Source organism: Alkaliphilus flagellatus, from assembly GCF_018919215.1.
Taxonomy (GTDB): domain Bacteria; phylum Bacillota; class Clostridia; order Peptostreptococcales; family Natronincolaceae; genus Alkaliphilus_B; species Alkaliphilus_B flagellatus.
In genome coordinates, this window is the sequence record NZ_JAHLQK010000005.1 from 1 (window position 1) to 115,343 (window position 115,343).

Here is a 115,343-nt window from a genome sequence, read left to right on the forward strand (position 1 = left end):
ATGTATAGACAAGATATTTGTAAAGAACAAACACCAGAATTAAAAGATATAGGTAATGAAACATTTGTAGCGTGCCATTTTACAGGAAATTTAAAGCTTACAAAATAATAAAATAATAAAATAATAAAACTCACCTTTCGCTTAAACTGGGTTCTTGTTGGGTATTAACTCTAGTAAGAATTTGGTTTTAAGAAGTCCTTAAAAGTATAATTCTGTATCTATTTCACAAAAAGAGGGTACAATATTAGAATTATTATATAGGATAAAATAGGTGAGTTTTTGCTTGTATATAATAAAATAAGGAGGGCTATTTATGAGAATTTATACTAAAACAGGGGATAGTGGAGAAACTAGTTTATATGATGGTAAAAGAGTAAAAAAAGATGATATACGTGTTGAAAGCTATGGTACTATTGATGAACTAAACTCTATGCTCGGCCTAGCAAGAAACTTTATAGATGACAAGGAAATAGTTGAAATAATATATCGTATACAAAGGGAATTGTTCAATGTTGCAGGAGAACTTGCAACTGAAAATAGCGAAAAATTCAAAGGAAAAGTAGCAGAAGAGCAGATTAAATATTTAGAAGAAACTATAGATAGCTATTTAGAAAAGATGCCAAAGATGGATAAGTTTATAATTCCTGGAACAAATAAAGCATCTGCTAGCCTTCATGTGGCAAGAACTATTTGTAGAAGAGCGGAAAGACGAATATTAACCTTAAAGAAAGAGGAATATGTTAGTGATATACTTATTAAATATGTTAATCGATTATCCGATACCATCTATGCATTAGCAAGGTACTTAGAAAGTGATTTAAAATACGTTGAATTTTAAAAGTAAATATATAATAGTTTATGTATCGAATATTAATATGATTTTAAAGGAAAATATTCAGAAAAAGATTATATTATGTTATAATTGAGGAAATTGTATATTATATATAATTTCCTCAATTTATTTGTCTACAAGAAAGAATATTTTTCTAATCTGATGGAAGTTTTTAAGGAAGAAAGATATTAGTAGTAGTTTCAGTACTTAAAATTTTTAACAAAGGTTAAAAATTAATAGAAGTCGATGCAACAGCATTAGACAATTTTTTACTTTATAATAAAATAGAAAGGGTGGTCATATGCATAATGATGTTGAAGAAATATTATTTTCGAAGGAGGATATTTCTCGTAAGGTAAAGGAATTAGGTGAGAAAATATCAAAAGATTATAATAGAGATGATGAAGTAGTTGTAGTAGGTGTGCTTAAAGGTGCCAATGTTTTTATGGCAGATCTTATACGTGAAATTGATATACCTGTTTATATTGATTTTATGGCTGTTTCTAGTTATGGATATTCTACAGAAAGCTCTGGTATAGTTAGAATATTAAAAGATTTAGACCTAGAAATAGAAGGAAAACATGTTCTAATTATAGAGGATATTATTGATACAGGATTAACTTTAAAATATTTAACAGATAATTTAAAGTCAAGAAATATTAAGAGTTTAAAAATATGTACACTACTAGATAAACCTAAAAGAAGAAAATGTGATTTAAATATTGATTATATAGGATTTGAAATACCAGATAAGTTTATTGTAGGATATGGAATTGATTATGGAGAAAAATATAGAAACTTGCCTTATGTGGCCTCGTTAAAAGAAGAAACATATAAGTAAAATGTATATGTTAGATGAGATTTAGAATTGTTATCTATAGAATAAATTAATATCATATTAAACTTATATACTTTGAATAGAAAAGTATATATATATTAATACTATAATTGAAATCTATTCAAGGAGGGTTTAATATGAATTCATCAGTAAATTTTGAGGAAATAAAAACTAGATTTATTAATGCTGGATTAGATGAAAAAATCGAGATTTACACAACAACTTCTGGATTAACTGTTGAGCAGTTTAAAGAACTGTTAAGACATTTTCCTCTACAACATTTAGATAAGTTAGAAAAAGCTATGGGTTAAATAAAAAGTTTTTTTGTAATTAGGCCAAGCTTAATAAGGATGTTTTCTAAGTTTTTGATTAGCCACAGGATATTTCATGTATCATGTGGCTATTCTATTGCCTAAATCTGTCTACAATGGTTGAAGTAAATATCAATATTTTGGCTATAGTTCTTTTGTCCATGGTACAGATTCTTTGCTCTGAAAACTATTTTTGATATCACCGATACGTATAAAGGAAAGAAGGTCTTTTTTTATTTCTCTTAAGTATAACTTTACTATTATTGGAAAAAGTAGAAATAATATTAATTATATGTATAGTTGCAGATCTAATAATATATAGGAGGATAAAAAATGAAAAAAATAGATTTACTATTTCGTTTTATAGCTAATCAATTAAAAGGTCATAAAAAAAGTAGAAGTAATAGTCTGCGTTTTAAAAACTATTACTTAAGTGTTAAAGATGATAAAAGGAATAATTTTGCTAAAGTATTTGACTATTCTATTTGGAGAATATTTGTGTTCTTTATAGCATTTTTATATCTATATTTAAAAACAAACAAATTATACTTATCCATATTACTTTCAACAGTTAGCTTTATTATAGTGCATAGTTTAGCTATAATGGGGAGAAAACATAAATTTGAACAATTAAAAGAGCAAAAAAGACGGTATGTTGCAAGTCAAAGGGTTTACAATGAAATTATGAACAAGACAGTTGATGAAATGAGAGAGTATATCAGAGAAGTATTTGCACCTATGGGTTTTAGTAAATTTAATTTTATAGAATGTGATCAAAGATATATATTGTTAAATTCTGTATACAGGGAAGAAGAAATTATGTTATTATTTAATATATATAAAAGTGATTTTGATGTAGAGTTAAAGGAAGTAAAAGAATTTCTTTATCTGCTAACTGATAATAAAATAAAAAAGGGTATCTTAGTTACAACATCAGATTTTACTAACGATAGTTATGATTTTGTAAGCAAGTTAAATGAGAAATATGGACTATTACTTGTGAACAAGGAGCAGCTACTAAAAATAATTGAAAATAATGGCTTATTCCCTAATGATGAAGAAATAGATGAAATAATTGAAAGTAAAATAAGTAGAAGAGAAAAGAAATGGGATAAGTATAAGAAGGTAGCTCTATCTAAAAATAAGGTTAAGGGATATGTTATTTTAAGTATTTATCTTGCGGTAACGGCTTGGTATACACCCTACACCATTTATTACATGATTGTATCTAGCATTATTTTAGCATTAGCATTTATTACTTTTCTATCTAATATCATAAATAAAGCTAGGGATGGAGAAGAAAAGGGAGTTGACTTTGAAGAACTATTAAATGATATGTAGAAGAAATCTAGGGGGAAAAATTATGCAATATACTGATAGTAGAATAAGAGCATTAGTAGAAATTTCTACAATGGTAACTTCAACAGATAATTTCTTTGACATAAAAGATAATATTATAGAAAAAATGCTAGATGTAATTGTTCCTGCTAAAGCTTGTGTTAATTTATTTATTCGTGATTATAAATATGCTCATTTAGTTTGTTCTTCGACTTTAGATTTTATTCCGAATTTTTTTAAGAGGAATGAAAAAAAGGAGCATCACATAGCTTTTGATAGCTATCCTATCTATATACATGAGGCAATTAGAGAGAAAAAAATAGTATGGATAAAGGATATTTTTAAGGACGAACGTGCTAAAAGTGAACGATTTCTGGCACAAAATGAAGGTTATAAATCTAGAGCAGTTTTTCCGCTTATATCTAGTAATGAGGTTATTGGGTTTATGACTTGCTTTTTTATTGAAGAAAGCACACAATATACAGATGAAGATATAGATTTTATTGCATCAGTGGCTTCTTTAATAGGATTATCTATTGAAATAACAAGAAAAAAAAGAGACTCAGATTTTATGATCAAAAAGTTAAGGGGATCACTGAATTTTATTAATAAGGCTACGGATGAGTTATATAAAAACTTAAATCTAGATAGTTTCTTAAAGCCTTTGAGCAAACAAATATGCAACGTAACTTTTAGTGAATCTGCTATTATAGTTATGAAGGGCTTTGATAAAGGAATTTATCATGAAAGTACATATGGAAAAAATAAGGATTTAAAAGTATTAGCAGAAAATCTTCATATAAAGCTCAAAGAGAAACAATATAAGATAATTAATGGAAAATATTTTAATGAAGGCAATATACCTTCATTTATTAAAAATGAAAGTATAAGAACTATACTTTATCACAATTTAGTTATTGATGATATTGTAATTGGATATATAGCAGTTGCTAATGCATCAAGATATAGTGAAGATGATTTGAAGATATTAAATATATTTGCTACACAAATTATATTTGCTATAGAGAGATACAAAAATGCATCTAAGCTAATTGAGCATAAAATGATGGAAAAGGAATTAGAACTTGTTCAGGAAAAACAAAGATTAATTATGCCTAACAATAATATTACACTACCAAATAAGACTAGAGTATCTTACTATTTTTATCCTACGGCTAACTTAGGCGGGGACTTTTGTGATATATTTTTTATAAATGATCACTTCTTGTGTATTTTCATTGCAGATGTTATGGGACATAGTATTTTAGCTAATTATTTCTCTGCTATGATTAAAGGTGCGCTAAAGTCCTGTATAGATGATAAAAAAACTGCTGCGGAAATTTTAACTATAATTAATCATAATCTATGTGAGGACTTTAATTCTTTAGATATATATGCTACGGCTAGACTTGCTATTATTGATTTAAAGACTCATAGGACAAATATAGCGAATGGAGGACACCATTTCCCTATAGGTATAAAAAAAGAAGGTACTACTATTATAGCTGAAGAAATTGTGTTCAACAGAGGATTACCTTTGGGAATCTTCTGTGATACAAAATACGAAGATGATTACTATAATGTATCCGATTATGAATTAATTTGTGTTTTTACGGACGGTATTATTGAAGCCTATGGAGTCGATGGAGAAATGTTTGGCATAGACAGACTTAAAGAAATATTAATAGATAATTATAGCAAGAGCAATGATGAAATTAACGATAAAATTAGAGAAGAATTATTTATACATACTAATCAGGAACAACCAAAAGATGATATCATGCTAATTATTATGAATAATAAATAGGTGTAAAGAGAGGGATATATGCTCTCTCTTTTTATAGTTAATAATGTGAAAGGGAGGAACAATATGCTTCGTTATTTATCTGCTGGAGAGTCTCATGGAAAGGGATTAGTGGCAATTATAGAAGGTTTGCCTTCAAACATACCTATTGATATAAATATTATAAATGAAGATTTAAGAAGAAGACAGCGGGGATATGGTAGGGGCAATAGAATGAAAATAGAAAAGGATAGAGTAGAGATAATTACTGGAGTAAGAGACGGTAAAACCCTAGGTAGTCCTTTAACTATTATGATTGAAAATATTGACTATAAAAACTGGACAAATATTATGGGATTTGAAAAGCTAGAAGAGGAACAAAATCATATTAAAGAACCTCGTCCAGGGCATGGAGATTTAGTAGGGGCATTGAAGTATAATCACATGGATATTCGAAATGTAATAGAAAGGGCTAGTGCTAGAGAAACTGCTATTCGTACAGCGGTTGGTAGTATAGCCAAGCAATTTTTATCTATATTTAATATAGAAATATTAGGACATGTAATATCAATTGGACAAGTTAACTATAGATTTTGCCAAAAAGATATATTTAATTATAAAAATAGAATAGATGAATCCCCAGTAAGATGTATTGATACTAATATGGAAGTACAAATGATACAAGAAATAGAGATGGCCAAACGAACTGGGGACTCCTTAGGTGGATCATTTGAAGTAGTAATTAGAAATGTTCCTGTCGGACTAGGGAGCTATGCTCATTTTGATAGAAAATTGGACGGAATATTAGCTCAAGGTATTATGGGATTGCAAGGAATTAAGGCTGTAGAGATTGGAGATGGAATAGATGGGTCTAGTAAAGCAGGATCTCAGTTCCATGATGAAATTGAGTATTCTGAAGTACAAGGATATTATCGTAATACTAATAGAGCAGGCGGAATTGAAGCAGGTGTAAGTAATGGGGAGGATATTATTATAAGGGGATATATGAAACCTATACCCACACTTACTAGGCCACTAAAAACAGTAAATATGTTAACTAAGGAAGAAAAAGAAGCTATAGTAGAAAGAAGTGATAATTGTGCAGTACCAGCAGCATCTGTTGTAGCAGAAGGAATATGTGCCTTTATTATAGCGATGGAAATAGTGGAAAAGTTTGGGGGAGATAGTATAGAGGAGATGCTATCAAACTATAAAAGATATATAGACTATTTAAGGAGTAGATAATATGCTATGTACACAAATACATATAGGTAAAAAACCCTATCCTCTATATATGGGAAAGGATTTAATAGTGAAGCTTGATTCCTTATTAAGTTCCTATATTCAAAACAGGTTTGTATTTATGCTTACAGATGAAAATGTATTTAATCATTATGGCAAAACAATAATAGATGTATTAAAGAACAATGGAGCTAAGTTTGATCACTTTATAATTCCATCTGGAGAGGAAAGTAAATCTATTGATAACTATAGAAAAATTATAGATAAGCTAATTGATGAAAAATATAATAGAAACTCGGTACTTATTGCTGTAGGCGGAGGAGTAATTGGTGACTTAGGTGGTTTCGTGGCATCTACATATATGAGGGGAATAGATATGATTCACATACCTACCACTCTTTTAGCACAGGTAGATAGTAGTATTGGAGGGAAAACTGGTATAAACTACGAAAGATTTAAAAATCTGCTAGGCACATTTTATCATCCAAAAGCTGTAGTTGTAGATACTAATACTTTAAATACATTACCCAATAGGGAATTTATAGCTGCATTTGGAGAAGTTATAAAATATGGAATGCTAGGAGACTACGACCTATTAGTTGATTTAGATAAAAACTATGTAAAGTATTTAAATAGAGCTATAGATTTAGATAAAATTATTTTAAAATGTATTAAAATGAAGGAGCAAATTGTAATAAAGGATGAAATGGATTTTGGACTTAGGCAAACGTTAAATTTGGGACATACATTTGCCCATGGGATAGAATCATCCACTGGCTTCAATAAGTTTTTTCATGGAGAGGCTGTAGCATTAGGGTTATTACTTGCTGCAAATCTATCTTTTTTTCTTAGGTTAATTACAGTAGACTATTATAAGTTTATAAAAAAGATAATATATAAATACTATTCTAATCTATTTGAATATAAATTTAATGGTGAAGAAATATTAAAGTCTATGGCTATGGATAAAAAGAATAAGGATAATTATATTACATTTGTACTACCTACAGACAAAGAACAAGTAAAGGTATTTAATAATATACCCACGGAAATTATCAGAAAAACCATTGTGGAGGTTAATTATGGATTTAGTTGTAAGTAAAATAAATAAAGTGATTGGGAAAATAGCAGTTTCAGGGGATAAGTCCATTTCCCATAGAAGTATTATGCTAGGCGGCATTGCAGAAAACGAAACCCATGTACATAATCTACTATTATCTGAGGATGTTAAAAACACTATAAATTGCCTCGAAAAATTAGGAGTAATAGTAGAGCGACAGAATGATATTACGATAGTTAAAGGTATGCCACCCGAGCACTATAAACCTTATTATGGACAGCTAGATGCAGGCAACTCAGGTACTGCTGTTAGATTATTGTTAGGTTTAATTAGTGGGAGTAGTAATAGCTATTGCTTTACTGGGGACTATTCTTTAAAAAGCAGACCTATGAAACGAATTACAGATCCACTGAAGGAAATGGGGGCAAATATTAGTTTTGTAGAGAAAAATAACTTGCTTCCTATTATAATAAAGGGTGGTAACCTGCAAGCAATTAATTATAAACTGCCTGTAGCCAGTGCTCAGGTTAAATCTGCTATTATTTTAGCAGGACTACAGGGCACAGGGACTACTGTAATAGAGGAACCTGAAGTAACGAGGGATCATACAGAAATAATGGTCAATTATTTTGGAGGCAAGATAGAAAAAGATGATAGCTTTATAAAAATAGAGGGTAGACAAAAACTAGTAGGTAATGAGGTTTTTGTTCCTGGAGATATTTCATCTGCTGCATTTTTAATTGTTTTAGCCTTAATTTCACCTAAGTCAGAACTTTTAATTGAAAATGTTGGACTTAATCCAACTAGAACAGGCATTATAGATGCATTAAAGTCTATGGGGGCTAATATTGAAATAATTTTTGAAAAAGTATCTAATGGAGAAAAATACGGACATATTATGGTTAAAAATAGTAATTTAACAGGAACAACTATAGAAGGCAATATAATTCCAAGGCTAATAGATGAAATACCGATATTAGCTGTTGCTGCTACCTTTGCAGAAGGCAAAACTACTATAAGAAATGCAGAGGAACTGAAGGTTAAAGAATCTAACAGGATAGAAATGATGGTAACCCAACTGGGAAAGATGGGAGCAAAAATAGAAGAAACAGAGGATGGAATGATAATAGAAGGACCTACTAAACTAAAAGGATTGGTGGTAGATAGTGGTGGTGATCATAGAATAGCTATGGCATTGGCTATTGCTGGAATGATGGCAGAAGGACAGACAAAGGTTTTAGGGTCTAACTGTATATCGATATCTTTTCCAGAGTTTGAAGACATATTAAAGAAAATAATTAAGTAGATATACTATAACAATATTATGTAAATATAATTTGGAAGCAAAAATAATAATATAAATGCTTTTCTCAAAATATTATTATTTTATCCGATAGCTGACAATTCTAACTCCATCTGAATTGACTTTTATTTATATAAAGATTAAGAAAAATTAGAATTTTACATAGCTATGTTTGATTTTTAATTTAAAAGCACGTATAATAATATTGTATACAACCATGATTTTAATATTATAAATTCATATTTTTATTAGCTCTGTAAAGGCTAAAAAGTACTGGAGGAGGAATTATTGTGAGTAAAAAAATGTTGCCAGCTGCACTATCAAACAGACATATTCATCTAAGCCAAGTGGACATTGAAACACTGTTTGGAAAAACCTATGATCTAACTAAGTTTAAGGATTTATCACAACCAGGACAGTATGCTGCGGAAGAAAAGGTAGATTTAGTAGGTCCGAAAGGAACAATTAAGGGTGTAAGAGTACTGGGACCAGCTAGAGGAAAAACACAGGTGGAAATATCATTAGCAGATGGTTTTGTTTTAGGAGTTAAGCCCCCAATAAGAGATTCTGGAGATGTGGCAGGTAGTCCAGGGGTTAAAATAGTAGGACCAAATGGTGAAGTAGAAATGCAAGAAGGAGTAATTGCTGCAGCAAGACACATACATATGCATACTAGCGATGCAGAGGCTTTTGGCGTAGTAGATAAGCAAAGAATAAAAGTTAGAACAACTGGAGAAAGAGCTGTTATATTTGAAAATGTATTAGTAAGAGCTCATGAAACATATGCACTTGAAATGCATATCGACGTAGATGAAGGAAATGCAGCTGCTCTTAAAAATGGTGAGATGGTAGAGTTGATTATAGATTAATTGGAGGATGTATTATGAATATAGCAAAATATATAGATCATACATTATTAAAACCTGAAACAAAAAAAGAGGAAATTAAAAAAATATGTGAAGAAGCAAGGGAATATGGATTTTTTTCTGTTTGTGTTAATGGAGCAAACGTTGCTCTTGCCTATGAACAATTACAGGGAACCGATGTTAAAGTAACTGCTGTAGTAGGATTTCCTTTAGGAGCCATGACATCAGAGGCTAAAGCATTTGAAACTAAAAATGCTATTGATAATGGAGCTAAAGAAATAGATACGGTAATCAATATCGGAGCACTTAAAGAAGGTAAGGAAGAAAAGGTTTTAAATGATATTAAAGCTGTAGTCGATGCTGCAAGTGGTAGAGCTATAGTTAAAGTAATTATTGAGAATTGTTTGTTAACTAATGAAGAAAAAATATTAGCTTGTAAGCTAGCTAAAAAAGCTGGAGCGGACTTTGTTAAAACCTCCACAGGTTTTAGTACAGGCGGTGCAACAGTAGAAGATGTACAGCTTATGCGAGAAACAGTAGGTCCTGAAATAGGAGTAAAAGCTTCTGGTGGAGTAAGGGATTTAAAAACCGCTCTAGCCATGATAGAAGCAGGAGCTACAAGAATTGGTGCAAGTGCATCTGTAAATATAGTAAAAGATTATAAGGGTAGTGTAGAAGGTTATTAAATTTTTCAAAAAAGTCCTATTGTATTTATTGCAGTAGGATTTTTTTATATATAGAAGAGTATAAAATTTCCAATTATCAATGATTTCTCAAAAAGTAATAGACTAGAAACACTGGTAGCACTTGAAATTTAAATGAAGGTTAAAAAATTAAGTATTACAGGAGTCTATGGAATAGTGTCTAATGATTTTTCATAATGATTTGAGTTAATACAAAAACTAACCTATAATTAAATTAAAGAAGTAAATAGATTCATAGTAAATATTAGAAAAAGAAGGAAGTGTTTAAAATTAAAAGATCATTTAGAATTATAACCTTATTACTTCTTACTTTAACAACTGTTATAAGCTCTACTATAATATCAAGTGGAGAAGAATCATTAGGTATTACTCAATGGTTGGTAGAATCCAATATTTTAGAAAATGGAGACCTTTCAATAGTAGAAGATATAACATTTAAGTTTAGTGGAAAATATAATGGTGTATTTAGAGAAATAGTTTTAGAAAACACCTCAGGTATTGAGGGAATACGTGTAGTAGAAAACAGTAAAGACAAAGTTTTAGAATACAAGCTAGTAGAAGATGCCAAAAAAGGAGATAGTAATGTCTTCTTAGCCAAAGAAAAAAACAATAGTGTAACATTACAAATATTTTCTCCATCTAAAAATGAAGAAAAGACATTTAGAATAATCTATACAATAAAAAATCTTGCAAAAAAGTATAATGATATAGGCGAGCTTTATTATAAATTTTTAGGAACAGAAAATGATACCCCTATAGACTTTTTCTCTGTGAACATAAGACTGCCTGAAAAAGATGTAAACGATAAAGTGAAAATCTTTGCCCATGGTCCTTTAAACGGAGAAATAAATAAAATATCAGATAATACTGTTAATTTACAAGTAGAGGATGTACCGAAAAGTACATTTATAGAGGGAAGGATACTTTTTCCAAGGGAATTTATATCTGCTTCGCAAAATATTGTAGATAAAGATGCTTACTCAAATATTATGAATGAAGAAGCACAGCTACAAGAGGAAATTGAAGAGAATAGAATTAAAAGGGAAGCAAGGGGAGCCCTATTTGCCAAAATTGCATCTATAGTTGCAGCAATTGAAGTTATTATATTTACTCTACTAGCTATTAAGACTAGAAGATTAACTGATATTCAACAAGAAAGAAAATATTTAGATGTGCCTGAAGACTGTACTCCGGCTATAGCTGCCTATATTACAAGCAATATTATTAGTAGCAATACTATAATTGCTACAATACTTGATCTCTATAGGAAAGGTTATATAAGGGTAGAGGATGGAGAAGAGTTTAAAAAGAAAAAAGAGATGTTAAAGGACTTTACTATAACTAAGGTAAAGGAAGAAGACGATAAACTCATGTCCCACGAAAGGTATTTTATGGGTTGGCTAATTAATGAAATGGGAGATAGTCAAACTGTAACTACTAAGGATATAGAACACTATAGCAAAACTAATGGATCGATTTTTACAAAACATTATTTGGAGTGGCAGAGAAAAATAAAAGAAGATACAATTACAAAGGGATATTTTGATAATAGTACTAAAAAGTTTGGTTTACCACTAGTGCTATTTTTCCCCATATCTTTAATTATTAGTATAGTAACTTTAGTTTATGAATCTGTATTTGGATTTGTATTACTGGGTACTTCAGTTTTAATTTTAATACAAGGGATAGTGTTGCTATCAAGAAAATCTGATTATGGATATGAACAATATAGAAAATGGTTGGAATTTAAAAAATATATGAAAAAGCTTAAAAAAGATGACTCAATAGATGATTTGGCGAGATATCCAAAAGATATTTCCTTAATATATGGTCTAGCATTAGGTATTGATAATGATATATTAAATAAGTTTAATATTGAAACAAACTATAGAGAAAGTGCTTTTCCTTATGGATATGGATGGATGTATTGGTACTTTATTTTAAACAATGATAAAAGTAATATATTTAATAAAAGTATTAATGATTCTTTTAGTAGCGTTACTCCACCAGTAGGAGGCGGTGGGGGCTTCACTGGTGGTGGCGGAGGCGGTGCTGGTGGTGGAGGAGCAGGAGGTTTTTAAGTTGGCCCTGAATTCATGATAGCATCAGATGAATTTGAATTTTGACAAGTGGAGGTTTTTAGATGAAGGCTTTGGTTATTTTAGGTAGCCCAAGAATTAAGATGAACACAGATATTTTATTAAATGAAGTAATTGAAGGTTTAAAATCACAGGAAGTGGAAGTAGAAAAAATAGAATTAGGGCGTTTAAAATTTGAACCTTGTATATCTTGTAATGCTTGTGGTAAAACTGGACATTGCTATAAAAAAGATGATATGACAGGTATTTACGATAAGTTTAATCACGCTGACATTATAGTTATTGGATCACCAATGTACTTTAACTCTGTAACGGCCATAACAAAGGCTATGATTGACAGATGTCAATCCTTTTGGTCTAGTAAATATGTATTAAATAAATCTTCAATAGATAAAAATAAAAGAAGAAAAGGCATGTTTGTATGTGTAGGAGGAGCAAAACAGTCAGAAGAAGGGTTTATTGGAGCTACAGTAGTTATGGATCTATTTTTTAAAGCAATTAATACTGAATACACATATAATATGCTTGTGGATAATACAGATGAAGTTTTTGTAGGTGACTCTAAAGAACTTCTTCAAACAGCATATGAAATGGGAGTTAAGCTTGCACAAGATTAAATAGAGGTAGTGTAAATTAAGATTTTGTTCTATTATAATATAACTAAATACAAAAATAGATTGGAGTGATCACATTGGGCAAACACAAAGTATATATTGCACAAAAAATTCCTAAGAAAGTAGAAGACTATATTGCTAATTTTTGTGATTATGAGAAGTGGGAAGGTGAAGGCCCTATTCCTAGAAGTGAATTGCTAAAAAAAATTCATGATAAAGAAGGTTTGCTTTTGGCTGGAATTAGTATTGATGAAGAACTATTAAATCATGCTCCAAAACTAAAGGTTGTTAGTAATGCTTCAGTTGGATACAATAATTTCGATTTAAAGGCAATGAAGGCGAGAAATATTATAGGAACCAATACGCCAGGAGTATTAGATGATTCTGTTGCAGATTTAATATTCGCTCTTATGTTATCTACTGCTAGGAGAATTACAGAACTAGATAGATACATGAAGGATGGCAAATGGAAACTAGAGGATAATGAGAATCTTTTTGGTCTAGATATTCACCATGCCACTGTTGGTATAATCGGTATGGGAAGAATAGGTGAGGCTGTAGCAAAAAGGGCAAAATTTGGTTTTGATATGGAAATACTTTATTACAATAGAAATAGAAAGTATGAAATAGAAGAATCTTTAGGTGTAAAATATTGTGACTTTGAAGAACTTTTAAAGCAGAGTGACTTTATTGTATTAATGACTCCACTTAATAATAATACATATCATCTTATAGGTTCTAAAGAATTTGATTTAATGAAAAGAGAAGCAATTTTTATTAATGCTTCTAGAGGACAAACAGTAAATGAAAAAGCATTAATTGAAGCCCTTGAAAATAAAAAAATATTTGGCGCAGGGTTAGATGTTTATGATAAAGAACCGATTGAGCCAGATAATCCTCTTCTTAAAATGTCGAATGTAGTTACAGTGCCTCATATAGGATCAGCCACTGAGAAAACACGTTCTGAGATGGCTATGTTAGCTGCTACTAACCTTGTTAAAGCTTTATCTGGAGAAAAGGCGCCTAATGTTGTACCAGAACTAGACGAATAAATAGGGATCTATTTTTAGAATTGTTAAAATTAGAAGAAATGGAAGTAAATATATAAAAATATTTACTTCCTAATGAAATATTAAGCAAATTAAAAAAGCTAAAAAATAGATAAAAAGGAAGAGTCTATGACTCTTCCTTTTTACACATTAAATCTAAATAAAATAACGTCTCCATCCTGTACTACATATTCTTTACCTTCAAGGCGTACAAGACCTTTTTCCTTAGCGGCTGTATGACTACCGTGTTCTACTAAATCTTTAAAAGCTACTACTTCAGCACGAATAAATCCTCTCTCGAAATCTGTATGAATTTTACCTGCTGCTCCAGGTGCCTTAGTTCCTTTTTTAATAGTCCAAGCTCTTACTTCCTTTGGGCCTGCTGTTAAGTAGCTGATAAGACCTAAAAGTGAGTAAGATGCCTGTACTAGACGATCTAAACCTGATTGCTTTAACCCTAATTCTTCTAAAAACATTTGCTTTTCATCTTCATCTAGTTCTGCTATTTCTGCTTCTATTTTAGCACAAATAACAACTACTTCTGCTTCTTCGCCTTTAGCAAACTCTCTTAGTTTTTGTACATATGGATTATTTACTCCGTCCTCTGAAACTTCATCTTCAGAAACATTTGCTACGTATATAATAGGTTTTGTAGATAGTAGATTAAATGTTTTAAGTATTTCAATTTCATTCTCATCATACTCAAGGGCTCTAGCAGAGATCCCTTCTTCCAGAGCTGCTGCAACCTTTTTTAGAAGTTCAAGCTCTGCTGCTAAATTTTTATCGCTTTTTAGTAGCTTTTCAGTTTTTTGAATTCTCTTTTCAACTACTTCTAAATCTGAAAAAATAAGTTCAAGATTTATTGTTTCTATATCTCTTAAAGGATCAACGTTTCCATCAACATGAGTAATATTTGAATCTTCAAAGCATCTAACCACGTGAACAATTGAAGCTACTTCCCGGATATGAGATAGAAACTTATTTCCTAGACCTTCTCCTTTACTAGCACCTCTTACAAGACCTGCAATATCATAAAATTCAATTGCAGCTGGCAACACTCTTTCGGATTTATGCATATCTCTAAGAATATTTAATCTATAATCAGGTACTGATACAACTCCTACGTTAGGTTCTATAGTACAAAACGGATAGTTAGCAGATTCTGCTCCTGCTTGTGTAATTGCATTAAATAATGTACTTTTCCCAACATTAGGCAAACCAACAATGCCTAGTTTCATCTAAATCTTCCTCTCTATATATAAAATATAAAATTAAAATCTATAACAAAATGCATATAGATAAGATTATACATTATTCTACATTTGTTAGCAATAATATGTTCAAAGTAGTAATATGCGAAAATATGAAAAAAAACCCATGTTAATCAATAGAAAATAGTGAAAAAAGTAGTTAAATAAAAAAACATCTAAGAGCAACAATATATATAGGAGGTGATATTTTGAAAAATAAAAATATATTATTAGTAATTTGTATTGTACTCCTTGTATCAATAGCAGCAATAGGATGTAGACCAGCTGAAAGACCAGTGCCTCAACCGGCTCCAAATCAACAAACTATAGACAGGAATAGAACTACAACAGATAATAATCTTCCAGACACAAACAATATGGCACCAGGAAACAATAGAATGACTACAGATACAGATAATAGAATAACTACAGACAATAGAACAACTACAGATAATAGAATGAATGGAACTTTATCTGATAGGGCTGATGAGATTGTAAATGAAGTTACTAAATTAAAGGATGTTAGAAGTGCAACAGTAGTTATTACTGACAATACTGCATTGGTTGGTATTAATTTGACATCAGGTACAAAGGGAAATTTAAATGCTCAAATTAAAAAAGAAGTAGAGGATGCAGTTAGAAGAGCTGATAGAGATATAGATAGGGTTTCTGTAACTGCAGACCCAGATTTATTTACAAGAATAGAAAATATAGCTAGAGATATAGGACAAGGTCGACCAATAAGCGGATTTGCTACAGAAGTAGAAGAAATTATCAGAAGAATAACACCAGGTGCATAGAATGAATAAAGGCGAAGATATTCTTCGTCTTTATTCATTTTTGATTACATATATTCATAATAAGAAAACATTTGATCTGAAAAAGGGGGGTAAAGATGAGTGTTTTTATTAGATCTTTTTTATTTATATTAATTATAATACTAAGTCTTCTTACAAATGGTACATTTGAGAGGATATTGTATATGGTTTTAGGAATTTTATTATATTTGATAATTAGTAAAGAAAAAAACAATAAATTTGGATATTATAAAAAAGTTATAAGTGGATTAATTATAGGATATTTAATTGCAAATACTATTCTTATAAGTAGCAAATATGAAATTGCATATGAAAAGTTTAACAACAATAATATAAGTGATAATAAAACAGCAATTATATTATTGTTTGACATTGATCTACCAACATATAAGCCATCAATCCTTATTAAAAACTTCAAAGATACTAATGCATTTCTCAAATTTTATAAACTACCTTTTGATTTATATAAGCATAAGATTTTGATAGAAAAATTTGGTAGAAATATAAATACATTTTATAGTGAACTAATTACTAAAAAACTGCAAGAAAATCTAGGTGAAGATTATATAGTATATAAAGGATATGTAAATCAAGCTCCTTATATAGAAGAAACCATACAACAAGCAATCAATAATGGGAATTCTCAAATTATTGTTACACCTATTTCATTAGTAGGAACAAAAGATATAGAGTTACACCACGGCATGGTTCAGGAAACTAAATTTCAGACTGAAAGTGTGAAATTTAAATCTACTAACTATTTATGGGATAGTGAGTTAATAGCAGAATCGTATTTAGAAAAAGTTAATTCTAGCATACAGGTTATAGATAAAAGTAGAGCTGGAATAGTATTAATTGGAGAGGTATTTAATAAAGAAACTTTAAATGAAACTTATATAAAGCAAGATGTCTTATTTAGAGAAAAAATAAGGAATTTACTAAAAAAAGATGGATATGATAATAATAAAATCAGATTAAGTTTTTTAAATAAAAGGTTAATTGAGGAAGAAGTGGGAAGACTAATGGAATATGGTGTTGGACAGATTATAATTGTACATGTCTCAAATCAATCTCAAAAGAATTCTTCTTTAGAAATGGTACAAAATGTAATGAAATCCTTGGAAGTTCCACAAGATATAAAATTTGTCCAGATATATGGATGGGCGCCAGATGAATATATGATTCACGAATTATTAAAAAGAATAGAGCTTGCAAAATATAAGGCTAATGAGTAATTATATTAGGAGGCATACAAATGAATAAAATTAAAAGTGAAGAAATTAAAAAAAATGTATTTTTACATACACTTAATGAAGATAAGTTTAAAACAAACCTAATTAATTTTTATGTCCAAAGACCCTTGATTAAGGAAGAGGTTACATACAATGCACTTTTACCAATGGTGTTACAGAGAGGCACTAATACATATAAAACTTCTAAGGATTTATCTAAGAAGCTAGAGGATTTATACGGCGCATATGTATTTGGTGATGTAGCTAAAAAGGGAGAGAGACAAATTATTAGATTTTCAATGTCTGTAGCTGATGAAAATTATATAGGAAAGGACAATGTTTTACAGGAAGGCGTAGAGCTTGCCAATGATATTCTAACAAATCCTATTTTAGATAATGGGGTATTTATAAAAAGTTATGTTGATCAAGAAAAGGAGAATTTAAAAAATCGGATAAATAGTCGTATCAACGATAAAATGAAATATGCAATAGATAGATGTATTGAGATAATGTGTAAAGATGAAAATTACGGTATTTATGAATATGGTAATGTATTGGATTTAGAGAATATAACGCCAGAAAGTCTTTATAATCACTATAAAAAAGTGATTACAACTAGCCCATTAGATATTATAGCTGTCGGAAATATGAAGCATGAGGATATAAAAGAAATATTGCTAAATACGCTTAAAATAAATATTGATGAAATCGTTTATCTTGAAAACAAAATAGAAGAAGTAAACCATCTAAGAGTAAAGGAAATAAAAGAAAAAGTAGATATTAGCCAAGGTAAACTAACATTAGGGTATAGAACAAATATACCTTATTATGACACTTTATATCCTGCATTAATGCTATATTCGAGTATACTGGGTGGGGGGGCTCACTCTAAGCTTTTTATAAAAGTGAGAGAAGAAAATAGTCTTTGTTATTATATTTTTTCAAGAGTTGAAAAATACAAGTCTCTAATGTTAATTAGCAGTGGTATAGAAATAGAGAATTTTGAAATGACAAAGGATGTAATTGCTAAGCAGATAATTGAAATGGAAAAAGGAAATATTACAGATCAAGAAATAGATTATGCTAAAAAGTCAATCATTAACTCAATAAGAGAATTTGGGGATAGCTCTAGTAGTTTAGCGGAGTATTTATATGGTCAAGTATTTAGTAATAATATTGAACCTATAGAAGACTTAATTACAAAAATAGAGTCAGTTACAATAGATCAGATTGTAGAAGTTGCGAAGAAAATAAAGCTAGATACTATTTATTTTCTTACAAATGAAGCATAGGGAGGTATACTTTATGGAAATTATTGAACATAGAGGAAATTTAATTAAAGAGATAGTTTATGAAAAGAAATTAAATAATGGACTTAAAATATTTTATATGCCTAAAAAGGGATATACGAAACAATATGCTATGTTTGCTACTAACTTTGGATCTAATGAGTTAAAGTTTAAAACAAACAAAGAAGATAATGTCTATGAGGTTCCTGAAGGTATTGCACATTTTTTAGAGCATAAGATGTTTGAAGAGCCTGAAGGTAATGTTTTTGATAAATTTGCCGCTAGGGGAGCTAATGTAAATGCATATACCAATTTTAATATTACTGCATATTACTTTACTTCAACTGATCATTTTTATGAAAACTTAAAGGACTTAATTTCTTTTGTTCAGTCTCCATATTTTACTAAGGAAAATGTAGAAAAAGAAAAGGGTATTATTGCGCAAGAAATTAAAATGTATGATGATAATCCAGAATGGAAAGTATATTTCAATTTACTTAAAGCTATGTATAGGGAACATACAGTAAAAAATGAGATTGCAGGAACTGTAGAAAGTGTGAATAAAATTACAAAAGAAGATTTATACAATTGCTATAATACATTTTACCATCCTAGCAACATGGCTGTATTTATAGTTGGAGATTTAGATAAAGATAAAGTGTTTAAAACTATAGAAAAATATTTTAAAGATAGTTCTAAAAATAAAGAGCCAATTGATATAGACCGGTATTATCCAGCGGAAAGTAGATCAATAGGCCAAGTACTAATAGAAGAGGAGATGTCTGTATCTACACCTTTATTTTATATTGGATATAAGGATATTGATTTAGATTTAAAGGGACGGAAACTTTTAGAGAAGGAGGTAGAATTAAGACTTTTATTAGATATTCTATTTGGAAAGAGCTCAGAACTATTTGAAAGTTTATACGATAAAGGGCTAATTGATGATTCTTTTGGAGGAGAGTATTCAGGTGATTTAAATTATGGACATACTATTATTGGTGGAGAGTCAAAGGATCCTAAGGAAGTATTAAAGATTACTAATAATTATATAGAGAAAAAAATAAAGGAAGGACTTAATAAGGAGGACTTTCAGCGCATAAAGAAAAAGCAAATTGGAGAAAATCTTAGTTATTTTAACTCTATAGAATTCATTGGAAGCTCCTTTATATCATATTTTTTTAAGGATATAAATTTTATTGAATACATAGATGTTTTAAAAGAAACTTCTTTTGAAAAAGTTGAAGAAAGATTAAAAAATCACTTCTTAAAAGAAAGACAAGTTCTGTCAATAATAAAGGGATCTTAATTTTATGAGTTATATATGACATTCTTTCAATTTTAAAATATTATCGATTGCCTTTTCAATATTGGTCAAATGTAATATAATCTACTATATCGATTTTAAAATATGTTTATAGTAAATTATAGGAGAGGTGTTAAAAATGGATCCGATAGCTTTTAGAATTTTCGGAGTAGATGTTGCCTGGTACGGGATTTTAATTTCTCTAGGTATATTGTTTGGAATTGCAGTAGCTACTTATCGTGCTAAAAAAGAGGGTTTATATAATGATGTCATAATGGATTTAGCACTTATAGCTGTACCGGTAGCAATTGTTGGAGCGAGGGCATATTATGTTATTTTCAGCTGGGATTATTATAGTAAAAATCCAAAAGAGATTATAAATATAAGACAAGGAGGCTTAGCTATACATGGTGCTATTATTGCGGGTGTATTAGTCGGGTATTTATTTTGTCGGTATAAAAAAATTGGGTTTTGGACTTTAGCTGATATATGCGCTCCAAGTATTATATTAGGGCAGGCAATTGGAAGATGGGGTAATTTTGTTAATCAGGAAGCTCATGGAGGACCTACAAACTTACCTTGGGGTATTGAAATCAATGGAGTTAAAGTGCATCCAACTTTTTTGTATGAATCATTATGGAATTTTGGAGTCTTTATATTTTTATTGTATTATTCTAAAAAGAAAAAGTATGATGGGCACATATTTATCCTGTATCTAATTTTATATTCTATTGCGAGATATTTCATAGAAGGTTTAAGGACTGATAGTTTAATGTTTGGACCCTTTAGAGTTGCCCAATTGATAAGTATAGTAAGCATTATAGGTGCCATTTTTATGGGTCAAATTTTAAGAAAACGAAGAATAAGAGAATAGATTTATAAACAATAATTATTTGATATTTATATAAAATACAAAAAAACTCTATAATAATACAAAGTTATCCATAAAGAAAGATTTAGATTATTAAATCGAGAAATTAAGAGAAAAAAACAGAAAATATCAATAATATTAATATAAATCACCCTAACTTTATTTGACAAACTTTGATTATTTAACTAATATTTAATCATGACTAATCGTATAATGACATTGTTAAACATGAGAAAAGGAAAATTGGGGTGAAAACATGTTGAAAAATGAAATCGAGAGACTACAGGGGATGTTAAATGAAATGATTTTAAATAAGGTAGACAATAGCTTAATATATGATTTGAGTACTCAACTAGATGAATTGATAGTGAGTTACTATAGACAGATAAAGTTAACTTCTAACTAAGTTATCTTAATAACCAGTTAAAGATAATAACATGTCTTAAATATATAGAATTAACTATACTAAAAATCTAGATAGTTAATTACAAAATTTTAATAATAGTTATACTAATATATTAGATAGCTAATCATAGCTGCCGTGGGAAACGGCAGCTTTTTATTTTTTTGAAAAACTAAATATCTTTTTATTAGGTTAATATATTAAAAAAACTAGAGATTAATAATATTTTGAGCAATTAAAAATTTAAACTGAATTTTCAATTGTGACAGGAGTCGGTGTGATAAAACATACGACTTTTTTATTTTTTGCAATTTAATTTAATATATAGAAGGATTTTAGGAAAAATGATAGAATTAGTATGTAAAAGTGGTGCAAAGTGGCATGTAGTGGGTTAAAAGCCCATAAAGGTGGGATGAAAATGTTTATTGGGGAATATGGACATTCGGTAGATACTAAGGGAAGAGTGAGTATTCCAGCAAAATTTAGAGAAGAACTTGGTGAGCGTTTCATCCTTACAAAGGGATTGGATAATTGCTTATTTATTTATTCTATGGATGAGTGGAGTATATTAGAAAATAAACTAAAGCAATTACCATTAACAAATAGGGATGCAAGAGCATTTGTGAGATTCTTTTTTTCTGGAGCAACTGAATGTGAATTAGATAGTCAGGGAAGAATAAGAATCCCTACCAATTTAAGAGAACATGCTATTTTAGAAAAAGATGCAGTAATTATAGGAGTAGGTACAAGAATAGAAATTTGGAGCAATGTAGAATGGCAAGAATACAATAGTGATGAAAATTTAAGCTATGATGAAATAGCAAGTAAAATGGCAGAACTAGGTATTTAATATATATGATGAAGGTGATTAAATGGAATTTAAACATATATCAGTATTATTAGAAGAGTGCATAGAAAACTTAAATATAAAAGAAAATGGTATTTATGTAGATGGTACTCTGGGAGGTGCGGGTCATTCTAAGGAAATTGCAAAGCGTTTAGGACAAAATGGATTATTAATTGGAATTGACCAGGATGAAAATGCGATTAAAGCAGCTTCTGAAAAACTGTCGAATATGATGGATAGAGTTAAATTAGTTAGAGATAATTTTAGTAATTTAAGTTATGTACTAGAAAGCCTTGGAATATTGGGATTCGATGGGCTCCTTCTTGATTTAGGCGTATCTTCCCATCAGCTAGACGAGGCTGAAAGAGGATTTTCTTATATGAATGATGCACCATTAGATATGCGAATGGACAACCGTAACATTTTAACAGCTAAAGACATTGTAAATAACTATTCTGAACAAGATCTTGAAGATATAATCAAAAGCTATGGGGAAGAAAAATGGGCAAAGCGTATAGCACAGTTTATTGTAAAGTTTAGAAATGATGAAGAGATAGTTACTACTCACCAACTAGTAGATATTATTAAACGAGCAATTCCTAAGGGAGCACGTATTGATGGACCTCATCCAGCCAAGAGGACATTTCAGGCTATACGAATAGAAGTAAATGGTGAACTAGATATTATTAAAAATACTATAGAAGCAGCAGTTGAAAAACTGAATAAAGGTGGAAGGATCTGTATTATTACATTTCATTCTCTAGAAGATAGAATTGTAAAAAATGCTTTTAGGGCTCTTAGTAATCCTTGCACTTGTCCAACAGAGTTTCCTATTTGTCAATGTAATAAAAAACCTACGGTTAAAATAATTACACGTAAGCCAATATTACCTACAGATGAAGAACTAGAAGTAAATCCAAGATCGAGAAGTGCTAAGTTACGTGTAATTGAAAAAATATAGTCCAGTTCTAAATTGGAGAGAGGATGAATAAAATTGGTATTAGCTCGAAAAGAATCTGCTTATATACATGAACAAGTAGAAGAAAAGCAACAGTCTAAAACTCGTAAAAGCAAGAAGCTAAAGAAAAACTATAAATTCGAAAAATTTGTTATAGCTATTGCTCTTGCTACTGTATTTGCCTTTAGCATATTATTATTAACAAGATTCATGGCTATTACCGAAGTAAAACATAGAGTTAATAGCTTGCAAAATCAGATAGAGAAATTAGAGATTGAAAAGGAAAAGTTGAGAGTGGAAGTTGAAAAGGTTTCAAAATCAGGATGGATTGAAAGTGAAGCAAAAACCAGATTAGGAATGGATTATCCATCTTCAGACCAAATGATATATATTAATATTAATCCTACAAAGGTTACAATGCTTACTAGCGAGATTAATAAAGCAAAGGATGGTAATTTTGATCAACAAGAGGAAAATAAAAATTTGAGTAGTTTTTTTTCAAGACTAGTTAGCTATATAAGGATTTAAAGGGGGAAATTTATGTGTCACAACCTAGTATTTCTAGCAAAAGAAGACTTTTATTTATTTTTACAGCCGTATCTTTAGTTTTATTTGGACTTATAATACGACTAGGATGGATACAGATAGTAAGAGGAGAAAAGTATAAGGAACTAGCCAATAGATATCAAACCAGGGATATTCCTATACCTGCAAAACGTGGAGTAATTTACGATAGAAATGGAAAAGAACTAGCAATAAGTGCCAGTACAAATACAGTATGGGTACATCCTAACGAAGTAGATGAACCTGAAAAAACAGCAGCAGTTTTATCGAGTATTTTAGAATTAGATGAAGAAACAGTGTTGAAAAAAATAAAAACTAGCCAGTATATAGTAAAGATTGCTCCATATATCGATGATGAACGTGCAAAAGCGATTAGAGCAGAAAGACTAAAGGGTATTTCTGTTTCTGAAGATAATAAAAGGTTTTATCCTTATGGAAACTTTGCTGCATACATTCTTGGTCATACAACTGATGATAATAAGGGTATGGCTGGTATTGAGTTAGAGTATGAAAAGTATTTGAGTGGTATACCAGGTAGATGGATTAAAAATACAGATGGAGCTGGTAGACAACTTTCTTTTAGTACAGAAAAGTATCACCAAGCAGAGAATGGTCTCAATGTGGTGTTGACAATAGATGAGGTTATACAGCACTTTGCAGAAAAGGCAGTTCAAAATGCATTAGAAGTTAATAAGGCAAAACGTGTGTCTGTAATTGTAACTGATGTTAAGACTGGTGAAGTGTTGGCGATGGCTGTTAAACCAGACTATGATCCTAACTCTCCAAGGACTCCAATAGATGAAGAATTAAAAAAACAAATCGAGACAATGGATCAAGAGAAGCAATTAGAAGCATGGTATGCTATGTGGAGGAATCCAGTAATAAATGATACCTATGAACCAGGATCTACGTTCAAGCTGTTAACTACAGCTGCAGCTCTAGAAGAGGGAGTTGTCACACCGCAGAGTACATTTGTTGATAATGGATATATAATGGTGGCAGGACAGAGGATTAGATGTTGGAGATGGTATAATCCTCACGGGCATCAAACTTTAGTAGAGGCAGTACAAAACTCATGTAATCCGGTATTTGTTGAGCTAGGACAGAAAATGGGAGTAGAAACATTCTATAATTATCTAGATGGATTTGGTGTATCAGATATTACAGGAATAGATTTACCAGGAGAGAGAAAGTCTCTTATGTATTCTATAAATAATGTAGGACCAGTAGAACTTGCAACAATTTCATTTGGTCAAAGTATTTCTGTAACACCAATACAGCTAGTTAATGCAGTAGCTGCCATTGCAAATGATGGAAAGTTAATGAAGCCTAGAATAGTCAAGGAGTTAACTGACGATGATGGAAATGTAGTTCATCGCTTTGAAGAAACAATGATTAGACAGGTTATTTCGGAAAAAACTTCTAAGACAATGAGAGAGATGATGGAAGCGGTTGTTGCTGACGGTTCTGGGAGTCATGCCTATATTCCAGGATATAGGGTAGGAGGCAAAACTGGTACGGCACAAAAAGTTGTTGGAAAAGGTTACGCTCAAGGATTATATGTATCTTCATTTGTTGGAATAGCGCCAGCTGATGATCCTAAGTTAGCTATATTAGCAATAGTTGACGAACCACAAGGCTTTAGTACTTATGGAAGTACAACGGCAGCTCCAATAGTTAAGGAAGTATTGGAAGAGACACTTAGGTATTTAGATATTAAGCCGAAATATACGGATAAAGAGGAAGAGGAGTTTGGTAGAGCAAAAGTAACAATACCTGAGGTTAGAAATATTACTGTTAAAGAAGCATCTAAAATATTAATTGACAATAATCTTCAATTTAATACTGAACCAGAATATTATGCAGATGAAAATGCTATCGTTGTTGATATGTTCCCAAAACCAGGGGCCAATGTACCAGAAAAATCTATTATTTTGCTTTATACTAAACCAAATGAAAATATTCCTTCCACTGTGGAAGTTCCAGATTTAAAGGGTAAGACCATAAAGGAAGTTAATATAATTTTAAATAATTTGGGTTTAAAACTAAAAATAAGTGGAAGTGGCTTAGCATCTAGTCAATATCCTGAAGTAGGTACAACGGTTGAAACAGGTACAATAATAAGTGTTGAATTCAAGCCCGAATAAGATCGATAACGGTGTATATGACATAATAATATTTTTAAAGTGGGCAACTAAAAATTAAAGAATTATACTTTAATTTTTAGTTGCCTTTTAAAAAGCAACATAACAGTTAATAATACCTAATAGTACTTGGAGGTGTCCAGATGCTCTTAAAAGAATTATTAAACAATATTGAAGTTATTAAAGTTAAAGGAAACATTGACATAGAGATTAATGATGTTCATTTTGATTCACGATTAATAAAAAAAGATAATTTATTTATATGTATAGATGGTTTTAAAACTACTGGACATTTATATGTAAGAGATGCAATTAATAGAGGTGCTACAGCGATTGTTACAGAAAAGGAAATTGAAACAGATGATGTAACTGTTATTCAAGTTGAAAATGCGAGAAAAGTAATGGCATTAATTGCAAACCGTTTTTACGAGGAACCTACAAAACAATTACCAGTAATAGGTATTACAGGCACAAATGGAAAAACTTCAATTACATATATGGTTAAAAGTATTTTGGAGTTTCATGGCAAAAATGTTGGTCTAATTGGCACTATATCAAATTGGATTGGAGATATAGAAAGGGAGGCTGTTCGAACTACACCAGAAGCCTTGGACTTGCAGAAAATATTTGCTGAAATGCTAAAAGAAGAAATAGATACATGTATAATGGAAGTTTCTTCCCATGCTTTAGAGTTAGGAAGAGTAGAAGGATGTACGTATATTATAGGTGTATTCACTAATTTAACTCCCGATCACTTAGACTTTCATAGTAATATGGATAATTATAGAAATGCAAAGAAAAAGTTGTTTTATAAGACAACATTATGTAATATTATTAATGTTGATGATTTTCATGGAAAGATAATAGCAGATGAAATAAAAAAACTTAGAGTACCTCTACTAACCTTTGGTATTAAAGAAAAGGCTAATATTTATGCTACTAATATAAATGTAGATATTAAGGGCGTACATTTTGACATACATATGCCAGTTGGGACAAGATCTATTTATGTTAAAATACCTGGTATATTTACTGTTTATAATATAATGCCAGCAATTGTAATCTGTTACATTCTTGGATTAAGCTTAGACGAAATATGTGTTGGTCTAAATGGCATGAAGGGTATACCAGGACGATTTGAAATAATTGAAGAAATAAAGGATTTTGCAGTGATTGTAGATTATGCCCATACTCCAGACGCTCTTGAAAATATACTTCAATCTGCCAAGGAATTTGCTAAAAATCACATAATTACAGTATTTGGATGTGGTGGAGATAGGGATACAACTAAAAGATCTGTAATGGGTGAAATATCTGGTAGACTTAGCGACTATAGCGTTATTACATCTGATAATCCAAGAACTGAAGATCCCTTAAAAATAATAGAAATGATTGAATCAGGAATAAAAAAAGTAACAGATAAATATAAGGTTGTAGAGGATAGAAAATCTGCAATAGAATATGCCATGAAAATTGCAAAAAATAACGATATAATTATTATTGCAGGTAAGGGTCACGAAGTAACGCAAACTATAGGTAAAGATGTGCTACCTTTCGATGATCGTAAGGTAGCGATAGAAATAGCTAGGAAGGAAGGACTAATATGATTGAACAAAGTATTGAAGCCATTGTGGAGGCATGTAATGGCGTTATAATTAATAAAGGTAATATGGATACAGTTAATAAAATATCTACAGATACTCGTACAATTGAAGCAGGTAGCATGTTTATCCCTTTAATAGGTGAAAATTTTGATGGCCATATGTTTATTGAAGATGCCATAAAAAATGGATCCAGTTCCGTATTAATACAAGAAGGTAAGCTAGAGAATATAAGTATATCGAAGGATATAACTATTATACAAGTAAAGGATACTTTAGAAGCATTAATGAATATAGGGCGTTACTATCGTAACTTATTTAATATTCCATTTATAGGTGTTACGGGTAGTGTTGGAAAAACAACTACTAAGGACTTAATTAGTGGAGTTTTATCTGGTAAGTATAATGTACATAAGAACATTGGTAATTTTAATAACCAGATTGGCCTACCTATGACACTTTTGAATTTAGAAAATCACCATCAGATTTCTGTACTTGAAATGGGTATGTCATCCTATGGAGAAATATTAGATCTAGTTAATATTGTAAATCCTAAAATTGGAGTAATAACAAATATTGGTGTTTCTCATATCGAACATTTTGGTAGTAAAGAAAATATTATGAAGGCTAAGATGGAAATAGCTACTAACCTAGTTAAGGGAAACTATTTGCTAGTTAATGGAGATGATGAACATTTAAAAAATATTGATAAAACTAATAAAGATTATGAAGTAATTTTTTATGGATTATCCTCTAGTAATGATTTCTACCCTACTAAGGTTGAGGATTTAGGTGAGGGTGGAAGCAACTTTACAGTAGATATTGAAGGTAAGCCTATAACATTTAAAATAAAACAGCTTGGTCTACATAATGTATATAATGGATTAGCTGCAGTATGGATTGGTCTAAAATATAATATGACTGTAGAAGAAATACAAAGGGGATTAGACAACTTCGAACCATCTAAAATGAGGCTAGAAGTAATAGAGAAGAATAATATGAAAATTATTAACGATGCATATAATGCTAGTCCAGATTCTATGAAAGCAGCTTTAGATGTTTTACAAACCATGAAAGCTCCTAGGAAGATTGCAGTATTAGGTAATATGTTTGAAATGGGAAGCTTTGCGGAAGAAGGACACAGAAGCGTGGGAGAGTATTTAGCTAAAAAGAAAATTGATATATTAATTACTGTTGGGGAGATGGCCGATTGGATAGGTTTGGAAGCTAAGGAACATGGACTAGATGAGCGGAAAATTTTTTCAGTGCCTAGTAATATGGAAGCTATTAATATTCTAGAAAAACATATAAATGAAAATGACGCTATTTTAGTAAAAGGTTCTAGGGGTATGACAATGGAGGAAATTGTAAGGTTTTTACAAGAGAGGAGATAATGCAATGATGTTAGAACATAGACAGATTATATATACTATTATTATAGGATTTTTTGTTACCCTAATCTTGGGACCATTAATAATTCCATTTTTAAAGAAACTTAAAGTGGGTCAAACAGTAAGAGAAGAGGGGCCTAAAAGTCACTTGCAAAAAACTGGGACCCCTACTATTGGAGGCATAATTATAATTGCATCTATATTAGTTACTTCCTTCACATCAGGTTTAATTAATAGAGATTTATTAGTTGCATTAGGGGCCACTGTGGCATTTGGATTAATTGGATTTATTGATGACTTTATAAAGGTAGTATTAAAACGGTCTTTAGGCCTAAGGGCATATCAAAAATTAAGTCTTCAAATCGTAGTTGCAGTTTTTTTAGCAATATATCAATCTAGTATTTCTGTTATGGGAACTAAAATAATTGTCCCATTTATAAAAGGAAGCTTTACTTTTGGAAATATTGTTATACCTCAATACTTAGATTTAGGAATTTTATATATACCATTTATAGTCTTTGTAGTAGTAGCTACTGTAAATAGTGTAAATTTAACTGATGGTTTAGATGGATTAGCTTCTGGTGTAACTCTTATTATTGCAGCTTTCTTTGCCCTATTGGCTATGAACTGGGGATATACTAGCCTAGCTATTTTTTCTGCTGCAGTAACCGGAGCATGTTTAGGTTTTTTAAAATTTAATTCTCATCCAGCTCAGGTTTTTATGGGAGATACAGGTTCCTTAGCATTAGGGGGAGCAATTTCAGCTGTTTCCATACTTATGAATGTAGCTTTAATTATACCTATAGTAGGTGGTATATATTTTGCAGAATCTTTATCAGTTATTTTACAAGTAGTTTCATATAAACTGACAGGAAAACGTATATTTAAAATGAGCCCATTGCACCATCATTATGAGCTTAGTGGATGGGCAGAAACTAAGATAGTAGTTGTGTTTTGGGTTGTTACCGTTGTTCTTTGCTTAGTAGGAGTATTGGCTTTAAATTAAGAAAGCAGGTGTATGTATGAATCTAAAGAGTAAAAATGTACTAGTTATTGGTTTGGCAGTTACTGGAGTACCATTGGTAAAGGCTTTGTGTCAGTTAGGTGCAAATGTAGTTGTAAATGACTTAAAAAAAGAAGAGTATTTAACAGACAGCATTAGCTTGTTGTCGAATCTAAATGTTAACTACATATTAGGAAAACATCCAGAAACTATAGAGTCATTAGGGCACCTAGACTTAGTAGTGGTTTCTCCAGGGGTACCATTAGATATACCATTTATAGATCAAATAAAAAACAAAGGAATAGAAATTATAGGTGAAATAGAATTGGCCTATAGATTGTCTAAAGGACATATTGTAGCTATTACAGGAACCAATGGAAAAACAACTACTACTGCTTTGGTTGGAGAAATTTTTAAAAATGCTGGAAGAACTGCTCATGTAGTTGGTAATATTGGTGTAGCTTTTATATCTAAGGCATTAGAAACAAATGAAGATGATGTAATTGTAATTGAGACCAGTAGTTTTCAATTAGAAAGCATAGTTGACTTCCAACCAGAGGTAGGGGCAATCCTTAATTTAACTCCAGATCATTTAAATCGACATAAAACTATGGAAAATTACCAAGAGGCAAAATTCAATTTGTTTAAAAATCAAGTAGCTAACAATATTGCAGTAATAAACTATGATGATTTAACATTACGTGAGAGAAGTAAGACATTAAGCGCAACTAAAATTTATTTTAGTAGAAAAACACTATTAAAAGAAGGTATTTTTGTTGATAATCAAAAGATTGTATTGATAAAAGATGGAGAAAAAATAGATATTATTTCTATAGATGAAATATATATTCCAGGTAAGCATAATTTAGAAAATGCTTTAGCTGCTACTGCCATAGCTCTTTCTTTAAATGTGGATATAGAAGTTATTAAACATACTTTAAAAACATTTATAGGAGTAGAACATAGAATAGAGCCTGTAGATATTATTAATGGAGTAAAGTTTATTAATGATTCCAAGGCTACTAACTCTGATGCAGCTATTAAAGCTTTAGAAGCTATAGATACTCCTATTCTATTATTGGCAGGGGGACTTGATAAAGGAACAGAGTTTGATGATTTTATCAATGCTTTTAATGGAAAGGTAAGGCATATGTTTGTATATGGAGAAACAGCACAGACTTTATTGGAAACTGCTAAGAGGCTAAACTTTGACTATGTAACTAGAGTTGAAAATTTAGAAGATGCAGTTAAAAGTGCTTACAATATATCAACTAATGGAGATACTATACTACTTTCTCCCGCATGTGCTAGCTGGGATATGTACGAAAACTTTGAAATGAGAGGAAAACATTTTAAAGAAATTGTTGCACAGTTAAGGAGGTAAAAGTATGGCCAGAAAACAACCCCAAGACTTTATTCTATTTATTTCCGTATGTATGTTGGTTATAATTGGGATAATTATGGTGTTTAGTTCAAGTTATTCATATACTTTAGTTAATATGAACGATGGTTATTATTATCTAAAAAGAGTTTTAATATGGTCTACCGTTGGTACTTTTGCCATGATTTTTTTCTCTAGAATAAATTATTGGCATTGGTCTAAATATGCGAATCTTGCTTTTGTTGTAAGTATAATTCTTTTAATTGCAGTATTAACACCATTAGGTATTACAAGAAACTATGCGCAAAGATGGCTTGGAGTAGGATCTCTTACATTTATGCCTTCGGATATAGCTAAACTTGCATCAATAATATTTATATCAACTAGCATTAGTCGTAAAAAAGAAAAAATGCAAACTTTTTCACAAGGTATTCTGCCCTACTTATTAATTATGGGACTGTATTTTGGATTAATTTATGAACAGCCAGACTTTAGTACAGCCTTTGTAGTAGTTGTTATGATTTTCGCTATGGTCTTTGTGGGAGGCATTAAATTCTCGCACTTTATGGCAATAGCTACAACTGGAGTTACAGGATTAATCGCAATGCTTGCAGTTATTTTATTGACTGGAAAAGGATATAAAACTGATAGAATTACAGCTTTCATAGATCCATGGCAGGACCCAGCAGATACTGGATTTCAAGTAATACAGTCCTTATTAGCGATAGGTACTGGTGGTATATTTGGTAGAGGGCTTGGTAGAAGCGTACAGAAACATTTTTACTTGCCAGAACCACAAAATGACTTTATATTTGCTATTATTGCAGAAGAACTAGGTTTTATTGGAGGAGCAACTGTTATTCTTTTATTTATGGTTTTAATATGGAGAGGAATAAAAATTGCTATGAGTGCACGAGATATACAAGGATGCGTTATGGCTACTGGTATTATTACTATGATCGCTGTACAGGTTATGATAAATATTGCAGTTGCAACATCATCTATGCCTGTTACAGGTATGGCTCTTCCTTTCATAAGTTACGGAGGAAGTTCTCTAGTTACTTTTATGGCGTCTATAGGAATTCTGCTAAACATATCTAAACATACTAACTTAGACAGGAGCTGAACAAGATGAGAGTGATTTTGAGTGGTGGGGGTACTGGTGGACATATTTATCCTGCAATATCTATTGCCAACAAAATTAAGGAAAAGCATCCAAATGCAGAAATATTATTTATTGGAACTGAAAAAGGTATGGAAAGTGATATTGTACCTAAGGCCGGCTATTCAATAAAGTTTGTTACCGTAAGTTATTTAAAAAGAAAAATTTCTCTTCACAATATAAAAAGTGCAGGTATGCTTTTTAAAGGTATATTAGAAGCAAGAAAGATAATAAAAGATTTTAGGCCAGATATTGTTATAGGAACAGGTGGATTTGTATGTGGTCCTGTTGTTTATATGGCATCTAAACTAGGTATTAAGACAATAATACATGAACAGAATGTATTTCCAGGTCTTACTAATCGTATTTTAGATAAGTATGTAGATAAAATTGCCCTTAGTTTTAAAGAGGCAGAAAAATACTTTAAAAGTAAGAACAAACTAGTAGTAACAGGAAACCCTATACGTGGAGAGTTTTTTAATGTTACAGAGGAAGAAGCAAAAGAAAAATATGGCATTAAGTCAAACTTACCTATTGTACTTGTTGTAGGCGGTAGTGGAGGTGCTCTTAAAATAAACAATACTGTAGTAGAGATGTTAAAGCTATATAAACCTAAAAATTTTAAGATTATTTTAGTTACTGGCAAAAGATTGTATAAAAATACAACTGAAAATATCAATAAAGAAGATTTAGCTAATAATCATGAAATACTTCCTTACATTAATGATATGCCTTATGCCCTAAAGGCCTGTGATTTGATTGTATGTAGCGCAGGTGCGATTACTATTGCAGAGGTTACAGCAGTAGGGAAGTCTGCTATACTTATTCCCAAAGCTCATACGGCCGAAAATCATCAAGAATATAATGCAAATGCTATGGGTAGTAAAGGAGCAGCAGTAGTTATTCGTGAAGACGAACTAAATGGAGAAGTATTAAATAGACAAATTGGAAAAATATTAAATAATAAGGACACCTTAAAGTCCATGGAAGCTGCAAGTAGAAAAGAAGGAATTACCGATGCTGCTGATCGTATATACAAAGAGATAGAAAGCCTTCTAAATAAACATTGATCATTAATAATGACACACCTTTAGAACTTTTGCATATGATGTTTATATATTTGTTTTTTGATACATACTGTGCAATTTTTAATAAATATTTATTAGTTCTGGAGGTGACTGGATAGTGAGTAAACTCATTATTGATGGAGGCAATAGGATTGGTGGAGAGGTTAGAGTAGGTGGGGCCAAAAATTCGGTATTACCGATTTTAGCTGCTACTGTACTAAATGGCGGTATTAATGTTGTTCACGATATACCTAAACTTTTAGATGTGGATATTATGGAAAAAATATTAACATCTTTGGGTTGTTCAGTCAAAAGAGAAAATGGAACAATTGTTGTAAATTCTAAAGAATTGACAAACTACGAAATACCAGAAGAACTAGTTAGGGAAATGAGATCATCTATAATTTTTTTAGGAGCTATGTTATCAAGATGTGGTAAGGTGAAAATAAGTTACCCAGGTGGTTGTGAAATTGGGCCAAGACCTATAGATTTACATTTGAAATCTTTACGAGAAATGGGAGCGAAAATAGAGGAAAGACATGGTTTTTTAACTTGTGAAGCTACTAAATTAAGGGGTTCTGATATTCAATTAGATTTTCCAAGTGTTGGTGCTACAGAAAATATTATGTTGGCAGCAATATTTGCTAAAGGAACAACTGTTATTAGAAATGCTGCTAGAGAACCTGAAATTATTGATTTAGAAAACTTCTTAAATGCTATGGGTGCTAAGGTTTCAGGTGCTGGAACGGCCACTATCCGTATCGAAGGCGTAGAGAAGCTATATGATGTAGAGCATAATATAATACCAGATAGAATTGTGGCTGGTACCTATTTAATAGCTACGGCTATTACAAAAGGTGAAATAGTGTTAAAAAATGTTATACATGAACATTTGCAATCAACATTGTATAAACTTAGGGAAAGTGGATGCATAGTTCAAATTTATAATCATAGTCTAAAACTTATAGCTCCTAAAGAAATTAAAGCTGTAGAATCAATTAGAACCCTACCTTATCCTGGCTATCCTACGGATATGCAAGCACAAATGATGAGTTTAATGACTCTAAGTGATGGAATAACAATAGTTACTGAGAATATATTTGAAAATCGTTATAAGCATGCTAATGAATTAGTGAGAATGGGAGCTAATATTAAAGTAGATGGACGAATAGCTATAGTTAAAGGTGTGGCCAAATTAAGTGGTGCAACAGTAGTTGCACAGGATTTAAGAGGAGGAGCTGCTTTAATAGTAGCAGGTCTAGCAGCAGAAGGTACAACAATTGTAGAGAATATAAAGCATGTAGAACGAGGATATGAAAATATCCATGAAGTGTTAGGTACATTAGGTGCTAGAATAAGAAAACAGTAAATCTGTCTATTAAAAATTAAATGAATGTAAGTTTATATTAGGAGCGGCCAAATAGCTGCACTTAATATAGTCTTTTAGTGGACAAGCTGTGAAGGTAGGGGTGAAAAAATGGCGGCTGAAGAGAAAAGCTACATTGAAAAGAGAAAAAAAGCCCGTAAGATAAAGACAAGAGTTTCCAGTATATTATTTGCTTTAGTATTTATGTTTTGGGGAATATATTATTTATTACAATCAGACTTGATGAATTTAAAGAACATAGTAATAGAGGGTAATGAACAAGTGGAATCAGAAGAAATTATTAATCTTTCTAATTTAGTTATTAATAGAAATATATTCAAGTATAATCTGAAAGAAATAGAAAAAGACATAGTATCTCATCCATACATTAAAGAATCGAAGGTACAGAGAAAACTTCCTAGAACTATTACAATTGAAGTGAAGGAACGACAAGAATATGCTATAATACCATATATGGGGTCATATATATATATAGACGAAGAAAATATAGTGCTAAATGCATCGGATAGTTATATTGCTAATGATCATATATTAATTACAGGTGTAGAATTTAAAAGTTTTAAGGTAGGCGAAAAGATTGAGGCTACTAATGATAAAGGATTGAAGGTTGTTATGGATTTGCTAAAAGCGGCAAAGATGACTTCAATATTTGAGATGATATCTGAAATTAATATTACCGAGGAAAATAATATTCGTTTAATTACCTTTGATGGTGTAGATGTATTGTTAGGTGAAGGGAAAAATCCTGCCTATCTTATGGTAGCCTTAGATGAAATACTAGTTAATCTATATACAAAAAACATTAGAAATGTTGTAATTGATATGAGATATGAAGGTCACATTTCTGTAAAAGATAGGAATACATGGGAGGACTAGCTTATGAAAGAACTAAACGGTAAGGTTGCTTTAGGTGTCCTTTGTGCTATTTTAGGTTTAACTATATCTATGCAATTTAAAGCAGTAAAAGGAAATGCCGGAGGATTCTTATCTAGTCAAAAGGCACAGCAGTTGGCATTAGAGTTAAAGGAATTAAGAGTTGAAAAAAGTAGTCTGACAGAAGAGTTAACACAATTGGAAAAAAGATTAAAGGAATACGAAATGTCAGAGGCTGATGAAAGTTTTATTATTAAAAATTTAAAAAAGGATTTGGAAAAGTACCAAGTAGTATCTGGATATAAAACTATTGAGGGTCCTGGAATTGTTGTTACAATTGATGATCCTATACAAGATCATCCCGGCCATGGAGAAAGCAGTTTTATTATGTATAACTATGATATTCTTTTAGGTGTTATTAACAAACTAAATGGAGCAGGAGCAGAGGCTATTTCAATTAATGATCAAAGATATACTTCAACAACTGAAATTTATTACACTTCAAATTCTGTACTAGTTAATTCTGTACCCACCTTACCACCCTTTACTATAAAAGTAGTTGGTGATGCAGAATCATTATACGCAGCCCTTAATATGAGGTTTGGAATTATTGAAGAAATGAGAGAACTATACAAATTGCAGGTTAATATAAAAAAGGAAAACAATGTTGTAATACCTCGTTATAATAAAACCACTAACTTTAAATATGCAAAACCTATAGATGCTACTTCCTAGAAAAGTAGAGGTGTAATTATGAAAATACAGTTAAATAAAATAATAATAATAATTCTTTTATGCACTATTCTTGGTTTTTTTATAGCTATTCAAGTGAAGAACGTACAAGGTGATTATAGCTTTGTAAGCTTAAAAACGATAACAGACCTTCAAAATATGGTGAAAAGAGAACAGGAAGAAGTCTCAAATATGAAAGAACTCATAGCTTCTAATAAAAGTAAACTTATTGAATATGAAAATGCTATTCGAGAAGGCGGAAGTATTAAAGATGTTTTGAAAAAAGAAAATGAACAACTCAAAACCATAAGTGGATTTGTGGACTTAGAAGGTCCTGGAATTATTATTAAGCTTAGTGATAGTGAGAGAGAATTGTACGAGTGGGAAAATCCAAATGATGTTATTGTACATGATGCAGATGTACTCAATATTATAAATGACTTAAAAATAGCAGGAGCAGAAGCACTGTCTATTAATGGACAAAGAATAATGAGTATATCAGAAATTCAATGTGCAGGATATACTATTACTATAAATAATCATACCTATGGACAACCATTTATTATAAAAGCTATAGGCAATCAAGATACTTTAGGTGCAGCAGTTAAATCACCAGATTCTAATGCTTTTATTTTAAAAGAGGTATATGGACTAGGACTAGAAGTAGAAACTGATGAGCATGTAAGAATTGCCAAATATAATAATAGTATTGTTTGGAAATACCTAACGCCGAAGGAAGGTGAATAAAATGATTTTTGCTATATTAGGATTGATGTTAGGAGTCTTTTTAGGATTAAAGTTAGATATAACTTATCCGGCCAAATATGCTCTTTATATTTCTGTAGCTATTTTGGCTTCTCTAGATTCTGTTTTTGGTGCAATACGTTCCATGCTAGAAAATAAATTTAATACTGAAATATTTGTTTCAGGTTTTTTTGGTAATGCTATTCTGGCTGGATTTTTAGCATATATTGGAGACCGTTTAGGTGTACCTTTATACTATGCAGCAATTTTTGCATTTGGAGGAAGACTTTTCCAAAACTTTGCCATTATCCGTAGACATTTATTAGATAAAATTCGTTTTCGATCAACTGCGAAATAAGTTGGGCCAATAGTCACGGAAATTTTGATGAAGAACTAGGACCTTTGTTGGTGTTTTTTTATTTCGAATTATATACAATAAAATTTTATATATTATTGTATATAAAAAAAAAGGAAATCTGTGATTTTTGTTGAATTAATCTATAGTTTATAAAATAATACAAATGTTATTTCTTACAACACATAGGAAATTGTATGCTTTTTAAAACTGCAAATAAGTTATAATTTCCGTAATGTGTTTCAACAAAATCGACATTGAGAATCTTTGAAAAAGATTTTGTTCTTAAATAGATTTAATATTTATTAAAGACAACCATGGATTATGCCATGACATAAAAACGAATGAAGCTATTTACATAACAAGGGGGTAATATTGTGTTGGAATTTGATATGAATATGGAGCCATTCGCTAATATTAAAGTAATTGGTGTTGGCGGTGGAGGTAATAATGCTGTAAATCGTATGATTGAGTCAGGTCTAAAGGGAGTGGAGTTTATTTCTGTAAATACAGATAAACAGGCTTTATTCACTTCTAAAGCTGAACATAAATTGCAAGTTGGTGAAAAGCTTACGAGGGGTTTAGGTGCTGGTGCGAATCCTGAAATTGGGAAGAAAGCAGCAGAGGAAAGTAGGGAAGATATAGCCCAATTACTACAAGGAGCAGATATGGTATTTATCACTTCTGGTATGGGTGGAGGTACAGGTACAGGTGCTGCACCTGTTGTTGCGGAAATTGCTAAGGAACTAGGTATACTTACTGTTGGGGTAGTAACAAAACCCTTTACTTTTGAAGGTAGAAGAAGAATGATCCATGCAGAGCAGGGTATACAGGAATTAAAAACTCGTGTGGATACTTTAGTTACTATTCCTAATGATAGACTACTTCAAGTAATTGAAAAGAAAACAACTATGCTAGAGGCTTTTAGAATAGCAGATAATATATTAAAGCAAGGCGTTCAAGGTATTTCAGATTTAATTGCTGTACCAGGACTTGTTAATCTTGACTTTGCTGACGTAAAGACAATTATGTTGGAACAAGGTCTAGCTCATATGGGTATAGGTAATGCAAGTGGCGAAAACCGTGCTGCTGAGGCTGCAAAGCAAGCAATTCAAAGTCCATTACTAGAAACATCAATTACAGGTGCAAAGGGAGTTCTATTAAATATTACAGGCGGATCTAACTTAGGATTATTCGAAGTGAATGAGGCTGCCGAATTAGTGGCACAAGCTGCAGATCAGGATGCAAATATTATTTTCGGTGCAGTAATTGATGAAGATTTAAAAGATGAAATTAGAATTACAGTAATAGCTACTGGTTTTGAAAAAGATATGGTAAAAATGATAGATACTCAAGAACAGAATATCATTAGAAGACCTGAAATAAAAGAAGTCGCTGCTACAACTGAACAAGATGTGAAAAGTGATAGAAATGAAGATCTTGATATACCTATTTTTCTCAGGAGAAAAAGATAATATTTACATAAATAATAAATTAAATAAAAAATATAAAAGACCAAATTTATGGTCTTTTTCTTTTTCCCACGCTTTAATAGTATCGGATGACTTTTGTGATTAACATATTTCCACCTAAAATATAATACAAAGTGGTTTTTCGACTACAGATAATGACAAAAAAATAATATACAATCCTATATAATATACATAAATCCAAAAAAAATGAATAATTTTATAGTGAATATATTATGTCCCTATAAGGGGGAGAGTTATGATCGTATATGCTGAATATGTATTTTTAGAAAACTTTATTATGAATTATATAATATTATCTTTAACAGGTAAGTTTGCTAAATACCCTACTAAACGTACAAAATTAATCTTAGCATCTTCCTTAGGAGCTTTATATGCATTTATTATTTTTTTTCCATCTCTATATTTTTTATTTTCAATATTAATGAAGATTGCTTGTTCCATGTTAATAATTATTTTATCCTTCACGCCATACCGTTTCAAAGACTTTTTTAGGTTGATAGGTATATTTTATTTAATAACACTAATATTTGGAGGAGCGGGCTTTGCACTTTTTTATTTCACAAGCTTCAATGGAATTGTAAGTAATGGAATCTTTTACATGACAAATATATCAATAAAAAACATATTTATTTCTTGTGGCATAGGATATATTTTAATTCAATTTTGTTGGGGTTATATTCAGAAACAGTTGTCAAAGGAAAAAATATTAATGAATGTTAGAATTAAAATTAATGATGAGATAGTAGATCTAAAAGGCATAGTGGATACGGGTAACTCATTAACAGATCCAATTAGCAAGTATCCTGTAATAATTGTAGAATATAATGCAATAAAAAGCCTTTTGCCTGTTGAACTTAAAGATATTTTTCTAAATAATCATGTGTTTAATTTTGAACAAGTAGTTGAACAATTGGTTGATAGCAATTGGATAACAAGATTTAGAATAATACCTTATCAAGCATTAGGTACCGAAAATGGAATGTTAGTTGGATTTAAGCCAGATAATGTATTAATCCATGATGATAAACATAATAGGGATATTAAGGAAATAATCGTTGCTATTTATCATAAGAAACTGTCTAAAACTGGAGATTATATGGCGTTATTACATCCAGACATTATATAGGGAACAGGAAGGGTTATAAATCCTTCTATACAAAATTGAAATTGGAGGTATACAAATTGAATAAAATTATTAACAAAATGAAGCTAATGTATCGATATTATTTAATTAAAATTTTAAAGAAAGTTAGACTTTATAATGAAGATAGTTTATATTATATAGGAGGTAGTGAGGCTTTACCTCCGCCTTTAAGTAATGATGAAGAAAGTTTTTTAATAGCTAAGCTTAAGGATGATGAAAGTACTGTTAGAACCATTTTAATTGAAAGAAATTTACGCTTAGTGGTATATATTGCTAGGAAGTTTGAAAACACAGGAATAGGAATAGAAGATTTAATTTCTATAGGGACAATTGGACTTATAAAGGCAGTAAATACATTTAACCCAGAAAAAAACATTAAACTTGCTACCTATGCGTCTCGATGCATTGAAAATGAGATTTTAATGTATCTAAGAAGAAATAGTAAAGTAAGAATGGAAGTTTCATTTGATGAGCCACTAAACATTGATTGGGATGGAAATGAGCTATTACTTTCGGATATATTAGGGACAGAGAATGATATTATACATAAATTTTTAGAGGAAGAAGTGGATAGGGAGCTGTTAAAGATAGCATTAGAAAAATTATCTAAAAGAGAAAGAAAAATAATGGAATTAAGATTTGGCTTAAATACTGGACAAGAAAAGACTCAAAAAGAGGTTGCAGATATCTTAGGAATTTCACAGTCTTATATTTCAAGATTAGAAAAAAGAATTATAACTAGATTACAAAAAGAAATAAATCGTTTGGTGTAAAAAGCAGCTTTGCTGCTTTTTTTAGTATAAGAAAATAGCAAATTTCTAATTGGTGATAGATTTTAAGTTGTAGTAATATTTTGAGATATACTTACACTGTGACAGTAGCAACTACATAGTAGTATAGGAATTTTTATTTTAACAGTATAATTTCGGTCAAACGGTCAATAATCTAAAATACTAAAGGGGTAATTCATAGTGAAAGGACTGAAAAACAATGCATATTAATAAGGTTGAAATTTGCGGCGTAAACACATCAGAATTACCAGTATTAAAGAATAGCCAGATGCGGGTATTGTTTGATCGAATTCATAAGGGTGATAATAGTGCTAGAGAAGAGTTTATTCAAGGAAATTTGAGACTAGTATTGAGTGTAATCCAAAGATTTAACAATAGGGGGGAGCACGTCGATGATTTATTTCAAGTCGGTTGTATAGGTCTTATAAAGGCTATTGATAATTTTGATCTGAGTCATAATGTGCGTTTTTCTACATATGCGGTTCCTATGATTATTGGAGAAATACGTAGATACTTAAGAGATAACAACTCGATTAGAGTCAGTAGATCATTAAGAGATACAGCATATAAGGCTCTCCAAGTAAGGGATCAACTAATCAATAAAAATTCTAAAGAACCAACTATTGCACAAATTGCTGAAGAATTAAATATACCGAGAGAAGATGTAGTATTTGCTTTAGATGCTATCCAGGATCCTGTTTCTCTTTTTGAGCCAATCTATCAAGATAGTGGTGATGCTATATATGTTATGGATCAAGTGAGTGATGAAAAAAGCGAAGATGAATGTTGGATTGATGGAATAGCACTTCGCGAAGCTATGAGAAAACTAAATGCTAGAGAAAAACATATTTTATCCTTAAGATTTTTTGAGGGTAGAACTCAAATGGAAGTTGCAGATGAGATAGGTATATCTCAAGCACAAGTATCTAGATTAGAAAAAACAGCTTTAAGACATATGAGAAAACATATTTAATCCCTCCTAGTGAGGGGTTTTATTTTTGTAATAATTTTTATGTAACATATATAAATATAGATATAGGACAAAATGCAATCTATAAAGTGGAGGAGGTAAAATATGATAAAGGCATCAGATTTAACAGAAAAAGAAGTGGTTAATATAACTGATGGTAAAAGAATAGGAATGATTGCTGATATGGAAGTTGATTTACAAAAGGGCAAAATTAATGCCATTATAATTCCTGATAGTGGAAGATTAAGAGGATTATTTAGTAAAGAATTAGAATTTGAGATTAGATGGAATCAAATAAAAAAAATTGGTGAGGACGTAATATTAGTCGAAATAAAAGATGGATCGGAGCCTCTAAAAGCTTCATCTAGTGATGAGGAAGTTATATATATACCTAGAGAAGTAACAACATCTTCTTCTGAAACTTTTTAAAAGAATTAGACATCTAAATTTTACTATATTATAATATAGGTAAGTTTAAAATGATTTGTCGTTTAGGATAAAGGACTGATATTAAACCTATGATAAATGGAAGGAGGAACGACTATGAATTGTCCATTTTGCTCACATCATGAATCAAAGGTAGTAGATTCCAGACCAACTGATGAAGGACAAGCGATTAGAAGAAGAAGAGAATGTATTGTATGCTCTAAAAGATTTACTACATATGAAAAAGTTGATGAAATCCCATTGATAGTAGTTAAAAAGAATGGGAATCGGGAGCCTTATAATAGGAATAAAATATTAAATGGAGTAATTAGATCCTGTGAAAAACGACCTGTATCGCTAAGAGATATCGAACAATTAGTAGATGGAATAGAGAAGCAAATATATAATACAATGGAGCGGGAAATTACAACAGAGCTAATAGGAAACTTAGTAATTGATAAAATTAAGTATCTTGATGAGGTTGCCTATGTGAGATTTGCATCGGTCTATAGGGAGTTTAAAGATATAAATACTTTTATGGATGAAGTCAAAAAGATTTTAAGTGAAAAACCACAATAATGGGTATTTTATAAGAGCAGGTCTTTTCTTGCTCTTATTTATTGCTTAGGGAGGAGTAGAGATGGAATACAATATTGTAAATAAAAATGAAGTTCAATTTGTAACCTTTGAGAGGTTCAATAATATGCCATTTATTAAGCATGGATTTAGTACTAGAATAGGTGGTGTTAGTGAAGGTGTATATAATTCTTTAAATTTAGGTCTAAAAACTGAGGATAGTGAAAATAATGTAAGAAAGAATATTGAGAAATTTACATTGGCAGTAGGAGTGGATAAGGAAAACTTAGTTATATCAGATCAAGTACACAGCGATGTAATTAAAGTTGTTAATAATGAAGATAAAGGAAAAGGTTACTTCAGAGAAAGGGATTATAGTGGGATAGATGGTTTAGTTACAAATGTTAAGGGTATCCCTTTAATGACTATATTTGCTGACTGTGTACCTATATTTTTTGTAGATCCTACAAAGAAAGTCATTGCCGTAAGCCATGCTGGATGGAAAGGAACTCGATTAAAGATAGGAAAGAAGACAGTAGAAGTTATGATGCATGAGTATGAATCAAATCCAAAAGATATAATAGCAGTAATAGGACCATCTATAGGGGAGTGCTGCTACGAGGTAGACCAAAGGCTAATCAATGAATTTAATAATAGTTTTATAGATACATCAACATTTGTATTTCCAAAGCAAGAATATAAGTATAAGCTTAACCTTTGGAATGCTAACCGTATTACTTTGGAAGAAGCAGGTTTATTAAGTGAAAATATTATAATATCGAGTTTATGCACAGGCTGTAATTTAGATCTATTTTATTCCTATAGAAAGGAAAAAGGTAATACAGGTAGAATGGGTGCAATAATTCAATTAATATAATGTGAGGTGCGTAATGAATCAAAAATATAAGAAAACAATATTAGTAGTTGATGATGAAGAGCATATTTTAGAGCTAATTAAATTTAACCTAGAAAGAGAAGGATATAATGTTTTACTATGTGATAATGGAGAAGAAAGTATTTCTATGGTACATAATAATGCTGTTGATCTAGTAGTGTTGGATTTGATGCTTCCAGGAATGAGTGGAATTGAAGTGTGTAAAAGACTTCACAGAATAGATGAATTTGAAAACCTGCCAATTATTATGTTAACTGCTAAAAGTGAAGAAGCTGACAGAGTGCTAGGATTAGAGTTAGGTGCAGATGACTATATAACTAAGCCATTTAGTGTTAGAGAGCTAATAGCTAGAATAAAGGCGGTGCTTAGAAGAAGTGAAGGTAGACAGGAAAGTATGGAAAAAATCATATGTGTAAAAAATTTGATTATCGATACGGAAAAACATATAGTCACTATTAATGGAGATCCAATAGAATTAACCTATAAAGAGTTTGAACTTCTAAAAATATTATCAGAGAACAGGGGAAAGGTATTATCTAGAAACCTTTTACTTGATGAAATTTGGGGATATGAATATTTTGGAGAGACAAGAACAGTAGATGTACATATTAGACATTTACGAAAAAAAATTGGAGATGATAAGTTAAACGAATATATTGAAACAATAAGAGGAGTAGGATATAAGATGAAGTAGGTGACATTATGCAGAAAAAGATATTTGTTATTTTTACTCTAATACTGCTTATTAGTACATTGTTAACTGGATTTCTTTCATTAAGCCTTATAACTAATAATTATACTAACGAACTTGAACAGAGATTGATTTCAAATGCCCAATTAATAGAGGGTGTAATTAATGAAAATAAAGAATTGGCAAATACTGTAGAGTTACAAAGACTATCGGAGGATTTAGGTAATAAAATTGATGCAAGAATAACAATTATAGATAAAAATGGTGAAGTATTAGCAGATACATTGCCTAATAGTTTGCCCGCTAAAAATCATGGAAATAGACCAGAGGTAAGAAAAGCTATGGATGGTGAGATCGGCAGGGAAATTCGTTACAGTAGTACTGTAAAAGAAGATATGCTATATATTGCATTACCATCACACTTAGAAGCTGAAAATATAGCGGTAATAAGATTATCTATGGATCTTGTAGAAAGAGATAAAATAAATCAGCGACTATTTTATTATACTGGAGCGTCAATTTTATTTAGTTTAGTAGCAGCCTTATTGTTGGGATATAGATTTATTGGTAAACTAATGGAGCCAATTAAACAAATAATAGAAGCTTCAAAGAAAATTGCCAATGGAAAATTCGATAGAAGGGTTAAAGTTCAGTCAAATGATGAAATTGGGGAGTTAGCTAATCATTTTAATCATATGGCAGACCATCTCGAAAATACGATAGTACAATTATCTGATAGTAATACGAAGTTTAAAGCTTTGCTAACAAGTATGATAAATCCAATTATAGCAATAGATAATAATCGGCATATTATATTATTCAATCAATCAGCGGAAGATCTTTTTAAAGTAAATACTAATGATGTTTTAGGGAAAGATATATTAGAAGTCATAAATAAGTACTCATTAGATAGACAGCTAATAGAAGTATTTACTAATAATAAAAGTCGTATTGAAATAAGTATAAATTATCCTGAAAAAAAAGTACTAAAAATACATACTAATCCAATTCAACTTGATCATGATCCAATTAGAACATTAGGAACAGTAGCACTAATTGAAGATATTACAGAAATTAGAAGATTAGAAAAGATGAGATCTGATTTTGTCACCAATGTTTCTCACGAGCTAAAAACTCCACTTACATCAATTAGTGGATTTGTTGAAACATTAAAGGCAGGAGCCGTTGAAGATGAAGAAGTAACAATGCGTTTTCTAGATATAATAGAAATTGAAACTGATAGATTAAAACGTTTAATAAACGATATTTTAACATTATCAGAAATAGAAAATATTGAAACTAACCTAATTACACATGAAATTTTCCCTGGAGATACTTTAAAGGAGGTAGCTGATGTTATTACACCAATTGCAAATTCTAAAGAAATCGAATTGCATACCGAAGTTGATCTTAATTTACCTACTATATATGGTAATAGAGATTGGTTTAAACAGTTAATAATCAATTTATTAGATAATGCAATTAAGTATACTCCACCAGGTGGCAAAGTTCGATTAATAGCCTATAAAAAATATAATAATATTATAATTATAGTGAAAGATACTGGTATAGGTATTCCTAAAAAGGATATTAGCAGACTCTTTGAGAGATTTTATAGAGTTGATAAAGCAAGAAGCAGAAAGGTTGGAGGAACAGGCCTAGGATTAGCCATTGTAAAACATATAGTATTATCATTAAATGGAAGAATCAAAGTAAATAGCGAAGAAGGAAAGGGTACAGAGTTTACTGTGATAATTCCTGTAAATAAAGAAATTTAATACTAACCTGTAATTTAAAAAGATGTTCACTTTTTGAGCATCTTTTTTTGTATTATAAAAATCTTAATTAATAATTAGATAATGAAATAGTTTTAATTTATATAATTATTATTTAAGTGCAAAAAACATTGTTAATGTGCAAATACAATTTATTAAAACAAAACTATAATAATGATAGATATTTAACAAATAAAACTTTATACATGGGAGGAAGTACTATGAAAAAGGGATTTAAAGTTATGTCCTTATTATTAGTTTTCTTAATGACTTTTGTTGGTCTAGCAGCTTGTGGTAAAACAGATACGGCTGCTAATACTGGTGGAGGGAAGTACAAGGATGGTGTATATGAAGGTAGAGGAGCTGGAAATGGAGGAGACATTATACTAAAAGTAGCAGTAGAAAATGGAGATATTGCGTCTATAGATGTTATAGAGCATAAGGAAACAGAAGTACTTAGTGATGCCGCATTTGATAAAATAATTAATGCAGTATTAGAGAATAAAAGTATTAACATAGATGTTGTTACTGGTGCAAGTTTTACAAGTAGAGGTATTATAGCGGCTTTAAAAGATGCATTAATTAAAGCTGGTGGTAATGATGACATTTTTAGCAAAGATGTGAAAATTAGCGTAGCTAAAGAAGAGAATGAGCTAGAACAAACCTATGATGTTATTGTAATTGGCGGTGGTGGTGCTGGTTTATCTGCTGCAGTTGAGGCACAAGCTGCTGGTGCTAAGGTAGTATTACTGGAAAAGATGAGTAGCCTTGGTGGAAATACCCTTGTATCTGGTGGTGGCCTTAATGTACCAGGTACGGATCAACAAAAAGCACTTGGAATTGAAGATAGCGTAGAAACCTTTATAGAAGATACTATGAAGGGTGGAGATAATATTAACAATAAAGAATTAGTTACAGTTATGGCCGAAAATGCACTCTCTACAGCAAAATGGTTGGTTGATAAAATTAAAGTAGAATTTATGTCTGATCGTCTTCAACAATTTGGTGGACACTCTGTACCGAGAGCACTAATTGCTAAAGGTAACCATGGAACTGATCTGATTCAAAAGCTTAAAGCTTATGGAGATGATTTAGGTGTAGTTTTCAAAATGGAAACTAAAGCAGAGGAATTAATAGTTGATGATAATAATAGAGTAGTTGGCGTAAAAGCTACAAATACGGCTGGGCAAGAAATTATTTTTAATGCTAATAAGGGAGTTATTATAGCTTCAGGAGGATTTGGCGCAAATTTAGATATGCGTAAAGAATATAATCCAGAGATTGATGAGAAATATAAAACTACAGATGTAGCTGGTACTACAGGTGACGGTATCGTAATGGCAGAGAATATCGGAGCGGATCTTATGCATATGGAATATATTCAAACCTATCCTACATGTAATCCAAAGACTGGTATTATATCATATGTAGCAAACTCAAGATTCGATGGAGCTATACTATTAAACCAAGAAGGTAATCGTTTTGTTGAAGAGATGGATAGAAGAGATGTAATATCTAAAGCGATTTTAAATCAGACAAATCGTGAAAGTTATTTAGTCTGGGGACAGGAAGTTGAGCAAGTTGGTAACATGACGGAGCTTCATAAAGATGAATACAACAATTTAGAAAAACTAGATTTAATATATAAAGCAGACACAATAGAAGAATTAGCTGAGCATTTTAATATTGATGTAAATTCATTTAAAGCAACCATTGAAAAATACAATAAATATGCAAAAAATGGTAAGGATGAAGACTTTAATCGTAGAGGTTCATTTTTACCAATTGAAAAAGGACCTTTTTATATTCAAAAAGTAGCACCAGCCGTACATCATACTATGGGTGGTATAGTAGTAAATAAAGAGGCTAAAGTTTTAGATAAGGAGGGGAATATAATACCAGGGTTATTTGCAGCAGGAGAAGTAACTGGAGGAATCCATGGTACAAACCGATTAGGAGGAAATGCTGTAACAGATGTAGTTGTATTTGGTAGAATAGCCGGTGAAAATGTAGTTAAATAGAAATAAGAAAACTGTATGTATATCGTACAGTTTTTCTTATTGTGAATACAACAAGGTTCCCGGGACCCATCAGCAATCTTTGATTGCGTTGATGGGTGGGGGTTCTTATTATAATCCTCAGAAAAAGAGTGTTAATTTATAACTATATAGATATCCTAGCAAAGATTGCTATATAAAATACAAAATAACTATTTTATAATAGTTTTATAAGTGAAACTTAATTAGTATGGAGGGAAAACATGAGATCAATCCAGTCTAAAATAACATTATATGTGGCAGGAAGTTTGCTTTTATTGTTTATGTTATTGCTTTTGACAATAGATATGGAAATGGATAAAACTATAGTACCACTTAGTAAAAATTTGACCGATCAAATTGTAAATGCTAGAGCTGAGCAAATTTCGAATTGGATTGAGGAAAGGTCAAATGAAATTCAATTAATTGGTAATGATATTCAACACTTAGGTATGGGTATAGAAGATGGATTAGATCATATGAACTTTATACTATGCAATAATAAAACTTATGAATCCTTTGGTATTATAGATAGTCATGGAATTGCATGGATAACTGATGGATCAAAATTTTCTATTTCTAGCCGTGAATATTATAAAAAAATTATTGAAGAAAATCTCAGCTTTGTGATTAGTAATCCAATTAAATCTAAGTCAAATAGAGCAGACATTGTCATTATGATGTATAAGCTTCCATATAACAATAAATATGGATTTAAATATATTTCGGCCGCTGTTCCAATTGAAGCCATAAAGGATATTGCTGAAAATATTCATTTATATGATGGTGGAAGCAAAATTTATGACAAGTGGGGAAATCCAATTGGTGGAGGCTTATCTATTGATAATAATGAGGAAAATCTTGTAAGCTTTAAAGCATTAATAGATAAGTCTCCAGATTGGACACTGGTGTTTCAAATACCAGAGGATAGACTACAGGAAGGCACCAGAAAGCTGCAAAGTGCTGCCTTAATTATTGGAGGATTAGTAGGAGGGGCATTAATATTACTTCTGATTTTTTTCAGTTCATCTATAGTAGCTCCTATCCGTAGATTGCAAAATCTAATGAGAAAGGTGGAAACTGGTGATTTGACTGTTAGACTTGAGGACAAAAGAAGAGATGAGATAGGAGATTTAGGAAGAAGTTTTAATCAAATGTTAGATAAATTATATAGGGTTCAATATGAAAAAAGAGAAATTGAATTAAGATTATTACAAGAGCAAATAAAGCCACATTTTCTTTATAATACCTTAGATACAATACGGTGGGCTGCCATAGAATATGAAGCAAATGAAGTAGTAGATTTAATAGAAGCTTTGAGTACTTATTTTAGAATAGGACTTAGCAAAGGGAAAAATTTTATTGCTCTATCGGAAGAATTAGACCATATTGAAAGTTATCTTCAAATACAACAAGCTAGGTATGAGGAATTTTTACAATATGAAATAAGATATGATGAAAACCTAGTTGAAGAGAAAGTTATAAGAATCTTGTTGCAGCCACTAGTGGAAAATGCTATTTATCATGGTATTAAGCAAGATGACAATGATGAAAATAAAGTATGTAAAATAATTATAAATATATTTTCAGATATGGATAATCTTATAATGGAAGTAAAAAATAATGGAATGCAAATAGATGAGGTTCGTATTGAAAAGATTCAAAGTACACTTGAAAGTGATGAAAAACAAGGAGAGCAGATCGGCTTTGGATTATATAGTGTAAATCATCGTTTAAAATTGGCCTTTGGGGATAAGTATGGACTAGTTATTACAAATAAAGATGACTGGACAGTAGCAAGAATACGATGTCCCCTTATTAAAGGAGAAGATTAAAATGTGGAAGGTTTTAATAGTTGATGATGAACCTAAAATAAGAAGAGGTTTGAGAAAGTGGATAGAAGAATTTAATCTTAACTATAAAGTAATTGGTGAGGCTAACAATTATACTGAAGCATTAAAAATTGCTGAAAAAGAAAAACCGGATGTTTTTTTAGTTGATATTAATATGCCTAAGGTCAATGGTTTAGATTTAACAAGGCAATTAAAGAATAAATATCCTAGAGCATATACTATTATAATTAGCGGGTATGATGACTTTGAATATGCACGGCAAGCATTAAAACTACAAGTATTTGATTACTTGCTAAAACCTGTTCCTAAAACAGACTTTTATCATATTATGAAGACATTGAGAGAGAAGCTATACCTAGAATACAACATAGTTAATGATATTAATGAAGACTTAAATAAAATTAATGTTCTGGGTAAACAGGAGAAGGATGTACCTGCGATAGTGCTAAGGGTTAAGGAGTATATTGATAATAATTACTCGGACCCAGAATTGACTTTACTTAGAGCAGCTAATTTATTTAACATTAATAAGACCTATTTAAGTAAATTAATGAAGGAACAGTTAGGATATTCTTTTACAGAATATATGACAGAAGTGAGAATCTCAAGAGCTAAAGAATTATTAAATACAGAAATTTCACAGGTTAAAATGTATGAAATTGCAAAAAAAGTAGGTTTTAGAAGCCAACATTATTTTAGTAGAGTGTTCAAAAATAACGAAGGAATATCTCCTTTAGAGTTTAGGAATAAGCTATAGATAAGATAACATTAAATTTCTAAATTTTTCAAAAAACAATTCTGAGTTATTTTTTATTATAAAGCATCTATATTTTGTAGATGCTTTTTTTATATAAGATTTTAAATTAGACTATACCTTTTAGTATAGTTTAATTATTGTAAGGGAAACATAAATTCAACTAAAATAATAAACTACATGATCAATTACTGAAGCATATGTAGCTAGTTTTTGTAAAATTCAATTAGTTAATTACTTTTTTACAAGGAGGAATCAAGATGTCTGGAGGAATGATTTTACTAGTAGTTGTAGCAGTGCTCATTTTAATGGGATTAGGACATAGAGTACTTGATAGGTTAAGACTGAGTGATAAATCTGCTCTCGCTATACTCATAGCAATAGTTGTATCAACGATTTTTATTCCTGATATTGATATAACGAATAGAGTGTCTATTAATATTGGCGGATTCGTGATACCTATGGGATTGGCTATTTATCTATTTATTAAAGCAGAAACTGGAAAAGAAAAGGCAAGATCAATTATTGGTGCATTAGCAGCAGGGGTTGCTATTTATTTAGTACAGAGATACGTGCTTCCCGCTGAGCCAGAGAACTTACCTATAGATCCTAACTATGTTTATCCTATTGTAGGCGCTATAATAGCCTATGCATTGGGAAGATCTAGAAGAGGTGCATTTATCGCTGGGGTAGTTGGAGTTGTAATTAGTGATTTGATTCAACTTATTTTGAATAATATTAATAACATACCTGCACCGACACGCTTCGGTGGAGCTGGTGGTGTAGATACAACAGTTATTACAGGTATATTGGCTGTACTTATTGCAGAAATAGTAGGAGAAACTAGAGAAAAGCTACAAGGAGGAACAGAAAAAAAACGCTTACATTTTGATAAAGGACATTTCGTCAGCTCACTAGGTGAAAATGAAAAGAGAATTGAAATAAAATCAGATGAAACCAGAGGTGATAAGGATGAAGAAAAGTAGATTGTTTTGTATATTATTAGTATTAATTACATTGATGACACAAATAGCAGTAGCTGATGATTGGTATAGTAAGGAAGCAGGATATTATAAAGTATATGATTCTAATACTAATAAACTATTATTCAAAACTGCTAGAGAAGTTACAAAGAATGACCAATATTTAAGTGGCGATAACAAAATGTATAAAGTAACTAAGGTAAATAAGAAAACTAATATTGCTTATGCAAAGTTTGTAGAAGATATTTCACTACCTGAAATAGATGAAGAAGCTTTTGCTAATATAAAACTAGCACTGGATCAAAAAATAGATATAAGTGCAATATTGACACAGGCAGAACAAGGGGATAAAAGTAAAAGAAAAGTAGGAATATATGCAAGCCACACTGCTGAATCCTATGAACCTTCTGATGGAACTGAAAGTATAGTCGGCGCTGGTGGTGTGCTTAAAGTAGCAGAAAAGTTAAAAGAAGGATTTGAGGGCAATGGAGTAAATGCAATATTTGATAATACATCTCATGATCCCCATGATGCAGGAGCCTATAAAAGATCACGTAGAACTGCTCTGCAATTAATAAGACAACAACAACCTACTGCATTAGTTGACGTGCACAGGGACGCAGTACCTGCAGAAGAATACTTAACAGAAATTAATGGGGATCCTGCTTCAAAGGTAAGGTTAGTTGTTGGAAGAAGGAATCAAAACTTTAAAGCCAATGAGGAAATGGCAATGAAGGTAAAGGCAGTAGCAGATAAGATGCATCCAGGTTTAATTAAGGATATTTTCTATGCAAAAGGCGATTATAATCAAGATTTAACACCTAGGGCCATGCTTTTAGAAATGGGGACATATAAACATACAAGAGAAAGAGCTGAAAAGTCTGCTGGATATATGTCAGAAGTAATTACAACAGCACTATTCGGTGGTACATTTAAGGATGAAAGGACAAATGCGGTAAAGGAAGTAAAACCATCTCAATCCACTGGACAAAGCAATAAAGGATCAGGAGCGGGAATATTAGGGGTTTTAGCCGTAATTGTTATTGGAGGAGCAGGCTTTATGTTTTTAAGTAGTGGAGGTACAGAATGGAAGTCTAAGATATCTAATTTTGGCCAAGAATTTACAAACTTTTTAGGGAGAAGTAAAAAGAAAAAGTAGATAGGTGATTTGATATTGGATAAATATTATATTTTAATTATACCAGCTTTAATAATGGGAACAATTGCAAGGGTTCATATGATGAAGTCTGACTATAGACAATATCCAACATATCCAAAGGGATATTTATCCCACTTTACCCTTGGATTTATTGCTGCAGGTCTGGGCGCAGTAGCTGTACCTGCTGTAATTGAAAAGGAATTTGCGGCTATGACATTTTTAGCATTGGCCGCTCAACAGTTTAGAGATGTACGAAGTATGGAAAGGGAGAGCTTGGATAATATTGAAATAACAGAGATGGTACCAAGAGGAACCGCCTATATTGAAGATATTGCTAAGGCCTTTGAAGCAAGAAATTACATGGCTACAATTACTGCTTTCGTTACTTCCACTATAATATATATCACTATACTTTTAAAAATTACCCAGTATATAGGTATATTTTTAGGCGTGATAGGTGGATTGATAACACATTTATATATAAAAAATTTACTACATGGTGAAGAAGTTGGTGATATAGCTGATGTAAAAGAGGCACATATTTGTTTTGACGGTCCAATGCTAAAAATAAATGATATAGTAATTAAGAATGTTGGTCTACAAGAAACAAGAGATATATTTTTAAAAAAAGGATTGGCTGTAGAAATTATTCCAAAAAATGAAAACGCAATAGCATATTTATCTAACATTGGGCAGAGACAAGCTATACAACATAATGCAGCTAATCAGTTAGGTATACGAAAGGATGTTGACGAACCAGAGCTTACACCAATAGCAAGAAGGAATCCTGAAAATGGAAATATAGTAATGGCAATAACTTTAATGCAACCTGACATAGGTGCTTTAATTGAAGTTGTAAAAAAGACACCATTATTAGAGTCTTCAAAAAGAAAACCTTTGGATGCAACTATTGTCCAGAAGCTAAAATCAAAAGAGAATATGAAGAGGGTGTAGTTTATGGAGTTTGGATTAAAAGAATTTATAATTGCAGTTGTAACATTGAATAAGGATATGGTAAGCCCAGGATCTATGACTCCAGTTTTTTATGCTCAACATGAAGAACATTTAATAGATTTATCATCTACAATTGCCAAAATCGTTGATGGGGCAGTACACGACCTGGGTATGGGAACATACATTATCGTAAAACATTAGGGTGTTTATGGTTATGAAAATTATATATATATATAACAAAAATCCTTATGCAGCTATTATGGCTGCATATGTGCATTTAAAATTAAATATTCCTGAAAATCTTAAAAATATTCAAAATAACTATAATAAAGAGGGATATTTTTATTATTTGGGTGTGGATGAAGGGTTAAATGAAGTATATTTGCTTTATATTAGTAAAAATAGTTATATTTTAAAAAACCTTTTAAATGGTTTTGCAAATATATATGATGAAGAAGTGGTAATTATAGATTTAGATAACAAATAAAATAAAGAAAGATGATAAAATGATGAAAATAATATATACTTGTTATGGTGGTGCTCATTCTTCGATTGTGGCATCTGCAATACACATGGGATATTTACCAGTAGATCGTATACCTACTAAGGAAGAAATATTAAATATTCCCTATTATGATCAGTCACCAAAAGAATTCAGGGGTACACCTATTTATATTGGTACAGATGAAAAATTAAGAAAAATATATGCCTTAGGGATGGGATCCTATCGCAGAGAATATACAGAAATAGCCTATAACTTTGCATTTCAGCTTAACAACGATGTGAAAAAAAATATTCAAATAATAAATGTCATTCCGCTATTAAGTTTTTCTGTAAAGATAGGAGGGTTTTTGTCTAGAAGAATAGGCTTAATTAAACTAGGAAGACCATTAACTGTAGCAGGAATACAAAAAAGGTATAATCTTTTTATAGAATTAGTAGAGGATGTTAAAAAAAGATGCTAATCTCTTGACTGACATTGAAATAAAATGATAATATAATTTGATGCAAGTAATTTACTATGGTACAATATTGGTACCTAGTATTAAAACTAAGTAAAAGTAGGTGTAGTATTGAGAGAAATAGGTTTAAAAAATATTATTAGTAAAGTGTATTCTGGAAGTATAGCAGAAGAAGTTGGTATACAAGTAGGAGACGAGCTACTTAAAATAAATAGCCATGAAATAGAGGATATTATTGAGTATAAATATTATTTAGCAGATGAGTATCTGGAAGTAGAAATTTTAAAAACCGATGGAGAGCATTGGATTGTAGAAGTTGATAAAGAGTACGATGAGGATCTAGGTATAGAGTTTGAAAATCCTATTATAGATCAGGCTAAAAGTTGTAGAAACAAATGTGTATTTTGTTTTATAGATCAATTGCCTCCTAATATGCGTCAAAGTCTTTATTTTAAGGATGATGATTCCAGGCTATCATTTTTACAAGGAAATTATATTACTTTAACTAACATGAGTGAGGAAGATATAAATAAAATTATTAAGTATCGTATTAGTCCTATTAATATATCCGTACATACAACTAACGGTGAGCTTAGAAAGAAGATGCTTAACAATCGATTTGCTGGCAATATATTAAATATATTAACAAGACTGGCAGAAAATAATATTGAAATGAATTGTCAAATTGTGCTTTGTCCCGATTTAAATGATAGAGAAGAACTGGATAATACAATTAAAGATTTAGGAAACCTTAGCTACAGCATAGGTAGTGTAGCCGTTGTGCCTGTAGGTTTAACCGCCTATAGAGAAGGATTACATAAGATGGATCCGTTTAATAAAGAAACGGCGTCCTACACTATAGATCAAGTACAGAAATGGCAAAAGAAATTTAAAAGTTCTATTGGTCGTAATTTTGTCCATGTTTCAGATGAGTTTTATGTTTTGGCTGATAGAGACTTTCCTAACTACGAAAGCTATGAAGGTTTTCCACAATTAGAAAATGGGGTAGGACTGTCAACCAAATTTAAATATGAGTTTTATCAATATTTAAGAAGATTGCCAATTGCACTTAAAAGGCCTAAGCATATTACAGTAGCCACAGGTACTGCTGCATACAAATTAATTAAAACAATGTGTGATGATTTGACAGAAAAAATAGGGAATTTAAAAGTAGAAGTAATTTGCGTAGAAAACAAATTTTTTGGTGGCCATGTTTCTGTAAGTGGCTTAATTACTGGACAAGATATATATAATACTCTAAAAGATAAATATTTAGGTGATAAAATACTTATTCCAGAGTCTATGATGAAAGCAGAGGAAGAAATATTTTTAGATGATTATACTGTTACACTATTAGAAGAAAAACTAGGAGTACCTATTCAAGTATGTGAAGTTGAAGGTAAAAAGTTTATACAAAGAGCATTAAATTTAAGAATGAAATAATAGAATTAGAGGTGGAGTAAATGTCTAGACCAATTGTTGCCGTTGTTGGACGACCAAATGTAGGTAAATCAACTTTATTTAATAAAGTTGCAGGAGAGAGGATCTCAATAGTAGAGGACAAGCCAGGCGTAACTAGAGATAGAATCTATACAGAAGTTGAATGGCTGAATTATAATTTTACTCTAATTGATACTGGTGGAATAGAGCCAAAGTCAGAGGAGATAATACCAGCTCAAATGAGAAGGCAGGCAGAACTAGCTATGGAAACTGCCGATGTAATAGTTTTTGTTACAGATGGTAGAGAAGGATTAACTTCTGTAGATCGTGATGTTGCAGAAATGCTTAGAAAAACTAAAAAGCCAGTGATAATTACACTAAATAAAGTAGATACAAAGCACCAATCTGAGCACTTCTATGAGTTTTACGAATTAGGTATGGGAGATCCAGTTGAAATATCTGCTTCTCTTGGACTTGGTATTGGTGACCTTTTAGATGAAGTTGTAAAACACTTTAATACTAATGGTGATGACGAGTATGATGAGGACGTTATTAAGGTCGCTATGATTGGTAAACCAAATGTAGGTAAATCCTCTCTTATTAATCGCATACTAGGAGAGGACAGAGTAATAGTTAGTGATATTGCAGGAACTACAAGAGATGCTATAGATACTCCATTTACTAATGGAGAGGATCGATATGTACTTATAGATACGGCAGGTATAAGAAGAAAGAGCCGTATTAAGGAAAATGTCGAAAAATACAGTATTGTTCGTGCTATTGCAGCTGTTCAAAAATCTGATGTTTGTTTGCTTGTTATAGATGCATCTGAAGGAGTTACAGAACAGGATAAGAAGATCGCGGGATATAGTCATGAAAATGGTAAGGGTATGATTATCATTGTTAACAAATGGGATATTATAGAAAAAGATAACCATACTATGAATGAATTTATAAAAGAAATTCGTAATGAGCTTACTTATATAAGTTATGCTCCAATTTTGTTTGTTTCCGCATTAACTGGACAAAGAATGAATAAGGTATTGGAAGAAGTAAAACATGTTTCTAATCAAAATGCTATGAGAATACCAACAGGATCTTTAAATGAGGTAATTGGAGAGGCTATATTATTAAACCAAGCGCCATCGGATAAGGGAAAAAGATTAAAAGTATTTTATGCTACTCAGGCTTCTGTAAAGCCACCTACATTTATTTTATTTGTCAATGATAAGGAATTAATGCATTTTTCATATTTAAGATATTTAGAAAATAAGATTCGTGAAAACTTTGGCTTTGAAGGAACACCTATCCGATTTATTTTGCGTCAAAAAACAGGGAGGGATTAATTGATGTGGGGCAATCTCTTACTTATTTTAATTGCCTATTTTATCGGAAACTTTTCAACATCTTATTTTGTAGGAAAACTATTTGCTAAAATTGATATTAGAGATCATGGTAGCGGCAATGCAGGATCTACCAATGTACTTAGAACACTAGGTATAAAGGCTGCTGCTTGTACATTTTTAGGAGATTTATTTAAGGGAGTTTTAGCTGTCTATTTAGGTAATAAATTTGGTGGAGAAACTTTAGCATTGGCTTGTGGTGTATCCGTAGTTATAGGTCACAACTGGCCTGTATTTTTAGGATTTAAAGGTGGAAAGGGAATCGCAACAACTATTGGAGTTGCTCTAACTATTAAACCCTTTGTAGCACTTATTTGTATTTCTATAGGAGTTGTTATATTATATAAATATAAATATGTTTCCCTAGCTTCCATTGTTGCAATTAGCCTTTTACCTTTTACTATAGTTATATATGGATTAAATTATTTGTTATTTGGACTAATTTTAGCGTTATCAGCCATATATAGACACCGTGAAAATATAAAAAGGCTTTTAGCAGGTAATGAAAGAAAAATCGGAGAAAAATCAAGGGTGAAATAAAGGAGAGTTTAAAATGAGCTATTCAAAGATTGCTGTTTTAGGCGCTGGCAGTTGGGGAACTGCCCTAAGTATGGTGCTTTGCAGTAAAGGACACGAAGTTAATCTATGGATGAGAAATGAAGAGCAATATAAAGATATGATAAATACAGGTAAAAACAACAAGTACTTACCTAATGTTATTTTACCTTCAAATTTGAATCTACATTTAGAGTTGGAAAAAGCTGTTTTAGATGCAGATGCCATATTAATATCCGTATCATCCCAGTCTGTAAGAGGGATTTTAAAAAATATCAAACCTTACTTAAAGGGTAATGAAGTAATTATAAATGTATCAAAAGGATTAGAAAAAGGTACTCATTTAAGAATTTCACAGGTTGTTTGTGAGGAGCTACCTGATAATCCGTTTGTTGTATTATCAGGACCTTCTCATGCAGAAGAAGTTTCTAAAAATATGCCCACAACTGTTGTAGTTGCTTCAAAAGATAAATCAACAGCAGAGTTTGTACAAGATTTGTTTATTACACCAAGCTTTAGAGTATATACTAATCCAGATGTGATTGGAGTAGAACTTGGGGGATCCTTAAAAAATGTAATTGCATTCGGAGCAGGAATAGCAGATGGGTTAGGCTTTGGAGATAACGCAAGAGCTGCATTAATTACTAGGGGTATTAGTGAAATTACACGATTAGGTAAAGCTATGGGAGCGAGTATATCTACCTTTGCAGGCCTTTCAGGTATTGGAGACCTTATTGTTACCTGTACAAGTATGCACAGTAGAAATAGGAGAGCGGGTATTTTAATTGGTGAAGGTAAAGGGCTAGATGAAACCCTTAAGGAAATAGGAATGGTTGTAGAAGGAATAACAACTACAAAAGTAGCCTATGAACTAGCACAGCAATATAATATTGAAATGCCAATTACGTCAGAAATTTATAGTATTATTTACAGTAATAATAATGCTAAAGATGCTGTGTCTAATTTAATGTGTCGAAACCGTACTCATGAGATTGAAGAAGTGGTGGATAGTATAAATACAGATTGGTAAAAATAATACATATAATTAATAGGAAGGGTTATTAACCCTTCCTATTAATTTTTTGAAAAATATTTAGCATAAAGCTACAAAGATTTAAATATAAAATACTAAATAGAATAAAGAACTGGTCTAGTCATATTATTAGTATCCAAGCATATATTTATAATGTTAAAGATATGAATGGGCTATTCCTATTTAGATAAGAAGGAGGGAAAAGTATGGAAAGGTACGATATTTACAGAGATATTGCTAAACGTACGCAGGGGGACATCTATATAGGCGTAGTAGGGCCTGTTAGGACAGGAAAATCTACTTTGATAAAACGAATTATGGACTTGTTAGTATTACCAAATATAGAGAATGCCTATAAGAAAGAGAGAGCAAAGGATGAGTTACCACAAAGTGGAACAGGTAAAACTATTACTACTACAGAACCCAAATTTGTACCTAATGAGGCAGTAGAGCTTGTTTTAAAAGAAAACGCTACATTTAAACTCAGAATGATTGACTGTGTAGGATACTTAGTAAATGGTGCCTTAGGTCATCAAGAGGATGGTAAACCTAGAATGGTAAACACTCCTTGGTTTGAAAAGCAAATTCCTTTTGAAGAAGCTGCTGAAATTGGCACAAGAAAGGTAATTAAAGAACATTCAACAATCGGCTTAGTTGTAACTACAGACGGATCTATTACTGATATTGACAGACAAAGTTATGTTGAGGCTGAAGAAAGAGTTATCAGAGAACTAAAGGAAATTAACAAGCCATTTGTAATGATTCTAAATAGTAGAGATCCTGATAGCCCAGCTACATATGAGTTAAAGATTCAATTGGAAGAAAAGCATAATGTGCCTGTTATTGTAAAGGACTGTGCTAGGCTTAATATGAATGATATCCATGAGGTATTAGAAAATGTATTGTTCGAGTTTCCGGTTACAGAAATTAACATCAATCTACCTGGCTGGTTAGAAAGTATCGAACCTAGCCATTGGCTAAAGAGTTCAATATTAGAAGCTATAAAATCTGCGGCAGCAGAAGTAAAAAGACTAAGAGATATTGAAGTATTAGTAAATAGTTTAAATGAAGTAGAAAATGTTAAAAAAGCTAATTTAGATACAATAAAAATGGGGGAAGGATCTGCATTAATAGACCTTATTACCCCAGATAATTTATTTTATAGAGTGATACAAGAGAAAACTGGATATGAAATAGAAGGAGATTACCAGCTAATTGCTATGATTACGGAGCTTGCAAAAGCCAAAAAGGAATATGATCGAATAGAAAGCGCATTAAACGATGTAATGAATATTGGATACGGATTGGTTCCACCTTCTTTAGATGAATTAACATTGGAAGAACCGGAGATGTTTCGTCATGGCAACCAGTTTGGTGTTAAACTTAGAGCAAATGCACCGTCACTCCACTTTATTAGAGCAGACATAGCTACAGAAGTTTCCCCTGTAGTAGGTACTGAAAAACAAAGTGAGGAGTTAATAAAATATTTATTAGAGGAATTTGAGCAAAATCCAGAAAAAATTTGGGAAACAAATATGTTCGGTAAGTCATTGCATGATTTAGTAAAAGAGCAGTTACAGAATAAATTATTTATGGTACCAGACGATACTAGAGTCAAGCTTCAAAAAACTATTCAAAAAATTGTTAACGAAGGTAGTGGTGGGCTAATAGCTATAATATTATAAATCTATATAAAAGGATGTTTGAGAGAGTGTTGTATAAGGAAGGGTCTATGCCCTTCCTTATATATTTAGACTAAAATGATATATTTTAAATGGGTTTTATACCTTGACAATATTATCTATTAATCTTACAATATAGTTGCTATAACAATACTAGCTTTATTTATATATCTGGCTGTGGCGCAGCTTGGTAGCGCGCTAGAATGGGGTTCTAGAGGTCGCAGGTTCGATTCCTGTCAGCCAGACCAGTTATATGCCTGTATCTTCAATGGATACAGGTTTTATCTATTTTGCTGGGGCTTATTTTTAAAGGTTATAAATAAGATAGATTGATTAAGTTTAGTACAAAATGAGCAGAACAATTCTTACCTAAATTCCGTCCAGAAATAGTTTAAATTCCAGCCCATTCCTGAATAAATATTTTCTGTTTTTATCTCTTCACTACCTTCGATTGTATAGTTAACCTTTGAAGGGCAAGTTAGAGAAACCATATATTTTCCAGGTGGTAATATTTTTCCATACAATCCTTTTTGATCCCATGAAATAATCACTTCATATCCGTAATAAGAGGGAACAATGTTTTACAACATAAATATTTAAATTATATAAAAGGAATCGATGGAAAAATATAGAATAATATGGGCATAATACATTTTAAATATTAAGAAAAGTAATTAGGAGTAAGAGGGGGAAATGATATGGTTTATAGAGTAGATGTACTTTTATTTGATGAATTTGAAACATTGGATGTGTTTGGTCCTGTTGAAATACTTGGGAGTTTGCCAGATGTCTTTAAATTGAATTTCATATCTGCTAATGGAGGGCTTGTTGAAAGTTCTCAAAATGTAAGAGTAGACACTGACTTATATAAAAGTGAAAATGATATAGAGAAAATTCTACTTGTGCCAGGAGGAATTGGAACGAGGGAAAAAGTTGATGATAATAATTTTATTAATCTCATTGAAAGTATTTCTAATCAATCAAAATACGTAATTAGTATATGTACAGGTTCGGCTTTACTTGCTAAAACTGGAATACTAAATGGTAAAAGAGCAACAACAAATAAAAGGGCATTTAAATGGGTTACAGAGCAAGGTAAAGATGTACTGTGGGTAAAAGAAGCAAGGTGGGTAAAGGATGATAATATATATACATCTTCAGGGGTATCGGCCGGAATCGATATGACATTGGGTTTTATAGCGGATCTTATTGGAAAAGAAAAAGCATTGGAGATTAGTCAAAGAATTGAATATTTTTGGAATGAAAATAGCGAATATGACCCATTTTCTAAGATGTATGAATAATAGGATTTTAGAGATGGATTTTGTTTTTATAGTATACTCCTAAATAGTGTGAGTACGTTTTATGCTATAATAGCATTAAAACAAAAAAAGGAGATTAAATATGTCTAATAAGAAGCAATTTGTTTATTTACAAATATATGATAAAATCAAGTCAAATATAGAAAATAATATTTGGAAAAATGGAAAACAAATACCTACTGAACATGAGTTAATGGACATATTTAATGTTAGTAGGGATACTATAAGGAAAGCTCTTTCAAAGCTTTTACAAGATGGGTATATTTATAAGCAAGCTGGTAGAGGGACTTTTGTAAGAAAGATTAAGTCAAATTATAGCCTAACACTGCTAGAAAGTTTTTCAGAACAGATGAAAAAGCGGGGCTTGGAGCCTAGTAGTGAAATAATTAAAATAACAAACATAATGCCAGAAAAGTATATACTAGACCGTTTAGAAGTTAATGCTGAAGAAAATATATATAAGATTGAGCGATTAAGAAAAGCGGATAATGAGCCTATGTGTTATGAAATTGCTTTTGTCCCCGAGTCTTTATGTAAAGATTTAGATAAAAAAATTCAAAATAATGCATCGCTATACGACCTATATGAGAATTATTATGGATTAAATCTAAGCTATGGAGATATGTCTTTAGAAGCTAAAAATGCTTCGGAATATGTTAGTAAAGTATTAGAGATTAGGCCAAAAGATCCTATATTAGAAATGCGTATTACGGTTTATTTAGATTTTGGAAGACCTCTTTATTATGTAGAGGCGTATTATATTGGTGAAAAATATATTTTTTCTACAACTTTACCTAGAAAAGTTTAGAAAGTAAAAAAGATAAAGCTATCATCTTAAGCAATACTTATTAATAATATTTACCTATATATAAAATAATACCTGAATAAAAATCCTTAAGAATTAATTTTTCTGCTAAGTTTACATCACTTTTTATTAACTAATAAAAAGTGATGTAAACTTAGCAATAAGCTAATTATTAAGGGTTTTTTATTTCAAATGTTTAGAACTATCTGAAATAAGAGTTGAAATGTACGTACAATTAGTATATAATCAAATTAAACAATTGTACGTACATTTGCAAAAAGTGTAAAGGAGGGTAATTATGAAAAAACGTATTGCTATTATAGGAAGTAGCGGAGGGAATCTTTATAATCTAGGAGGAAAAGAACCAAGAAAGTTATTAGGTGAAATACAAATACAAGCATCTGCTTCTGAAGTAGAAGTAGTAGAAGTTCAATTTATTGCCGCACAGGCATCGATGGATTATGTGAAAGAAAATACAAAAGCTAGGCTTTTCTACTGGGATGATGCAGAAAAGAATATTACATGTACAGATGAAGATACTTTAGAAAATATAAATAAAAAAGCTAGCGACTATGATGAAAGACTATCAATTAAAATCAGTAATGGAGAAATAGATGGATTGGTTGTTATGAGCTGTGATCCTAATGGGACCAACATTAAGGCTATAGAAGCGGCAACTTTAAATAAAATACCTATTGTAGGAACTGGTGGAACTTCTATGGCTACAATTTCATCATTAGGTGGAAATGTAATTTCAACATCTGGAACTACTGGGACAACTAATCGGACCAGAGCTGTAGCTGCAATTTCAGCATTAAGTAAATTTTGGAGTTTAAAATATAAGCCTGTAATTGGTGGAGGGAGTCAACAAACTCAAGAGGATGGCAATATATTTTCTCGAATTAGTTTTAGAGGTATTATGATGGCTGCAATTCCAGGATTTATTTCTATGGCTTTAATTTTAGCACTTAGTAAAATTCCTTTATTTGCAGAACTTGGAGATGTTTTTAATGTTTTAATAGGTGCTTTGCCAGTTATTGTTGCTGTAATTGCATCAAAACAAGTTTCAGGATTAGATGAAGTAGGAATTGTAGCTGGAGTTGTGGCAGGAAGTCTATCTACTAAAGGTGGACTAATTGGTGGTATTATAGGAGGTATTTTGGCAGGTATTCTTGCTTTTTATTTTATAAAGCAATGTTTTAAATGGAATTTTCCAGCTACAACAGCAAATATTGTGGCAGGAGGTTTATCGGGATTAATTTCTGGTCTGATAGTATATTTTTTAATTGCACCTATTGCTTTAAAATTTGGAGATGGTATTAGATTGGCCATAGAAACAGCAACGGGATATAATTTAGCTTTGGCAGGAGCATTAGCAGGGATATTAATTTGGCCAGCTATTATTGGTGGTGTTTATCATGCCGCTATATTACCTATAGTACTTCTTGAAATGGAAAAGACAGGAATGAGTTTTTTAGGTGCTATAGACATGACAAGTCTTGTAATGGTTTCAGCTGGTATTATGCTAGCAAATATTGTGTTTCCAAAAGAAAAAAGCGAAGCTACAATAGCAGCGCCAGGTTTTTTTATTAATATTGTATTTGGTACATTTGTTGAAGCAGCATATCCATTTATGTTTTCCAACAAGATGGTTATGCTTGGTGCAATTCTTTCAGCTGGTTTATCTGGTTTGATGGTTGGGATATTTAATGTAAAAGGAACTGCTTATGTACCTGCTTTAGTGGCACCAACTCTTTCTAGTAACTCAATTGGGTTTCTAATCAGTATGCTAGTAGGATTAACCTCGGCTTTCATATTTACAGTATTTGCAAATAAATTAAGTAGGAATGTATCTTCTAACAAATAAAAAATAGAAATGAACAACTAGTAAAATACAAATTATAAATATATATATGTGTTTTAAAGATATATAAATCTAGACAATAAGTATTGTAAAGAAAAATTTAATCTACAGAGGGAGGATTACTATATGATTATTGGAGATATGGATAAAAAGCGTCAATCAGGATTGAAAAAAGTTCTTGATGCGTTAAAGTTGCATAATAATATGACGATATTAAGTACAGGAATTACTGGAGATGACGCTAGATTGGCAAAGGCTGTAACTGATGTAGGAGTAAAGTTGATAGAACCTAATCATCCTGCAGTGGCACTAGCAAGAGGATATAAAGGAGTTTCCTCTATGCACAAAGCTGAAATGGTAAGGCATGAGATTCCAATGGAGGAAATGATTAAAGTGACACGAGGAATTCGTAGTGTTGTACCAGATGATGTTTTTATAACTGTAGGTGTTCCAGGTGGTTTTACAGAAATATTACCTGTTATTTTAAAGGAAGAAGATTTTCTTAATATATCACTCGCTGGGGCAGATGGCCTTCATATTCATAAGTCAAACCTTAAAGATTTAGAAGAAGTAGTAACATTAGCACACAAGTATGGATTGTTGGTAGATGCTTATATTGGTCATCCTGATGATCTTCATACTTTTGGAATACCTGCAAGAACACCTGAAGAAGTGAGTAAGGTTGCAAAGCAAATGGAATCTATTGGAGTTGATTTTATTGGATTAATGACAGGTATGAGCTATGAAGGTGTTATAGCTGGTAGCATTCATTCTGAAACTAGAGAAAGACTTGTAGCTTTAACTTCAAGTGTTAAAGTACCTACACTAGCAGAAGGCGGTATTAACCTAGATAATTATCAGGCATTTGCTGAAACAGGTGTTAATATACTTGTTATAGGTACTGCTATTGATAATATGGTTAATAAATCAGCTCAAGATGCTGTACTTTCATTCTTAGGTAAATAAAATATATTTTTATGAGCTAGCATTTTATTATGCTAGCTTTGCTTTTTAGAGAACTAACTTTTTAAATTAATCTAAAGAATAGACTTAGATTACAAATGATAAAGATAGTAAGTTAGAAAAACAAAAAACTTGAAATAAATTTTTATTTTTAATCAATTTTTCTCTTTACAACAAACGTGTGTTCGGATATAATGATATCAAGAACATATGTTTGACGGGAGGAATTATTTATGAAATCAATAGTATTTGTAGGAACAGTAAAAGAATTAAGAGAATATTTAACTACATGGAAAAAATCAAAGTAATATATATTGTAGATGTATCACCTCTAAAATAAGTTAGAGGTGAATTTTTATTTTTTTGAAGGATACTATAAGTTTTTGTCTAATATATTATAATATACAAATATCTATTAAGATTGAACTAGTTAGGAGGTAAATTATGGATATGTTCCACATTATGAATGCAATTTTCCCTTTGTTTTTTATTCTTGTATTTGGTATTATCATATTTACTTTAATTAAAGGAGTTAAAGAGTGGCATAAAAATAATCAGCAACCAGTTTTAAACGTAGAAGCTAAAATAGTTGCAAAGCGCAATCATACTTCAAGAAATAGTAGTAATCATGGAGGACATCATCATCACCATACTTCCACAAGCTATTATGTTACCTTTGAGGTAGAAAGCGGAGATAGAATGGAGTTTAGAGTTGCTGCAAAGGAGTATGGTATTTTAGCAGAAGGAGATATTGGCAAGTTAACTTTTCAAGGAACACGCTATCATAAGTTCGAGAGAAAAATAACATTATAATCGAATAAAACAATCAAATTTGAGCAGATTCAGCAATAGGTAATAGTCATTTTAAATGATTAATGCCTATTATTTTTTTATATTAAACAAATTTATGAATATGTCAAATACTATTGGGTAATATCATTAATAGCTAAAGAATATATTAAGACAGTGTATGGTCTCTAATTATTTAGTAAATATATGTAAGTATTACAACCATAAAAAATTATTAATTTACATAATAACTAGAAAGGAGAATTTAATAATGGAAAAAGTTAAATTAGCGGTTATTTATTATAGTTCCACAGGGACTAACTATCAAATGGCAAAATGGGCAGAGGAAGCTGCAATAGAAGCTGGTGCTGATGTTAAGGTTGTTAAGGTACAAGAACTTGCTCCAGATGTAGCTATTGACTCTAATCCTGCTTGGAGGGCTCATGTGGACAGTACAAAGGATATACCAACGGCTGCTTTAGCAGATCTTGATTGGGCAGACGCATATATTTTTAGCATGCCAACTAGATTTGGTAATGTTCCTTCTCAAATGAAACAATTTTTAGATACAGCTGGAGGAATTTGGGCTCAGGGTAAACTTACGAATAAGGTAGTAAGTGCTATGGCTTCTGCTGGAAATTCCCACGGCGGACAAGAGATAACTATTAAAAGTTTTTATACAACAATGATGCATTGGGGTGCAATTATTGTTCCACCTGGATATACAGACCCATCTACTTATGCAGCTGGAGGAAATCCTTATGGAACAAGTGTAACAGTAGACCAAGAAGGAAAAATGATAGAAGATATAAAGGAAGCTGTTAAGCATCAAGCTAGAAGAACTGTTACAGTCGCAAACTGGATTAAAAAAGGAAAAGAATAATTTTAAAGCCCTTAGGTCGCCTTAAGACTGAGGGCTTTAAATCTTTAGGGTGATTATTTCTAATGATAAAAATTCTAATTCGCTTCTTAAAAACCTTTGTATTTAGACTTCAGTGTTGGTATAATACTATTTCAAATACAAATATTAATAGACATATAAGATGTTATGAAAGAAGGTTATTTTATGAGTGATAATCAATATATGTTAGATAACTATAAAATAATAGGAAATAAATTTAAAGAAGAGGATCAGTTATTAAAAGCACTAAAATTTTATAAAAAAGCATATGGCTGCGAAGGTGGAAATGAGGATATAGACTTAATTTTAGATATAGGCCTTTTATATGATGAACTGGAGGATTATGAAAAGGCTGAAGAATATTATAGTAAGGTTTTGAACATAGATCCGGAAGATGCTAGGGGGTATTATAGTTTAGCTACTCTATATGACAACCAAAAAGACTTTACCAAGGCTATTAGGTACTATGAGAAGGCTATAGAAATGGATGAATATTATGATAAGGCATATTTTTTTCTAGCTAATATTTATGATGAACTTGGAGAAAAGGATAAGGCTATTAAGTATTATAAAAAGGTAATAGAAATAAATCCTTTTGATTTTTGGGCCTATGTAAATGTAGGATCTATACTTGAAGAGATAAATCAGAATGAAGAGGCTCTTGAAATGACAAAACGAGGACTGGAAATTAATCCTGAAAATTTTAAAGCTCTATTTAATATGGGAGTTATATTAAATAAATTAGGGGAAAAGGATGAAGCTGTAGGCTATTATGAACAAGCTATAGATAAAAATCCCCGGTTTCCTAATAGTTTTTTAAATCTCGCAATTATCCATAAGGAAAGAGAGGAATATGAGGATTCAGTAGAAGTACTTACTATGGGTATAGAATACAATAGTGATACAGCCGTACTTTACTATAACCGTGCATGTCTTTATGTATATCATTTTGGGAAAGTAGAGAAAGGTATACGGGATTTAATTAAAGCTACTAGCTTGAGCCCAGATCTTATAGATTATATGAAGCATGACAATGAGCTAAGTCCAATAAGAAATTTAGATGCGTATAAATTGCTATTTGAAGAAAATATTGGTATAGATTAATTTATAGTTCATTTACAATTAGTAGGTAGATGAACTTGAATATGGTATAATTAAGTAAGGGCGTAGGGTTTTCGACTTTATTCGATAAAATACATAAAAAAAGAAAACAGAATAGTATAAAATGTTGAAATTTCACTATTTCCATGGCAATAAAATTAAAATAAATACAAGGGGTGATATGAATATGATAGAAAAGATGATCTCATATTTTCAATTATTAACTAGCAAGCTGGTTACAAGCATAAACCGGTTTCCAGAAACAATTTTACTAGCAACATCCACAGTAATTACTCTAATTTACATGAATCATTTAGATTATGGAAATGTAAATGCTCGTGAAGATTTAACTCGTATCGCTATGGTTTTAGCTATCGGTATTCCACTATGTTTATGTATTAAGGTATTTTTTGAAAGAAAGCAAAGTCTGAATAAAGGAATAAAATTAGGTATATATTTAAGTGCAATAGTAGCACTCATTTTATATTACTTATTTATGCTTAAGGACGTGAATAATATATCTATATCTAGATATATCGCCTTTAGTATTTCATTATATTTAACTTTTTCTTTTATACCATATTTTTTTAAAAAGGAAAATTATGAGCTTTATGTAATTACACTTTTTAACAGATTTGTTACAACCTATCTATATTCAGTTATATTGTTTTTAGGTTTAGTTGCAATTATATTTACAATTAATATCTTATTTACAGCTAATATTTCAGCTAGAATTTATTTTGATCTTTGGCTAATTGTTGTAGGAATCTTTGCACCAGCATTTTTCTTGGCTGACATACCAGAGTTTGGACAGAAACTAAATATAAGAGAATATTCTAAGGTTTTAAAGGTACTTTTACTCTATATAGTGATGCCATTAATAGTAGCATACTCTGCCATCTTATATGTGTATTTTATAAAAATATTAGTAACGGCTCAATGGCCTCAAGGAATACTTGCAAATCTTGTACTGTGGTTTTCCATTATAAGCACTATTGTAATATTTTTTATTTATCCACTTCGTAATACAAACCAATGGGTTAAAACCTTTATATCTTTCTTTCCAAAATTATTAATACCACTATTAATAATGATGTTTGTTTCTATAGGTATTCGGATAAATGCCTATGGAATAACTGAAAATAGATATTTTGTATTAGTTGCTGGATTATGGGTAACTGGTTGTATGTTGTATTATATTTTAAATAGAAATCCTAAAAATATCGTTTTTACTATTTCCTTAGCAATAATTTCTGTAATGGTAGTTACAGGTCCATTGAGTGGTTATTCTGTTTCTAAGTTTAGTCAAAATATGAGGTTTGAAAAAATATTAAAGGCAAATAATATGATTTCAAATGATAAAATAATAAAACCATCATCGGCTATAGCTAAAACTGATAGGGAACAAATTAGCTCTATACTTTTATACTTTCAAAACAAGCATGATCTAGAAGACTTAAAATATTTACCAAAGGATTTTGAAATAGGTCAAACTAAAGATGTATTTGGATTTGAACTAGAACAGTATTATTGGGGAGGATCGCAAGACAAATATTTTAATTATCGTATTGTTAAAAATGGAGAATTTTTAGATATTAAAGATTATGATTATTTTTGTGATTATACCTACTACGGGGAGATAAATATAAAGAATACAGAAAAACCTATTTCAATATCTTATTCTGAACAAAATAGAAAGTTAGAAATATTAGAAAACAATAATGTAATTTACAATGAAAATATTGATGATATCGCAAATAAAATCTATAGTAAGATTAATGAAAGTAGTGTTAATAAATTTGATGTTAGTATAGATGAGATGACATATGTTGATAGTAGATCTAATATTGAAGTAATGTATATTTTTAACGACATTTCAGGTACTGAAAGCCCAGATGGTAATAAAACAATACACCCACCTATGTTCTATATATTTGTAAAAATAAAGTAAATAATTATAGGTAAGGGCTACAAACCCTTACCTATAACCATCTATAAATATATGTTATAATATGTATGTAATGAAATTTACTGAAGATAGGGGTAGGAAAATGGAGCTCATTAATATTAAAAGTAATTTAGGGTATATTGAAAATTCATGTAATATAGGTTATATTGTTATTGGCGAAGATGTAATATTAATAGATAGTGGTCTTGAGGATGCAGTTGCTAAAAAGATACTTAAACTTTTAGATGGTGAAGGTTATAAAGTAAAGGCTGTTATTAATACCCATTCTCATGCAGATCATTGTGGCGGTAACTATTATATGCAAAACAAATTAGGGGCATTAATCTATGCTCCAGAATTTGAATCAGCAATTATAGAAAATCCATATTTAGAGCCTATATATCTTTCTGCGGGAGCTACACCTTTAAAGGAGCTTACGGGTAAGTTTCTTATGGCTAAGCCTTCAAAGGTAAACTATATTATTAATAGAACTGATACAAAGCTAAATATCGATTCAGTTGTTTTAGATGTTGTGCCATTATTAGGTCATGCTATTAACCATATAGGTATTGGTATAGATAACGTATTGTTCTGTGGAGATTCTATTCTTAATGAAATGCTGCTAACAAAGCATAAGATTCCATTTAATGTAAACATAGAGGAACAAATTAAAACATTAAATTTTTTGCGAGAAAGCAAGTACCAAGTTTATATTCCTTCCCATTGCTCTCCAATGAATAAGGAAGAACTTATTAAGGCAGTGGACGAAAATTTAAGAACATTAGAAGATATAAATAATATTATAGTAGAAAATTTGAAAACTTATAAATCATTAGAGGAGATTGAATACCATCTTTTTAAACATTATGAAATAGCAATCACAAACCTTACTCAATATTCTCTATTAAAAACAGCAATAGTAGCTCATGTTAACTATTTATTTAATCAAAAGCGTGTAATTAAAACAGTAGAAAATAACAAAATTTGTTGGATGAATGCGACTCTATAGTAAAATGCAATATTAATAAGTCGCATCCCGAATATTATAAAAATGAATCTTAGCTATAGTTAGGGAGTGAGACAAAATATGATAGATAGTTTAATATCAATATCTATTACTATGTTTGTTTTAGCATTTAGTGGTTATGTACTTATGATTTTAAAAGAGAAAGTATACTTAAACAACAATATTGTTTTTCTTGACCATAAAAACTTAAATCAGGAAGATCTGGAAAATTTAGACATTAAGCATTTTATGTTAGGATCTACAGAAATTATGGTGGGAGATGAAGTTAAAATAATGCTTGAAAACGATAATAAGTTTGTTGGAACTGTACTTGGTGCTAATAAATCCAATAACACAATTGCTATTATTACTAAAGGAAGGGATATCAAGGAACTGAGTATTAAATCTATTAGAAAATTAAAAGTTATAAGCCGTTATGGGAAATTTTTTACTAAATTTTAGAAATTTTAACAAAAGTAAATAATTTTAAAATAAAGAGATATAACTCTTTAGTAGATAATATTTTTCCCTTCATTATGAAGGGTTTTTTGTTTTGATGCTTAAGAATTATAAAATATATATTGATATTTGAAGGATTTTTTATGGAAATGAAGAATTATATTATTTAATATTGATGGTAGGTGATTTTTTGAGTCAGGCTAAAGAAAAGAAGAGAATTAAAAAAAGAAGAGCTAGGAAAAAAGGTCCATATATAATTGTTCTTATAATTGTTCTATACTTCATTTCCAGAATGCCACCTCTACTTTTAGCATCATCACAAAGTACATATCCAGCTGAATATGGAAAGATTGAAAAAAATATAGAAGCTATAGGCTATGTTGCAAGAGAAGAAAAAATATTTACAAGTGTTGGAAAAGGTGATGTAAAGTACTTTGTTTCAGAAGGAGAAAAGGTCGCAAAGGGAGAAAAGCTAGCTGAAGTATATTTAGATCGCTTGGATGATAAATCTAGAAAAGACTTAGAATCTATTAACTCTAGATTGCAAAATATTAAAGAAAAACAAGACGATAAAAATATTTTTCAAGGCGATATTCAAAAACTTGAACAGCAAATATCGACTTTATTAAAATCTATTCAACAAGATTTAAATGATGAAAGATACGATAGAATAACTTCTATGAAGGAAGAGCTTGAGGATTTACTAAATAAAAAAAGTATTATTGTTGGTGAAAAGAGCTTTTCAGGAAAAAATATAAGTCAATTGGAGCAGCAAAAGGTTCAACTAGAAGATAAGGTAAATTCTTCGATTCAGGTAATTTATAGTGATTCCCCAGGTTTTGTTGCCATGGGTAGCGATGGATTTGAGGAATTATTAAACTATAAAACACTACATGAAATTAATAGCGATCAGTTAAAAATGTTAAAGAATGCCAAGTTAAATCTTCCTTCAAAAGACCTTGAGGAAAATGCTCCGGTTATTAGAATTGTAGAAAATTATAAATGGAGCATTATTGTAGAACTTGATGCTAAGCAGGCTGATACAATAGAAAAAGGCAAGGTTGTTAGAATAAGGCCTACAGATAAAAATAAAGAGCTTAGAGCTACTGTTCGTAATATTATTGAAGAAGAGAATAAAAAAATAGTAATATTTGATTTAAATGAATTTATAGATGATTTTTATAATATACGAACATTAACAGTAGAGATTATACAAAGCCGATATGAAGGAGTAATGGTTGCTAATTCATCTATAGTAGAAAAAGATGGAATAAAAGGAGTATATACTGTAGATGTTAATGGTATAGCTAAGTTTAAGCCAATAAAGATTAAAACTTCAAATCAAGAATATTCTATACTTCATCATGGCTATTTTGAAGCTAAGTCTAAAGACAATCCTGAAAAGACTGAGAGGGTAAATACAATTAATCTTTATGATGAAATAGTAATGAATGGTAATAAAGCTAATGAAGGACAAAGAGTAAGATAACTAGGAGGGGTTGGATTGACATTAGAAAAAAATATTGAAGATGTCTTAGATAGGGTAGAAAGGGCAGCAATTGCTTCCAATCGAAATCCTGAGGAGGTTAAATTAATAGCTGTAACTAAAACCGTAGATATAGATATTATGAAAAGGGCTATAGAATATGGTATTGTACATGTAGGAGAAAACAAAGTACAGGAGTTAGTAAGAAAGTATGAAGCAATTGGTCCTGTGGTAAAGTGGCATCTAATTGGACATCTTCAGCGTAACAAAGTTAAATATATTATTGATAAGGTAGACCTTATCCATTCCTTAGACTCTTACAGATTGGCTGAGGAAATTGATAAAAGGGCTAAGGAGATAAACCGTGTTGTTGAATGTTTGCTGCAAGTAAATGTATCAGGTGAAGAAAGCAAATATGGTATAAGTGTTAAAGGTGCAAAGGAACTTTTGAAGGAAATTGTTATTCTTAATAATGTAAAGATTGTTGGATTAATGACAATGGCCCCCCATGTAGAGAATCAGGAGGAAACTAGACAATATTTTAGCGCATTGAAGACTTTATCGGAAGAAATCTCTGAAATAGGTTTAGAAAATGTTGAAATGAAATATTTATCCATGGGAATGTCTAATGACTTTGAAATTGCTATAGAGGAGGGGGCAAGTCTTATACGAGTTGGAAGTTCTATATTTGGCGAAAGAGATTACTCTAAGTAGGCAAAGGATAAAATTAATAAGGAGGGACAATTATGTCAGCAAAGATAATTGATAAAGTTAAGGTATTTATGGGGTTTGATGTTTTTGAGGAAGAAGAAATAGAAGATGAAATAATAGAAGAGGAAGAAGAATTAATTCCGGTTGTAAATAATAAGAGAAACAAAGTTGTTAATATACATACTACTACTCAAATGAAGGTTGTACTTTATGAACCAACTAATTTTGAAGAAGCGCCAAGTATTGTTGATAATTTGAAAAATAGAAAACCAGTAATTATTAATTTAGAAAATATTGAACCTGATTTGGCCAAAAAGTTTTTTGACTTTTTAAATGGAGCTCTATATGCACTAGATGGAAGTATTCAGAAGGTTTCTTCAGGAATTTTTCTACTAGCACCAAATAATGTAGATATTTCTGGCAATATTAAAGAAGAGTTAAAAAATAAAGGTGTATTTCCTTGGCAAAAATAAATAACCGAATTAGATAGAATTTAGAACTATTATATATTAGAAAAAGAGGAGGGTGATAGATTTTGTTTGAACCACAAGTGATAGCAATGGCTTTATACTATTTAGTTAGACTTATCAATATTTTAATTTTAATTAGAATTATTTTACCATGGATAAGTCCCAACCCATCAAACCCTATTGTGCAATTTATATATGGTGTAACGGAGCCGATTTTAGCACCAGCTCGTAGTATCATTAATGGTGTATTTGGATATACTGGATTTTTAGATTTTTCTCCTCTATTAGCAATGTTGATAATTCAAGGAGTATACATTCTAATTTTAAGAATGTTATAATTGTAAGAGGTGGATTTGGTGTTAGATAAGGAAAAACTATTAGAGCATGTTCAAGAACAAACATTAAAAGATGTAATGCTTAAGATACTAGATAAAGCTGATGGTGTACTTAAAAGGCATGACGTTAAATCTACAGATTTCCTAACTCCCTATGAAACAAAGGCAGCATGTGACTTACTAAATGGTATTCAAGATATAAAATATATAGTAACAGGCGGATATGAGGAAGCTGAAAGAAAGGCAATGGTTCTTTTTCCTGATTATTTAGATGAGTATACGGTAGATGCTCCTATAGTTGCATTTGAGATTAAGAGCACATCTCAATTTGAACATTTAGATCATAGGGATTATTTAGGTGCAATTTTAGGTATGGGACTAAAACGTGAAAAAATTGGAGATATTATAGTACATAACAATACATGTCAAGTAGTAGTAAATAGTAGCCTTAAGGATTATATTTTATATAATTTAAGCAAGGTTGGTAATGCTTCTGTAAAAGTAAAAGAGTTAAAATTAGATGAAATCACTCCATCTCAAATAGAGTATAAACAAATTAATGGAAATGTAGCTTCTCTCAGATTAGATGCAGTATTAAGTCTAGCTTTTAAAGTTTCGAGGACAGAAGCTCAAAGCTTAATATCTAAGGAGAGGGTCAGCGTTAATTGGATGCAAGTTACAAAGTCTTCCTATGAAGTTATGGAGAAGGATATTATATCTCTTAAAGGAAAGGGTAGAGTAATAATAGCTTCAATAGAAGGAAAAACTAAATCTGAAAGAATTTTAATTAAATTACATAAACCTATTTAAATAGATAATGGGGGTGCACACTAATATGATAACGCCTTTAGAAATACAAAATAAAGAATTTAAAAGAGGAATTAGAGGCTATAAAGAAGACGAAGTTGACGAGTTTTTAGATCAAATTATGATTGATTACGAAAAGCTTTATAAGGAAAATATAGAGCTAAAGGATAAGCTAGAAGCTGCTCATCATCAAATGGATCAATATAAAGGAATAGAAGAAACGTTAAAAAATACATTGATAGTAGCTCAAAATGCAGCAGAGGATGTTAGAGCTAGTGCTCATAAAAAATCAGAGCTTATTATCCAAGAAGCTGAGTCAAAAGCTGGAGATATTATAGCCAAGGCTCATAGAGAAGTAGAAGACATTAGAAATGAATTTGAAAGCACAAAAAAGCAAATGCAAATTTTTAAAACAAGGTTTAGAACATTATTGCAATCTCAATTAGATTCTCTTATTGAATCTTCTGATGAGTTAGTCGAAGAAAATCAAGATAGTCAAACAGCTTGACTATTAGTTTGATGATATATATAATACAACTGAAAATGCATTAGATAAAAGCCGCATAGAGATGCGGCTTTTGTGTGGTGAAGGATTTAAGAGATAGGAAATATAATAAATAATTTGGATATCATATAGTTAAGGAGGTTTTTTTATGGGTAGAATAGGTATTATAGGTGCAATGGATGAAGAAGTGGATGTTTTAAAGAGTGAAATGGAAGTAAAAGAAGTAAGATCAATAGCCAATATGGATTTTTACATAGGAAATCTTGAGAAAAAAGAAATAGTTCTTGTTAGATGTGGTATAGGTAAGGTGAATGCGGCTATATGTACACAAATTTTAATTAGTGAGCTAGATGCAAATGTAATTATAAACACTGGAGTAGCTGGTGCTATAAGTAATGATTTAGATGTATTAGATATAGTTGTTTCTACAGACGTACAGCAACATGACTTTGATGTAACTGGGTTTGGACATAAATTAGGCGAAATTCCTAGAATGGAAAAGTCTATTTTCCCTGCAGATGAAAACTTGATAAATAAGGCTTTGATTGCTTCTAAGCAAGTACTAAAGGCAAATAAGGTAGTGAATGGTAGAATTGTTTCAGGTGATATATTTGTTAGTGATTCTAAATTAAAAGAAAATCTATTAGAAAACTTTGGTGCCCACTGTACAGAAATGGAAGGTGCGGCAATAGGCCATACATGCTATGTTAATAATATGCCTTTTGTTATTATTAGGGCTATGTCGGATAAGGCAGATGGATCGGCTCATAGTAATTTTAATGAATTTGTAGAGCAGGCAGCAGATCACTCGAAGGATATTGTAAAAATAATGTTAAAACATATGTAAGAAGGAATAAAATATGAAATTAAAATTAGTAGGAAAAAATAATAATGAGAAAACTAAAGTTATTGTAGTAAAAAGCGTAAAAGTAGGTGAAGAAAATCCTGTAATAATAGCAGGGCCATGTTCTGTTGAAAGTAAAGATCAAATTCAAAAGGCGGCATATACTGTAAAAGAGCTGGGAGGACATATTTTAAGAGGAGGAGCTTTTAAGCCTAGAACTTCTCCATACTCATTTCAAGGACTTGGGGAAGAGGGACTAAGGCTCTTAAAAGAAGCAGGAGATGCACATGGATTACCTGTAGTTTCTGAAGTAATGGACACGCGAGATGTAGATATGGTTTGCAAATACGTTGATATATTACAAATTGGATCACGAAATATGCAAAACTTTAGTTTGTTAAAAGAAGTAGGAAGGACTAACAAACCTATTTTACTAAAGCGTGGTATGACTGCTACTATAGAAGATTGGCTAATGGCTGCGGAATATATAGCATATGAAGGTAATTCAAATATTATATTGTGTGAGCGTGGGGTTAGAACCTTTGAAACCTATACTAGAAATACATTAGATATTACAGCTGTTCCTATAATAAAGAATTTATCTAATCTCCCTATTATAGTGGATCCGAGCCATGGAACAGGTAGGAAAGAGCTTATATTACCTATGTCAAAGGCTTCTTTGGCAGCTGGAGCTGATGGAATTATGTTAGAAATCCATCCAAATCCATGCGAAGCTTTGTCAGATGGTGAACAGTCTTTAGATTTTTATGAGTTTAATGCTTTAATGAAAGAAATAAAATAAAGGAAGCCTTAGAAGTCTTAGCTATCGGATAAAAATCAGTTTATAGGATAAAATAATATTGGGGTGATTAATTATGTCTCAAAACAAACAAAACCATACTAGTGAAATAGCTAGTGAAATAACTAATATGAGTCAAATAGAAAGATTATCAAGAAAGATGGATAATATGAGAGTGGCAGAGTATGTAGAAATGATATCTAACCCTAGAAGAATCATTTTTATGAACTTTGTTGCAGGATTAGCTAGAGGACTAGGAATGGGTATTGGTTTTACAGTTTTGGCTGGTATCGTAATATACTTACTGCGGAGCTGGGTTAATCTCCCTTATATTGGCAAAATAATTGCTGACCTTTTAAATATTATAGATGGCTACAGATAGGAGGATTTCCTTGGATAAAAATAAATTAGAATACTTTAAAAAAAGATTATTAGAAGAAAAAAAGGCTACAATGAATACACTTAAAATGATGGAAGAACATCATCCAAAAGATGCTTCCATAAGGGAATACACAGCAGAACTTTCAGCCTATGATAATCATCCTGCAGATTTAGGTACAGAGATGTTTATGATATCTATGCAGGCTAATCTAGAAAATCACGAACGGTATAGGATTACCGAAATAGATAGAGCTCTTGAAAAGATAGAGAATGGTACCTATGGTAGCTGTCAGCTTTGTGGCGATGATGTTCCGCAAGAAAGACTAGAAGTTATGCCAGAAGCCAATATTTGTATGGAATGTGCAAAAGGAAAGCTAGAGGCACATAGATTAAGTACCGACAGACCAGTAGAGGAAGAAGTAATGTCTCCGTCTTTTAGAACAAGCTATAAAGATTATGACGATTATACTGGATTTGACGGAGAAGATGCATATCAAGCTGTAGCGAAATTTAATGATATAAAGAATGACCCATCCTTTGCTACAGGAGATCATCTAGGTATATTTGATGATTATAATATTGGAACTGTTGAGGAAATAGAAAATATATCAGAGGATTATTATAAATCTCAACTCCCATATACTGGTGACGGAATAATGGATGCGAAGGAACAAATGGACAAGGAAAATAGTTGATAAAAAGATACATTTTGTATCTTTTTTCTTTTAATAATGATATAATCATTTATTGAAAGAAAATATAGGAAGGGGAGTACATATGAACTATATCATTGTTATTGCAGTACTTATATTAGATCAATTGAGTAAAATATTAGCCTTGAAATACTTAGTGCCAGTTGGAGATATTCCTATTATTAACAATATATTTCATTTAACCTATGTAGAAAATCGTGGTGCTGCCTTTGGACTTTTTCAAAATCAGAAATTATTTTTTGTTATTACTACTCTTTTAGTATTAGGTTTCATATGGTTTTATGCACATCATAATAGGCTAAATAAAATGATGATAGTTGGACTTAGTTTAGTAGCAGGTGGAGCTATTGGAAATTTAATAGATAGGGTTAGATTAGGGTTTGTTGTTGATTACTTTAATGCTATAATTATAAATTTTCCAGTGTTTAATATAGCTGATTCTGCTGTTGTAGTTGGTGCAGTTTTAATAGGTATTTTTATTTTAAAATATGACAGATAGACAAAGAATTAGTTCAAGTGGAATATTAGAATTACTAACTATCGGATAATTTGTGTAAAAAGGAGAGATAACCTTTGGACCAGGAAAAATTAATAGTAGCAGAAGAAGATATAGATAATCGATTAGATGTTTATTTAGCGGATCAATACGAAGAATTAAGTCGTAGTCATATACAAAAACTTATAAAAGAAGAACTTGTTAAAGTTAATGGAAAATTAGAAAAATCAAAGTATATAGTCAAAACTGGGGATGAAATAGAGATCGAACTTCCAAGGGTGCAAGAGATATTAATAGAATCAGAAAATATTCCCATCCAAATTGTTTATGAGGACGATGATGTACTTGTGGTTGACAAACAACAAGGCATGGTGGTGCATCCAGCACCTGGTAATTATTCGGGTACTTTAGTTAATGCACTTTTGCACCACTGTGGGAATAATCTTTCAAATATTAATGGAGTAATGCGTCCGGGAATTGTTCATCGTATAGATAAGGATACTTCTGGACTATTGGTAGTGGCTAAAAATAATCATTCTCACGAAATATTGGCAAGGCAGTTTAGAGAGCACACTAATACTAGAAAATATCATGCCATTGTTGTAGGAAATATAAAAGAAGAAGAAGCTACTGTAGATGCTCCTATTGGTCGTCATCCTGTAGATAGATTAAAAAGAACTGTTATTAGTGACGGTAAACATGCTATTACTCATTTTAAAGTATTAGAACGATTCAGAGACTTTACATATATAGAGGCTAGATTAGAAACGGGTAGAACTCATCAAATTAGAGTTCATCTATCTTATATTGGAAATCCTTTGTTAGGCGATCCTATGTATGGAGCTAAAACCTCAAAATTTAATCTAAAAGGTCAGGTTCTTCATGCAAAAACCTTAGGCTTTATTCATCCTGTTAGGAGAGAGTATATGGAATTTACATCGGAGTTACCAGATTACTTTAATAAGCTATTAAGAATATTTAATAATAGCTATTCTATAAAACAATAATTTTAGGGAGAGTGTTGGAATGAAAAGGCAAGTTCAACTTTTGGACGAAAAGGCGATTAACCGTGCTATTACTCGGATTGCCCATGAGATTCTTGAGAAAAATAAAGGGGCAAGGGATGTTGTTTTAGTTGGAATAAAGACACGTGGAGTACCATTGGCTAACCGATTGGCAGAAAAGATTAAAATGATTGAAGGGGGAGAAGTATCTGTAGGTATATTAGATATTACATTATACCGTGATGATTTAACAAAGGAACAAATGGATCCTATTATTCATGGATCTAATATTGAAGCAGATATTAATAATAAAATTGTTATTTTAGTGGACGATGTGCTTTATACAGGAAGGACAACAAGGGCTGCATTAGATGCATTAGTAGACATAGGTAGACCAATGATAATTCAGCTAGCTGTACTTATAGATAGGGGACATAGGGAGCTCCCAATTAGAGCAGATTATGTTGGTAAAAATGTACCAACTTCAAAGGATGAAATTATAAAAGTACAACTAGAGGAAATAGATGGGGATAATATTGTAATAATTGAAGGCGAATAGATTGAGTGTGAGGTATATTATATGAAAAATTCAAAGATAAAAAAAATAATATCTCCTAAATTACCAAGTAAATTAGAAGAGATACAGTTGCAGGATAAAAACATTGAAAATGAAGGTCTATTTTTATCTGGAGTTATAAAGGATTGTTTATTTGAAGATAAAATTACAGAAAAACTTACTTTTAAAGAGATTGTGTTTAAGAATGTAGTGTTTAAACAAGTGATCTTTAGGCAAATAGACTGTACAGATGTTAGGTTTGAAAACTGTGATCTATCAAATGTAGACTTTAGAGAAGGGGTTTTTCATAGAGTAGAGATACTAAATAGTAAAATCCTCGGTGCTAATTTTAGTGAAGTAGCGTTGAGAAATGTTATATTTAATAGTTGTGATGCTCGCTATGCTTTTTTTAGGTTTTTAGATTGTAAGCAAGTAGGTTTTGAAAATTGTCTCTTACAGAAATCAGATTTTCAAGACTCAAGTTTTAAGAATATATATTTCCAGGATTCTAATTTACAACAAACTGAAATGTCTGGTACGAAACTAGAAGGTATAGACTTTACAAGTTGTGACATTGATGGAATAGGAGTTAGGCCTGAAGACGTCTATGGAGCTACAGTGTCGTCTATACAAGCTGTATCGCTTTCCAGGCTTTTGGGAATAAAGATTGTAGACTAAAATAAGTGCAAATATAAATAGGTTCCGCCAACAGCGGAACCTATTTATATTTGCACTTATTAGGAAGTATTATAAATTTTGTCTTAAAATATTTGCAATAGATTTGTCATCACTATCAACTAATACAGTTGAATAATTATCATAAATTACCATTCCTGGCTTAGCTCCACTTTGTTTTTTTACATTTCTTCTTTCGGTATAATCCACTGCAACCTTAGTAGAGTTTTTACCCTTACTATAATAGGCTGCTAGTGTTGCTGCTTGTAATATAGATGAATTTCCTGGAGTTTTATCATTTTGTTTTAATATTACATGGGAACCAGGCATATCTTTAACATGGAACCAAAGATCATCTTTAGAGGATACTTTAAAAGTAATTTCATCATTTTGCTTGTTGTTTTTACCGACAAGTATTTCAAATCCTTCAGAAGACATGTATTTAAGATAATTAGATTTTTTATTTTGATTAGAACTCATGCCTTTTTTATTAATTCTACGTTTTATAAATCCAGTTTCTTCAAGTTCTGTACGAATTTCTTCAATATCAGAAATATGTGTACATTGGTCAATACTTATAAGAATTTGTTCTAAATAATTAACTTCCTCTTTAGTTTTTTCTATTTGATGATTGACTTGAGAAAGTGCAGTTTTAGCTTTAGCATATAGTTTAAAGTATCTTTGAGCATTTTGAGCTGGAGTTAATCTTTTGTCTAATGAAATTATAACTGTACTATAATCTGTATCATAATAATTAGTTAGTTCTGCTTCCTCTTGCCCTTTTACCACTTGATAAATATTAGCTGTAATTAAATCTCCATAAAGTTTGTATTTTTCGGCCTCATGAGCCTTTTTTAAGTCTTTGTTTAGGTTGCTTAGTTTGTTATATAATCGGTCTAATTTAATAGAAACACTTTTGCGCAAATCATGTGTCCTTTGTTTCATTCGTTCCTTAGAATCTCTTTGAAGATAAAAATTCTCTAGCATTTCACTAGATGATTCTAAGGACTGTTCTTCATAATAATGAAGATGGGTAATATTAATAGAGCTAAAGTCTACATATTTCCCTGTTGTATCATCGTAGTAAATAGATGGATTAAAATTATTTGTTTTTATCATATTAATTATATCTACAAAGGAATTATAAATTATGTTTATCATTTCTTCATCCAAATTTGATAATATTATATTTTCATCTATAGATGATCTGTAGCAAATTTCCATAGAAATCAGTGGGGATACCCCAGTAAAACTACTATATACTGCTTTATATAGTGAAGTACGTTGATCTTTACTCTTAATAATAGAGTTAAATTCATCTTTTGTAACAATTTTTAAAGGATTAACTTTATCCTGGGAAGGAGGCATAGCGTACTCTAGCCCAGGTAATACCTGTCTATATCTACTGACATCAAAGGGAATACGTTTTATACTATCTATTATCTTATTAGTTTCTGAGTCTACTAAAATTATATTACTGTGTTTACCCATCATCTCTATTATAAGCTCTTTAGATTTTAATATATTAAGCTCATCATGAGATTCTATAACTAATTTAATCATTCTTTCAAACTCAGGCTGCAGTATATCTATAATTCTTCCTCCAAGTAAGTGTTTTCTAAGCACCATACAAAAATTAGGAGGAGTTGCTGGATTCTCTTTGCTAGAATTTGTAAAATGAACTTTAGGATAGTTACTATTTGTAGATAATAAAATTTTATGATTTTTTCCACCACTTCTTGCAGTTAAAATTATTTCATCTGTTTCTGGTTGATAGATCTTATCTATTCTACCATTACATAGTTTAGATCTTAATTCATGTGTTAATGCAGCTACAACAAATCCGTCTAAAGCCATTAGTATTACCTCCTATTTAATTTGTAATCATAATAGCATAATTTGATAAAGAAAACTAGATTCAGATAAAATTTTAACTTCAACTGAATCTTAACAATACACCAAAGATAAAGTATGTAAAAATAGAGATTTAAGAAAATAAATTAAAAAAATGTAATAATTAAAAGGAAAATAAGATTTAAGGTTGAATTAAATTAGTTAGAAATTTTAAATTACTATTATATAATTATTAACTAAAAAATACAATATTAAAAATATGAATTTTATAAGATAGAACTAATAATTATAATAGTAAAGGGGTAAAAATATGGAGAATAGGGGTATTGTTTTTAAAAAAATGCATGGCACAGGAAATGATTTTATTGTAATCAAATATGAAGATTTTCCTTTTGAAGAAAGATTTAAGGAGTTAGCTCAAAAAACTTGCCATAGACATTTTGGGATAGGTGCGGATGGACTTCTAATAGTTAATAAGTCTAATATTGCAGATTTTAAAATGCAATATTATAATAGTGATGGTTCTTTAGCAGCTATGTGCGGAAATGGTATTAGATGCTTTGCTAAGTTTGTATATGATGAAGGCTTAATAAATAAATCACTATTTACAGTCGAAACCTTATCCGGTGTAAAAAAAGTTAGTCTTAATATTGATGATGACAAGACTAAAAGTGTAAAAGTTAATATGGGAGAGGTGATTTTCGAGCCAAGTAAAATTCCAGTTACTTCTGAAAAAGCTAGTTTTATTAATGAAACAATTATGGTAAATGACAGAAATTTTACGGTTACTACAGTTTTGATGGGTGTACCTCATACTGTTATTTTTACGGATACCTTAAATTTAGAAGAGATTAAAGCCTATGGTCCTTTAATTGAAAAACATGATATATATCCTGCAAATACAAATGTAAGCTTCGCTAAAATAAGAGACGAGGGCAATATAGAAGTAAGAACCTGGGAACGAGGAGCAGGATACACACTAGCTTGTGGAACTGGTGTAAGTAGTGTTGTTGGGGTAGCCTATAGATTAGGTCTTGTAGATAATAAGGTAAATATAAATACTGAAGGTGGTAATATTAAAATTGAAGTTATGGAAGATGACAGTGTATTTATGGATGGGCCTGCCCAAGATATTTGTTCTGGAGTATACTTCATTTAGTTTTAGATTAAATTAATGTTAAATGCACTTGTAATTATTAGTATATAAATATAAAATAGTAGGCGAGAAACACAAACGGAAGGATGAGTAGGTTATGATAAAAAGCATGACAGGCTTTGGCAGAGGTGATTCTCAAGTTGGAGATAAATGTTTTCAGGTAGAACTTAAATCTGTTAATCATAGATATATGGATGTAAGTATAAAGTTACCTAAAAAATTTACATACTTAGAGGAAAGCATCCGTAAAGTTATAAAATCAAATATACAAAGAGGTCGTATAGAAGCTTACATTACTTATGAAAGTATTGGGGAGAGCGATATTAATGTAGCTGTAGATATGCCCTTAGCAAAAGAGTACTTAAAAGCATTACTAAGAATAGAAGAAGAATTATCCATAGAAACTGATGTCACAACATCTGTAATAGCCCGTTTTCCTGACGTAATAAAGATAGAAAAAAAAGAAGAGAATGAGGATGAAATTTGGCAATGCTTACAAGAGGCTCTTAATAATGCTCTTAACCAATTAGTAATAATGCGGCAAGAAGAAGGGGACAAACTACAGGTAGATTTATTAAAACGTCTGAACAAAACTAGGGATTTTGTTGCTCAAATAAAGGATAGAAGTCCTATAATTGTTCAAGAATACAGACAAAAACTAATAGAAAGAATTAAGGAAATATTGGATGAGGAGTTTTCATTAGATGATAATCGTGTGGCAGCAGAGGTGGCATTGTTTGCTGACAAAAGCAATATAACAGAAGAAATTGTTAGACTATATAGTCATATAAATCAATTTAGCAACACTTTGCAAGAGGATGATGCAATTGGGAGGAAATTAGACTTCCTACTTCAAGAGATGAACAGGGAAGCTAATACAATTGGTTCTAAAGCTAATGATTTAATTATAGCTAATTTGGTTATTAATATAAAAAGTGAGTTTGAAAAAATGAGAGAGCAAGTACAAAATATTGAATAAGGGGGAAATACTAATGAATATAAAACTAATTAATATAGGATTTGGTAATATTGTATCTGCCAGTAGAATTGTAGCTATTGTAAGTCCAGAATCAGCTCCTATTAAAAGAGTTATTCAAGAGGCTAGAGATAGAGGGATGCTTATAGATGCTACTTACGGTAGAAGAACTAGAGCAGTAATAGTAACAGATAGCGATCATATTATTCTTTCTGCTGTTCAACCTGAAACTGTAGCACATAGATTAAACTCTAAAGATAATACAAAAGAAGCAGAAAATGTTGTTGAAGGAGAATAATATTAGACAGGAAGAGGAGAAAAGCATGGTTAGTAAAGGCTTGCTAGTTGTGGTATCTGGACCATCTGGAGCGGGAAAAGGAACTATTTGCAAAGAATTATTAAAAAATAATTCTCAAATTAAGGTTTCAATATCAGCTACTACTAGATTACCCAGGACTGGAGAAGAAGATGGAGTAAATTATTTCTTTATTAATAGAGATAAATTTGAAAACATGATAGATGGTGATGATTTTTTAGAATATGCCATGGTCTATGATAATTATTATGGAACACCTAAAGAATATGTTATGAATAACTTAGAAAATGGCAATGATGTGTTACTAGAGATAGATATTGTAGGTGCCCTGCAAATTAAGGAAAGATTTGAGGATGCAGTATTTATTTTTATTTTACCTCCTTCCTTAGAGGAATTAAAAAATAGAATTATAGGGAGAGGAACAGAAACTCTATCGGATATTGATAAACGTTATGGCTCTGCTATTTCTGAAATAAAACAGGTGATTAAATACGATTATGCTGTTGTTAATGATGATGTATCTAGGGCTGTCAAAGATATCGAAGCTATTATAAGAGCAGAAAAATCTAGGGTTTTAAGAAATTATGAAAAAATATTATCAAAATTTTAATAGGAGATGATAAAATGTTATATCCACCAATTAATGAATTATTAGATAAAGTAGATAGCAGATATACTTTAGTTGTAGCTGCGGCAAAAAGGGCAAGACAATTAATCGACGGGGATGAAGTAAAGATTGTTGATCCTTATTCTACAAAACCAGTATCAATTGCTACTCAAGAAATATTTGAAGATCAAGTGCTTTACACAAGTGGAGAAGAAGAATCAAATTAAGAAGGTGAAGATATGTTGAAAAATACAAATGTTGTACTTGGTGTAACAGGAGGAATTGCAGCATATAAAGCCTGTGATATTGTTAGTCGATTAAAGAAACTTCAGGCAAATGTGGATGTTATTATGACTAAATCTGCAACGGAAATGGTTCAAGCCCATACATTTCAAGCCTTAAGTCAAAACCCTGTAATTACAGATACATTTAACACACCAAGATATTGGGATATCGAACATATTTCATTAGCCCAAAAGGCCGATATCTTACTAGTAGCACCTGCAACTGCCAATATTATAGGTAAAGTTGCTAATGGTATTTCAGATGATATGCTTTCTACTACAATTATGGCATCTACTGCGAAGGTTATTTTTGCACCAGCTATGAATACTAAAATGTATGAAAATAGAATTGTACAACAAAATATAGAAAAGTTAACTTCATTAGGATATCAATTTATTGAACCAGCTTCAGGACGCCTTGCATGTGGTGATATTGGCAGAGGAAAACTAGCCGATGTAGATGAAATTATTGAATTTGTAATAAATATAGCTAAACCCAATAGGGATTTAGAAGGAAAAAAGGTTTTAATAACAGCTGGTCCAACTAGGGAATCCCTTGACCCTGTTAGATTTATTACTAATCATTCATCGGGTAAAATGGGGTATTCTTTGGCTGAAGCAGCTGTAGAAAGAGGAGCCGATGTAACCCTTATAAGTGGTCCTACTAACCTTTCTCCACCTATGGGGGTTAGGCTAATTAAAATAAATACTACTTTAGACATGTACAATGCAGTAATGAAGAATTATATAGATCAACATATCATTATTAAATCTGCAGCTGTTGCAGATTATCGTCCAGAAACAGTATCCACTACTAAAATAAAGAAAAATGAAGGAAATTTAACATTAACTCTAGTTAGGAATCCTGATATTTTGAAGGAACTTGGTTGCTTAAAGGAAGACCGCGTTTTAGTTGGATTTGCAGCGGAAAGCGATAATGTTATTGAAAATGCTAAGGGTAAGATTAATAGAAAAAACTTAGATTTTATTGTTGCAAACGATATTACAGAGGAAGGTGCTGGCTTTGGCACCGACACAAATATTGTTAATATTATCGATAAAAATGGTGAAATAGAAAAAGTAGAAAAATCAAGCAAAAGAGAAATTGCGCACCGTATTTTAGATAAAGCAAAGAAATTTATTAAATAAAGTACAATAAAAGGGCTTTTATAGTCCTTTTATATTTTCATTATCTAGGAAGGTGTACTTTTTAGTTGTTGAGGTTTTTTTAAGAAGCAGAAGGCTTGTAATATTTTGAGAGCTTGAAATTTTTCAACGAAGTTTAAAAATTTAAGTGCGACATGAAGCGTTGCGAAAGCAATAGCATAATTTTGTTATAAGGAGGTGGGCTCTTGAACAAGGAATTTAAAATAGTACAGGTAATAGTAAATAATAATAGCTATCAAACTGATAAATTATTTGACTATGAAATCCCCACCCATTTATATAATAAAATAACTAGAGGAATGCGAGTAATGGTTCCATTCGGCAGAGGAAACCAAAGACTTGAAGCCTATGTATTTAATGTAACTACCTCGTCTGCCAAAGACATGAAGTTAAAAAAAGTACTTGCGGTTATAGATGAGCAACCTATTTTATCAGAACATCAATTAAGACTAGCATTTTGGATGAAAAATCAATATTTATGCAAATACATTGAAGCTATACATTGTCTAATACCTAAGGGTATGATAAATAAAGAAAGAAAATTAATTATATTAGTAAATAATCAGTGGGATACATTAATTTCCCCTAGTCAACGTAAATTGAAAAATATACTTACTACAATAAATGATTTAGGTGGAAAGGTATATTTAGATTTGTTAATGCAACACGTAGATTATAAGGAAATTAACGATGCTATTAAAACTTTGCTTGAAAAAAATATAATTGATATAAAATATGAATTTAATAGTAAAATAAATATAAAGACAGAGCGATATGTATATATAAATGTGAAGGATAACAGATGGAATGAAGTTTTAGCTTCGTTAAAAAATGCTAAAAAGCAAAAAGTATCCTTAGAAATATTAAAACAACAGGGTGAGTGTAGTGTAAAAGAATTGTTATATATGGCCAATACTGGAATGACAACATTGAATAGTTTAAAAGATAAAGGGTATATAGGTTTTATGGATGTAGAGGTTAAGAGGGATCCATTTGCTAATAAAAGCTTTTCAGCCTTTCCAAAGCCTGTTCCTAATAAAGAGCAGCAAATGGCCATAGATAGAATAGGTAATTCTATAAAAAATAATATAAATGATAGATACTTAATACACGGTATTACAGGTAGCGGAAAAACTGAAATTTATCTACAATTGATAGAAAAGGTATTAGAAAAGGGCAAACAAGGAATTGTTTTAGTCCCTGAAATCTCCCTTACCCCTCAGACTGTATCAAGATTTATGGGAAGATTTGGCGACAGAATAGCTGTACTTCATAGTAGTCTTTCTGATGGAGAAAGATACGATGAATGGCGAAGAATTGCAATGAATGAGGTAGATATCGTGATAGGTGCACGATCCGCTATTTTTGCACCTCTTAAAAATCTAGGAATTATTATTATAGACGAGGAGCATGAACATACTTATAAATCTGATCAGACTCCACGATACATGGCTACTGATATTGCGGAGTATCGTAGTCAATTAGAAAACACGGTACTAGTTTTGGGATCTGCTACGCCATCCATGGAAACCTACCATAAAGCTTTAAATGGTAAGCTAGATTTAATTACTTTAACAAAAAGAGCTACAGATGCAAAGCTTCCCCATATTGAAGTAGTTAATATGACAGAAGAACTAGAACTAGGAAATACAGCAGTTTTTAGCAGTCAATTAATAGCTGCAATGGAGGAAAATCTTAAAAACCAAAAGCAGACTATTTTATTTTTAAATCGTCGGGGACATTCTAGTGTTATATCATGTAAAAGCTGTGGTTACGTTTTGAAATGTGAGCATTGTGACATTACAATGACATTTCATAGAACAGATGAAAGACTGAAATGTCATTATTGCGGGCAGATGAAGCATGTACCAGCAGTATGTCCTAGTTGTAATAGTGATAGCGTTAAATATTCAGGGACAGGAACCCAAAAAATTGAGGATTTAGTTAAGCACTATTTGCCAACTGCAAGAATTATGCGGATGGACATGGACACTACAAGCCGTAAAGGTTCTCATGAGAAAATACTTGAAAGTTTTAAAAATCAAGAGGTTGATATTCTTATAGGTACTCAGATGATATCTAAGGGGTTAGATTTCCCTAATGTTACTCTTGTAGGTATTATTTCAGCTGATTCTGCATTGAATTTACCAGACTTTAGGGCAGCAGAAAGAACCTTTCAGTTGGTTACTCAAGTAGCAGGTCGGGCTGGTAGAGGCTTAGAAGAAGGCCGAGTAATTCTTCAAACCTACGAACCAAATCATTATAGTATTATAGCATCACGAAATCACGATTATGAAAAGTTTTTTCAAGATGAATTGATAATTAGAAAAGAATTTTATTATCCACCATTTACTAACTTAATTTTATTAAACTTTTCTGGTAAGGATGAAAAAACAGTTGATTATGCAGCTAATTCAGTTGCAAATCACATTAAATATATTTTAAATTCTCAAGGGTACAATACTTTTGATTATAATATTTTGGGTCCTAATCCAAGTATGATAAGTAAAATAAAAGAAAACTATAGATATCAAATTTTACTAAAGGATGTGGAGGTACCGTTTGGATTATTAAAAAAGGCTGTAAAGTACTTATTAATAGATAATAGAAATAAATATATTCCACAAAATTTAACTTGTAGTATTGATATAAATCCATTTACAATTATTTAATATCGGAGGTAGAAAATATGGCAATTAGAATTATTCGTAAAGAAGATGATCCAGTACTTAGAAAGACTTCAAAGATAGTTGATAAAATCGACGATAAAATTCTTTATTTACTAGATGATATGATAGAAACAATGTATGATGCAGATGGAGTAGGACTTGCCGCTCCACAGGTTGGAATTTTAAAAAGAGTCATAGTTATTGATGTAGGCGAAGGTATAATAGAATTAATAAATCCTGAGATTATATATGAAGAAGGTAGTCAATGTGATTCTGAAGGATGTCTTAGTTTACCTGGAGCTACAGGAGAAGTTATAAGACCAGCTATTGTTAGAGTTAAAGGTCTAAATAGAAAAGGACAGGAAATTATTATTGAAGGTGAAGAATTTTTAGCTAGAGCACTCTGTCACGAAATTGATCACTTAAATGGAATATTGTTTACAGATAGAGTTGAAAAGAAATAGGGGTGATTTAATGAAAATAATTTATATGGGGACTCCAGAATTTGCTGTTCCTTGCTTGGAGACTTTGGTAAATAGTAAACATGAGGTAGTTGGTGTTTTTACACGGCCAGATAAGCCGAGTGGCAGAGGTCAAAAAGTTAATATAACTCCTGTAAAGGAAAAGGCTTTAGAACATAATATTCCTATATTTCAGCCAACTACTTTAAAAAATGAGGATGTAATTAATGAAATAAAAGAGTTAAATCCAGATATTATTATAGTTGTAGCCTATGGTCAAATTTTACCTAAAAAAATTCTTCAAATACCTAAGTATGGCTGTATTAATGTCCATGCTTCACTATTACCAAAATATCGTGGTGCAGGACCTATTAACTGGGTTATTATTAATGGTGAGAAAAAGACTGGAATTACTACAATGTATATGGATGTTGGTCTAGATACAGGTGATATGCTGTTAAAGGAAGAAATCGAAATAGGTAAGGATGAAACAGCCAGCGAGCTGCACGATCGTTTAATGGAACTTGGCGCTAAGGTATTAGATAAAACAATAGAACTATTAGAAACTAATGAAATAATGGCTATTCCTCAAAATCATGACAATTCATCCTATGCACCAATGCTTACTAAAGATCTTGGTAAAATTGATTGGAGTAAGTCTGCAAAAGAAATAAAAGATCTAATTAGAGGAACAATTCCATGGCCGACCGCTTACACAACTTATAATGGTCAGGTTATGAAAATATGGAAAAGTAGAATAATTGAAAGTAACAAGGAGCATGCACCAGGAAAAATTTTAGAAATAACAAAGGAATATATACTTGTTGCTACGGGTAAAAATATATTAGCTATTGAAGAAATACAATTTAGTGGCAAGAAAAGAATGAGTGTAAAGGATTATTTAATAGGGAATAATATTGAAGAAAATAAGAATTTAGGTGAATAGTATGGAGATTCAAAATGAGTCAAAGAAAAACATTGTATATAGGAAATTTGTTTTTCTACTAGTACTCATGTTTAGTATAATAGCCCTTTCTGTAACAACTTTAATGTTACTTGCAAAAGGACAAAATCAATATTTTTACAAGTTTACATTTTTCATTATAACTATAACTCTAGCTGGAGTAGGTGTATTGTTATTATCTATTATTATTACAGTTATTCTTTTGTGGTATGACTATCCTATACCTAAAGCTTCTAAAAGAATATTGGAACTCTCCATTACAGTGATATATCCAATGATACTTTTTTTAGGTAAGTTATTAAAATATAACGAAAATACTATAAGAAGAGCTTTTACGGAGCTAAATAATAAGTTAGTATTTAGTAATGAATATAATATAGAGGGAAAGAATATATTAATTTTGACCCCCCATTGCATTCAAAAATCTTTATGTCCTCACAAAATTACTACAGATATTAAAAATTGTAAACGATGTGGTAATTGTAATGTAGATAATCTTATAGGTTTGGAAGAAAAGTATGGAGTAAACTTTAGAGTAGTGACTGGGGGCACTTTAGCAAGAAAGATAATTGTAGATGCACAACCTAAAGCTATTGTTGCTATAGCATGTGAAAGAGATTTAATTAGTGGGCTACAGGACGTAAAAAAGCTACCAGTTATTGCAGTAGTAAACAGACGGCCAGAAGGCCCATGTGTTAATACTTTAGTTGATTTAGACGAAGTTGAAAGAGCGATTAAGCATTTTTTATTATCTAAGAAAGAATAGATTTTGTAATCATTAAAAGTTACTAAACATGAAGCCTTGCGAGAGAAACAGCACAATTTTGTAAATGTAAAGGAGTGATACTATGTTTTATCCATATGGATTTGGTTTTGATCCAACTATGATTTTTCTGATTCCATCTATTATATTTGCTATGTATGCTCAAGCTAAGGTTAGAACAACCTTTGCAAAATATTTAAGAGTAAATGGAAAAAAAGGATATACAGGATATCAAGTTGCCCGATATATATTAGATCATAATGGAATGAGAGATGTTCCAATTGAACTAACTAGGGGTCAGTTAAGCGATCACTATGATCCAAGGAAAAGAGTCGTACGTCTATCTAATGAGGTATACCATAGTACATCATTAGCATCCATTAGTGTTGCAGCCCACGAAACAGGTCATGCAATTCAACATGCTCATGGATATATACCTCTTAGTTTTAGAAATGCAATTTTCCCAGTAGCCAGCTTTGGATCACAAGCGGCGTGGTTCTTTGTTATTTTTGGTCTTATAATGTCAGCCCCAACCTTGGTAAATATAGGAATATTACTATTTACGGCTGCTGTGCTATTTCAAGTTATTACTCTTCCTGTGGAGTTTAATGCTAGTAGTAGAGCGATGAGATTATTAGATGAGGGTGGTTTTATTGTAGGAGATGAATATAATCACTCTAAAAAAGTACTAAGAGCAGCAGCTCTTACTTATGTAGCAGCTATGGCTACAGCAGTATCTCAATTAATCCGATTACTTCTTATAAGAGGTCAGCGAAGAGACTAAAAGGCGTCGAGCACGCCTTTTTATTTTTATAATCTAAGGAAATATAAATTTTTTAATTTATACAGGAGGCAAGAATATGAACCCAAGAGAAGGAGCATTAATAACTTTATATGAAATAAATGAAAAGGAAGCCTTTTCAAATATCGCTTTAAATAAGGAATTGAGAAGAAATTCTTACAATCAATTAGATAAAAATTTATTGACGGAGCTTGTTTACGGTGCCTTAGAAAATCAAATTTATATTGACTATATAATAGGACAGTTTTCAACCTTTGCCATAAAGCAAATGAATCCATATACATTAAACCTATTAAGGCTTGGAATATATCAATTACTTTTTTTAAATAAAGTACCTAGCTTTGCAGCTGTAAATGAAACTGTAAATCTATCAAAAAAGTATTGCAAAAAAACAACAGGATTTATAAATGGAGTCTTAAGAAATGTTCAACGAAATATGAAAAATATTAAATTACCCAACCCTGAGGAGAACATTGTTAAATATTTATCTGTAAAGTATTCACATCCAGAATGGTTGGTTAAAACATTTTTAAATAATTTTGATAAGGATTTTGCAGAAGAACTTTTAAAAGCTAACAATACTAAGCCAGAGCTGTATTTTCGTATAAATACACTAAAAATATCCATAGATGACTGTATAAGGCTCCTTACTGATGAAGGTTACACAGTAAAGCAAAGCTCATTGATAAAGGAGGCAGTTGTTGTTAAAGGATTGCAGAATATAGAGCAATCTAATTTATATAAAAAAGGATATATTCAAATACAAGATTTTAGCTCCATGCTAGTTGCTAAAATTCTAGATCCTAAGGAAGGCGAATATGTAATTGACGTATGTAGCGCTCCAGGAGGTAAAACCACCCATATGGCTCAAATAATGAACAATAAGGGGACAATAATCGCTAGGGATATTCATGAGCATAAATTAAAACTTGTAGAGAGAAATGCTCAAAGACTAGGTATAAAAATTATTAATACAGAAAATTTTAGTGGAAATAATTTAGATGAAAAACTATTAAATATGGCGGATAAAGTACTGGTAGATGCCCCTTGCTCTGGACTCGGAATTATTCGTAGGAAACCCGAAATAAAATATAGAAAACAAGATGAAGATATAAAATCCATTACAGCTATGCAGTATGATATACTTAAAAATGCAGCTAAATACGTAAAAATAGGCGGGGAATTAGTCTATAGTACCTGTACTATAAATACTAGAGAAAATGAGGATATCGTACAGAAGTTTTTAAAGGACAATCCTAATTATGTTCTAATTAACATTAATGAGGAGTACAAAGACTTTCTTCCAGGTGAGCATAATAATGGTACTGTACAACTTTATCCTAATTTGCATAATACGGATGGATTTTTCATTTCCAAGATAAAACGAATTAAGTAGAGAATTCGGGAGGCTAATTATAATTATGGAAAAAAAAGATTTATTAAGTTTAACATTGGCAGAGATAGAAGAACTGCTAGTTAGTATGGATGAAAAAAAGTTTAGAGGGAAACAAATATTTCAATGGATTAATAAAGGAATTAAAGACTTTGATGAAATGACAAATTTATCTAAAGCTCTAAGAGACAAACTAGAGGAACATACCTATATCACTAATATCAAAATTGAAGAAAAATTAGTTTCCAGTATAGATGGTACAATAAAATACTTATTTTTATTGGATGATTATAATATAATAGAAGGTGTAGTTATGAAATATAATCATGGGCTAACTGCTTGTATTTCCACACAGGTTGGTTGTGCTATGGGATGTAGCTTTTGTGCATCTACACTTGAAGGCCTAGTTAGAAACTTAAGAGCTGGGGAAATGATAGATCAAATACTAACAATGCAGAATGATATAGGGGATAGAATTTCTAACATAGTATTGATGGGAAGTGGGGAGCCATTAAATAATTTTGATGAGACTATAAATTTCCTTAACATAATAAATGATAAAAATGGCTTAAATATCGGAAATAGACACATTACTCTATCAACTTCAGGACTGGTGCCACAAATTAAAGCCTTAGCTGATTTACAAATACCTATTAACTTAGCTATATCTTTACATGCTCCTAATGATGAGCTAAGAAGAAAGACAATGCCCATAGCTAAAAAGTATTCTATTAAAGAATTAATAGATAGTTGTAGGTATTATATTGATAAAACTAGTCGCAGAATAACCTTCGAATATGCTTTAATAAAAGGGGTTAATGATGGACAAAAAGATGCTAATGAGCTGTCTACTCTATTAAAGGGTATGCTTTGTCATGTAAATCTAATACCTGTAAATAGTGTAGAGGAAAGAGGATATAAAAAGCCGAGTATAGAGGCTATTAAGAGCTTCCAACAAGTATTAAAAAAATCAGGTATAGAAGCAACTGTTAGAAGAGAAATGGGTTCCGATATTAATGCAGCCTGTGGTCAACTAAGAAGAAAACATTTACAAAACCAACAAAAATGATAAAATAATATGAACAGCAAGATTAGATATAAAGGGGGGCGAGCAAAAGATGAATGTTAGTGCTATTTCAGATATTGGAAAGGTAAGAGATATTAATGAAGATAATTATTGTATTTCTGAAAAGGGTTATGGGTTATTTATAGTGGCTGATGGTATGGGTGGTCATAATGCAGGAGAAATTGCTAGCTTTCTTGCTGTCAATAGTATTAAAGACCATATTACTAAATATGTTTCTATAGATATGGAAGAACAATCTATAAAGGGAATTATATATGAAGCCTTTAATCGTGCAAATGAAAGAATTCTTATTCATGCAAATGAAAATTTGTCTTGTGATGGAATGGGAACAACCGCAACACTAGTATTGAAAATTAATTCTATTCTTTATATAGGACATGTAGGTGATAGTAGGGCTTATCTTATTAGAGATGGTGCTATAGAGCAAATAACTCAGGATCATTCTCTGGTTGCAGAACTAGTTAGAAGCGGTAGTATTACTGAAATGGAAGCAATGAAGCACCCCCAAAAAAATGTTATTACCCGAGCACTAGGAACAAGTCAAAGTATTAAAGTGGATATCTTTACCATTGACTTTAATGCTGCAGATGCTCTAGTTTTATGTACAGATGGTTTAAGTAATTTTGTAGATAATTATGAGATACAAAAGGTTGTATCAGAACTTAAAGATAGTAATGAAGCATGCGAAAGGTTGGTATCAATGGCAAATAAAAGAGGTGGCTATGATAATATTACAGTATTAGTCGCAAAAAATAATGAGAAAAATATAGAGAGTAGGTGAATATATGATTGGTAAAATATTAGGTAATCGATATGAAATTGTTGAAAAGATAGGCGGAGGCGGGATGGCATTAGTATATAAGGCTAAATGCAACCTATTAAATCGTTACGTTGCAATTAAAGTATTAAGACCAGAATTTATTAACGATAAAGATTTACTAGATAAGTTTAGAAAAGAATCCCAAGCTGCTGCTAGCTTATCTCATCCTAATATAGTTAATGTGTACGATGTAGGAGAAGAAGATGGTGTATATTATATTGTTATGGAGTATGTAGATGGAAAAACCTTAAAAGAGTTAATTAAGGAGAAGGGAAAGCTGTCTAAGAATGAAATATTGGATTTTACAAGACAAATAGCCTTAGCATTAAAACATGCTCACTCCAATCATATTGTTCATCGAGATATTAAGCCTCATAATATTTTAGTAACAGAGGATAATAGAGCGAAGGTTACAGATTTTGGAATTGCCTTAGCTGCTACCTCATCTACAATTACCAATACTGGAAGTATAATTGGTTCTGTTCATTATTTTGCTCCAGAACAGGCTAGAGGAGGCTATACTGATGAAAAATCGGACCTGTATTCTTTGGGTATTGTTATGTATGAAATGGCCACTGGAAGAGTACCCTTTGAAGGAGATGCACCAATTACAATTGCATTAAAACATATTCAGGAAAAGCCAGAACCTCCTTCTAAGTATAATCCTTCTATTTCAAAGGGGTTAGAAGCTATAATTATTAAGTTAACCCAAAAAGAGCAGTCTGCTAGATATGCTAATGCTTCTGCATTAATAGAAGACTTATATAAAATAAAAAATAATTTTGATTTAGATGATATTGATAATACTTTAAAAATCGAAGATTCCCCGACTCAAATTATTCCAATGGTTACTGCCAATGAGATAAGACAATTAACTGATAGCCAAGATGAAGTAAAAACTATGAATATAAAAAATAAAAAAGGTAAAAAAGATAATAGTAAAAAAGATAATAAACGTAAACTTGTAATTGGATCTGCTATTGCTGCTGCATTAGTTGCTGCTTTAGTATTTACATTTGCTTTCTTTTATATATCCGATTTATTTAAGGTAGAGGATGTAAAGGTGCCAAATTTTGTTGGTATGAATATTGAAAAGGCTGAAAAATTGGCAGAGGATACAGGGCTAAGATTAAATAAAAGTACAGAATATAATAGTAAGGTTCCAAAGGATGAAATAATCAATCAAACAACTCGGGAAGGCATGATGGTTAGAAAAGGCTTTGAAGTTAAAGTAATTGTTAGTGAAGGAAGTAAACTAGTTCCTGTTCCCGATTTACGTAATGAAAATGCTACAAATGCTGAAAGATTATTAAAAGATGCAGGATTAGAGCCAGGAGAAGTAAGTGAAGATTCTAGTGATGAGTACCCTATAGGAACTATTATTGATCAGAATCCACGTCAAGGGGTTCAAGTTGCTACCGGATCTGCTGTAAATTATGTAGTGAGCACAGGTCCAAAGGTTCAAACTTTTCCTATGCCAAACCTATTAGGAAAAACTTTAGAGGAAGCTCGAAGTATACTAAAACAGTTTAAACTTGAAGAAGGAAGTATTACAGAAGAATATAGCGATGTATATGTAAGAGGCTATGTTATGGAACAAAATATTCCAGCTGATAAAGAAGTAAGTGAAGGATCTGTAGTTAATTTAGTCGTTAGTAAAGGAAGCGATGTGCCAGATCAAATGGAAGAAATAGAAGAAGGTGAAGATCAAGAAGGAACACAATCATCAGGAACTTCGACGAAATCTATTAGTATAAATTTAGAAGAGTATACAGGTATTGTTGATATAGAAATTTATCAAATAAATGGTTTGAAAAGTAAGAAAGTATATAGTGAAAAACATAATGCAGATGAAGCAAAAGGTCCTATTAGAGTAAATGTAAAAGGATCAGGTACTCAACAATTAGCTGTTTATCTAAATGGTGAGAAACAAGAGCCTAATGTAGAAGTTAATTTTTAGGGAGGTATTTAATGTATAGTGGTAGGTTGATAAAAGGGATCGGTGGTTTTTATTATGTTGATATTAATGGAGAAATATTTGAGTGCAAAGCTCGTGGTCTTTTTAGAAAAAAGAAGGTTGTTCCTGTAGTTGGAGATTACGTCGAAATAGATATTATAGATAAGGAAAACAAGAAGGGTGTCATAGAAAAGATTAATGAACGGCACAATGAATTAATTAGACCTTCTGTATCTAATATAGATCAAGCCATAGTTGTATTTGCAGTAACCCAGCCAGATCCCCACCTCTCACTCTTAGATCGATTTTTAGTATTGGCAGAAAGTCAGAAGCTAAATATAATTATTTGCCTTAATAAAATCGATTTACTAAAGGAAGAAGAGTATAGAGAAATTGTTAATATATATGCTTCTGCTGGTTACAAAGTAATACTAACTAGCAGTAAGCAGAATATAGGAATAAGTGATTTAAGAGAAGAGTTAAAAAATAAGACCACAGTGTTTGCAGGACCATCTGGAGTAGGTAAATCTACACTTTTAAATTACATCCATCCTAGGCTAAAGTTACAAACTGGCGAGATAAGTATAAAAATTGGACGGGGAAAACATACAACACGACATGCAGAACTTATGGCTGTTGAGGAAGATGGTTGGGTTGTAGATACTCCTGGATTTAGTTCTTTAAATATGGATTTTATCCATGAAGATGATCTACACTTTCATTTTCCAGAGTTTGTACCCTATATGGATAATTGTAAATTTAATTCCTGTAAGCATATAAATGAACCTAGCTGTGGTGTTAAAGAAGCAGTTGTATTAGGTGAAATATCTAAAAATAGATATACCAGTTATATTCAATTTATTGATGAGATTAGAAAGAGCAGGAGGTATTAACTTATGATGAAATTAGCTCCATCAATATTGTCAGCAGATTTTTCTAACTTATTAGCAGATATAAAAAAAGTCGAAGAGGCAGGCTGTGACCTTCTTCACATAGATGTAATGGATGGGCACTTTGTTCCAAATATTACAATAGGTCCACTTGTTATGGAAGGTCTTAAGGGTAAAACTAAGCTTCCTTTTGATGTACATTTAATGATAGAAAATCCAGATAGATATATTCCTCAGTTTGCTAAAGCAGGAGCTCACATAATATCTGTCCATAGTGAGGCTTGTATTCATTTGCATAGAACTATACAACTTATTAAAGATAATGGTGCAAAGGCAGCTGTTGCACTTAATCCTGCCACACCTTTAAATGTAATAGAGCATGTACTTGAGGACTTAGATATGGTTCTTATAATGACAGTTAATCCTGGATTTGGAGGACAAAGCTTTATTGAATCAAGCCTATCAAAAATAGAGGCATTAAGAAAAATAATAGATACTAGGGGACTTAATGTTGATATTCAAGTAGATGGTGGTATTAAAGTAGATAATGTTAAAAAGGTTATAGATGCTGGTGCCAATATAGTTGTTGCTGGTTCTGCCATATTTAATAGTGAAAATATTACACAAACAGTAAAACAATTTAGAGAAAATACTAATTTATAAATTGTAGATATGGAGGCAAAGATGAAAGTAACCGTAGTAACAAATGGTCATATTGAAAACATGAACATTTTAAAATCTGTTATTGAAAACAGTGATTATATTATTTGTGCAGATGGTGCAGCTAAATACTTAATGAAATTAAATATTTATCCAAATATATTGGTGGGAGATCTCGACTCCATTAACAAAGATGCCTTTCAGTGGATAGAAAACGGTGGAGTCAAGGTTCAGCAGTTTCCTGTAAAGAAGGATATGACAGATACGGAGTTAGCTATAGAATTTGCCTTAGAGCAGTCACCGAGTACAATAACTATTGTAGGTGCCATAGGCTCTCGTATGGACCATAGTTTAGGTAATATAATGTTACTGTATAAAATTCATAAAATGGGTATTAAGGCAAATATCATTAATGAGATAAACCATATTACTATAACAGATAGTACTATAAATGTAGCAGGGAAAATAGGACAAACTATTTCGGTAATACCTATTAGTGGAGATGTAAAGGGTGTTACATTAGAAGGGTTAGAATATCCTTTAACTAATCACGATATCGATATGGGAAGCTCTTTAGGTATTAGTAATAGATTTATAAAAGATAGGGCAACTATTTCAGTTAAAGAAGGAACTGTTTTAGTTATTAAGGTTTGTGACGAAGTATAATTTAAATGTCACTAAAAGTTGTTAGGACTTTTAGTGACATTTTTTACTGTTTATGAATAGAATAATAATATACTATTCTCTAAGGTAGGTGGTGATATGTTTAAAAGGAGAAGAAGGCATTCTTCATTAAAACTTACTGGATTAATAATTACAATAGTTGGAGCATTAATGTTCCTATATATTATTCCATTACAAATATGGTATCTTATTATTGCTGGTCTATTCGTAACAATAGGATTACTAATATTTAAAATATGTTAAATAAAAAAAGATACTCAATATAAAAAGCCGCCATTTAAATGGAGGCTTTTTTATATAAAATTATAAAGCTCTTTCAACTTTTCCAGAACGTAGGCATCTTGTACATACATTGATTCTCTTTGCTGTACCTTTAACTATAGCTCTAACTCTTCTTAAGTTAGGTTCCCAAGTTCTTCTGTTATGACGGTTGGAGTGACTGATCTGATTACCTGAAACTCTACCCTTATTACAAACTTCGCATACTCTTGCCACTACGAACACCTCCTTCAAGCCTAGCTCATCCTCTAAAACATAATAATAGTATCATATATAACAAATTTTTGCAATAATAATATTTTAATATATGCAAAATACAATGTTTTAGTAAATTGTTGATATAAAAATTTATTATGATTATGGTTATTGTTGAACTATTTTTGGTATTCATATACAATATAATATTATAATGTGATATTCTAGCTATCAGTATTTTAAAACATAATATATAATATGATATTATATATTATAGATATTTATACAACTATCACTATTTTAAGTATAATATTGTAAGTAAAGTGGGGAATAAATATAAGATAGAAGAAAATAAAGGAGGTTTTTTAATGCCAGGAAAATTAGTTACTAAATTAGGTACAATTATAATTGATGACCATGTTTTAACATCCATTGCAGGTGTTTCAGCTATGGAATGCTATGGAGTAGTAGGAATGGCTGCTAAATCTGCGGCTGGAGGCCTTGTAGAATTATTAAAAAGAGAGCAGTCTGGAAAAGGTGTGAAGGTACATACTGAGGAAGATGAAATAACAATTGATATATTCGTAATTGTAGAATTTGGTACCCGTATATCTGTAGTTGCAAATAATATCATAGAAAAAGTAAAATATAACATTGAGCATTTGACAGGAATGAACGTTAAAAAGGTTAATATTAATGTTCAGGGTGTCAGAGTGCAAAAGTAACTTAAGGAGGTACTAGTTGTGAAAATTGAATATATTGATGGGCATCTTTTAAAGAAAATGATAATATCTGGAGCACAGTCTCTGGAGACAAATAAAGAAATAGTTAATGCGCTTAACGTATTTCCTGTGCCTGATGGTGATACTGGTACTAATATGTCTTTAACTATGCAGTCAGCAGCAAAGGAAGTGAAAGGAACACAATCAGATTTGCTAGAAGATATTGCTAATGCTGCTGCTAATGGTTCTTTAATGGGTGCTAGAGGTAACTCTGGAGTAATTTTATCTCAGCTTTTTAGGGGATTTGCAAAGGGAGTTAAAGGCAAAAGTCGAATTCATACGAAGGACTTAGCAGAAGCGCTAAAATCCGGGGCAGATACTGCCTATAAGGCTGTAATGAAGCCAATAGAAGGTACTATTTTAACCGTTGCTAGAGAAAGTGCAGAAGCAGCTTTAATAATTGCTAACAAGGAAAAAGATATTGTTACATTTATTGAAAAAGTTATTAAATATGCGGAAAAATCATTAAGTAGGACACCAGAAATGCTTAAGGTGTTAAAGGATGCAGGGGTTGTTGACTCTGGTGGTAAAGGACTAGTATATATATATTTAGGTGCTTTAGGCGCAATTACTGGCAATATGCCTGTTATTGAAGAGGAAGCTATTGTAGATAATAGTTATATACATAATATAGAAGAAATCGACGGAGAAATTGAATTTGGATATTGTACAGAATTTATTATTCGTTCTAGTGCTGCAGATATTAATAAATTTAAGAAGATTATAGAGGGATATGGAGACTCTATGTTAGTTGTTGGTAATGATAGTGTTATAAAAGTACATATACATACTAATCATCCAGGTAAAGTTATGGAACATGCTTTAGAACTTGGATCTTTAAGCGACATTAAAATAGATAATATGAGATTACAACATAGACATGAGATATTTAAGCAAACTGAAGATAAAAACAATGTAAATACTGAAAATGCAATAGAAAAAGAAACGAAGAAGTATGGTTTTATTACAGTTACAATGGGAGAAGGTCTAACTAAAATATTTAAGGACTTTACTGTTGACCATGTAATAGAAGGTGGTCAAACTATGAACCCAAGCACAGAAGACTTTGTTAAGGCCATTGATAATATTAATGCTGAAACAATATTTATTTTACCTAACAATAGTAATATCTTTATGGCGGCTAATCAGGCTAAAGCTATTTCAAGTAAAAATATTATTGTAATTCCTTCAAAATCTGTGCCACAGGGATTATCAGCTTTATTAGCGTTTAACCTTGAATCTACTCCAGAGGAAAACGAAGAGACAATGATAGATGCAATTAAAGTAGTTAAAACAGGTCAGGTTACTTATGCGGTTAGAGATACTAGTTATAATGACTTAGAAATACATGAAGGTGATATTTTAGGAATTGGCGATAGCGAAATAAAATCCGTAGGAGAAAATATTAAAGAAGTATCTATAGAGCTCATAGAAGAAATGATAACTGACGAAAGTGAAATAATAACTATTTTTTATGGGTCTGATGTTACAGAGGAAGATACTAGAGAATTGCTTGAAGTATTAAAAAATAAATATGAAGATATAGATATTGAATTGTACTATGGTGGACAGCCATTATATTATTATATTTTCTCTATTGAATAGGGAGGTAGCGTGAGCTACTTCCCTTTAACATTATTACAACATTCTGTTATAATAGAGACAAAAAGATATTTGGAGTGTGTAGTATGAATATTTTAAAGCAGGATATTCAGTATATTAAAGGTGTTGGACCAAAGAAGGCTTATCTTTTAAAACGACTTAATATTAATACTGTTGAAGATATGATATGGTATATGCCTAGGGACTATGAGGATAGGAGAAATATAAAAAGGATTGCTAATTTAAGACCAGGAGAAAAGGCTACTTTCTATGGAATTATACTCGGTGAAGGCGATGTATCAAAGCCTAGAAAAAATCTTTCCTTAATTAAATTTAATGTTAAAGATGAAACTGGCAACATTGAAGTTATATTTTTTAATAAAACATATTTGAAAAAAACTTTAAATTCTGGTCAGAGAGTAATGATAAATGGAGAAATTAAAAAAGGATTCAAAGGCTTGCAAGTAGTTAATCCAATTATAGAAAAGGTAGATATGCTAGATACGGATAATAGACAGGGTATTGTCCCCATATATTCATTAACCGAAGGTTTAAGTCAAAATGAAATTATTTCAATACAAAAAAGGATTCTTCAAATAGTTAATGAATCCATAGAAGAATATTTACCAGAAGAAATTATGAATAGATGTAGGCTTTGTAATATAAAGTTTGCTCTAAACAACATTCATTTTCCAAGTAATGTTCAAGCCTTAAAAATAGCCAAATATAGATTGGTGTTTGAAGAATTTTTACTCTTACAGCTTGGACTTTTTAAAATAAAAACAGGTATAGTGCAAGATAAAAAAGGTATACCTCTTAAAAACAATAATGGAATAGAAGCCTTTATTAAAAAGTTACCATTTAAACTAACAAAAGCTCAAGAAAAGGTTTTTAATGAAATATCTAAAGACTTAGAAAGAGATACACCGATGAATAGGCTGGTTCAAGGAGACGTGGGCTCCGGAAAAACCATTGTGGCTATAGCAGCATTATTAAAATCAGTAATAAATGGCTATCAAGGTGCTTTTATGGCTCCCACAGAGATATTAGCAGAACAACACTATGTATCTTTAACTGAGTTACTCGAGCCTCTTGGAATTAAGGTAGGTCTTTTAGTAGGAAGTCTATCTAAAGGTGAGAAAAATAAAATATTAAATAAGGTTGAATCTGGGGAAATTAATATAATAATTGGTACTCATGCGCTTATCCAAGAAGGTGTAAAATTTTGCAATTTAGCCTTAGTAATTACAGACGAGCAACATAGATTTGGAGTAAGACAAAGAGCAATACTTGCTAGCAAAGGACAAAATCCTCATGTTTTAGTTATGACAGCCACGCCTATCCCTAGAACTTTAGCTCTAATATTGTATGGGGATTTAGATATATCAATTATAGATCATTTACCTCCAGGTAGAAAAACTATAAAAACCTATAGTCGTACTTCTAACAAAAGAGATGATATTTATAATTTTGTAAAAAAACAGTTAGATGAAGGTAGACAGGCTTATGTGGTTTGTCCATTAGTAGAGGAGTCGGAGGCTATAGAAGCTAAGTCAGCTACAGAAATTGCACATGAACTTTCCTATGATCTGTTAAATGGTTATAAAATTGGACTTCTCCATGGGAAAATGTTAGCTAAAGAGAAGGAAGAAATAATGGGTAATTTTAAAACAGGAAATATAGAAGTTTTGGTTTCTACTACGGTCATTGAAGTTGGTGTAAATGTTCCTAATGCAACTATTATGGTAGTAGAAAATGCAGAACGATTTGGTCTAGCTCAGCTCCATCAGTTAAGAGGTAGGGTAGGAAGAGGTAGTTATCAATCTTACTGTATTTTAATAAATAATAGTAAGTCGGAAATTTCTAAGGAACGCATGGATATAATGGAAAAAACGACTGATGGGTTCGTTATATCTGAAAAGGATTTAAAACTTAGAGGTCCTGGAGAATTTTTTGGTACTAGACAACACGGGTTACCAGAACTAAAAATCGCTAACTTGTTTAGACATATATCAGTACTAAAGACAGCACAAAAAGAAATAGAAAAAATGACTCATGCTGATCCAGATTTAACACTAAATAATTATCCATTGCTTAGAATAAAATTAGAAGAAAAGTTTCTATCTGTAGAAGAGGTTTTATAGAAAAACATTTTGTCTACTAATGTGTAGTGTGCTAAAATAATTATAGAGTTAAAGTAGGAGGATACATATGAGAGTTATTTCAGGAAAAGCAAGAGGTCATGCTTTAAAGGCACCTCAAGGTTTAAACACTAGACCGACTGCTGATCGTGTAAAGGAATCTATATTCAATATTGTTCAATCAAAATTGTATGGTAGTATTGTAATTGATTTGTTTGCAGGAAGTGGTAATCTAGGTATTGAGTCTTTATCAAGGAATGCTAGTAAAGCTTACTTTATAGATAATAATAAAAATAGCATTCAATCAATTAGAGAAAATCTTAAAAAAACTAATTTAGGTAATAGTTCCATAGTAATTCAGATGGATGTGCTATCTGCTATAAAAAAATTAAGTACTCAAGGTGTAAAGGCAAATATTATCTTTTTAGATCCACCCTATTCTAAAGGATTTGTTGCACCTACTCTAGAGGACATTTTTTCTTTTGAAATACTACAATCAGATGGTATAGTTGTTGTTGAACATAATAAAACTGATGAAATCCCAGAGAGTGTGCATAATTTACAAAAATATAGAACTAATAATTACGGAGATGTAGCAGTTTCTTTTTACGAGTTGAGGGAGGAGATATAGATGAGAGTAGCAATTTACCCTGGTAGTTTCGATCCTATTACAAATGGGCATCTAGATATAATTGAAAGAGCTTCTAAAATGTGCGATAAATTAATTGTATCTGTCATATATAATCCAAATAAAAATCCTTTATTTACTTTAGAGGAGAGAAAAAAACTAGTTGAGGAATCGGTAAAAAATTATCCAAACGTTTCAGTAGATTGTTTTTCGGGATTATTAATTGAATATGCAAAAGAAAATGAAGCTACAGCTATTATTAAAGGCTTAAGAGCTATATCAGATTTTGAATACGAGCTTCAAATGGCATTAATGAACCAAAAATTATGTCCTAGCATTGAAACTGTATTTTTAATGACTAGTAGTGAATATTCATTTTTAAGTTCTAGTTTAATTAAAGAAGTTGCTAGATTTGGTGGATGTATAAAGGGATTAGTTCCTGAAGTTGTTTATAAAGCAGTAATGAATAGATTTTAATATTAACTTTATAGTACGTAAGGGGGATTATTTAATGAATGTATTGAAGTTGCTTGAAGAACTAGAAGATATAGTTGAAAATGGGTCATCAATACCTTTTGCACAAAAAGTATTAGTAGATAAAAAAGAAATATTAGAAATTATTAAAGAAATTAGAATTCATTTGCCAGACGAAGTTAAACAAGCTCAGTGGATTAAAGAAGAAAGACAACGTATATTAGCAGAGGCTCAGCAAGAGGCAGATACGATTTTAGAGGAAGCAAATGATCATATTTTATTAATGATTGATCAAAGTGAAATTACTAAACTAGCTAATAATCAGGCCGAAGAAATAATTACGCAGGCACAAAATAGTGCTAAGGAAATGCGATTAGGTGCAAAGGATTATGTAGATAGTCTGTTAGAATCTGTACAAGAAAATTTAGTAGAACTTGTAAATACGGTAAGAGAAAATAGAGATGAAATAAAAGGGATGAAGTAGTTATTACTTCATCCCTTTTCCTTTGGAAAAATAAGTTTGGATTTTTAATAGAAGAGCAGTTATTAAAGATACAATAAGTAAGCTTATTAAAACTGCAATAAATAATTCTATTGATAATTGACAGTTAAATAAAAATTTTTTATGAAGACTCATTTCTTGGTAAGAATTATATACTGGAAATGATAGAACAAAAAAATTGCTGAAAATAGGGAAAAGAAAATAGGTTATTAATGAGGAGAGAGCGGCATGTAAAAATTTAGCAAACAAATATAAAGAAGTCTTTATATCTGTTAACCCAATAATACTTGAAACTTGCGCATGTACAGAAAAACCACTCCATCCTATTACAAAGCTAGCTATGGCAACCTTAGTGCGTAGATCCATACCTATGCTATCTGCAACCATTTTTGCTCCCATTGTCACTTCAAAAAGTCCAGCAACAAAAGAACTAATAATTGAAGGTGATATTTTAAAAGGTATAAGTAGCATAACTAGAATTGAAGTAATTAAATCGATTATTTTCAGAAGTTCTAACATACGGATAACAACAGCAAATAGAATAATAAAGCCTCCTACCATTAATATGGTGTTTAATGAATTTTTCACAGCGTTTCCAAGAATTATTCCTATAGAGAAATTTGAATTATTACCTTTAGATAGCTGATGAAAGGCTCTTTTAAGTAAATGTTCCTTTGATTTGGCAGCTCTATAATTATCTGATGATTTTTTATAGAAACTAAAGATTATACCTACTATAATAGTCCCAATATAGTGGGCAGCTACTATAAGAATACCTATCTTTGAAGATTTAAACATTCCTACAGATACAGAACCAATCATAAATAATGGTCCAGAGGTGCTACAAAAGGATATTAATCTTTGTGCTTCTACTTGAGTTAAGATTTTATCTAAACGAAGCTTAGAAACAATTTTAGCTCCTACAGGATACCCGGAGGTGATACTCATTGCGAAGGCAAAAGAGCCTTCACCAGGGACATTAAATATTGGACGCATAATTGGTTCTAGAAGTATACCAAAAAACTTAACTACACCAAGATTAATTAATAATTCTGATCCAATAAAAAAAGGAAGTAAAGCAGGAATAACTAATGTTGTCCATATTACTAGTCCGTCATAAGCTGCATCTACAGATTCGCCAGGGTATATTATAATGGAGGCTATTAGAAATAATGTGACTAATATTATGAAGTAGTAGGATAAATTTTTATAGGACTTACCGCGAGTAAATTTTCTAAACTGTGATAAAATCAAAAAAAATATTAAGAGCAAACTAACAATTAAAATAATATTTATAGACATAATTATCCTCCTAGATGAAACTATATTATAGTATATTAAATTAGGAAATTGCATATTTAAACTAAGCCGTGCAACTTCCAAAATTCTATACTAAATATATATTTTACAAATAGGAGGGTTATTCATTATTAGTTTAGTAATAAATACTTATTTGATTATTTTTGATAATATGGACTAGTTATATAATCTAACTGTCCTGTTATATTTGCTTTATTTTTAAATGCTAAGGAATAGATATTTGTTGCACGGATATCTATATTTAGCATTCTTTCTGCAATCATATTTTGTGGTTTATAGTGTTTTAAATTAGATATTATTGGAATAGAGGAGCTAGATTTTAAAGTCTGTAATATTTCTCGTCCTTTGTGATTAAATGCTAATACACGTGCATATTGGGGCCCCTTATTATTGTTAAAATAGCAAATATCATCTTTACTTATATTCAACAAAATATGCATTAAAATACGTTGTATCCTTGTTAATGTATAACGCTTGCTTTTAATGCAATTATAAAGATCAGAAAGTGAATTTACATTATTAGAGCATTGATATATTCTATTCTCTAATCCTTCTACTACATCAAAAATATTTTTTATATCATCCAACTTACTTCTTCTTAATATAGCAAAAATGGATTCCTGAAAATCTGTACTAAAGATAGGAGCTATACCACTATCTATGTTAGAAGATAGAATATTAAAAGTATCATTTGGCACAACAGAGCTAAGGTATGATAGAGGCTCGTTCTTAAGTAGATGTTCTCTAATTGCGGTAGCACTGGCAATTGAGCTGTTAGTAATATATCTGTTATGATAATCGGCAGATTTTCTAGTAATAGTATAGGGTATAATTGAACTTTTAAGCTTTTTAATGGTTTTTAAATATTCTATACCTAAAATATTATTAGGGTTTTTTATAATATTATTTATTAAATTTAATTGCTCTTCATTATATGATCTTACTTCTTCAAAATATTTAACTATAGCAATGGATCTTGCTACAGGAAATGTGAAACCTAAATTAACATAGCCTTTTAATATTTTTTTAAATTCAGAGGAAGGACTAGTTAGTACATCTGCAATTTCTAAAAGCAAATCTAAATTACCAACTTCGCTACCGAAACTAAAGCAGTCAACAGCCCCTAAGCTATTAAGTAGGCTTATTGACCCATAAGCAAATAACTCTGCAGTTGCACATGCATAGGGAGTAGGAATTTCAATTATTAAGTCCACACCTGATTTTACAGCCATTTTAGCACGTTCCCACTTGTGCACAATAGCTGGTTCACCTCTTTGAAGAAAATTACCACTCATTACTGCAATCGTATGAGTAGCACCTGTAATCTCTTTAGATACATTTAAATGATATAGATGTCCATTGTGGAAAGGATTATATTCTGTAATTAAACCTAAAATTTTCATATGACCTCCTAAAAAAATTTATATTACTATTTTAATAAATATTATGGAATTTGGTAAGACTTAAAATTAAATATAAATTTTACTAAAAAATGTTTAAATATCTTGATAAATTACTTATAATTTATTATGATTGATATGTTAGAATTTTATGTTATATCAATTATATGAAATATGTACATACAAACGAGGAGGTTTTAAAATGAAAATTTTAGTGGTTAACTGCGGAAGTTCTTCATTGAAATATCAGCTTATTAATATGGAAAATGAAGAGCTAATAGCAAAAGGTTTAGCTGAAAGAATAGGAATAGATGGTTCAGTAGTTAAACATGAAACTATTGGTAAAGAAAAGGTTGTTATTGAACAAAACATGGATAACCATAAGGCAGCAATTCAAATTGTATTAGATGCATTAGTAGATCCAAATCATGGTGCTATAAAGTCAATGGATGAAATATCAGCGGTAGGACACCGTGTTGTTCATGGTGGCGAGGAATTTTCTGATTCCGTACTTATAACAGATGAAGTTAAAAAAGCATTAGAAAAGTGTTCAGATATTGCACCATTACATAACCCTCCAAACCTTATGGGAATTCATGCTTGCGAGGAAATACTTCCTAATGTACCTATGGTAGGAGTATTTGATACTGCATTCCACCAAACTATGCCTAAGGCTTCCTTCATGTATGCATTACCATATGAAATGTATGAGAAACATAAAATTAGAAAATATGGATTCCATGGAACATCTCACAAGTATGTAGCAAACAGAGCTGCTGAAATCCTGGGAAAACCTATTGGAGATCTAAAAATTGTTACTTGTCACTTAGGAAATGGTGCAAGTATTACTGCTGTAGATGGAGGAAAATCAATAGATACAAGCATGGGCTTTACTCCGCTTGAAGGGTTAGCAATGGGAACAAGATGTGGTGATATGGACCCTGCTATTGTTACTTTTTTAATGGAAAAAGATCACTTATCCTGCTACGAAATTAACGAAATGATGAACAAGAAATCAGGAGTTTTAGGAATTTCAGGAGTTAGCAGTGACTTTAGAGATATCGAACAGGCTGCTGCTAAAGGAAATGAAAGAGCACAATTAGCTCTTGATGTATATCATAAATTAGTTACAAAGTATATAGGAGCTTATGCTGCTGAAATGGGCGGAGTAGATGCTATAGTATTCACAGCTGGTTTAGGAGAAAATTCTCCAGACACCCGTAAAGAAGCTTGTAAGAATCTTGAATTTTTAGGAGTAAAAATTGATGATGAGAGAAATAATGTAAGAGGAAAAGAAACAATAGTAACTACTGATGATTCTAAGGTTAAAGTATTGTTAATACCTACAAATGAAGAACTTGCAATTGCACGAGAGACTAAGGCTATAGTTCAATAATATTAAAAGGTAGGTATACCTACCTTTTAAAGTTTTTAAAATAAATATTTGCTAAGATATGGAATTACAACTGTCTGCTATCAAGATAAAATACTTGACAAACAAAAAAATCATTTGTATAATCTATCTTAGCGATATGATCGAGGTGAGAGCTATGAAACTTGATATAGATAGTATAAAAAAAGGGGATAAGAACACTTTAGATTTAAACTTCGCCTTAGATCTTAACACCATTGATTATTATGGTGATATTATAGATATAATATCACCTGTTGACGTGAATGGTAAACTGTACGTAATTGATGATAGACTATATATGAATTTGGGAATAAAAACCCACATGCAGGTAAACTGTAGTAGGTGTCTAGAATCCTTTACCTACCCCTTTAAATCAAGTATCAATGCAGAGTTTGTTCATGAAAATTTATCTACTGATCAAACTGATGAATCAGATGAGGATATAATTTATTACCAAGAAAGCACTATCGATCTTGATGAATTAATTAAAGAAAATATTATCATGAACATTCCAATGAAACTTGTATGTGATAAAAGCTGTCAAGGGCTTTGTTCAAATTGTGGGATCAAATTAAAAGACAAATCATGTGATTGTAGTCATACACAGTCTATTGATGAGGATATTGACCCTCGATTGGCTAAGCTTAAGGAATTGTTAGAACAAGATTAAGGAGGTGTTAAGCATGGCGGTACCAAAGCGAAAAACTGGAAAATCTAAAAGAAATATGAGAAGAGCTGCTAACTCAAAATACACTGCACCAGGGTTTGTAAAATGCCCACAGTGTCACGAGCCAAAGTTACCTCACAGAGTATGTCCTGAATGTGGATATTATAAAAACAAAGAGGTTGTTGCTGCTCAATAATATATTATATAAATATAGGGAAAATAGTAATGCGTACATTGATTTATGTTATGCATTACTATTTTTTTATTGAAAAAAACATATAGTACTTGATTTTTTTATAAAGTGAATATATACTTTATATTATAACCAGGTACTAAATTTTAGTACTAAATCGAGGTGATAATGGTGAGTAAAACCGGAAGATTAAGTAAAGTAAATAGACAAAGTAAGTTATTAGAACTATTAAGAGAAGACCCTTTTGTAACCGATGAGGATTTATCCGAGAACTTTAAAGTAAGTATACAGACTATTCGATTAGACAGATTGGAACTAGGGATTCCAGAACTTAGACAACGTATAAAAAATGTGGCTGAAAAAAATTATGAAAAAGTACGAAGTATTATAGGGGCTGAAATTGTAGGAGAGTTAGTAGACTTAAACCTAGGTGTTAGTGGAATATCAATTTTAGAAACTACATCTGAAATGGCCTTTAGTAAAACCAGTATAGTTAGAGGACACCATATTTTTTCACAGGCAGAATCCTTAGCAATGGCTGTAGTAGATGCAGAAGTAGCTCTAACTGGGGTTTCTAATATTAAATACTTAAGTCCTGTCAGTGCAGGGGATAAACTAGTAGCAAAGGCCGAAGTGATAAGAGTACGGGGAAATAATCACTTTGTTCATGTTAAAATATACGTTAATCAAATACAAGTATTTCGTGGTAAATTCATATTGGTAATAATTAAAAGTAAATAAGGAGGCCAAATATGAAAATCGTTATTGACGCAATGGGAGGAGACAATGCTCCATCAGTTACTGTTGAAGGAGCTATAGAGGCTGTTAAGAGTTATGACGTAAATATTATTTTAACGGGTAACCAGCCGATGATAGAAAATGAATTAGCAAAATATGATTATCCAAGGGAAAAAATAGAAATAATACATTGTAGTGAGCAGATTACAAATGAAGATAAACCTGTAATTTCAATTAGAAAGAAAAAGGATTCTTCGATGGTTGTAGGATTGAAACTGGTTAAGGAGAATAAGGCAGATGCTATTATATCTGCTGGAAATACAGGAGCTCTATTAGCAGGTGGACTTTTGTTGCTAGGTAGAATTAAAGGAATAGATCGTCCAGCACTTGCTCCTGTATATCCTACTACTAAAGGAATCTCTGTACTTATTGATGGAGGAGCTAATGCCGATTGTAAACCGAGAAACTTTTTAGAGTTTGGAGTTATGGGAAGTATTTATGCTGAAAAGGTAATTGGTATTAAAAAGCCGAAGGTATGTACTGTTAATATAGGAATAGAAGAAGAAAAGGGAAGTGATGTTGTAAAGGCAGCACATAATCTTTGTAAGGATGCATCCTTTAACTTTAAAGGCAATGTAGAAGCTAGAGATATACCTAGTGGGTATGCGGACGTTATCTTATGTGATGGATTTACGGGAAATGTTATTTTAAAACTTACAGAAGGTTTGGCATCGTCTATTTTTGGTTTATTAAAAGAAGAATTTGTTAAGAATACTTTTAGAAAGATTGGTGCCCTATTATTAAAATCCGGATTAAGGGACTTTAAAAAAAGATTTGATTATACAGAATATGGTGGTGCGCCATTTCTAGGTGTTAATGGAGTACTAATTAAAGCTCATGGAAGTTCAGATGGAAAAGCCATAAAAAATGCAGTACGACAGGCAATCAAATTCGTAGATAATAATATAATTGAAGATATTACTACAGAAATTACCAGTTTGGGAGTTGATACACTTGAATAAATTTTTATCTGTAGGGATTACAGGCACAGGTAGCTATCTTCCTGAAAAAGAGTTAACTAACTTTGATTTAGAAAATATAGTAGATACAACTGACGAATGGATTAAAACCAGAACAGGCATATCCAAGAGAAGAGTTGCAGAAGATAAAATAGCTACATCAGATTTAGCTACAGAAGCTGCTAAAAGAGCTATTGATAACGCTGGGCTATCAGCTGAAGATATTGATTTAATTATAGTAGCTACTGTAACTCCTGATATGGCCTTTCCCTCTACTGCTTGTATTGTGCAAAAAAATATTGGCGCAAAGAATGCAGCGGCTTTTGATATTGAAGCAGCATGTTCTGGCTTTATTTATGGCATCACTATTGGAGAGCAGTTTATTAAATCAGGTGTGTATAAAAATGTCTTAGTAATTGGTGCAGAAACTTTAAGTAAAATTCTTAATTGGAAGGATCGTAACACCTGTGTTTTATTTGGTGATGGAGCTGGAGCAGCGATATTACAACCAGTTAAGGAAGGCTACGGTATACTTTCTAGCAGCTTA

The 115,343-nt window shown here is 31.1% G+C and carries 117 protein-coding genes and 1 tRNA gene (1 of these 118 running past the window's edge); 113 read left to right on the forward strand and 5 right to left on the reverse strand.

The window, feature by feature from the left end:
• Window positions 1-313 precede the first annotated feature (313 nt).
• The 13 genes from KQI88_RS12675 (at window position 314) to KQI88_RS12735 (ending at window position 14,042) form a co-directional block, all read left to right on the forward strand.
• Window positions 314-838, forward strand: coding sequence for a cob(I)yrinic acid a,c-diamide adenosyltransferase (locus tag KQI88_RS12675; protein ID WP_216417911.1), 525 nt, complete (start codon window positions 314-316; stop codon window positions 836-838).
• 295 nt (window positions 839-1,133) lie between these two features.
• Window positions 1,134-1,673 (forward strand): hypoxanthine phosphoribosyltransferase, encoded by a 540-nt coding sequence (gene hpt, locus KQI88_RS12680; RefSeq protein WP_216417912.1) that lies wholly within the window; start codon window positions 1,134-1,136, stop codon window positions 1,671-1,673.
• Window positions 1,674-1,807: 134 nt separating this feature from the next.
• Window positions 1,808-1,981, forward strand: a complete 174-nt coding sequence (locus KQI88_RS12685) for a hypothetical protein (protein ID WP_212378443.1) — start codon at window positions 1,808-1,810, stop codon at window positions 1,979-1,981.
• Between the two features lie 333 nt (window positions 1,982-2,314).
• Window positions 2,315-3,322 carry a restriction endonuclease gene (locus tag KQI88_RS12690; protein WP_216417913.1) on the forward strand — a complete coding sequence of 336 codons (1,008 nt, stop codon included), beginning with the start codon at window positions 2,315-2,317 and terminating at the stop codon, window positions 3,320-3,322.
• 22 nt (window positions 3,323-3,344) lie between these two features.
• The gene (locus KQI88_RS12695) at window positions 3,345-5,126 is read left to right on the forward strand and encodes a SpoIIE family protein phosphatase (RefSeq protein ID WP_216417914.1); all 1,782 of its coding nucleotides are present in this window, start codon (window positions 3,345-3,347) and stop codon (window positions 5,124-5,126) included.
• Window positions 5,127-5,189: 63 nt separating this feature from the next.
• On the forward strand, window positions 5,190-6,347 hold the full coding sequence (aroC, locus tag KQI88_RS12700; RefSeq protein WP_216417915.1) for a chorismate synthase: 1,158 nt from the start codon (window positions 5,190-5,192) through the stop codon (window positions 6,345-6,347).
• 1 nt (window position 6,348) lies between these two features.
• Window positions 6,349-7,446, forward strand: a complete 1,098-nt coding sequence (gene aroB / locus KQI88_RS12705) for a 3-dehydroquinate synthase (protein WP_216417917.1) — start codon at window positions 6,349-6,351, stop codon at window positions 7,444-7,446.
• A complete protein-coding gene (gene aroA, locus KQI88_RS12710; protein WP_216417919.1) occupies window positions 7,427-8,710 on the forward strand; it encodes a 3-phosphoshikimate 1-carboxyvinyltransferase in 1,284 nt (427 codons plus the stop codon). Before aroB ends, aroA begins: the two co-directional genes overlap by 20 nt.
• A gap of 299 nt (window positions 8,711-9,009) precedes the next feature.
• Entirely contained in the window at window positions 9,010-9,576 is a 567-nt protein-coding gene (pduL, locus tag KQI88_RS12715) for a phosphate propanoyltransferase (protein ID WP_216418492.1), read from the forward strand.
• 14 nt (window positions 9,577-9,590) lie between these two features.
• Window positions 9,591-10,259 carry a deoxyribose-phosphate aldolase gene (gene deoC / locus KQI88_RS12720; protein WP_216417921.1) on the forward strand — a complete coding sequence of 223 codons (669 nt, stop codon included), beginning with the start codon at window positions 9,591-9,593 and terminating at the stop codon, window positions 10,257-10,259.
• A gap of 278 nt (window positions 10,260-10,537) precedes the next feature.
• Window positions 10,538-12,358 carry a DUF2207 domain-containing protein gene (locus KQI88_RS12725; RefSeq protein WP_330656232.1) on the forward strand — a complete coding sequence of 607 codons (1,821 nt, stop codon included), beginning with the start codon at window positions 10,538-10,540 and terminating at the stop codon, window positions 12,356-12,358.
• 62 nt (window positions 12,359-12,420) lie between these two features.
• Complete coding sequence (locus KQI88_RS12730) at window positions 12,421-12,993, forward strand: flavodoxin family protein (protein WP_216417923.1); 573 nt, start codon at window positions 12,421-12,423, stop codon at window positions 12,991-12,993.
• Window positions 12,994-13,067: 74 nt separating this feature from the next.
• On the forward strand, window positions 13,068-14,042 hold the full coding sequence (locus KQI88_RS12735; RefSeq protein WP_216417925.1) for a 2-hydroxyacid dehydrogenase: 975 nt from the start codon (window positions 13,068-13,070) through the stop codon (window positions 14,040-14,042).
• 140 nt (window positions 14,043-14,182) lie between these two features.
• Here KQI88_RS12735 and ychF read toward each other — a convergent pair whose 3' ends face one another.
• Window positions 14,183-15,277: a redox-regulated ATPase YchF gene (ychF, locus tag KQI88_RS12740; RefSeq protein WP_216417927.1), complete on the reverse strand. Its 1,095-nt coding sequence runs from the start codon at window positions 15,275-15,277 to the stop codon at window positions 14,183-14,185.
• Window positions 15,278-15,498: 221 nt separating this feature from the next.
• Between ychF and KQI88_RS12745 the strand changes: the two genes are divergently transcribed.
• The 69 genes from KQI88_RS12745 (at window position 15,499) to KQI88_RS13085 (ending at window position 81,935) form a co-directional block, all read left to right on the forward strand.
• Window positions 15,499-16,089, forward strand: coding sequence for a YhcN/YlaJ family sporulation lipoprotein (locus KQI88_RS12745; RefSeq protein WP_216417930.1), 591 nt, complete (start codon window positions 15,499-15,501; stop codon window positions 16,087-16,089).
• Between the two features lie 95 nt (window positions 16,090-16,184).
• A complete protein-coding gene (locus tag KQI88_RS12750; RefSeq protein WP_216417932.1) occupies window positions 16,185-17,342 on the forward strand; it encodes a hypothetical protein in 1,158 nt (385 codons plus the stop codon).
• Window positions 17,343-17,362: 20 nt separating this feature from the next.
• Complete coding sequence (gene yfmF / locus KQI88_RS12755; protein ID WP_216417934.1) at window positions 17,363-18,631, forward strand: EF-P 5-aminopentanol modification-associated protein YfmF; 1,269 nt, start codon at window positions 17,363-17,365, stop codon at window positions 18,629-18,631.
• Window positions 18,632-18,644: 13 nt separating this feature from the next.
• A complete protein-coding gene (gene yfmH / locus KQI88_RS12760) occupies window positions 18,645-19,937 on the forward strand; it encodes an EF-P 5-aminopentanol modification-associated protein YfmH (protein WP_216417936.1) in 1,293 nt (430 codons plus the stop codon).
• A 136-nt stretch (window positions 19,938-20,073) separates the two neighbouring features.
• Window positions 20,074-20,808, forward strand: coding sequence for a prolipoprotein diacylglyceryl transferase (lgt, locus tag KQI88_RS12765; protein WP_216417938.1), 735 nt, complete (start codon window positions 20,074-20,076; stop codon window positions 20,806-20,808).
• A 253-nt stretch (window positions 20,809-21,061) separates the two neighbouring features.
• The gene (locus KQI88_RS12770; protein ID WP_216417940.1) at window positions 21,062-21,211 is read left to right on the forward strand and encodes an aspartyl-phosphate phosphatase Spo0E family protein; all 150 of its coding nucleotides are present in this window, start codon (window positions 21,062-21,064) and stop codon (window positions 21,209-21,211) included.
• Window positions 21,212-21,626: 415 nt separating this feature from the next.
• Window positions 21,627-22,058 (forward strand): division/cell wall cluster transcriptional repressor MraZ, encoded by a 432-nt coding sequence (mraZ, locus tag KQI88_RS12775; protein WP_212378421.1) that lies wholly within the window; start codon window positions 21,627-21,629, stop codon window positions 22,056-22,058.
• 22 nt (window positions 22,059-22,080) lie between these two features.
• Window positions 22,081-23,016 carry a 16S rRNA (cytosine(1402)-N(4))-methyltransferase RsmH gene (rsmH, locus tag KQI88_RS12780; protein ID WP_216417942.1) on the forward strand — a complete coding sequence of 312 codons (936 nt, stop codon included), beginning with the start codon at window positions 22,081-22,083 and terminating at the stop codon, window positions 23,014-23,016.
• A gap of 33 nt (window positions 23,017-23,049) precedes the next feature.
• Window positions 23,050-23,541 (forward strand): cell division protein FtsL, encoded by a 492-nt coding sequence (locus KQI88_RS12785; RefSeq protein ID WP_216417944.1) that lies wholly within the window; start codon window positions 23,050-23,052, stop codon window positions 23,539-23,541.
• A 14-nt stretch (window positions 23,542-23,555) separates the two neighbouring features.
• Entirely contained in the window at window positions 23,556-25,724 is a 2,169-nt protein-coding gene (locus KQI88_RS12790) for a penicillin-binding transpeptidase domain-containing protein (RefSeq protein ID WP_216417945.1), read from the forward strand.
• Between the two features lie 140 nt (window positions 25,725-25,864).
• Window positions 25,865-27,328 (forward strand): UDP-N-acetylmuramoyl-L-alanyl-D-glutamate--2,6-diaminopimelate ligase, encoded by a 1,464-nt coding sequence (locus KQI88_RS12795; RefSeq protein ID WP_216417947.1) that lies wholly within the window; start codon window positions 25,865-25,867, stop codon window positions 27,326-27,328.
• Entirely contained in the window at window positions 27,325-28,716 is a 1,392-nt protein-coding gene (locus tag KQI88_RS12800) for a UDP-N-acetylmuramoyl-tripeptide--D-alanyl-D-alanine ligase (RefSeq protein WP_216417949.1), read from the forward strand. Before KQI88_RS12795 ends, KQI88_RS12800 begins: the two co-directional genes overlap by 4 nt.
• 4 nt (window positions 28,717-28,720) lie before the next feature.
• Window positions 28,721-29,719, forward strand: a complete 999-nt coding sequence (gene mraY / locus KQI88_RS12805) for a phospho-N-acetylmuramoyl-pentapeptide-transferase (RefSeq protein ID WP_216417951.1) — start codon at window positions 28,721-28,723, stop codon at window positions 29,717-29,719.
• A 16-nt stretch (window positions 29,720-29,735) separates the two neighbouring features.
• Window positions 29,736-31,100, forward strand: a complete 1,365-nt coding sequence (gene murD / locus KQI88_RS12810; protein ID WP_216417953.1) for a UDP-N-acetylmuramoyl-L-alanine--D-glutamate ligase — start codon at window positions 29,736-29,738, stop codon at window positions 31,098-31,100.
• A 4-nt stretch (window positions 31,101-31,104) separates the two neighbouring features.
• Window positions 31,105-32,223 (forward strand): stage V sporulation protein E, encoded by a 1,119-nt coding sequence (gene spoVE, locus KQI88_RS12815; RefSeq protein ID WP_216417955.1) that lies wholly within the window; start codon window positions 31,105-31,107, stop codon window positions 32,221-32,223.
• Between the two features lie 5 nt (window positions 32,224-32,228).
• Entirely contained in the window at window positions 32,229-33,329 is a 1,101-nt protein-coding gene (murG, locus tag KQI88_RS12820) for an undecaprenyldiphospho-muramoylpentapeptide beta-N-acetylglucosaminyltransferase (protein ID WP_216417957.1), read from the forward strand.
• Window positions 33,330-33,444: 115 nt separating this feature from the next.
• Window positions 33,445-34,695 (forward strand): UDP-N-acetylglucosamine 1-carboxyvinyltransferase, encoded by a 1,251-nt coding sequence (murA, locus tag KQI88_RS12825; protein WP_216417959.1) that lies wholly within the window; start codon window positions 33,445-33,447, stop codon window positions 34,693-34,695.
• Between the two features lie 108 nt (window positions 34,696-34,803).
• Entirely contained in the window at window positions 34,804-35,589 is a 786-nt protein-coding gene (locus tag KQI88_RS12830; protein ID WP_216417961.1) for a cell division protein FtsQ/DivIB, read from the forward strand.
• Between the two features lie 3 nt (window positions 35,590-35,592).
• Window positions 35,593-36,321, forward strand: coding sequence for a DUF881 domain-containing protein (locus KQI88_RS12835; protein WP_216417963.1), 729 nt, complete (start codon window positions 35,593-35,595; stop codon window positions 36,319-36,321).
• A gap of 18 nt (window positions 36,322-36,339) precedes the next feature.
• Entirely contained in the window at window positions 36,340-37,065 is a 726-nt protein-coding gene (locus tag KQI88_RS12840; RefSeq protein WP_216417966.1) for a DUF881 domain-containing protein, read from the forward strand.
• A 1-nt stretch (window position 37,066) separates the two neighbouring features.
• Window positions 37,067-37,420 carry a small basic family protein gene (locus KQI88_RS12845; protein ID WP_216417967.1) on the forward strand — a complete coding sequence of 118 codons (354 nt, stop codon included), beginning with the start codon at window positions 37,067-37,069 and terminating at the stop codon, window positions 37,418-37,420.
• Window positions 37,421-37,794: 374 nt separating this feature from the next.
• On the forward strand, window positions 37,795-38,892 hold the full coding sequence (gene ftsZ, locus KQI88_RS12850) for a cell division protein FtsZ (protein WP_216417969.1): 1,098 nt from the start codon (window positions 37,795-37,797) through the stop codon (window positions 38,890-38,892).
• A gap of 253 nt (window positions 38,893-39,145) precedes the next feature.
• Window positions 39,146-40,036, forward strand: a complete 891-nt coding sequence (spoIIGA, locus tag KQI88_RS12855; protein ID WP_216417971.1) for a sigma-E processing peptidase SpoIIGA — start codon at window positions 39,146-39,148, stop codon at window positions 40,034-40,036.
• 77 nt (window positions 40,037-40,113) lie between these two features.
• Window positions 40,114-40,827, forward strand: coding sequence for an RNA polymerase sporulation sigma factor SigE (sigE, locus tag KQI88_RS12860; protein WP_212382313.1), 714 nt, complete (start codon window positions 40,114-40,116; stop codon window positions 40,825-40,827).
• Window positions 40,828-41,044: 217 nt separating this feature from the next.
• On the forward strand, window positions 41,045-41,818 hold the full coding sequence (sigG, locus tag KQI88_RS12865; protein ID WP_212378387.1) for an RNA polymerase sporulation sigma factor SigG: 774 nt from the start codon (window positions 41,045-41,047) through the stop codon (window positions 41,816-41,818).
• Between the two features lie 102 nt (window positions 41,819-41,920).
• Window positions 41,921-42,244 (forward strand): YlmC/YmxH family sporulation protein, encoded by a 324-nt coding sequence (locus tag KQI88_RS12870; RefSeq protein WP_216417973.1) that lies wholly within the window; start codon window positions 41,921-41,923, stop codon window positions 42,242-42,244.
• 114 nt (window positions 42,245-42,358) lie between these two features.
• Window positions 42,359-42,820 (forward strand): transcriptional regulator NrdR, encoded by a 462-nt coding sequence (gene nrdR, locus KQI88_RS12875; RefSeq protein ID WP_216417975.1) that lies wholly within the window; start codon window positions 42,359-42,361, stop codon window positions 42,818-42,820.
• A 61-nt stretch (window positions 42,821-42,881) separates the two neighbouring features.
• Window positions 42,882-43,694, forward strand: coding sequence for a peptidoglycan editing factor PgeF (pgeF, locus tag KQI88_RS12880; RefSeq protein WP_216417977.1), 813 nt, complete (start codon window positions 42,882-42,884; stop codon window positions 43,692-43,694).
• A gap of 13 nt (window positions 43,695-43,707) precedes the next feature.
• A complete protein-coding gene (locus tag KQI88_RS12885; protein WP_216417979.1) occupies window positions 43,708-44,406 on the forward strand; it encodes a response regulator in 699 nt (232 codons plus the stop codon).
• An 8-nt stretch (window positions 44,407-44,414) separates the two neighbouring features.
• The gene (gene pnpS, locus KQI88_RS12890) at window positions 44,415-46,181 is read left to right on the forward strand and encodes a two-component system histidine kinase PnpS (RefSeq protein ID WP_216417981.1); all 1,767 of its coding nucleotides are present in this window, start codon (window positions 44,415-44,417) and stop codon (window positions 46,179-46,181) included.
• Window positions 46,182-46,399: 218 nt separating this feature from the next.
• Window positions 46,400-48,199, forward strand: coding sequence for a flavocytochrome c (locus KQI88_RS12895; protein WP_216417983.1), 1,800 nt, complete (start codon window positions 46,400-46,402; stop codon window positions 48,197-48,199).
• A gap of 239 nt (window positions 48,200-48,438) precedes the next feature.
• The gene (locus tag KQI88_RS12900; protein WP_216417985.1) at window positions 48,439-50,049 is read left to right on the forward strand and encodes a sensor histidine kinase; all 1,611 of its coding nucleotides are present in this window, start codon (window positions 48,439-48,441) and stop codon (window positions 50,047-50,049) included.
• Between the two features lies 1 nt (window position 50,050).
• A complete protein-coding gene (locus KQI88_RS12905) occupies window positions 50,051-50,824 on the forward strand; it encodes a response regulator transcription factor (protein ID WP_216417987.1) in 774 nt (257 codons plus the stop codon).
• A 257-nt stretch (window positions 50,825-51,081) separates the two neighbouring features.
• Window positions 51,082-51,807 (forward strand): DUF1614 domain-containing protein, encoded by a 726-nt coding sequence (locus KQI88_RS12910; RefSeq protein ID WP_216417989.1) that lies wholly within the window; start codon window positions 51,082-51,084, stop codon window positions 51,805-51,807.
• On the forward strand, window positions 51,794-52,963 hold the full coding sequence (gene spoIIP, locus KQI88_RS12915; RefSeq protein ID WP_216417991.1) for a stage II sporulation protein P: 1,170 nt from the start codon (window positions 51,794-51,796) through the stop codon (window positions 52,961-52,963). The genes KQI88_RS12910 and spoIIP overlap by 14 nt, the downstream gene beginning before the upstream one ends.
• A 15-nt stretch (window positions 52,964-52,978) precedes the next feature.
• Window positions 52,979-53,917: a YIEGIA family protein gene (locus tag KQI88_RS12920; protein ID WP_216417993.1), complete on the forward strand. Its 939-nt coding sequence runs from the start codon at window positions 52,979-52,981 to the stop codon at window positions 53,915-53,917.
• A gap of 3 nt (window positions 53,918-53,920) precedes the next feature.
• Window positions 53,921-54,118: a capping complex subunit for YIEGIA gene (locus tag KQI88_RS12925; RefSeq protein WP_216417994.1), complete on the forward strand. Its 198-nt coding sequence runs from the start codon at window positions 53,921-53,923 to the stop codon at window positions 54,116-54,118.
• A gap of 13 nt (window positions 54,119-54,131) precedes the next feature.
• Entirely contained in the window at window positions 54,132-54,404 is a 273-nt protein-coding gene (locus KQI88_RS12930; protein WP_216417996.1) for a DUF3189 family protein, read from the forward strand.
• A 19-nt stretch (window positions 54,405-54,423) separates the two neighbouring features.
• Window positions 54,424-54,882: a DUF3189 family protein gene (locus KQI88_RS12935; protein ID WP_216417998.1), complete on the forward strand. Its 459-nt coding sequence runs from the start codon at window positions 54,424-54,426 to the stop codon at window positions 54,880-54,882.
• A 108-nt stretch (window positions 54,883-54,990) separates the two neighbouring features.
• Complete coding sequence (locus KQI88_RS12940) at window positions 54,991-56,322, forward strand: DUF512 domain-containing protein (protein WP_216417999.1); 1,332 nt, start codon at window positions 54,991-54,993, stop codon at window positions 56,320-56,322.
• Between the two features lie 20 nt (window positions 56,323-56,342).
• Window positions 56,343-57,665, forward strand: a complete 1,323-nt coding sequence (gene der, locus KQI88_RS12945) for a ribosome biogenesis GTPase Der (RefSeq protein ID WP_216418002.1) — start codon at window positions 56,343-56,345, stop codon at window positions 57,663-57,665.
• A gap of 3 nt (window positions 57,666-57,668) precedes the next feature.
• Window positions 57,669-58,262: a glycerol-3-phosphate 1-O-acyltransferase PlsY gene (plsY, locus tag KQI88_RS12950; protein WP_216418496.1), complete on the forward strand. Its 594-nt coding sequence runs from the start codon at window positions 57,669-57,671 to the stop codon at window positions 58,260-58,262.
• 13 nt (window positions 58,263-58,275) lie between these two features.
• On the forward strand, window positions 58,276-59,307 hold the full coding sequence (locus tag KQI88_RS12955; protein WP_216418005.1) for an NAD(P)H-dependent glycerol-3-phosphate dehydrogenase: 1,032 nt from the start codon (window positions 58,276-58,278) through the stop codon (window positions 59,305-59,307).
• A 209-nt stretch (window positions 59,308-59,516) separates the two neighbouring features.
• Window positions 59,517-60,995 carry a stage IV sporulation protein A gene (gene spoIVA / locus KQI88_RS12960; RefSeq protein WP_216418007.1) on the forward strand — a complete coding sequence of 493 codons (1,479 nt, stop codon included), beginning with the start codon at window positions 59,517-59,519 and terminating at the stop codon, window positions 60,993-60,995.
• Window positions 60,996-61,163: 168 nt separating this feature from the next.
• Window positions 61,164-61,240, forward strand: a tRNA-Pro gene (locus tag KQI88_RS12965).
• 450 nt (window positions 61,241-61,690) lie between these two features.
• The gene (locus tag KQI88_RS12970) at window positions 61,691-62,296 is read left to right on the forward strand and encodes a DJ-1/PfpI family protein (protein ID WP_216418009.1); all 606 of its coding nucleotides are present in this window, start codon (window positions 61,691-61,693) and stop codon (window positions 62,294-62,296) included.
• A 100-nt stretch (window positions 62,297-62,396) separates the two neighbouring features.
• Window positions 62,397-63,122, forward strand: a complete 726-nt coding sequence (locus KQI88_RS12975) for a GntR family transcriptional regulator (protein WP_216418011.1) — start codon at window positions 62,397-62,399, stop codon at window positions 63,120-63,122.
• 295 nt (window positions 63,123-63,417) lie between these two features.
• Window positions 63,418-64,986: a PTS sugar transporter gene (locus KQI88_RS12980; RefSeq protein WP_216418012.1), complete on the forward strand. Its 1,569-nt coding sequence runs from the start codon at window positions 63,418-63,420 to the stop codon at window positions 64,984-64,986.
• 123 nt (window positions 64,987-65,109) lie between these two features.
• Window positions 65,110-65,949 carry a beta/alpha barrel domain-containing protein gene (locus KQI88_RS12985; protein ID WP_216418014.1) on the forward strand — a complete coding sequence of 280 codons (840 nt, stop codon included), beginning with the start codon at window positions 65,110-65,112 and terminating at the stop codon, window positions 65,947-65,949.
• A 441-nt stretch (window positions 65,950-66,390) separates the two neighbouring features.
• The gene (locus KQI88_RS12990; RefSeq protein WP_330656233.1) at window positions 66,391-66,759 is read left to right on the forward strand and encodes a DUF2500 domain-containing protein; all 369 of its coding nucleotides are present in this window, start codon (window positions 66,391-66,393) and stop codon (window positions 66,757-66,759) included.
• A gap of 247 nt (window positions 66,760-67,006) precedes the next feature.
• Complete coding sequence (wrbA, locus tag KQI88_RS12995) at window positions 67,007-67,618, forward strand: NAD(P)H:quinone oxidoreductase (protein WP_216418016.1); 612 nt, start codon at window positions 67,007-67,009, stop codon at window positions 67,616-67,618.
• Between the two features lie 183 nt (window positions 67,619-67,801).
• Window positions 67,802-68,740, forward strand: coding sequence for a tetratricopeptide repeat protein (locus tag KQI88_RS13000; protein ID WP_216418018.1), 939 nt, complete (start codon window positions 67,802-67,804; stop codon window positions 68,738-68,740).
• A 184-nt stretch (window positions 68,741-68,924) separates the two neighbouring features.
• Window positions 68,925-70,688 carry a DUF4153 domain-containing protein gene (locus tag KQI88_RS13005; RefSeq protein WP_216418020.1) on the forward strand — a complete coding sequence of 588 codons (1,764 nt, stop codon included), beginning with the start codon at window positions 68,925-68,927 and terminating at the stop codon, window positions 70,686-70,688.
• A gap of 100 nt (window positions 70,689-70,788) precedes the next feature.
• Complete coding sequence (locus KQI88_RS13010; protein ID WP_216418022.1) at window positions 70,789-71,694, forward strand: MBL fold metallo-hydrolase; 906 nt, start codon at window positions 70,789-70,791, stop codon at window positions 71,692-71,694.
• Between the two features lie 78 nt (window positions 71,695-71,772).
• Window positions 71,773-72,153, forward strand: a complete 381-nt coding sequence (locus KQI88_RS13015) for a hypothetical protein (protein ID WP_216418024.1) — start codon at window positions 71,773-71,775, stop codon at window positions 72,151-72,153.
• 187 nt (window positions 72,154-72,340) lie between these two features.
• The gene (locus tag KQI88_RS13020; RefSeq protein ID WP_216418026.1) at window positions 72,341-73,639 is read left to right on the forward strand and encodes an HlyD family efflux transporter periplasmic adaptor subunit; all 1,299 of its coding nucleotides are present in this window, start codon (window positions 72,341-72,343) and stop codon (window positions 73,637-73,639) included.
• A gap of 15 nt (window positions 73,640-73,654) precedes the next feature.
• Complete coding sequence (locus KQI88_RS13025) at window positions 73,655-74,350, forward strand: YggS family pyridoxal phosphate-dependent enzyme (protein ID WP_216418028.1); 696 nt, start codon at window positions 73,655-73,657, stop codon at window positions 74,348-74,350.
• Window positions 74,351-74,382: 32 nt separating this feature from the next.
• Window positions 74,383-74,820, forward strand: coding sequence for a cell division protein SepF (locus KQI88_RS13030; RefSeq protein WP_216418030.1), 438 nt, complete (start codon window positions 74,383-74,385; stop codon window positions 74,818-74,820).
• A gap of 62 nt (window positions 74,821-74,882) precedes the next feature.
• Window positions 74,883-75,155, forward strand: a complete 273-nt coding sequence (locus KQI88_RS13035) for a YggT family protein (RefSeq protein WP_216418032.1) — start codon at window positions 74,883-74,885, stop codon at window positions 75,153-75,155.
• Between the two features lie 18 nt (window positions 75,156-75,173).
• On the forward strand, window positions 75,174-75,962 hold the full coding sequence (locus KQI88_RS13040; protein ID WP_216418034.1) for a YlmH family RNA-binding protein: 789 nt from the start codon (window positions 75,174-75,176) through the stop codon (window positions 75,960-75,962).
• A 25-nt stretch (window positions 75,963-75,987) separates the two neighbouring features.
• Window positions 75,988-76,467 (forward strand): DivIVA domain-containing protein, encoded by a 480-nt coding sequence (locus tag KQI88_RS13045; RefSeq protein ID WP_216418035.1) that lies wholly within the window; start codon window positions 75,988-75,990, stop codon window positions 76,465-76,467.
• Between the two features lie 145 nt (window positions 76,468-76,612).
• Complete coding sequence (locus KQI88_RS13050) at window positions 76,613-77,311, forward strand: 5'-methylthioadenosine/adenosylhomocysteine nucleosidase (protein ID WP_216418037.1); 699 nt, start codon at window positions 76,613-76,615, stop codon at window positions 77,309-77,311.
• A gap of 13 nt (window positions 77,312-77,324) precedes the next feature.
• Window positions 77,325-78,110 carry a 3-deoxy-7-phosphoheptulonate synthase gene (gene aroF / locus KQI88_RS13055; protein WP_216418039.1) on the forward strand — a complete coding sequence of 262 codons (786 nt, stop codon included), beginning with the start codon at window positions 77,325-77,327 and terminating at the stop codon, window positions 78,108-78,110.
• A 73-nt stretch (window positions 78,111-78,183) separates the two neighbouring features.
• On the forward strand, window positions 78,184-78,489 hold the full coding sequence (locus KQI88_RS13060; protein ID WP_246579302.1) for a DUF5665 domain-containing protein: 306 nt from the start codon (window positions 78,184-78,186) through the stop codon (window positions 78,487-78,489).
• 10 nt (window positions 78,490-78,499) lie between these two features.
• On the forward strand, window positions 78,500-79,183 hold the full coding sequence (locus KQI88_RS13065) for a TraR/DksA C4-type zinc finger protein (protein WP_216418041.1): 684 nt from the start codon (window positions 78,500-78,502) through the stop codon (window positions 79,181-79,183).
• Between the two features lie 82 nt (window positions 79,184-79,265).
• Complete coding sequence (gene lspA / locus KQI88_RS13070) at window positions 79,266-79,700, forward strand: signal peptidase II (RefSeq protein ID WP_216418043.1); 435 nt, start codon at window positions 79,266-79,268, stop codon at window positions 79,698-79,700.
• Between the two features lie 74 nt (window positions 79,701-79,774).
• Entirely contained in the window at window positions 79,775-80,704 is a 930-nt protein-coding gene (locus KQI88_RS13075) for an RluA family pseudouridine synthase (RefSeq protein WP_216418045.1), read from the forward strand.
• Between the two features lie 19 nt (window positions 80,705-80,723).
• Window positions 80,724-81,260, forward strand: a complete 537-nt coding sequence (gene pyrR, locus KQI88_RS13080) for a bifunctional pyr operon transcriptional regulator/uracil phosphoribosyltransferase PyrR (RefSeq protein WP_216418047.1) — start codon at window positions 80,724-80,726, stop codon at window positions 81,258-81,260.
• A gap of 21 nt (window positions 81,261-81,281) precedes the next feature.
• A complete protein-coding gene (locus KQI88_RS13085; RefSeq protein WP_216418049.1) occupies window positions 81,282-81,935 on the forward strand; it encodes a pentapeptide repeat-containing protein in 654 nt (217 codons plus the stop codon).
• A gap of 69 nt (window positions 81,936-82,004) precedes the next feature.
• On the opposite strand, the gene KQI88_RS13090 is transcribed toward KQI88_RS13085, so the two are convergent.
• Window positions 82,005-83,789 (reverse strand): Rqc2 family fibronectin-binding protein, encoded by a 1,785-nt coding sequence (locus tag KQI88_RS13090; RefSeq protein ID WP_216418051.1) that lies wholly within the window; start codon window positions 83,787-83,789, stop codon window positions 82,005-82,007.
• A 307-nt stretch (window positions 83,790-84,096) separates the two neighbouring features.
• On the opposite strand from KQI88_RS13090, the gene dapF reads away from it, so the two are divergent.
• The 19 genes from dapF to KQI88_RS13185 all read left to right on the forward strand — a co-directional run bounded on the left by dapF (window position 84,097) and on the right by KQI88_RS13185 (window position 101,685).
• Window positions 84,097-84,945, forward strand: a complete 849-nt coding sequence (gene dapF / locus KQI88_RS13095) for a diaminopimelate epimerase (RefSeq protein WP_246579303.1) — start codon at window positions 84,097-84,099, stop codon at window positions 84,943-84,945.
• A 94-nt stretch (window positions 84,946-85,039) separates the two neighbouring features.
• Window positions 85,040-85,921, forward strand: coding sequence for a YicC/YloC family endoribonuclease (locus tag KQI88_RS13100; protein ID WP_216418053.1), 882 nt, complete (start codon window positions 85,040-85,042; stop codon window positions 85,919-85,921).
• A gap of 13 nt (window positions 85,922-85,934) precedes the next feature.
• Complete coding sequence (remA, locus tag KQI88_RS13105; protein ID WP_212378298.1) at window positions 85,935-86,216, forward strand: extracellular matrix/biofilm regulator RemA; 282 nt, start codon at window positions 85,935-85,937, stop codon at window positions 86,214-86,216.
• 25 nt (window positions 86,217-86,241) lie between these two features.
• Window positions 86,242-86,844: a guanylate kinase gene (gene gmk / locus KQI88_RS13110; protein ID WP_216418055.1), complete on the forward strand. Its 603-nt coding sequence runs from the start codon at window positions 86,242-86,244 to the stop codon at window positions 86,842-86,844.
• A 14-nt stretch (window positions 86,845-86,858) separates the two neighbouring features.
• A complete protein-coding gene (rpoZ, locus tag KQI88_RS13115) occupies window positions 86,859-87,068 on the forward strand; it encodes a DNA-directed RNA polymerase subunit omega (protein ID WP_212378296.1) in 210 nt (69 codons plus the stop codon).
• 12 nt (window positions 87,069-87,080) lie between these two features.
• Window positions 87,081-88,274: a bifunctional phosphopantothenoylcysteine decarboxylase/phosphopantothenate--cysteine ligase CoaBC gene (coaBC, locus tag KQI88_RS13120; RefSeq protein ID WP_216418057.1), complete on the forward strand. Its 1,194-nt coding sequence runs from the start codon at window positions 87,081-87,083 to the stop codon at window positions 88,272-88,274.
• Between the two features lie 203 nt (window positions 88,275-88,477).
• The gene (gene priA, locus KQI88_RS13125; RefSeq protein WP_216418059.1) at window positions 88,478-90,964 is read left to right on the forward strand and encodes a primosomal protein N'; all 2,487 of its coding nucleotides are present in this window, start codon (window positions 88,478-88,480) and stop codon (window positions 90,962-90,964) included.
• A 17-nt stretch (window positions 90,965-90,981) separates the two neighbouring features.
• Window positions 90,982-91,425, forward strand: a complete 444-nt coding sequence (def, locus tag KQI88_RS13130; protein ID WP_216418061.1) for a peptide deformylase — start codon at window positions 90,982-90,984, stop codon at window positions 91,423-91,425.
• A gap of 10 nt (window positions 91,426-91,435) precedes the next feature.
• Entirely contained in the window at window positions 91,436-92,368 is a 933-nt protein-coding gene (gene fmt / locus KQI88_RS13135; RefSeq protein ID WP_216418064.1) for a methionyl-tRNA formyltransferase, read from the forward strand.
• Between the two features lies 1 nt (window position 92,369).
• Window positions 92,370-93,152 (forward strand): DUF116 domain-containing protein, encoded by a 783-nt coding sequence (locus KQI88_RS13140; RefSeq protein ID WP_216418066.1) that lies wholly within the window; start codon window positions 92,370-92,372, stop codon window positions 93,150-93,152.
• 82 nt (window positions 93,153-93,234) lie between these two features.
• Entirely contained in the window at window positions 93,235-93,933 is a 699-nt protein-coding gene (locus KQI88_RS13145; RefSeq protein WP_216418068.1) for a zinc metallopeptidase, read from the forward strand.
• A gap of 76 nt (window positions 93,934-94,009) precedes the next feature.
• Entirely contained in the window at window positions 94,010-95,347 is a 1,338-nt protein-coding gene (gene rsmB / locus KQI88_RS13150; RefSeq protein WP_216418070.1) for a 16S rRNA (cytosine(967)-C(5))-methyltransferase RsmB, read from the forward strand.
• 25 nt (window positions 95,348-95,372) lie between these two features.
• Complete coding sequence (gene rlmN / locus KQI88_RS13155) at window positions 95,373-96,413, forward strand: 23S rRNA (adenine(2503)-C(2))-methyltransferase RlmN (protein ID WP_246579304.1); 1,041 nt, start codon at window positions 95,373-95,375, stop codon at window positions 96,411-96,413.
• Window positions 96,414-96,462: 49 nt separating this feature from the next.
• A complete protein-coding gene (locus tag KQI88_RS13160; protein ID WP_216418073.1) occupies window positions 96,463-97,212 on the forward strand; it encodes a Stp1/IreP family PP2C-type Ser/Thr phosphatase in 750 nt (249 codons plus the stop codon).
• A gap of 4 nt (window positions 97,213-97,216) precedes the next feature.
• Window positions 97,217-99,211, forward strand: a complete 1,995-nt coding sequence (gene pknB / locus KQI88_RS13165; RefSeq protein ID WP_216418075.1) for a Stk1 family PASTA domain-containing Ser/Thr kinase — start codon at window positions 97,217-97,219, stop codon at window positions 99,209-99,211.
• 11 nt (window positions 99,212-99,222) lie between these two features.
• A complete protein-coding gene (gene rsgA, locus KQI88_RS13170; protein ID WP_216418077.1) occupies window positions 99,223-100,101 on the forward strand; it encodes a ribosome small subunit-dependent GTPase A in 879 nt (292 codons plus the stop codon).
• 3 nt (window positions 100,102-100,104) lie between these two features.
• Complete coding sequence (rpe, locus tag KQI88_RS13175; RefSeq protein ID WP_216418079.1) at window positions 100,105-100,761, forward strand: ribulose-phosphate 3-epimerase; 657 nt, start codon at window positions 100,105-100,107, stop codon at window positions 100,759-100,761.
• 21 nt (window positions 100,762-100,782) lie between these two features.
• The gene (locus KQI88_RS13180; protein WP_216418081.1) at window positions 100,783-101,424 is read left to right on the forward strand and encodes a thiamine diphosphokinase; all 642 of its coding nucleotides are present in this window, start codon (window positions 100,783-100,785) and stop codon (window positions 101,422-101,424) included.
• Between the two features lie 96 nt (window positions 101,425-101,520).
• Complete coding sequence (locus tag KQI88_RS13185; protein ID WP_216418083.1) at window positions 101,521-101,685, forward strand: hypothetical protein; 165 nt, start codon at window positions 101,521-101,523, stop codon at window positions 101,683-101,685.
• Window positions 101,686-101,745: 60 nt separating this feature from the next.
• Here the strand turns inward: KQI88_RS13185 and rpmB are convergent, their stop codons facing one another.
• Window positions 101,746-101,937 (reverse strand): 50S ribosomal protein L28, encoded by a 192-nt coding sequence (rpmB, locus tag KQI88_RS13190; RefSeq protein WP_212378268.1) that lies wholly within the window; start codon window positions 101,935-101,937, stop codon window positions 101,746-101,748.
• Window positions 101,938-102,284: 347 nt separating this feature from the next.
• On the opposite strand from rpmB, the gene KQI88_RS13195 reads away from it, so the two are divergent.
• From KQI88_RS13195 to KQI88_RS13220, 6 genes are all read left to right on the forward strand, one after another.
• Window positions 102,285-102,641 (forward strand): Asp23/Gls24 family envelope stress response protein, encoded by a 357-nt coding sequence (locus KQI88_RS13195; RefSeq protein WP_212378266.1) that lies wholly within the window; start codon window positions 102,285-102,287, stop codon window positions 102,639-102,641.
• A gap of 57 nt (window positions 102,642-102,698) precedes the next feature.
• Window positions 102,699-104,303: a DAK2 domain-containing protein gene (locus KQI88_RS13200; protein WP_216418507.1), complete on the forward strand. Its 1,605-nt coding sequence runs from the start codon at window positions 102,699-102,701 to the stop codon at window positions 104,301-104,303.
• A gap of 83 nt (window positions 104,304-104,386) precedes the next feature.
• On the forward strand, window positions 104,387-106,444 hold the full coding sequence (gene recG, locus KQI88_RS13205) for an ATP-dependent DNA helicase RecG (protein WP_216418085.1): 2,058 nt from the start codon (window positions 104,387-104,389) through the stop codon (window positions 106,442-106,444).
• Window positions 106,445-106,511: 67 nt separating this feature from the next.
• Window positions 106,512-107,072: a 16S rRNA (guanine(966)-N(2))-methyltransferase RsmD gene (rsmD, locus tag KQI88_RS13210; RefSeq protein WP_216418087.1), complete on the forward strand. Its 561-nt coding sequence runs from the start codon at window positions 106,512-106,514 to the stop codon at window positions 107,070-107,072.
• Entirely contained in the window at window positions 107,073-107,546 is a 474-nt protein-coding gene (coaD, locus tag KQI88_RS13215; protein WP_216418089.1) for a pantetheine-phosphate adenylyltransferase, read from the forward strand. It begins immediately after the preceding gene.
• Window positions 107,547-107,580: 34 nt separating this feature from the next.
• On the forward strand, window positions 107,581-108,027 hold the full coding sequence (locus KQI88_RS13220; RefSeq protein WP_216418091.1) for an ATPase: 447 nt from the start codon (window positions 107,581-107,583) through the stop codon (window positions 108,025-108,027).
• A 3-nt stretch (window positions 108,028-108,030) separates the two neighbouring features.
• On the opposite strand, the gene ylbJ is transcribed toward KQI88_RS13220, so the two are convergent.
• Together ylbJ and KQI88_RS13230 are read right to left on the reverse strand one after the other, a co-directional pair.
• The gene (ylbJ, locus tag KQI88_RS13225; RefSeq protein ID WP_216418093.1) at window positions 108,031-109,347 is read right to left on the reverse strand and encodes a sporulation integral membrane protein YlbJ; all 1,317 of its coding nucleotides are present in this window, start codon (window positions 109,345-109,347) and stop codon (window positions 108,031-108,033) included.
• A gap of 155 nt (window positions 109,348-109,502) precedes the next feature.
• On the reverse strand, window positions 109,503-110,768 hold the full coding sequence (locus KQI88_RS13230; RefSeq protein ID WP_216418095.1) for a nucleotidyltransferase: 1,266 nt from the start codon (window positions 110,766-110,768) through the stop codon (window positions 109,503-109,505).
• A gap of 199 nt (window positions 110,769-110,967) precedes the next feature.
• On the opposite strand from KQI88_RS13230, the gene KQI88_RS13235 reads away from it, so the two are divergent.
• The 6 genes from KQI88_RS13235 to KQI88_RS13260 form a co-directional block, all read left to right on the forward strand.
• Window positions 110,968-112,161, forward strand: coding sequence for an acetate/propionate family kinase (locus KQI88_RS13235; protein WP_216418097.1), 1,194 nt, complete (start codon window positions 110,968-110,970; stop codon window positions 112,159-112,161).
• A gap of 154 nt (window positions 112,162-112,315) precedes the next feature.
• Window positions 112,316-112,849 (forward strand): YceD family protein, encoded by a 534-nt coding sequence (locus tag KQI88_RS13240; protein ID WP_216418099.1) that lies wholly within the window; start codon window positions 112,316-112,318, stop codon window positions 112,847-112,849.
• 13 nt (window positions 112,850-112,862) lie between these two features.
• Complete coding sequence (gene rpmF / locus KQI88_RS13245; RefSeq protein ID WP_212378248.1) at window positions 112,863-113,042, forward strand: 50S ribosomal protein L32; 180 nt, start codon at window positions 112,863-112,865, stop codon at window positions 113,040-113,042.
• A gap of 165 nt (window positions 113,043-113,207) precedes the next feature.
• The gene (gene fapR / locus KQI88_RS13250; protein ID WP_216418101.1) at window positions 113,208-113,780 is read left to right on the forward strand and encodes a transcription factor FapR; all 573 of its coding nucleotides are present in this window, start codon (window positions 113,208-113,210) and stop codon (window positions 113,778-113,780) included.
• A gap of 11 nt (window positions 113,781-113,791) precedes the next feature.
• Window positions 113,792-114,799: a phosphate acyltransferase PlsX gene (gene plsX / locus KQI88_RS13255; protein WP_216418103.1), complete on the forward strand. Its 1,008-nt coding sequence runs from the start codon at window positions 113,792-113,794 to the stop codon at window positions 114,797-114,799.
• Window positions 114,792-115,343 carry the 5' portion of a beta-ketoacyl-ACP synthase III gene (locus tag KQI88_RS13260; protein WP_216418105.1) on the forward strand. 444 nt of this gene lie beyond the right edge of the window, so 552 of the gene's 996 nt are visible here — the first part of the coding sequence; its start codon is at window positions 114,792-114,794; the stop codon falls past the right edge of the window. Before plsX ends, KQI88_RS13260 begins: the two co-directional genes overlap by 8 nt.

Excerpts from the sequence above, each read along its gene's own strand:
- KQI88_RS12675 (WP_216417911.1), top strand. The coding sequence starts at position 314 with ATGAGAATTTATACTAAAACAGGGGATAGTGGAGAAACTAGTTTATAT.
- hpt (WP_216417912.1), top strand. The coding sequence starts at position 1,134 with ATGCATAATGATGTTGAAGAAATATTATTTTCGAAGGAGGATATTTCT.
- KQI88_RS12685 (WP_212378443.1), top strand. The coding sequence starts at position 1,808 with ATGAATTCATCAGTAAATTTTGAGGAAATAAAAACTAGATTTATTAAT.
- KQI88_RS12690 (WP_216417913.1), top strand. The coding sequence starts at position 2,315 with ATGAAAAAAATAGATTTACTATTTCGTTTTATAGCTAATCAATTAAAA.
- KQI88_RS12695 (WP_216417914.1), top strand. The coding sequence starts at position 3,345 with ATGCAATATACTGATAGTAGAATAAGAGCATTAGTAGAAATTTCTACA.
- aroC (WP_216417915.1), top strand. The coding sequence starts at position 5,190 with ATGCTTCGTTATTTATCTGCTGGAGAGTCTCATGGAAAGGGATTAGTG.
- aroB (WP_216417917.1), top strand. The coding sequence starts at position 6,349 with ATGCTATGTACACAAATACATATAGGTAAAAAACCCTATCCTCTATAT.
- aroA (WP_216417919.1), top strand. The coding sequence starts at position 7,427 with ATGGATTTAGTTGTAAGTAAAATAAATAAAGTGATTGGGAAAATAGCA.
- pduL (WP_216418492.1), top strand. The coding sequence starts at position 9,010 with ATGTTGCCAGCTGCACTATCAAACAGACATATTCATCTAAGCCAAGTG.
- deoC (WP_216417921.1), top strand. The coding sequence starts at position 9,591 with ATGAATATAGCAAAATATATAGATCATACATTATTAAAACCTGAAACA.
- KQI88_RS12730 (WP_216417923.1), top strand. The coding sequence starts at position 12,421 with ATGAAGGCTTTGGTTATTTTAGGTAGCCCAAGAATTAAGATGAACACA.
- ychF (WP_216417927.1), bottom strand. The coding sequence starts at position 15,277 with ATGAAACTAGGCATTGTTGGTTTGCCTAATGTTGGGAAAAGTACATTA.
- KQI88_RS12750 (WP_216417932.1), top strand. The coding sequence starts at position 16,185 with ATGAGTGTTTTTATTAGATCTTTTTTATTTATATTAATTATAATACTA.
- yfmF (WP_216417934.1), top strand. The coding sequence starts at position 17,363 with ATGAATAAAATTAAAAGTGAAGAAATTAAAAAAAATGTATTTTTACAT.
- yfmH (WP_216417936.1), top strand. The coding sequence starts at position 18,645 with ATGGAAATTATTGAACATAGAGGAAATTTAATTAAAGAGATAGTTTAT.
- lgt (WP_216417938.1), top strand. The coding sequence starts at position 20,074 with ATGGATCCGATAGCTTTTAGAATTTTCGGAGTAGATGTTGCCTGGTAC.
- KQI88_RS12770 (WP_216417940.1), top strand. The coding sequence starts at position 21,062 with ATGTTGAAAAATGAAATCGAGAGACTACAGGGGATGTTAAATGAAATG.
- mraZ (WP_212378421.1), top strand. The coding sequence starts at position 21,627 with ATGTTTATTGGGGAATATGGACATTCGGTAGATACTAAGGGAAGAGTG.
- rsmH (WP_216417942.1), top strand. The coding sequence starts at position 22,081 with ATGGAATTTAAACATATATCAGTATTATTAGAAGAGTGCATAGAAAAC.
- KQI88_RS12795 (WP_216417947.1), top strand. The coding sequence starts at position 25,865 with ATGCTCTTAAAAGAATTATTAAACAATATTGAAGTTATTAAAGTTAAA.
- KQI88_RS12800 (WP_216417949.1), top strand. The coding sequence starts at position 27,325 with ATGATTGAACAAAGTATTGAAGCCATTGTGGAGGCATGTAATGGCGTT.
- mraY (WP_216417951.1), top strand. The coding sequence starts at position 28,721 with ATGATGTTAGAACATAGACAGATTATATATACTATTATTATAGGATTT.
- murD (WP_216417953.1), top strand. The coding sequence starts at position 29,736 with ATGAATCTAAAGAGTAAAAATGTACTAGTTATTGGTTTGGCAGTTACT.
- spoVE (WP_216417955.1), top strand. The coding sequence starts at position 31,105 with ATGGCCAGAAAACAACCCCAAGACTTTATTCTATTTATTTCCGTATGT.
- murG (WP_216417957.1), top strand. The coding sequence starts at position 32,229 with ATGAGAGTGATTTTGAGTGGTGGGGGTACTGGTGGACATATTTATCCT.
- KQI88_RS12830 (WP_216417961.1), top strand. The coding sequence starts at position 34,804 with ATGGCGGCTGAAGAGAAAAGCTACATTGAAAAGAGAAAAAAAGCCCGT.
- KQI88_RS12835 (WP_216417963.1), top strand. The coding sequence starts at position 35,593 with ATGAAAGAACTAAACGGTAAGGTTGCTTTAGGTGTCCTTTGTGCTATT.
- KQI88_RS12840 (WP_216417966.1), top strand. The coding sequence starts at position 36,340 with ATGAAAATACAGTTAAATAAAATAATAATAATAATTCTTTTATGCACT.
- KQI88_RS12845 (WP_216417967.1), top strand. The coding sequence starts at position 37,067 with ATGATTTTTGCTATATTAGGATTGATGTTAGGAGTCTTTTTAGGATTA.
- spoIIGA (WP_216417971.1), top strand. The coding sequence starts at position 39,146 with ATGATCGTATATGCTGAATATGTATTTTTAGAAAACTTTATTATGAAT.
- sigE (WP_212382313.1), top strand. The coding sequence starts at position 40,114 with ATGAAGCTAATGTATCGATATTATTTAATTAAAATTTTAAAGAAAGTT.
- sigG (WP_212378387.1), top strand. The coding sequence starts at position 41,045 with ATGCATATTAATAAGGTTGAAATTTGCGGCGTAAACACATCAGAATTA.
- KQI88_RS12870 (WP_216417973.1), top strand. The coding sequence starts at position 41,921 with ATGATAAAGGCATCAGATTTAACAGAAAAAGAAGTGGTTAATATAACT.
- nrdR (WP_216417975.1), top strand. The coding sequence starts at position 42,359 with ATGAATTGTCCATTTTGCTCACATCATGAATCAAAGGTAGTAGATTCC.
- pgeF (WP_216417977.1), top strand. The coding sequence starts at position 42,882 with ATGGAATACAATATTGTAAATAAAAATGAAGTTCAATTTGTAACCTTT.
- KQI88_RS12885 (WP_216417979.1), top strand. The coding sequence starts at position 43,708 with ATGAATCAAAAATATAAGAAAACAATATTAGTAGTTGATGATGAAGAG.
- pnpS (WP_216417981.1), top strand. The coding sequence starts at position 44,415 with ATGCAGAAAAAGATATTTGTTATTTTTACTCTAATACTGCTTATTAGT.
- KQI88_RS12895 (WP_216417983.1), top strand. The coding sequence starts at position 46,400 with ATGAAAAAGGGATTTAAAGTTATGTCCTTATTATTAGTTTTCTTAATG.
- KQI88_RS12900 (WP_216417985.1), top strand. The coding sequence starts at position 48,439 with ATGAGATCAATCCAGTCTAAAATAACATTATATGTGGCAGGAAGTTTG.
- KQI88_RS12905 (WP_216417987.1), top strand. The coding sequence starts at position 50,051 with ATGTGGAAGGTTTTAATAGTTGATGATGAACCTAAAATAAGAAGAGGT.
- KQI88_RS12910 (WP_216417989.1), top strand. The coding sequence starts at position 51,082 with ATGTCTGGAGGAATGATTTTACTAGTAGTTGTAGCAGTGCTCATTTTA.
- spoIIP (WP_216417991.1), top strand. The coding sequence starts at position 51,794 with ATGAAGAAAAGTAGATTGTTTTGTATATTATTAGTATTAATTACATTG.
- KQI88_RS12925 (WP_216417994.1), top strand. The coding sequence starts at position 53,921 with ATGGAGTTTGGATTAAAAGAATTTATAATTGCAGTTGTAACATTGAAT.
- KQI88_RS12930 (WP_216417996.1), top strand. The coding sequence starts at position 54,132 with ATGAAAATTATATATATATATAACAAAAATCCTTATGCAGCTATTATG.
- KQI88_RS12935 (WP_216417998.1), top strand. The coding sequence starts at position 54,424 with ATGATGAAAATAATATATACTTGTTATGGTGGTGCTCATTCTTCGATT.
- der (WP_216418002.1), top strand. The coding sequence starts at position 56,343 with ATGTCTAGACCAATTGTTGCCGTTGTTGGACGACCAAATGTAGGTAAA.
- plsY (WP_216418496.1), top strand. The coding sequence starts at position 57,669 with ATGTGGGGCAATCTCTTACTTATTTTAATTGCCTATTTTATCGGAAAC.
- KQI88_RS12955 (WP_216418005.1), top strand. The coding sequence starts at position 58,276 with ATGAGCTATTCAAAGATTGCTGTTTTAGGCGCTGGCAGTTGGGGAACT.
- spoIVA (WP_216418007.1), top strand. The coding sequence starts at position 59,517 with ATGGAAAGGTACGATATTTACAGAGATATTGCTAAACGTACGCAGGGG.
- KQI88_RS12970 (WP_216418009.1), top strand. The coding sequence starts at position 61,691 with ATGGTTTATAGAGTAGATGTACTTTTATTTGATGAATTTGAAACATTG.
- KQI88_RS12975 (WP_216418011.1), top strand. The coding sequence starts at position 62,397 with ATGTCTAATAAGAAGCAATTTGTTTATTTACAAATATATGATAAAATC.
- KQI88_RS12980 (WP_216418012.1), top strand. The coding sequence starts at position 63,418 with ATGAAAAAACGTATTGCTATTATAGGAAGTAGCGGAGGGAATCTTTAT.
- KQI88_RS12985 (WP_216418014.1), top strand. The coding sequence starts at position 65,110 with ATGATTATTGGAGATATGGATAAAAAGCGTCAATCAGGATTGAAAAAA.
- KQI88_RS12990 (WP_330656233.1), top strand. The coding sequence starts at position 66,391 with ATGGATATGTTCCACATTATGAATGCAATTTTCCCTTTGTTTTTTATT.
- wrbA (WP_216418016.1), top strand. The coding sequence starts at position 67,007 with ATGGAAAAAGTTAAATTAGCGGTTATTTATTATAGTTCCACAGGGACT.
- KQI88_RS13000 (WP_216418018.1), top strand. The coding sequence starts at position 67,802 with ATGAGTGATAATCAATATATGTTAGATAACTATAAAATAATAGGAAAT.
- KQI88_RS13005 (WP_216418020.1), top strand. The coding sequence starts at position 68,925 with ATGATAGAAAAGATGATCTCATATTTTCAATTATTAACTAGCAAGCTG.
- KQI88_RS13010 (WP_216418022.1), top strand. The coding sequence starts at position 70,789 with ATGGAGCTCATTAATATTAAAAGTAATTTAGGGTATATTGAAAATTCA.
- KQI88_RS13015 (WP_216418024.1), top strand. The coding sequence starts at position 71,773 with ATGATAGATAGTTTAATATCAATATCTATTACTATGTTTGTTTTAGCA.
- KQI88_RS13030 (WP_216418030.1), top strand. The coding sequence starts at position 74,383 with ATGTCAGCAAAGATAATTGATAAAGTTAAGGTATTTATGGGGTTTGAT.
- KQI88_RS13045 (WP_216418035.1), top strand. The coding sequence starts at position 75,988 with ATGATAACGCCTTTAGAAATACAAAATAAAGAATTTAAAAGAGGAATT.
- KQI88_RS13050 (WP_216418037.1), top strand. The coding sequence starts at position 76,613 with ATGGGTAGAATAGGTATTATAGGTGCAATGGATGAAGAAGTGGATGTT.
- aroF (WP_216418039.1), top strand. The coding sequence starts at position 77,325 with ATGAAATTAAAATTAGTAGGAAAAAATAATAATGAGAAAACTAAAGTT.
- KQI88_RS13060 (WP_246579302.1), top strand. The coding sequence starts at position 78,184 with ATGTCTCAAAACAAACAAAACCATACTAGTGAAATAGCTAGTGAAATA.
- lspA (WP_216418043.1), top strand. The coding sequence starts at position 79,266 with ATGAACTATATCATTGTTATTGCAGTACTTATATTAGATCAATTGAGT.
- pyrR (WP_216418047.1), top strand. The coding sequence starts at position 80,724 with ATGAAAAGGCAAGTTCAACTTTTGGACGAAAAGGCGATTAACCGTGCT.
- KQI88_RS13085 (WP_216418049.1), top strand. The coding sequence starts at position 81,282 with ATGAAAAATTCAAAGATAAAAAAAATAATATCTCCTAAATTACCAAGT.
- KQI88_RS13090 (WP_216418051.1), bottom strand. The coding sequence starts at position 83,789 with ATGGCTTTAGACGGATTTGTTGTAGCTGCATTAACACATGAATTAAGA.
- dapF (WP_246579303.1), top strand. The coding sequence starts at position 84,097 with ATGGAGAATAGGGGTATTGTTTTTAAAAAAATGCATGGCACAGGAAAT.
- KQI88_RS13100 (WP_216418053.1), top strand. The coding sequence starts at position 85,040 with ATGATAAAAAGCATGACAGGCTTTGGCAGAGGTGATTCTCAAGTTGGA.
- remA (WP_212378298.1), top strand. The coding sequence starts at position 85,935 with ATGAATATAAAACTAATTAATATAGGATTTGGTAATATTGTATCTGCC.
- gmk (WP_216418055.1), top strand. The coding sequence starts at position 86,242 with ATGGTTAGTAAAGGCTTGCTAGTTGTGGTATCTGGACCATCTGGAGCG.
- rpoZ (WP_212378296.1), top strand. The coding sequence starts at position 86,859 with ATGTTATATCCACCAATTAATGAATTATTAGATAAAGTAGATAGCAGA.
- coaBC (WP_216418057.1), top strand. The coding sequence starts at position 87,081 with ATGTTGAAAAATACAAATGTTGTACTTGGTGTAACAGGAGGAATTGCA.
- def (WP_216418061.1), top strand. The coding sequence starts at position 90,982 with ATGGCAATTAGAATTATTCGTAAAGAAGATGATCCAGTACTTAGAAAG.
- fmt (WP_216418064.1), top strand. The coding sequence starts at position 91,436 with ATGAAAATAATTTATATGGGGACTCCAGAATTTGCTGTTCCTTGCTTG.
- KQI88_RS13140 (WP_216418066.1), top strand. The coding sequence starts at position 92,370 with ATGGAGATTCAAAATGAGTCAAAGAAAAACATTGTATATAGGAAATTT.
- KQI88_RS13145 (WP_216418068.1), top strand. The coding sequence starts at position 93,235 with ATGTTTTATCCATATGGATTTGGTTTTGATCCAACTATGATTTTTCTG.
- rsmB (WP_216418070.1), top strand. The coding sequence starts at position 94,010 with ATGAACCCAAGAGAAGGAGCATTAATAACTTTATATGAAATAAATGAA.
- rlmN (WP_246579304.1), top strand. The coding sequence starts at position 95,373 with ATGGAAAAAAAAGATTTATTAAGTTTAACATTGGCAGAGATAGAAGAA.
- KQI88_RS13160 (WP_216418073.1), top strand. The coding sequence starts at position 96,463 with ATGAATGTTAGTGCTATTTCAGATATTGGAAAGGTAAGAGATATTAAT.
- pknB (WP_216418075.1), top strand. The coding sequence starts at position 97,217 with ATGATTGGTAAAATATTAGGTAATCGATATGAAATTGTTGAAAAGATA.
- rsgA (WP_216418077.1), top strand. The coding sequence starts at position 99,223 with ATGTATAGTGGTAGGTTGATAAAAGGGATCGGTGGTTTTTATTATGTT.
- rpe (WP_216418079.1), top strand. The coding sequence starts at position 100,105 with ATGATGAAATTAGCTCCATCAATATTGTCAGCAGATTTTTCTAACTTA.
- KQI88_RS13180 (WP_216418081.1), top strand. The coding sequence starts at position 100,783 with ATGAAAGTAACCGTAGTAACAAATGGTCATATTGAAAACATGAACATT.
- KQI88_RS13185 (WP_216418083.1), top strand. The coding sequence starts at position 101,521 with ATGTTTAAAAGGAGAAGAAGGCATTCTTCATTAAAACTTACTGGATTA.
- KQI88_RS13195 (WP_212378266.1), top strand. The coding sequence starts at position 102,285 with ATGCCAGGAAAATTAGTTACTAAATTAGGTACAATTATAATTGATGAC.
- KQI88_RS13200 (WP_216418507.1), top strand. The coding sequence starts at position 102,699 with ATGATAATATCTGGAGCACAGTCTCTGGAGACAAATAAAGAAATAGTT.
- recG (WP_216418085.1), top strand. The coding sequence starts at position 104,387 with ATGAATATTTTAAAGCAGGATATTCAGTATATTAAAGGTGTTGGACCA.
- rsmD (WP_216418087.1), top strand. The coding sequence starts at position 106,512 with ATGAGAGTTATTTCAGGAAAAGCAAGAGGTCATGCTTTAAAGGCACCT.
- coaD (WP_216418089.1), top strand. The coding sequence starts at position 107,073 with ATGAGAGTAGCAATTTACCCTGGTAGTTTCGATCCTATTACAAATGGG.
- KQI88_RS13220 (WP_216418091.1), top strand. The coding sequence starts at position 107,581 with ATGAATGTATTGAAGTTGCTTGAAGAACTAGAAGATATAGTTGAAAAT.
- ylbJ (WP_216418093.1), bottom strand. The coding sequence starts at position 109,347 with ATGTCTATAAATATTATTTTAATTGTTAGTTTGCTCTTAATATTTTTT.
- KQI88_RS13230 (WP_216418095.1), bottom strand. The coding sequence starts at position 110,768 with ATGAAAATTTTAGGTTTAATTACAGAATATAATCCTTTCCACAATGGA.
- KQI88_RS13235 (WP_216418097.1), top strand. The coding sequence starts at position 110,968 with ATGAAAATTTTAGTGGTTAACTGCGGAAGTTCTTCATTGAAATATCAG.
- KQI88_RS13240 (WP_216418099.1), top strand. The coding sequence starts at position 112,316 with ATGAAACTTGATATAGATAGTATAAAAAAAGGGGATAAGAACACTTTA.
- rpmF (WP_212378248.1), top strand. The coding sequence starts at position 112,863 with ATGGCGGTACCAAAGCGAAAAACTGGAAAATCTAAAAGAAATATGAGA.
- fapR (WP_216418101.1), top strand. The coding sequence starts at position 113,208 with ATGGTGAGTAAAACCGGAAGATTAAGTAAAGTAAATAGACAAAGTAAG.
- plsX (WP_216418103.1), top strand. The coding sequence starts at position 113,792 with ATGAAAATCGTTATTGACGCAATGGGAGGAGACAATGCTCCATCAGTT.